General features: G+C 70.3%; 102 protein-coding genes (1 of these 102 running past the window's edge). 68 read left to right on the forward strand and 34 right to left on the reverse strand.

Annotation, left to right across the window (positions count from 1 at the left end; all coding sequences use genetic code 11):
- Both NRB56_RS20940 and NRB56_RS20945 read right to left on the reverse strand, forming a co-directional pair.
- Window positions 1-222: the 5' portion of an ABC transporter ATP-binding protein gene (locus NRB56_RS20940; protein ID WP_319943290.1), read on the reverse strand. It extends 930 nt beyond the left edge of the window; only the first 222 of its 1,152 coding nucleotides appear in the window; its start codon is at window positions 220-222; its stop codon lies beyond the left edge, outside the window.
- An 8-nt stretch (window positions 223-230) separates the two neighbouring features.
- Window positions 231-1,127 carry an ABC transporter substrate-binding protein gene (locus tag NRB56_RS20945; RefSeq protein WP_227838145.1) on the reverse strand — a complete coding sequence of 299 codons (897 nt, stop codon included), beginning with the start codon at window positions 1,125-1,127 and terminating at the stop codon, window positions 231-233.
- 241 nt (window positions 1,128-1,368) lie between these two features.
- Between NRB56_RS20945 and NRB56_RS20950 the strand changes: the two genes are divergently transcribed.
- Together NRB56_RS20950 and NRB56_RS20955 are read left to right on the forward strand one after the other, a co-directional pair.
- Window positions 1,369-2,343, forward strand: coding sequence for a glycine betaine ABC transporter substrate-binding protein (locus tag NRB56_RS20950; protein ID WP_153344748.1), 975 nt, complete (start codon window positions 1,369-1,371; stop codon window positions 2,341-2,343).
- Window positions 2,344-2,499: 156 nt separating this feature from the next.
- Window positions 2,500-2,997: a hypothetical protein gene (locus NRB56_RS20955; protein ID WP_153344750.1), complete on the forward strand. Its 498-nt coding sequence runs from the start codon at window positions 2,500-2,502 to the stop codon at window positions 2,995-2,997.
- On the opposite strand, the gene NRB56_RS20960 is transcribed toward NRB56_RS20955, so the two are convergent.
- Window positions 2,998-3,627, reverse strand: a complete 630-nt coding sequence (locus tag NRB56_RS20960; RefSeq protein ID WP_319943291.1) for a TetR/AcrR family transcriptional regulator — start codon at window positions 3,625-3,627, stop codon at window positions 2,998-3,000.
- 68 nt (window positions 3,628-3,695) lie between these two features.
- Between NRB56_RS20960 and NRB56_RS20965 the strand changes: the two genes are divergently transcribed.
- The 7 genes from NRB56_RS20965 (at window position 3,696) to ptsP (ending at window position 13,929) form a co-directional block, all read left to right on the forward strand.
- Complete coding sequence (locus NRB56_RS20965) at window positions 3,696-5,261, forward strand: flavin-containing monooxygenase (RefSeq protein ID WP_153344752.1); 1,566 nt, start codon at window positions 3,696-3,698, stop codon at window positions 5,259-5,261.
- Window positions 5,258-6,094, forward strand: coding sequence for an SDR family NAD(P)-dependent oxidoreductase (locus NRB56_RS20970; RefSeq protein ID WP_153344754.1), 837 nt, complete (start codon window positions 5,258-5,260; stop codon window positions 6,092-6,094). The genes NRB56_RS20965 and NRB56_RS20970 overlap by 4 nt, the downstream gene beginning before the upstream one ends.
- A gap of 7 nt (window positions 6,095-6,101) precedes the next feature.
- A complete protein-coding gene (locus NRB56_RS20975) occupies window positions 6,102-7,019 on the forward strand; it encodes an alpha/beta hydrolase fold domain-containing protein (RefSeq protein ID WP_153344756.1) in 918 nt (305 codons plus the stop codon).
- Window positions 7,020-7,178: 159 nt separating this feature from the next.
- Window positions 7,179-8,969, forward strand: a complete 1,791-nt coding sequence (locus NRB56_RS20980; protein ID WP_153344758.1) for an AMP-dependent synthetase/ligase — start codon at window positions 7,179-7,181, stop codon at window positions 8,967-8,969.
- Window positions 8,970-9,230: 261 nt separating this feature from the next.
- Window positions 9,231-10,232, forward strand: coding sequence for a dihydroxyacetone kinase subunit DhaK (gene dhaK, locus NRB56_RS20985; RefSeq protein WP_153344760.1), 1,002 nt, complete (start codon window positions 9,231-9,233; stop codon window positions 10,230-10,232).
- A 6-nt stretch (window positions 10,233-10,238) separates the two neighbouring features.
- Window positions 10,239-10,871, forward strand: coding sequence for a dihydroxyacetone kinase subunit DhaL (gene dhaL / locus NRB56_RS20990; protein WP_153344762.1), 633 nt, complete (start codon window positions 10,239-10,241; stop codon window positions 10,869-10,871).
- 85 nt (window positions 10,872-10,956) lie between these two features.
- Window positions 10,957-13,929, forward strand: a complete 2,973-nt coding sequence (gene ptsP, locus NRB56_RS20995; RefSeq protein ID WP_153344764.1) for a phosphoenolpyruvate--protein phosphotransferase — start codon at window positions 10,957-10,959, stop codon at window positions 13,927-13,929.
- Between the two features lie 163 nt (window positions 13,930-14,092).
- Here ptsP and NRB56_RS21000 read toward each other — a convergent pair whose 3' ends face one another.
- Entirely contained in the window at window positions 14,093-15,268 is a 1,176-nt protein-coding gene (locus NRB56_RS21000; RefSeq protein WP_227838093.1) for a S1C family serine protease, read from the reverse strand.
- Between the two features lie 285 nt (window positions 15,269-15,553).
- Here NRB56_RS21000 and NRB56_RS21005 point away from each other — a divergent pair, with 285 nt between their 5' ends.
- The 3 genes from NRB56_RS21005 (at window position 15,554) to NRB56_RS21015 (ending at window position 19,738) form a co-directional block, all read left to right on the forward strand.
- Window positions 15,554-17,275: a molybdopterin-dependent oxidoreductase gene (locus tag NRB56_RS21005; protein ID WP_153344766.1), complete on the forward strand. Its 1,722-nt coding sequence runs from the start codon at window positions 15,554-15,556 to the stop codon at window positions 17,273-17,275.
- A gap of 160 nt (window positions 17,276-17,435) precedes the next feature.
- On the forward strand, window positions 17,436-18,170 hold the full coding sequence (locus tag NRB56_RS21010) for a PadR family transcriptional regulator (RefSeq protein WP_319943292.1): 735 nt from the start codon (window positions 17,436-17,438) through the stop codon (window positions 18,168-18,170).
- A 92-nt stretch (window positions 18,171-18,262) separates the two neighbouring features.
- Entirely contained in the window at window positions 18,263-19,738 is a 1,476-nt protein-coding gene (locus NRB56_RS21015; RefSeq protein ID WP_153344768.1) for a DHA2 family efflux MFS transporter permease subunit, read from the forward strand.
- 240 nt (window positions 19,739-19,978) lie between these two features.
- Here NRB56_RS21015 and NRB56_RS21020 read toward each other — a convergent pair whose 3' ends face one another.
- From NRB56_RS21020 to NRB56_RS21045, 6 genes are all read right to left on the reverse strand, one after another.
- Window positions 19,979-20,155: a hypothetical protein gene (locus NRB56_RS21020; RefSeq protein WP_153344770.1), complete on the reverse strand. Its 177-nt coding sequence runs from the start codon at window positions 20,153-20,155 to the stop codon at window positions 19,979-19,981.
- A 93-nt stretch (window positions 20,156-20,248) separates the two neighbouring features.
- On the reverse strand, window positions 20,249-24,127 hold the full coding sequence (locus NRB56_RS21025) for a multifunctional oxoglutarate decarboxylase/oxoglutarate dehydrogenase thiamine pyrophosphate-binding subunit/dihydrolipoyllysine-residue succinyltransferase subunit (protein WP_153344772.1): 3,879 nt from the start codon (window positions 24,125-24,127) through the stop codon (window positions 20,249-20,251).
- 167 nt (window positions 24,128-24,294) lie between these two features.
- On the reverse strand, window positions 24,295-28,284 hold the full coding sequence (locus NRB56_RS21030) for an ABC transporter ATP-binding protein (RefSeq protein WP_153344774.1): 3,990 nt from the start codon (window positions 28,282-28,284) through the stop codon (window positions 24,295-24,297).
- A 491-nt stretch (window positions 28,285-28,775) separates the two neighbouring features.
- A complete protein-coding gene (locus NRB56_RS21035) occupies window positions 28,776-29,558 on the reverse strand; it encodes an ABC transporter permease (RefSeq protein WP_153344776.1) in 783 nt (260 codons plus the stop codon).
- Window positions 29,555-30,475: an ATP-binding cassette domain-containing protein gene (locus tag NRB56_RS21040; protein ID WP_153344778.1), complete on the reverse strand. Its 921-nt coding sequence runs from the start codon at window positions 30,473-30,475 to the stop codon at window positions 29,555-29,557. The genes NRB56_RS21035 and NRB56_RS21040 overlap by 4 nt, the downstream gene beginning before the upstream one ends.
- Window positions 30,472-31,173 (reverse strand): hypothetical protein, encoded by a 702-nt coding sequence (locus NRB56_RS21045; RefSeq protein WP_153344779.1) that lies wholly within the window; start codon window positions 31,171-31,173, stop codon window positions 30,472-30,474. The genes NRB56_RS21040 and NRB56_RS21045 overlap by 4 nt, the downstream gene beginning before the upstream one ends.
- Before the next feature lie 61 nt (window positions 31,174-31,234).
- Here NRB56_RS21045 and NRB56_RS21050 point away from each other — a divergent pair, with 61 nt between their 5' ends.
- The 4 genes from NRB56_RS21050 (at window position 31,235) to NRB56_RS21065 (ending at window position 33,921) form a co-directional block, all read left to right on the forward strand.
- Window positions 31,235-32,089: a helix-turn-helix domain-containing protein gene (locus NRB56_RS21050; RefSeq protein WP_153344781.1), complete on the forward strand. Its 855-nt coding sequence runs from the start codon at window positions 31,235-31,237 to the stop codon at window positions 32,087-32,089.
- Window positions 32,090-32,101: 12 nt separating this feature from the next.
- Window positions 32,102-32,521: a VOC family protein gene (locus tag NRB56_RS21055; protein WP_153344783.1), complete on the forward strand. Its 420-nt coding sequence runs from the start codon at window positions 32,102-32,104 to the stop codon at window positions 32,519-32,521.
- A gap of 67 nt (window positions 32,522-32,588) precedes the next feature.
- On the forward strand, window positions 32,589-32,882 hold the full coding sequence (locus NRB56_RS21060; RefSeq protein ID WP_153344785.1) for a hypothetical protein: 294 nt from the start codon (window positions 32,589-32,591) through the stop codon (window positions 32,880-32,882).
- A gap of 7 nt (window positions 32,883-32,889) precedes the next feature.
- Window positions 32,890-33,921 carry an RNA polymerase subunit sigma-70 gene (locus NRB56_RS21065; protein ID WP_319943294.1) on the forward strand — a complete coding sequence of 344 codons (1,032 nt, stop codon included), beginning with the start codon at window positions 32,890-32,892 and terminating at the stop codon, window positions 33,919-33,921.
- Window positions 33,922-34,055: 134 nt separating this feature from the next.
- Here NRB56_RS21065 and NRB56_RS21070 read toward each other — a convergent pair whose 3' ends face one another.
- Window positions 34,056-35,066, reverse strand: coding sequence for a glutathione S-transferase family protein (locus tag NRB56_RS21070; RefSeq protein ID WP_319943295.1), 1,011 nt, complete (start codon window positions 35,064-35,066; stop codon window positions 34,056-34,058).
- A gap of 83 nt (window positions 35,067-35,149) precedes the next feature.
- On the opposite strand from NRB56_RS21070, the gene NRB56_RS21075 reads away from it, so the two are divergent.
- The gene (locus tag NRB56_RS21075) at window positions 35,150-35,944 is read left to right on the forward strand and encodes an enoyl-CoA hydratase/isomerase family protein (protein WP_153344787.1); all 795 of its coding nucleotides are present in this window, start codon (window positions 35,150-35,152) and stop codon (window positions 35,942-35,944) included.
- Between the two features lie 88 nt (window positions 35,945-36,032).
- Window positions 36,033-37,268 (forward strand): class I adenylate-forming enzyme family protein, encoded by a 1,236-nt coding sequence (locus tag NRB56_RS21080; protein ID WP_153344789.1) that lies wholly within the window; start codon window positions 36,033-36,035, stop codon window positions 37,266-37,268.
- A 3-nt stretch (window positions 37,269-37,271) separates the two neighbouring features.
- Here the strand turns inward: NRB56_RS21080 and NRB56_RS21085 are convergent, their stop codons facing one another.
- Entirely contained in the window at window positions 37,272-38,021 is a 750-nt protein-coding gene (locus NRB56_RS21085; RefSeq protein WP_319943296.1) for a tyrosine-protein phosphatase, read from the reverse strand.
- Window positions 38,022-38,454: 433 nt separating this feature from the next.
- Between NRB56_RS21085 and NRB56_RS21090 the strand changes: the two genes are divergently transcribed.
- Window positions 38,455-38,931: a TetR family transcriptional regulator gene (locus NRB56_RS21090; protein WP_153344791.1), complete on the forward strand. Its 477-nt coding sequence runs from the start codon at window positions 38,455-38,457 to the stop codon at window positions 38,929-38,931.
- Window positions 38,932-38,995: 64 nt separating this feature from the next.
- Window positions 38,996-40,168, forward strand: coding sequence for an alanine racemase (locus tag NRB56_RS21095; RefSeq protein WP_406603516.1), 1,173 nt, complete (start codon window positions 38,996-38,998; stop codon window positions 40,166-40,168).
- A 32-nt stretch (window positions 40,169-40,200) separates the two neighbouring features.
- Here NRB56_RS21095 and NRB56_RS21100 read toward each other — a convergent pair whose 3' ends face one another.
- A complete protein-coding gene (locus NRB56_RS21100) occupies window positions 40,201-44,262 on the reverse strand; it encodes a bifunctional RecB family nuclease/DEAD/DEAH box helicase (RefSeq protein WP_153344793.1) in 4,062 nt (1,353 codons plus the stop codon).
- 194 nt (window positions 44,263-44,456) lie between these two features.
- Between NRB56_RS21100 and NRB56_RS21105 the strand changes: the two genes are divergently transcribed.
- The 6 genes from NRB56_RS21105 to NRB56_RS21135 all read left to right on the forward strand — a co-directional run bounded on the left by NRB56_RS21105 (window position 44,457) and on the right by NRB56_RS21135 (window position 49,448).
- Complete coding sequence (locus NRB56_RS21105) at window positions 44,457-45,281, forward strand: class I SAM-dependent methyltransferase (protein WP_319943298.1); 825 nt, start codon at window positions 44,457-44,459, stop codon at window positions 45,279-45,281.
- Between the two features lie 124 nt (window positions 45,282-45,405).
- Window positions 45,406-46,029: an alpha/beta hydrolase gene (locus tag NRB56_RS21110; protein WP_153344795.1), complete on the forward strand. Its 624-nt coding sequence runs from the start codon at window positions 45,406-45,408 to the stop codon at window positions 46,027-46,029.
- A 27-nt stretch (window positions 46,030-46,056) separates the two neighbouring features.
- Complete coding sequence (locus NRB56_RS21115) at window positions 46,057-46,485, forward strand: type VII secretion target (RefSeq protein ID WP_319943299.1); 429 nt, start codon at window positions 46,057-46,059, stop codon at window positions 46,483-46,485.
- A complete protein-coding gene (locus NRB56_RS21120) occupies window positions 46,478-47,737 on the forward strand; it encodes a PPE domain-containing protein (RefSeq protein WP_153344797.1) in 1,260 nt (419 codons plus the stop codon). Before NRB56_RS21115 ends, NRB56_RS21120 begins: the two co-directional genes overlap by 8 nt.
- A gap of 30 nt (window positions 47,738-47,767) precedes the next feature.
- Complete coding sequence (locus NRB56_RS39150) at window positions 47,768-48,697, forward strand: ESX secretion-associated protein EspG (RefSeq protein ID WP_319943300.1); 930 nt, start codon at window positions 47,768-47,770, stop codon at window positions 48,695-48,697.
- 220 nt (window positions 48,698-48,917) lie between these two features.
- On the forward strand, window positions 48,918-49,448 hold the full coding sequence (locus tag NRB56_RS21135; RefSeq protein WP_319943301.1) for a gamma carbonic anhydrase family protein: 531 nt from the start codon (window positions 48,918-48,920) through the stop codon (window positions 49,446-49,448).
- Window positions 49,449-49,450: 2 nt separating this feature from the next.
- Here the strand turns inward: NRB56_RS21135 and NRB56_RS21140 are convergent, their stop codons facing one another.
- Together NRB56_RS21140 and NRB56_RS21145 are read right to left on the reverse strand one after the other, a co-directional pair.
- Window positions 49,451-50,089 (reverse strand): phosphoribosyltransferase, encoded by a 639-nt coding sequence (locus NRB56_RS21140; RefSeq protein WP_319943353.1) that lies wholly within the window; start codon window positions 50,087-50,089, stop codon window positions 49,451-49,453.
- Window positions 50,090-50,330: 241 nt separating this feature from the next.
- Window positions 50,331-51,293 carry a carbon-nitrogen hydrolase family protein gene (locus NRB56_RS21145; protein WP_227838094.1) on the reverse strand — a complete coding sequence of 321 codons (963 nt, stop codon included), beginning with the start codon at window positions 51,291-51,293 and terminating at the stop codon, window positions 50,331-50,333.
- 64 nt (window positions 51,294-51,357) lie between these two features.
- On the opposite strand from NRB56_RS21145, the gene NRB56_RS21150 reads away from it, so the two are divergent.
- Entirely contained in the window at window positions 51,358-53,190 is a 1,833-nt protein-coding gene (locus NRB56_RS21150) for a DEAD/DEAH box helicase (protein ID WP_153344799.1), read from the forward strand.
- A 296-nt stretch (window positions 53,191-53,486) separates the two neighbouring features.
- Here the strand turns inward: NRB56_RS21150 and NRB56_RS21155 are convergent, their stop codons facing one another.
- Window positions 53,487-54,440: a hypothetical protein gene (locus NRB56_RS21155; protein ID WP_153344801.1), complete on the reverse strand. Its 954-nt coding sequence runs from the start codon at window positions 54,438-54,440 to the stop codon at window positions 53,487-53,489.
- A gap of 67 nt (window positions 54,441-54,507) precedes the next feature.
- On the opposite strand from NRB56_RS21155, the gene NRB56_RS21160 reads away from it, so the two are divergent.
- Both NRB56_RS21160 and NRB56_RS21165 read left to right on the forward strand, forming a co-directional pair.
- Window positions 54,508-55,677, forward strand: a complete 1,170-nt coding sequence (locus tag NRB56_RS21160) for an acyl-CoA dehydrogenase family protein (protein ID WP_153344803.1) — start codon at window positions 54,508-54,510, stop codon at window positions 55,675-55,677.
- A 9-nt stretch (window positions 55,678-55,686) separates the two neighbouring features.
- Window positions 55,687-56,820: an acyl-CoA dehydrogenase family protein gene (locus tag NRB56_RS21165; protein WP_153344805.1), complete on the forward strand. Its 1,134-nt coding sequence runs from the start codon at window positions 55,687-55,689 to the stop codon at window positions 56,818-56,820.
- 123 nt (window positions 56,821-56,943) lie between these two features.
- On the opposite strand, the gene NRB56_RS21170 is transcribed toward NRB56_RS21165, so the two are convergent.
- A complete protein-coding gene (locus NRB56_RS21170; protein WP_153344807.1) occupies window positions 56,944-57,477 on the reverse strand; it encodes a hypothetical protein in 534 nt (177 codons plus the stop codon).
- Between the two features lie 328 nt (window positions 57,478-57,805).
- On the opposite strand from NRB56_RS21170, the gene NRB56_RS21175 reads away from it, so the two are divergent.
- The 5 genes from NRB56_RS21175 to NRB56_RS21195 all read left to right on the forward strand — a co-directional run bounded on the left by NRB56_RS21175 (window position 57,806) and on the right by NRB56_RS21195 (window position 61,509).
- Window positions 57,806-58,060: a hypothetical protein gene (locus tag NRB56_RS21175; protein WP_227838096.1), complete on the forward strand. Its 255-nt coding sequence runs from the start codon at window positions 57,806-57,808 to the stop codon at window positions 58,058-58,060.
- Between the two features lie 99 nt (window positions 58,061-58,159).
- On the forward strand, window positions 58,160-58,984 hold the full coding sequence (locus tag NRB56_RS21180; RefSeq protein ID WP_153344809.1) for a GNAT family N-acetyltransferase: 825 nt from the start codon (window positions 58,160-58,162) through the stop codon (window positions 58,982-58,984).
- A 75-nt stretch (window positions 58,985-59,059) separates the two neighbouring features.
- A complete protein-coding gene (locus NRB56_RS21185) occupies window positions 59,060-59,473 on the forward strand; it encodes a pyridoxamine 5'-phosphate oxidase family protein (RefSeq protein WP_194290925.1) in 414 nt (137 codons plus the stop codon).
- Between the two features lie 73 nt (window positions 59,474-59,546).
- A complete protein-coding gene (locus tag NRB56_RS21190) occupies window positions 59,547-60,017 on the forward strand; it encodes a nuclear transport factor 2 family protein (RefSeq protein WP_153344813.1) in 471 nt (156 codons plus the stop codon).
- A gap of 34 nt (window positions 60,018-60,051) precedes the next feature.
- Window positions 60,052-61,509 carry a flavin-containing monooxygenase gene (locus NRB56_RS21195; RefSeq protein ID WP_153344816.1) on the forward strand — a complete coding sequence of 486 codons (1,458 nt, stop codon included), beginning with the start codon at window positions 60,052-60,054 and terminating at the stop codon, window positions 61,507-61,509.
- Here NRB56_RS21195 and NRB56_RS21200 read toward each other — a convergent pair.
- Window positions 61,488-62,027 (reverse strand): dihydrofolate reductase family protein, encoded by a 540-nt coding sequence (locus NRB56_RS21200; protein ID WP_153344818.1) that lies wholly within the window; start codon window positions 62,025-62,027, stop codon window positions 61,488-61,490. The genes NRB56_RS21195 and NRB56_RS21200 overlap by 22 nt on opposite strands.
- A gap of 213 nt (window positions 62,028-62,240) precedes the next feature.
- On the opposite strand from NRB56_RS21200, the gene NRB56_RS21205 reads away from it, so the two are divergent.
- A complete protein-coding gene (locus NRB56_RS21205; RefSeq protein ID WP_153344820.1) occupies window positions 62,241-62,771 on the forward strand; it encodes a methylated-DNA--[protein]-cysteine S-methyltransferase in 531 nt (176 codons plus the stop codon).
- Here the strand turns inward: NRB56_RS21205 and NRB56_RS21210 are convergent.
- Both NRB56_RS21210 and NRB56_RS21215 read right to left on the reverse strand, forming a co-directional pair.
- The gene (locus NRB56_RS21210) at window positions 62,725-63,102 is read right to left on the reverse strand and encodes a hypothetical protein (protein ID WP_153344822.1); all 378 of its coding nucleotides are present in this window, start codon (window positions 63,100-63,102) and stop codon (window positions 62,725-62,727) included. The genes NRB56_RS21205 and NRB56_RS21210 overlap by 47 nt on opposite strands.
- A gap of 112 nt (window positions 63,103-63,214) precedes the next feature.
- Window positions 63,215-63,415: a hypothetical protein gene (locus NRB56_RS21215; protein WP_153344824.1), complete on the reverse strand. Its 201-nt coding sequence runs from the start codon at window positions 63,413-63,415 to the stop codon at window positions 63,215-63,217.
- A 26-nt stretch (window positions 63,416-63,441) separates the two neighbouring features.
- Between NRB56_RS21215 and NRB56_RS21220 the strand changes: the two genes are divergently transcribed.
- Window positions 63,442-63,945, forward strand: coding sequence for a CGNR zinc finger domain-containing protein (locus NRB56_RS21220; protein WP_319943302.1), 504 nt, complete (start codon window positions 63,442-63,444; stop codon window positions 63,943-63,945).
- A gap of 7 nt (window positions 63,946-63,952) precedes the next feature.
- Here NRB56_RS21220 and NRB56_RS21225 read toward each other — a convergent pair whose 3' ends face one another.
- The gene (locus NRB56_RS21225; RefSeq protein WP_153344826.1) at window positions 63,953-64,369 is read right to left on the reverse strand and encodes a DUF6941 family protein; all 417 of its coding nucleotides are present in this window, start codon (window positions 64,367-64,369) and stop codon (window positions 63,953-63,955) included.
- 221 nt (window positions 64,370-64,590) lie between these two features.
- Here NRB56_RS21225 and NRB56_RS21230 point away from each other — a divergent pair, with 221 nt between their 5' ends.
- Window positions 64,591-65,322 carry a VIT1/CCC1 transporter family protein gene (locus tag NRB56_RS21230; RefSeq protein WP_319943354.1) on the forward strand — a complete coding sequence of 244 codons (732 nt, stop codon included), beginning with the start codon at window positions 64,591-64,593 and terminating at the stop codon, window positions 65,320-65,322.
- Between the two features lie 27 nt (window positions 65,323-65,349).
- Here NRB56_RS21230 and NRB56_RS21235 read toward each other — a convergent pair whose 3' ends face one another.
- Window positions 65,350-66,354: an acyl-ACP desaturase gene (locus NRB56_RS21235; RefSeq protein ID WP_319943303.1), complete on the reverse strand. Its 1,005-nt coding sequence runs from the start codon at window positions 66,352-66,354 to the stop codon at window positions 65,350-65,352.
- Window positions 66,355-66,654: 300 nt separating this feature from the next.
- On the opposite strand from NRB56_RS21235, the gene NRB56_RS21240 reads away from it, so the two are divergent.
- The 8 genes from NRB56_RS21240 to NRB56_RS21275 all read left to right on the forward strand — a co-directional run bounded on the left by NRB56_RS21240 (window position 66,655) and on the right by NRB56_RS21275 (window position 77,191).
- Window positions 66,655-67,899, forward strand: a complete 1,245-nt coding sequence (locus NRB56_RS21240; RefSeq protein WP_153344829.1) for a KasA/KasB family beta-ketoacyl-ACP synthase — start codon at window positions 66,655-66,657, stop codon at window positions 67,897-67,899.
- A gap of 127 nt (window positions 67,900-68,026) precedes the next feature.
- Window positions 68,027-69,898 carry a long-chain-fatty-acid--AMP ligase FadD32 gene (gene fadD32, locus NRB56_RS21245; protein ID WP_319943355.1) on the forward strand — a complete coding sequence of 624 codons (1,872 nt, stop codon included), beginning with the start codon at window positions 68,027-68,029 and terminating at the stop codon, window positions 69,896-69,898.
- Between the two features lie 161 nt (window positions 69,899-70,059).
- Window positions 70,060-70,266 (forward strand): hypothetical protein, encoded by a 207-nt coding sequence (locus tag NRB56_RS21250; protein ID WP_153344833.1) that lies wholly within the window; start codon window positions 70,060-70,062, stop codon window positions 70,264-70,266.
- Window positions 70,267-70,451: 185 nt separating this feature from the next.
- The gene (locus tag NRB56_RS21255) at window positions 70,452-72,008 is read left to right on the forward strand and encodes a hypothetical protein (protein WP_153344835.1); all 1,557 of its coding nucleotides are present in this window, start codon (window positions 70,452-70,454) and stop codon (window positions 72,006-72,008) included.
- Between the two features lie 42 nt (window positions 72,009-72,050).
- The gene (locus NRB56_RS21260; protein ID WP_319943304.1) at window positions 72,051-72,890 is read left to right on the forward strand and encodes a DUF72 domain-containing protein; all 840 of its coding nucleotides are present in this window, start codon (window positions 72,051-72,053) and stop codon (window positions 72,888-72,890) included.
- A 226-nt stretch (window positions 72,891-73,116) separates the two neighbouring features.
- Window positions 73,117-75,627 (forward strand): MFS transporter, encoded by a 2,511-nt coding sequence (locus NRB56_RS21265; protein ID WP_153344837.1) that lies wholly within the window; start codon window positions 73,117-73,119, stop codon window positions 75,625-75,627.
- 115 nt (window positions 75,628-75,742) lie between these two features.
- The gene (locus tag NRB56_RS21270; RefSeq protein WP_153344839.1) at window positions 75,743-76,591 is read left to right on the forward strand and encodes an SAM-dependent methyltransferase; all 849 of its coding nucleotides are present in this window, start codon (window positions 75,743-75,745) and stop codon (window positions 76,589-76,591) included.
- 87 nt (window positions 76,592-76,678) lie between these two features.
- Window positions 76,679-77,191: a mycothiol transferase gene (locus tag NRB56_RS21275; protein ID WP_153344841.1), complete on the forward strand. Its 513-nt coding sequence runs from the start codon at window positions 76,679-76,681 to the stop codon at window positions 77,189-77,191.
- Window positions 77,192-77,290: 99 nt separating this feature from the next.
- On the opposite strand, the gene NRB56_RS21280 is transcribed toward NRB56_RS21275, so the two are convergent.
- A complete protein-coding gene (locus tag NRB56_RS21280; protein WP_153344843.1) occupies window positions 77,291-78,442 on the reverse strand; it encodes a DUF475 domain-containing protein in 1,152 nt (383 codons plus the stop codon).
- A gap of 227 nt (window positions 78,443-78,669) precedes the next feature.
- On the opposite strand from NRB56_RS21280, the gene NRB56_RS39790 reads away from it, so the two are divergent.
- On the forward strand, window positions 78,670-78,798 hold the full coding sequence (locus NRB56_RS39790) for a hypothetical protein (RefSeq protein WP_264767054.1): 129 nt from the start codon (window positions 78,670-78,672) through the stop codon (window positions 78,796-78,798).
- Between the two features lie 38 nt (window positions 78,799-78,836).
- On the opposite strand, the gene NRB56_RS39155 is transcribed toward NRB56_RS39790, so the two are convergent.
- From NRB56_RS39155 to NRB56_RS21305, 5 genes are all read right to left on the reverse strand, one after another.
- Window positions 78,837-79,412 carry an aggregation-promoting factor C-terminal-like domain-containing protein gene (locus NRB56_RS39155; RefSeq protein WP_227838098.1) on the reverse strand — a complete coding sequence of 192 codons (576 nt, stop codon included), beginning with the start codon at window positions 79,410-79,412 and terminating at the stop codon, window positions 78,837-78,839.
- Window positions 79,413-79,440: 28 nt separating this feature from the next.
- Entirely contained in the window at window positions 79,441-79,782 is a 342-nt protein-coding gene (locus NRB56_RS21290) for a hypothetical protein (protein WP_153344845.1), read from the reverse strand.
- Window positions 79,761-80,081 (reverse strand): hypothetical protein, encoded by a 321-nt coding sequence (locus NRB56_RS21295; RefSeq protein ID WP_153344847.1) that lies wholly within the window; start codon window positions 80,079-80,081, stop codon window positions 79,761-79,763. The genes NRB56_RS21290 and NRB56_RS21295 overlap by 22 nt, the downstream gene beginning before the upstream one ends.
- A gap of 163 nt (window positions 80,082-80,244) precedes the next feature.
- Entirely contained in the window at window positions 80,245-80,787 is a 543-nt protein-coding gene (locus tag NRB56_RS21300) for a MarR family winged helix-turn-helix transcriptional regulator (protein ID WP_319943305.1), read from the reverse strand.
- Window positions 80,788-80,898: 111 nt separating this feature from the next.
- Window positions 80,899-81,279 carry a RidA family protein gene (locus NRB56_RS21305; RefSeq protein ID WP_153344849.1) on the reverse strand — a complete coding sequence of 127 codons (381 nt, stop codon included), beginning with the start codon at window positions 81,277-81,279 and terminating at the stop codon, window positions 80,899-80,901.
- A 305-nt stretch (window positions 81,280-81,584) separates the two neighbouring features.
- Between NRB56_RS21305 and NRB56_RS21310 the strand changes: the two genes are divergently transcribed.
- The 15 genes from NRB56_RS21310 to NRB56_RS21380 all read left to right on the forward strand — a co-directional run bounded on the left by NRB56_RS21310 (window position 81,585) and on the right by NRB56_RS21380 (window position 98,697).
- Window positions 81,585-82,886, forward strand: coding sequence for an MFS transporter (locus NRB56_RS21310; RefSeq protein WP_227838100.1), 1,302 nt, complete (start codon window positions 81,585-81,587; stop codon window positions 82,884-82,886).
- On the forward strand, window positions 82,883-84,367 hold the full coding sequence (locus NRB56_RS21315) for an aldehyde dehydrogenase (RefSeq protein ID WP_153344853.1): 1,485 nt from the start codon (window positions 82,883-82,885) through the stop codon (window positions 84,365-84,367). Before NRB56_RS21310 ends, NRB56_RS21315 begins: the two co-directional genes overlap by 4 nt.
- A gap of 94 nt (window positions 84,368-84,461) precedes the next feature.
- The gene (locus NRB56_RS21320) at window positions 84,462-85,454 is read left to right on the forward strand and encodes a VOC family protein (RefSeq protein WP_153344855.1); all 993 of its coding nucleotides are present in this window, start codon (window positions 84,462-84,464) and stop codon (window positions 85,452-85,454) included.
- A 3-nt stretch (window positions 85,455-85,457) separates the two neighbouring features.
- Entirely contained in the window at window positions 85,458-86,252 is a 795-nt protein-coding gene (locus NRB56_RS21325) for an alpha/beta fold hydrolase (RefSeq protein ID WP_319943306.1), read from the forward strand.
- Window positions 86,253-86,278: 26 nt separating this feature from the next.
- Window positions 86,279-86,779, forward strand: a complete 501-nt coding sequence (locus NRB56_RS21330; protein ID WP_153344857.1) for a cupin domain-containing protein — start codon at window positions 86,279-86,281, stop codon at window positions 86,777-86,779.
- Window positions 86,776-87,516, forward strand: a complete 741-nt coding sequence (locus NRB56_RS21335) for a 3-oxoacyl-ACP reductase family protein (RefSeq protein ID WP_153344859.1) — start codon at window positions 86,776-86,778, stop codon at window positions 87,514-87,516. The genes NRB56_RS21330 and NRB56_RS21335 overlap by 4 nt, the downstream gene beginning before the upstream one ends.
- 61 nt (window positions 87,517-87,577) lie before the next feature.
- Window positions 87,578-88,360 (forward strand): SDR family oxidoreductase, encoded by a 783-nt coding sequence (locus tag NRB56_RS21340; protein ID WP_319943307.1) that lies wholly within the window; start codon window positions 87,578-87,580, stop codon window positions 88,358-88,360.
- A 14-nt stretch (window positions 88,361-88,374) separates the two neighbouring features.
- Complete coding sequence (locus tag NRB56_RS21345; protein WP_153344863.1) at window positions 88,375-90,006, forward strand: thiamine pyrophosphate-binding protein; 1,632 nt, start codon at window positions 88,375-88,377, stop codon at window positions 90,004-90,006.
- A 104-nt stretch (window positions 90,007-90,110) separates the two neighbouring features.
- A complete protein-coding gene (locus NRB56_RS21350; protein WP_153344865.1) occupies window positions 90,111-91,070 on the forward strand; it encodes a PDR/VanB family oxidoreductase in 960 nt (319 codons plus the stop codon).
- Window positions 91,071-91,079: 9 nt separating this feature from the next.
- Window positions 91,080-91,298 carry a recombinase-like helix-turn-helix domain-containing protein gene (locus NRB56_RS21355; protein ID WP_153344867.1) on the forward strand — a complete coding sequence of 73 codons (219 nt, stop codon included), beginning with the start codon at window positions 91,080-91,082 and terminating at the stop codon, window positions 91,296-91,298.
- Window positions 91,298-92,347 carry an aromatic ring-hydroxylating oxygenase subunit alpha gene (locus tag NRB56_RS21360; protein ID WP_153344869.1) on the forward strand — a complete coding sequence of 350 codons (1,050 nt, stop codon included), beginning with the start codon at window positions 91,298-91,300 and terminating at the stop codon, window positions 92,345-92,347. The genes NRB56_RS21355 and NRB56_RS21360 overlap by 1 nt, the downstream gene beginning before the upstream one ends.
- A gap of 27 nt (window positions 92,348-92,374) precedes the next feature.
- Window positions 92,375-93,241 carry an FAD binding domain-containing protein gene (locus tag NRB56_RS21365; RefSeq protein WP_153344871.1) on the forward strand — a complete coding sequence of 289 codons (867 nt, stop codon included), beginning with the start codon at window positions 92,375-92,377 and terminating at the stop codon, window positions 93,239-93,241.
- Window positions 93,242-93,551: 310 nt separating this feature from the next.
- On the forward strand, window positions 93,552-96,545 hold the full coding sequence (locus NRB56_RS21370; protein WP_153344874.1) for a molybdopterin-dependent oxidoreductase: 2,994 nt from the start codon (window positions 93,552-93,554) through the stop codon (window positions 96,543-96,545).
- Between the two features lie 10 nt (window positions 96,546-96,555).
- Window positions 96,556-97,254, forward strand: coding sequence for a CoxG family protein (locus NRB56_RS21375; RefSeq protein WP_153344876.1), 699 nt, complete (start codon window positions 96,556-96,558; stop codon window positions 97,252-97,254).
- 3 nt (window positions 97,255-97,257) lie between these two features.
- Entirely contained in the window at window positions 97,258-98,697 is a 1,440-nt protein-coding gene (locus tag NRB56_RS21380) for an XdhC family protein (RefSeq protein WP_153344878.1), read from the forward strand.
- 164 nt (window positions 98,698-98,861) lie between these two features.
- Here the strand turns inward: NRB56_RS21380 and NRB56_RS21385 are convergent, their stop codons facing one another.
- Complete coding sequence (locus tag NRB56_RS21385; RefSeq protein WP_153344879.1) at window positions 98,862-99,629, reverse strand: alpha/beta hydrolase family protein; 768 nt, start codon at window positions 99,627-99,629, stop codon at window positions 98,862-98,864.
- A gap of 125 nt (window positions 99,630-99,754) precedes the next feature.
- Between NRB56_RS21385 and NRB56_RS21390 the strand changes: the two genes are divergently transcribed.
- Window positions 99,755-100,495 (forward strand): GntR family transcriptional regulator, encoded by a 741-nt coding sequence (locus tag NRB56_RS21390; RefSeq protein WP_319943308.1) that lies wholly within the window; start codon window positions 99,755-99,757, stop codon window positions 100,493-100,495.
- Window positions 100,496-100,517: 22 nt separating this feature from the next.
- Here NRB56_RS21390 and NRB56_RS21395 read toward each other — a convergent pair whose 3' ends face one another.
- A complete protein-coding gene (locus tag NRB56_RS21395; protein ID WP_153344882.1) occupies window positions 100,518-101,846 on the reverse strand; it encodes an aspartate aminotransferase family protein in 1,329 nt (442 codons plus the stop codon).
- Entirely contained in the window at window positions 101,839-103,356 is a 1,518-nt protein-coding gene (locus NRB56_RS21400; protein WP_153344884.1) for a CoA-acylating methylmalonate-semialdehyde dehydrogenase, read from the reverse strand. The genes NRB56_RS21395 and NRB56_RS21400 overlap by 8 nt, the downstream gene beginning before the upstream one ends.
- A gap of 169 nt (window positions 103,357-103,525) precedes the next feature.
- Here NRB56_RS21400 and NRB56_RS21405 point away from each other — a divergent pair, with 169 nt between their 5' ends.
- Both NRB56_RS21405 and NRB56_RS21410 read left to right on the forward strand, forming a co-directional pair.
- Window positions 103,526-105,085 (forward strand): PucR family transcriptional regulator, encoded by a 1,560-nt coding sequence (locus NRB56_RS21405; RefSeq protein WP_153344886.1) that lies wholly within the window; start codon window positions 103,526-103,528, stop codon window positions 105,083-105,085.
- A gap of 154 nt (window positions 105,086-105,239) precedes the next feature.
- Complete coding sequence (locus NRB56_RS21410) at window positions 105,240-106,586, forward strand: hypothetical protein (protein WP_153344888.1); 1,347 nt, start codon at window positions 105,240-105,242, stop codon at window positions 106,584-106,586.
- On the opposite strand, the gene NRB56_RS21415 is transcribed toward NRB56_RS21410, so the two are convergent.
- Complete coding sequence (locus NRB56_RS21415) at window positions 106,583-107,101, reverse strand: SRPBCC family protein (RefSeq protein ID WP_153344890.1); 519 nt, start codon at window positions 107,099-107,101, stop codon at window positions 106,583-106,585. The genes NRB56_RS21410 and NRB56_RS21415 overlap by 4 nt on opposite strands.
- 3 nt (window positions 107,102-107,104) lie before the next feature.
- Window positions 107,105-107,785: an MtrAB system response regulator MtrA gene (gene mtrA / locus NRB56_RS21420; RefSeq protein WP_319943356.1), complete on the reverse strand. Its 681-nt coding sequence runs from the start codon at window positions 107,783-107,785 to the stop codon at window positions 107,105-107,107.
- 483 nt (window positions 107,786-108,268) lie between these two features.
- On the opposite strand from mtrA, the gene NRB56_RS21425 reads away from it, so the two are divergent.
- The 3 genes from NRB56_RS21425 (at window position 108,269) to NRB56_RS21435 (ending at window position 112,454) form a co-directional block, all read left to right on the forward strand.
- Entirely contained in the window at window positions 108,269-109,693 is a 1,425-nt protein-coding gene (locus NRB56_RS21425) for a hypothetical protein (protein ID WP_153344892.1), read from the forward strand.
- Between the two features lie 345 nt (window positions 109,694-110,038).
- Entirely contained in the window at window positions 110,039-111,511 is a 1,473-nt protein-coding gene (locus tag NRB56_RS21430; protein WP_153344894.1) for a hypothetical protein, read from the forward strand.
- Between the two features lie 100 nt (window positions 111,512-111,611).
- Entirely contained in the window at window positions 111,612-112,454 is an 843-nt protein-coding gene (locus tag NRB56_RS21435; protein ID WP_153344896.1) for a VOC family protein, read from the forward strand.
- Between the two features lie 54 nt (window positions 112,455-112,508).
- Here the strand turns inward: NRB56_RS21435 and NRB56_RS21440 are convergent, their stop codons facing one another.
- Entirely contained in the window at window positions 112,509-113,345 is an 837-nt protein-coding gene (locus NRB56_RS21440) for an SAM-dependent methyltransferase (RefSeq protein ID WP_153344898.1), read from the reverse strand.
- A 248-nt stretch (window positions 113,346-113,593) separates the two neighbouring features.
- Here NRB56_RS21440 and NRB56_RS21445 point away from each other — a divergent pair, with 248 nt between their 5' ends.
- Window positions 113,594-114,940: an FAD-binding oxidoreductase gene (locus tag NRB56_RS21445; protein WP_153344900.1), complete on the forward strand. Its 1,347-nt coding sequence runs from the start codon at window positions 113,594-113,596 to the stop codon at window positions 114,938-114,940.
- The last annotated feature ends 403 nt before the right edge of the window (window positions 114,941-115,343 follow it).

The following is a 115,343-nucleotide window of genomic DNA, read 5'->3' on the forward strand; positions in this document are numbered from 1 at the left end:
GACCGGATCGATCGCCGAGATGTCCGCGCCACCGACGGTGATGGTGCCCGAACTCGGCGTGATCATCCGGTTGATCATCCGCATCGACGTGGTCTTGCCGCAGCCGGAGGGGCCGACGAACACCGTGAACGAACCGGATTCGATGCGCAGGCTCAGATCGGTGACGGCGGTGGTGCCGTCCGGATAGGTCTTGGTGATGTCGGTGAATTCGATGTCGGTCACGAATTCGCCTATCCGACCGGCTTGTTCAGCCCCTGCGCGGCCACCCACGCCTTCGCCGCGGCCGCCGGTTCGGTCTTGGTGGCGCCGGAGACCGCGTCGTTGAGCGAGATCAGTTCGGCGGTGGTGAGTTTCGCCGAGACCGCGTTCAGCACTGCCACGGCCTTGTCGGACTTCTTCTTGGCGTTGAACACCGGCACCACGTTCTGCGCGGGGAAGTTGTGCTTCGGATCGGCCAGCACCACCAGATCGTTCTGCTTGATCGACGGCGAGGTGGTGAAGATGTCGGCGGCGGTGACCTGCCCGCCCGTGAGCGCGCGCACCGTCGCCGGGCCGCCGCCGTCGGCGATCGGCACGAACTTGTCCGCGGCGATGTCCAGGCCGTAGGTCTTCTTCAGCCCCGGCAGGCCGCCGGGACGCTCCGAGAACTCCGCCGGCGCACCGAAACTCACCTCGGCGGAGTGCGGCGCCAGATCGGCGATGCTGTGCAGATTCCACTTGTCGGCGGTGGCGTGGGTGACCACCACGGCGTCGGAATCCTCACCGGGAGCGGGGGTACCCGCGGCCAGATCGCTGCCGAGCGCCTTGGTCAGCGCGGCGTTCACCTCGTCGGCGGCCGTCGCGGTGGCCGACTTGTCCAGGTACTGGAGCAGATTGCCGGTGTAGTCGGGAACCACCCCGATCGAGCACTGCCGCAGGGCCGGGACATACGCCTCCCGGCTGCCGATGTTCAGCTTGGTGTCGACGGTGAAACCGTTGGCGCGCAACGCCTCCGCGTAGACATCGGCGACGGTCTCGGATTCCGGGAAGTTGGCCGAGCCGACGGTGAGCTTGGTGGCGTCGCTGTCGCAGCCGCCCCCGCCGGAGGACAACGGATCGGAATTACCGCCACACGCGGACAGCGCCATGGCCGCGGCCAGCGCGACGGCGGCGGCCAGGATGCGCACGACGGCGAGGGCGGGACGATGTCCACGCCGCCGCGCGGCGGAGATGATCGAGGAGTTCACGGCAAGTCCTTCCGATGTCCCGGGCACTGCGAGAAGACCGGCGCGCGCCGACTACCATCTGTGCGCGGGCGCAGCCTCCCGGCTGTCCATACTGCCCGCAGTGTGTCGTTCTTTCCATGCAACGGGAGTGGGGTGTCGCCGGATGGGATCGACCGGGCCGGTCCGGATCGCAGCCCGTGCGCTCGTCGCCACCGTATCCGCCACGCTGCTGGTTTCCTGCTCACACGACGCCGGCGGACCGGTCCTGCGGGTGGGTGCGGGCAATTCGGATCAGGCTGATTTGATCGCCGAAATCTATGCCGGCGCCCTCGCCCGCACCGGTGCCCGAACCGCCGTGGTGGCGCATTTGGGACAACGCCGCGACTATCTGGCCGCTCTCGACGCCGGCACCGTCGTCCTGGTCGGTGAGGCCAGCGGCGACCTGCTGACCACCTTCGACCCGAACTCACCCGCCCACCTTCCCGATCGGACCCCGGCGGCGGGCACCACGGACACCGCCCCGGCCGCCGCGGCACCGGTCCCCGATGTCGCCGACGCACTGAGCCGCGCACTGCCGCAAGGTCTCTCGGTCTCCGACATCGCCGACGGCACCGACCTCCGCCCTGCCCTGGTGGCCCGCGCCACGGACGATCTGCCCGCCGCGCTACCGGATCTGGCCTCGCGATGTGCCGACCTCACCGTCGGTATCGCCACCGGCTCCGAACTGGATCCCTTGCGTCCCGCCGTCGACCCGCAGCGCGACGTGATCGACCCACTGCACGCCCGGTACGGCTGCGACGTCCCCCACGCCACCGTCTACCCGTCGGACACCGACCTGCGGAAAGCGTTGCAGGAAGGCCAGATCCAGCTGGGCGTCCTCACCGCCCCGGCTGCCCTGCTGCCCGGGGGCACAGCCGGTCTGACCACGATCGCCGACCCGCGCTATGCCTTCCGCGCCCGAAACGTGCTGCCGCTGTTCCGCACCGGCTCCCTCACCCCGGTGCAGATCAAGAAACTCAACTATGTCGCGGGCGAACTGACCACCGCCGAACTGATCGAGATGATCGTCCGCATCCGCGACGACCACGCCTCTGCCGCAACCCTGGCCCGCGCCTGGCTGGACGCACACTCGCTCTGAGCCGGATCGGGCCGCCTTCGGGCCGGCCGTGGACCAGGTGATCGGCGCGGCGTCGATCGGTCCGGTTCCGAGTACGAACTCGACTCTCGATAGCCGAATAATTGCCAGGTGTAGGCTCGACCTGCCGAATGTGTCTGTTCCACTCGGGAGGCGCCCATGCTGGTCCGGAGGTTTCCCCGCGTCGTCGCGGCCGTCGCCGCGGTGGCGACCGCCGCGACCCTCGCCGGTTGCGGCGGTAGTTCGACGATCGCGAACAACACCGGCACGTCACCGGAGGTGCGGCAGGCGGTGACCGACACCTACGACCGCTTCTTCAGCACCTCGATCCCGGTGGAGGAGAAACCCGCGTTGCTGGAGAACGGCCAGGCGTTCACCCAGGCGCTGAAGGATCGCGCCGATTCCACGATCGCCAAGAAGTCGCGGGTGACCGTCTCCGATGTCGCGAGCACCGGCCCGGACAGCGCCGACGTGATCTTCACCGTCTCGTTCGGCGGCCTGCCGATGCTGCGCAATCGCAAGGGCGGCGCGATCCGGACCGGCGGCACCTGGAAGGTCACCCAGGCGACCTTCTGTTCCCTGCTCCAGATGCAGGGCGGCGCGCCCCCGGTCTGCGAAACCGGCTCCTCGACGACGGCCGCCGTGCCGAGCAACTGATCAGCCGCCCAGTGCCGCGGTCAGCTCCGGATGTCCGGCCAGGGCCGGCAACGACTCCACCAGCAGGTCGATCAGCTGATCGCGGCTGACCGTGGCGGTACGCAGCCAGCTCAGCGTGGTCTCCTCGGCGAAGGCGATCCAGCCGCGCACGGCCAGCCGCAGTCGCGGCAGGTCGGCGTCGTCGAGGGTGATCGGCGCGGCGTCGAGCACCCGATCGGCGACGGCCCCGCGGGTCGCGTCGACCAGGGCCGCCAGGTCGGGATCGGCGCTGGCCGGTCCCCGCAACAACGCCAGATACGAGGTGCGGTTGTCGCTGACGTAGTCGACGTAGCGGCACACCGCGTCGCGCAGCATCTCCGGCAGCGGGAGGGTGTGGTCGGGGGTGGTGCGGGCGAGCATTTCGGCATTGGCGTGCCGGACGACGGCCAGCTGGAATTCCTGCAGGGTGGGGAAGTAGTGGAACAACAGCCCGCGCGAGATGCCGGCCCGTTCGGCGATGTCGCCGACGGAGATGTCGTGCAGCGCCTTCTCCCGCAGCATCCGCACGCCCAGGGTGATCAGCTGCTCCCGCCGGTCGGCCGGGCTCAGCCGCACCCTTTTCGCGCCCGTACCGGGACTGTTCACACTCACCACGCCATCCTACTGAACCGGGTTCAATACTATTGACTGCGAATCAACAAGACTTTAGGCTGCGTTACATGAGTCGCAAGGTTACAGACAACGGTGTCGCGCCGGAGGAGGCTGCCGACGACCGGGCCGCCCGGCACGTGCACGTCCTCATCATCGGCAGCGGATTCTCGGGGCTGGGTCTGGCGATCCGGCTGAGTCAGGACGGGCGGGACGACTACCTGGTCCTCGAGCGCGGCAGCGACGTCGGCGGCACCTGGCGCGACAACACCTATCCGGGTGCGGCCTGCGACGTGCCGTCCCATCTGTACTCGTATTCCTTTGCGCTGAACCCGAACTGGTCGCGCTCGTTCTCCCGGCAGCCCGAGATCCAGCGCTACATCCAGGATGTCGCCGATCGCTACCGGGTGCGCGACAAGCACGTCTTCGACTGCGAGATGACCGGCGCGCGCTGGAACGACACCACGAAGCGCTGGGAGGTGCAGACCAGCCGCGGCGCCTACACCGCCGACATCCTGGTCTCCGCGGTCGGCGCGCTCTGCGAGCCCGCGCTGCCGGATATCAGAGGCATCAACGACTTCCAGGGTGAACTCTTCCATTCCGCGCGCTGGGACCACGATTCCGATCTGGCCGGCAAGCGGGTCGCGGTGATCGGCACCGGCGCCTCGGCGATCCAGATCGTGCCCTCGATCGCGCCGCGGGTCGCCCGGCTGGACGTCTACCAGCGCACCGCGCCGTGGCTGCTGCCGCGGATGGACCGGCCGTACACACTGCCGGAACGGCTGGCGTTCAAACATCTGCCCGGCGTGCAGCGGTTGTCCCGCACGGCCATCTACGCCGCGCGCGAATCCCAGGTCGTGGGCCTGGCGAAATTCCCGCCCGCCATGCTGGCCCTGGAGTTGATCGCGCGGGCGAAGCTGCGGCGCGAGGTGCCCGACAAGGCGTTGCGGGCCAAGGTCACCCCGAACTTCCGGATCGGCTGCAAGCGCATGCTGATCTCCAACGAGTACTACCCGGCCCTCGGCCGCGCCAACGTCGACCTGGTCACCGACGGCATCCGGGAGATCCGGGCCGGTTCGATCGTTGCCGCCGACGGCACCGAGCGCGAGGTCGACGCGATCGTCGTCGCCACCGGCTTCCACGTCACCGACTCCCCGGCCTACGAGGTGGTGTACGGCCGCGAGGGCCGCAGTCTCGCATCGGTTTTCGACGAATCGGGGCAGCAGGGCTACAAGGGTTCGGCGATCGCCGGCTACCCCAACATGTTCTTCCTGCTCGGCCCGAACGTGGGCCTCGGCCACACCTCGATGGTGTACATGATCGAGTCCCAGATCAGCTACATCGCCGACGCGATCGCGACCGTGGACCGGCTCGGCCTGAGTACCGTGGAGGTACGAAAGTCGGTGCAGGACAACTACAATCGAGATCTGCAGCGCAAGTTGGTAGGTTCGGTGTGGAATACCGGCGGCTGCGCCAGCTGGTATCTCGACAAGCACGGCAACAACACCACGCTGTGGCCGGACTTCACGTTCCGGTTCCGTAGGATGCTCGAGAAATTCGACCCGGGGGCATACGACACGACCGTCGCCGACGGCGCAGCGGCGCGGCCCGATCCGAAGGTGGTAGCAGCACGATGAGCGAAACGAACAACGAGTACTTCCGCGGCAAGGTCTGCGTGATCACCGGGGCCGGTTCGGGTATCGGCCGCGCCCTCGCCGAGAACCTGGCCGGCCGCGGCGCGAAACTCGCCCTGTCCGACATCGATGCCGAGGGCCTCGCCGACACCGCCCGGCGCTGTACGGAACTGGGCTCCGAGGTCAAATCGGATCGGCTGAACGTGGTCGAGCGGGAGTCCGTGCTGCTCTACGCCGACGCGGTCAAACAGCATTTCGGCGTGGTCCATCAGGTCTACAACAACGCCGGCATCGCGTTCCACGGCGACGTCGTGCGCTCGGAGTTCAAGGACATCGAGCGCATCATGGACGTCGACTTCTGGGGAGTCGTCAACGGCACCAAGGCTTTTCTGCCCTACCTGATCGAATCCGGTGCGGGACACGTGGTCAACGTGTCGAGTCTGTTCGGCCTGATCGCCGTCCCGGGCCAGAGTGCCTACAACGCGGCGAAGTTCGCGGTGCGCGGCTTCACCGAGGCGCTGCGCCAGGAGATGCTGGTGAGCGGGCAGCCGGTCAAGGTCACCTGCGTGCATCCCGGCGGCATCAAGACCGCGGTCGCGCGCAACAGCGGCTACGCCGAGGGCATCGACTCGGCGCGGTTCGCGGCGTTCTTCGACAGCAAGCTGGCCCTGCACACCCCGGAGATGGCCGCGCACACCATCACCGAGGGCGTCCGCAAGGGGCACGGCCGGGTGCTGATCGGCTGGGAGGCCAAGGCGCTGGACGCGTTCGTCCGCGTCACCGGCTCCTACTATCAGCGCATCGCGTCCGTGGTCACCAAGCGATTCCTGCCCTGAACCGGTGATGACCGTGCCCGCACTCCGCGAATTCGCGCTTCCGGTGCCGATCGCCCGCGCGATCCTGCACCCGTTCTTCCGGTTCACCATGCACCCGCGGGTTCCGTGGCGGGTGCAGCGCGCGGTGCTGGATGCCGGATCGGTGCTCCAGCAGTCGCCGCCCGGCACCCGGGTGCAGCGGTTGCGCCTGGGCGGCCGGCCCGCCGAGCGGGTCACCAGCGACCGGCCGGCCGCCGCCGGTGCGGTGCTGTACCTGCACGGCGGCGGCTACACCATCGGCTCCCCGGCCACCCATCGCAGCCTGGCCGCGCATCTGGCCCGGGACCTGCGGCGGCCGGTGTACCTGCCGGACTACCGGCTGGCGCCGGAACATCCGTACCCGGCCGCGCTGGACGACGCCGAGGCGGCGTTCCTGGAACTGCTCGGCAGCGGGTTCGCGCCGGAAAACCTGGTGGTGGCCGGTGATTCGGCCGGTGGCGGGCTGGCGCTGGCACTGGCCGAACGCCTGCGGGACGAGCACGGGATCCGGCCCGCCGCACTGGGTCTGATCGCGCCCTGGGCCGATCCGAACGAGAAGCCGCCGCGCGCCAGGGATCTGGTGATCAACTCCGCGTGGTCGCGGGCCGCGGCCGCGGCCTACCGGGCCGGCGGCAGCGGCCTCGAGGTGGGCTACGCGCCGCTGCTCGGCCGCCTCGACGGGCTGCCACCGGTGTACGTCCAGGCCGATACCGGTGAGTTGCTGTACGGACAGTGCACCAGGCTGGTGGCGGGGCTGCGGGCGGCCGGCGTGCCGGTGCGCTTCTCGGTGACCAGCGGGCTCTGGCACGTCGCCCAGTTGCAGGCGGCGCTGGTGGCTCCGGCGGCATCCGAACTGCGCGAAATGAGCGGTTTCCTCGGGCAGGCGCTGAAGCCCGCGGCGGCCTGATCCCTAGGATGGGTGCGCTGCCGCTCCCTGCGTCCGCGCCGATCCGGGCGGTGCGCCCGACCGCGGGCGTACCCGATCCCGGTGTTCGCGCCGAGGGCGACGTGGCGTAGGTTACGAATGAGTAAAGCTACCGGCGGGTAGCACATCGGAAGGGTTGCGATGCGAGAATTCGAGGTTCCGGCGACATACGCCATCCCCGAGGATGCCAACATGGCCGACGGGGCCTTCCGGCATGCCGAGCGCACGCCCGGCCTGGTCGTGTTCAACACGCCCGACGGCCGGGGCGGCTGGAACGACGTCACCGCCGCCGAATTCGCCGCCTCGGTGACCGCCGTGGCCAAGGGCCTCATCGCCACCGGCATCGAACTCGGCGATCGCGTCGCCATCCTGGCCGCCACCCGCTACGAGTGGGTGGTCCTCGACTTCGCCATCTGGGCCGCGGGCGGCTGTACCGTCGCCATCTTCGACAGCTCCTCGGCCGAGCAGGCCCGCTGGATCCTGTCGGACTCCGCCACCCGGCTGCTGGTGGTCGAGAAGCCGAAGCATCGCGCCACCATCGCCGAGATCGAGTCCGGACTGCCGGAGCTGAAGGAGACGCTGCAGTTCGACGGCGGCGCCCTCGACGAGCTGATCGCCCGCGGCCGCGACCTCGACGACCGGGTCGTCCACGAGCGCCGCGCCGAGGTGAAGGCCGCCTCACCGGCCACGCTGATCTACACCTCCGGCACCACCGGCCGCCCCAAGGGCGTCATGCTCACGCACGCCAACCTCTACGCCGAATCCGCCGCCGACCGGGCCGCCATGCCGGAGTTCCTGAAGCCCGGCAACAAGTCGCTGCTGTTCCTGCCGCTGGCCCACGTGTTCGCGCGTGCGGTGGCGCTGGCCGCCTTCGACGCCGGGGTCACCGTCGCGCACACCGCCGATTGGTCCACGCTGGTCGAGCAGTTCGGGCAGTACCGGCCGGACTTCATCCTGTCCGTGCCGCGCGTCTTCGAGAAGGTGTTCAACGGCGCCCGGCAGAAGGCGTACGACGGCGGCAAGGGCAAGATCTTCGATGTGGCCGCCGACACCGCCATCGCGTACAGCACGGCCCAGCAGGCCGGCGGCGCCGGTCTGCTGCTGAAGGTGAAGCACGCGCTGTTCGACCGGCTGGTCTACGGCCAGCTGCGGGCCGCGATGGGCGGCCGCTGCCAGTCCGCGGTCTCCGGCGGCGGGCCGCTGGGCGCGCGTCTGGGCCATTTCTTCCGCGGCGTGGGCGTCACCATCTACGAGGGCTACGGCCTGACCGAATCCACCGCGGCCGTCTCCGTGAACACGCCGGAGTACATCCGCGTCGGCTCGGTCGGCCGCCCGCTGCCCGGCCATGCCGCCAAGATCGCCGAGGACGGCGAGCTGCTGATCCGCGGCCCGGTGATCTTCGCCGGATACTGGCGCAATCCGGAGGCCTCGGCCGACGCGTTCGTCGACGGCTGGTTCAAGACCGGCGACCTGGGCGCCCTCGACGATCGTGGCTTCATCACGATCACCGGCCGCAAGAAGGAGATCATCGTCACCGCCGGCGGCAAGAACGTCTCCCCGGCGATGCTCGAGGACTCGTTGCGCGCCAACCCGCTGATCGGCCAGGTGATGGTCGTCGGCGACGGCAAGCCGTTCGTCGGCGCTCTCGTCACGATCGACCCCGAGGCGCTGCCCGGCTGGAAGCAGCGGCACAACCTGCCCGCCGACCTGCCGGTCGACAAGCTCATCGAGCTGCCCGACCTGATCGCCGAGGTCGACGCCGCGGTGGCCGACACCAACAAGCTGGTCTCGCACGCCGAGGCGATCAAGAAGGTCCGCATCCTGCCGGTCGACTGGACCGAGGAGAGCGGCGAGCTCACCCCGAAGATGTCGCTGAAGCGCAACGTGGTGATGCAGAAGTTCGCCGCCGACGTGGACGCCATCTACAGCTGAGCCACGCTCCGCGACGGCCCGCATCCGAGTGGATGCGGGCCGTTCGCGTGTCGGCGTGGAATCGCGTCCCCGGACTGCTGCCGACCCTCTGCGGCAGGCAGGTGCCGTGGTCGCGGGTGCCGGTGTCTCTCGGCGCCGAATTCCTCGCCGGAGCCGCGGCCGTGGTGGCAGCGTGGATGGTGACGCGCGCGAGCGCCGTCCGTAGCGCCGCCCACGAACCGGTCGAGACCGTCGCCGGAACCCGTCACGAGGAGTACCGCGATGAAGAAATTGATCAACGACCCCGCCGACGTGGTCGCGCAGGCGCTGGCCGGGATGGCCGCGGCACATCCGGAACTGCGGGTCGACGAGCAGAACCGGCTGATCCTGCGCGGTGACGCGCCCGTGCCCGGCAAGGTCGGGCTGGTGTCCGGCGGCGGCTCCGGGCACGAGCCGTTGCACGGTGGCTTCGTGGGTTTCGGCATGCTCGACGCCGCTTGTGCCGGTGAGGTTTTCACCTCCCCGGTACCGGATCAGATCCTCGCCGCCACCGCCGCCGTGGACGCCGGCGCGGGCGTGCTGCACATCGTCAAGAACTACACCGGCGACGTCATGAACTTCGACATGGCCGCCGAACTGGCCGCGGCCGAGACCGGCGCCGAGGTCGTCGCGGTCGTCGTCGACGACGACGTCGCGGTGCGGGACAGCCTGTACACCGCCGGTCGCCGGGGCGTCGGCGGCACGGTCGTGCTGGAGAAGATCGCCGGTGCCGCGGCCGAACAGGGCCGCCCGCTGGCCGCGGTCGCCGAGCTCGCCCGCACCGTGAACGCCCGGTCGCGCAGCATGGGCATGGCGCTCACCTCGTGCACCGTCCCCGCCGCGGGCAGACCCACCTTCGAACTCGGCGAGACCGAGATGGAGATCGGTATCGGCATCCACGGCGAACCCGGCCGCCGCCGCGTGCCGCTGGCTCCGGCGCGCGAGGTCGCCGCGATGCTCGTCGAGCCGATCCTGTCCGATCTGCCCTACGACCGGGGCGACCGGGTGATCTGCTTCGTCAACGGCATGGGTGGTACTCCCTTGCTGGAGCTGTACGTGATGTACAACGAGGTGGCGCGGATCCTGCGCGGGCACGGCGTGCGGATCGCCCGCTCCCTCGTCGGCCCGTACATCACCTCGCTGGAGATGGCCGGCTGCTCCGTCACCCTGACGAGAGTGGACGACGAACTGCTGGACCTGTGGGATGCGCCGGTGCGAACGCCGGCCCTGCGCTGGGGAGTGTGAACCGTTATGACGGAAGCGAATCCGCTGCTCGATCCGATCGCGTGGCTGCGCGAGTTCGCCGCGCTGATCGACGAGAACGCGGATCGGCTGACCGAACTCGACGCCGCCATCGGCGACGCCGACCACGGCAGCAACATGCGCCGCGGAACCACCGCCGTCACCGCGGCGTTCGCCGAGGCCCCACCGGCGACCGCGCCCGACGCGCTGAAACAGGCCGGGATGGTGCTGATCCGCTCGGTCGGCGGCGCCAGCGGCCCGCTGTACGGCACCTTCTTCCTCCGCGCCGCCGCCGTGACCGACGAAATCGGCCTCGACGCAACGAGTTTCGCGAAGGCGTTCCGCGCCGGTCTGGACGGTGTCGTCGCCCGCGGCAAGGCCGAACCCGGCGACAAGACCATGTTCGACGCCCTGGCGCCCGCCGCCGACGCCCTCGACGAATCCCTGGAGGGCGGCGCCACGCTGTCCACGGCTCTGGAGATCGCACTGGCGGCCGCCGAATCCGGCCGCGACGCCACGGTCCCGCTGCAGGCCCGCAAGGGCCGCGCCTCGTATCTCGGCGAACGCAGTGTGGGCCACCAGGATCCGGGCGCTACCAGCGCGACCCTCCTGATCCGCGCCGCCCGGCGGGCCCTCGGATGAGTGAGGGCGGCACGGCCGGGCTCGGTCCGAGGGTGATGATCGTCCGAACCGCCGGTCCCGCAGTGCGACAGTGGGAGACGACCCGATGATCGGGATCGTGGTCGTGTCGCACAGCCGGGCGTTGGCGCGTGCGGCCGTCGCGCTGGCATCGGAGATGGTGCGCGACAGGGTGATTCGCGTCGAGGTGGCGGCGGGACTGGACGAGCAGACCTTCGGCACCGATGCCGTCGCGGTGGCGGCCGCGATCGGCGCGGCCGACACCGGCGACGGCGTTCTGGTGTTGATGGATCTCGGCAGCGCGGTGCTGTCGGCCGAACTGGCCCTCGATCTGCTGGAGACACCACACGAGGTGCGGTTGTGCGCCGCACCGATCGTCGAGGGCCTGGTCGCCGCTGTCGTCTCGGCCGCCGGCGGCGCGGACCTGGCGGAGGCCGCCGCGGAGGCGGAACGGTCACTGCTGGCCAAATCGGCTCAGCTGGGACCGGCGCCCACCGGTCAGAGCCCCGGAAAGACCGGCGAGGCAACCGTTTCGGATGTGTCGCGAGACGTCGACCACGCTACCGGCGCAGCGGAGGCGAACACACGCCGACCGGGATCCGTTCGACGGGACGAGTCCCACACCGTCCCTCCGGATGTGACATCCGCTGCGGCTTCGAAATCGGAGTCGTCTGCACCCGCAGCGCCGGAGCACACCGCTCGCGCTGTCTTCGTGGTCACCAATCCGCACGGGCTGCACGCGCGGCCGGCGGCGCGTCTCGTCGCGGAGGTGCGTACGTCGACCGCGACTGTCCGGTTACGCAATCTCACCACCGGCGCGGGTCCGGTTCCGGCCCGCAGCCTCAGCCGGGTGGCCGCCCTCGGCGCTCGATCCGGCCACGAGGTCGAGGTGACCGCTACCGGGCCGGACGCCGAGTCGGTCGTGCATCGTGTGCTGATGTTGGCGGAACGCCACTTCGGCGAGGCGCCCGACGCCACAGTTACCCGGCCCGCGAATGCCTCTTTCGCGCGCCCGTCCCAGGTAGTCGCGGCAGTCCGCGCCGGCAACGGTGAAACAGTCGGCCGCGCCGGAGACGGCAGTGTCGCGGCCGGCCGGGCTTCGGTCGGCGAGCAAAGCGCGGAAAGCCTTCCGGCCGAACCCGATGCTGATCGTGTCGCGGGTGCGAGCGGAGGTCCCGCTGCGGCCGGTTCGGGTGGCACGCAGGTGAATCCGGCGGACGGGGAGCCCACGGCCGGGGAGTATCCCACCGTCGGTGGTCCGGCCTCCGGCACCCGTGCCACTGCGCGAAACCCCACGTCCACACAGGTCTACTCGGACGTGAGCCGCTCGGACCGCATGGGCCCGGTGGACCGCGTGGGCCCGGTGGACCGCGTGGGCCCGGTGGACCGCGTGGGCCCGGTGAACAGGGCCGGTGCAGGTCCATTGCCCGCGTCGGGTGGGATCGCGATCGGGCCGGTGTGGCATGCGGGTGTGGGGGAATTCGTCCTGCCGGAGCAGCCCGAGGGGACACCGGCGGCCGAATCGGAGCGGCTGGCGACGGCGATCGCCCTGGTACGCAGTCGAATCGACGTCATCGTGGCACAGACCGGGGCGGTCGAGGCGGAGATCTTCCGGGCGCATCGGCTTCTGCTCGAGGACGACGAACTGATCGATCCGGCGCGGCGCGCGATCGCCGCCGGTGCGCCCGCGGCGGCGGCGTGGTCGGCCGAATTGAGCCGCGCGGCAGCGGATCTGGCACGATTACCGGACGAATATCAGCGCGCCCGGGCGGCGGATCTGGAGGCCGTGCGCGATCAGGTGCTGGGTGAGCTGCTGGGTGGCAGCACCGAGATCGTCAGTCGTCCGGGCATTCTCGTGGCCGTGGAGCTCACACCCGCCCAGGTCGCCGCGCTGGATCGGTCGATGGTCACCGGAATCGTCCTGACACAGGGAAGTCCGACCGCGCACAGCGCGATCCTGGCTCGCTCCAGAGGAATTCCGGCGGTAGTGGCGGCCGGACCGGATCTGCGAGCGGTGCCGGAGGGGACCACCGTGGCCTTCGACGGTGGCAGCGGGCGGCTGGTCGTGGACCCTGACCCCGTGACCCTGGCCGAATTCGCCTCCCGCGCGGCCGAACAACGCGAGCGGCACCGGGCCGCCGAGGCCGCCGCGCACCGGCCCGCGATCACCTCCGACGGTGTGACCGTGGCGGTCGCGGGCAACGTCGGCAGCATCGCCGACGCGGCCGACGCGGTCGCGCAGGGCGCCGATCTGGCCGGGCTGGTCCGGACCGCATTCCTGTTCCTGAACCGGGATCACGCGCCGACGGTCGCCGAACAGGAGGAGGTGTACCGGGAGATCGCGAAGGCGTTCGACGGCCGCCGAATCGTTCTGCGCACCTTGGACGTCGGCGGTGACAAGCCGTTGCCGTACCTGACGCGGCCGCCGGAGGCCGATCCCTTCCTGGGAGTGCGCGGTATCCGGCTGGCATCGAAGCATCCGGAGCTGCTGCGGGACCAGTTGCGCGCGGTGGCCGCCGTCGCCGCCGATCATCCGGTGAGCGTGCTGTTACCGATGATCAGCACGGTGGACGAGGTCCGTGCTGCCCGCGCGGTCCTGAACGACGTTGCGCCGGAAGGCCTCTGGATCGAAGTCGGAATCATGGTGGAGGTGCCCGCGACGGCGGCCAAGGCGGCCGTGTTCGCCCCGCATGTCGACTTCTTCAGTATCGGCACCAACGATCTCACCCAGTACGCGCTGGCCGCCGAGCGCGGTAACGCCGCGCTCGCGACCTTGGCCGATCCGCTGGACCCCGGTGTACTGCGGCTGATCGACCTCGTGTGCCGGGACGCGGGCGAGGTTCCGGTCGCCGTGTGCGGTGAGATCGCCTCGGATCCGGTGGCGGTTCCGGTGCTGCTCGGGCTGGGTGTCACCGAACTGAGCGTGGCGGTGCCGACGATTCCGCTGGTCAAGGCCGTGGTTCGCGGATCGGACCGGCGTGCGTGCCGGGCGCTGGCCGCAGCGGCACTGGCCGCGGAGTCGGCGGCGGAAGTCCGCGCGCTGGTCGGCGGTTGCGGCTGAGAGCCCTTGCGGCAACCGATGTTTCGGATCGGCGTCCGGCGAACAACGCTTCCGTCCGGCGAGCCGGGCGTGGGGGCGAGCCGGGCGCGGGGGCGAGCACCCACACACACCGGCGGCCGAGCGAATCACGCTCGGCCGCCGGGCTTTCGGGATTGCTCTCGGGCTATCCGACCGGTCCGGTCGCCAGCTTCACCCGCGCCGACTGGGTACGGCCGGACTGGTCGACCCAGTTCAGCGAGACCGTGTCGCCCGGGTGGTGCAGGTCCATAGTGTTGGTCAGCCCGGTCGCGGAGCCGACGGCGCGACCGTCCACCCCGGTGATCACGTCACCGGCCGCGAGGCCCGCGTTCTCCGCCGGACCGCCGCCGACCAGGTTGCGGACCAGCGCCCCGCCGCCGTTGTCGGCATCGCTGACCGAGACGCCCAGGAACGCGGACGCGCCGATGTGCACCAGATCCGACGACTGGCCGGCCTGGATCTGCCTGGCGATGGTGAGAGCCTTGTTGATCGGGATGGCGAAGCCCACGCCGCCGCCGCTGCCCATCCGGAAGCCTTGGGAGGCAGCGGTATCCATGCCGATCACCTGTCCTGCCGAATTCACCAGCGGCCCACCGGAATCGCCGGGCTGGATATTGGCCGCGATCTGGATCAGGCCGGTGAGCTGCTCGGAACTGCCGGACGCGTCGTCGCTGGCGGTGATCGAGCGGTTCAGCGCGGTGACCCGGCCGGCGGCCGCCGTCGGGCTGCCGGTGCCGCCGGCGTTGCCGACGCCGACCACGTTGTCGCCCACCGCGACCAGGTTGGAATCACCGATCGGTGCGGTGGTCAGTCCCGAGGCGCCGGACAGGTGCACGACCGCGACATCCTCCTGGCGGTCGTAGCCGAGCACGGTGCCGGTGTAGGTGCGGCCGTTGCCGAGGTCGGTGACGGAGACCTTGGTGGCGCCCTCCACCACGTGATTGTTGGTGAGCACGTCGCCGTCGGAGGTGAGGACGATCCCGGTTCCGGCGCCCTGGCCGTTCTGCAGTCCGAGCTGGGTGTTGATGATCGCGATGCTGGGTGTGACCGTGCTCGCCGCGTCGTCGAGGTCGGCGGGCGACAGGTGCGAACTGGCCGGCTGCCCGTAGCTGCCGGGGGACTGTGCGACCGGGCCGCCCGGGGACCCGCCGTGCGGCGCCTGCAACCGGGTGCCCACCAGACCGATCACGACGGCCAGCACGGCGACGATCGCGGCGACCGCGGTGAAGGACAGGCCGTGCCGCGGCGGCCGGGCAGGCGGGGGTCCGTACGGTCGTGCCGGTTGCCCCGGCCAACTGGTCGAATTCGGGTACACGATCATCACGTCCTCATCAGGCTCCGAGACTGCTCTTATCAGCATTACCCGCCTTTCTGAGAGCGTGCTGGGTGATTTCCGTGTTGTGACCGAGTCCTCGTCCGATCGGGATGTGATGCGGCCGTTCGGAGCCCGATGCGCGCGGTAATTCCGTCTCGGACACCGATTCCCGGGGCTGGGAATCCGGTGACGCGCGGCCGCCCGATCGGGTCGTCCGGCACAGCGGTGACGAATCCGTGACGGCGTCGTACGCGGGTTCCCGGGCGGATCCACCCGCAGTACGCTCGCGATATGGCCGAGTCTGGACTGCGGGCGGCGTGCGGTGTGGTGTCCGCGGGGCTGGCGCTGGGTGTTGCCGAACTGGTGGCGTTGCCGATCGGGACCGAGTGCACGCCGTTGGCGGCGCTGGGGTCCGCGGTCGTGGACCTGACGCCCGACGGCGTGCGGGAACGGGTGATCCGGCTCGTCGGCACCGGCGACAAGCTGCTGCTGTTCGTGCTGATGGGCGTGGTCGCGTTCGTCCTGGCGATGGTCGTCGGCCGGGTGGAGCGGATGCGCCGGCCGATCGGCAGTGCCTTGCTGGCCGTCTTCGGCGTGCTCGCGGCGCTGGCGGCGGTGACCCGCGCGAACGCGGCATGGACCTGGGCACTGCCCTCGATACTCGGGGTCGCGGCCGCGATCCTCGTCCTGCGCATGCTGATCCGGCGCCTGGAGATCGGATCCCCGGTTCCGGCAACGGACGAGGACGCGCCGGCGCCGGGAACCGGTGCGCTGCCGGTCCTCTTCGGCACCGCCGCCGCGACGACGGCGCTGCGCAGGCGGATCCGGCCCGAGGCCGGCGGCCGCGGGGCGCCCCCGGCCGAGCCGGACATCCCGGCGCCGATCCGGCCGGAGGTAGCCGGAACCGTTGCGGCCGAGCCCGATTCGGCACGATCCGGAACCGGGGTGGACCGGCGGACCATGGTCCGCGGCGTCGTGGGCATCGGCGTGCTGGCGGCGGTGACGGGGATCGCGGGCCGGGTGCTCGGGCTCGAGGCGCACAACGTATCCGGCGAACGGGCCGCCGTGCGCCTGCCGGCGCCGAGTTCCGCGCAGCCGCCGGTGGATCCGGCCGCGGATCTCCGAATCCCCGGGCTCACTCCGTATCTGACGCCCAACAACGACTTCTACCGCATCGATACCGCGCTGGTGGTGCCGCAGGTGAGCACCACGACCTGGTCGCTGCGCATCCACGGCATGGTCGATCGCGAGATGCGCTACAGCTGGGACGATCTGGCGGCCCGCCCGGTGATCGAGCGGCTGGTGACGCTGACCTGCGTATCGAATCCGGTCGGCGGCGATCTGATCGGCAACGCGCGCTGGCTGGGCTACCGTCTCGCCGACCTGATCGCGGAGGCCGGGCCGCATCCGGAGGCCGACATGGTGCTCTCGCGCAGCATCGACGGCTTCACCGCGGGCAGTCCGCTGGCGACCCTGCTCGACGGCCGCGACGCGATACTGGCCGTGGGCATGAACGGCGAACCGCTGCCGGTGGAGCACGGCTATCCGGCCCGGTTGGTCGTGCCGGGCCTGTACGGCTACGTCTCGGCCACCAAATGGGTGACCGAACTGGAGATCACCCGCTTCGATCGCGCCCAGGCGTTCTGGACCCAGCGCGGCTGGGCGCCGCGCGGGCCGATCAAGACCGGCACCCGCATCGACACCCCGAGCGGCAGCGGCAAGGTGAAGCGCGGCCGGACCGTGGTCGCCGGGGTCGCCTGGGCGCAGCATCGCGGGATCAGCGGTGTCGAGGTGCAGATCGACAACGGTCCGTGGCAACCCGCGCGGCTGGCCGCCGAACCCTCGATCGACACGTGGCGGCAGTGGGCCTTCGAGTGGGACGCGGCGGCCGGGAAGCACCTGATCCGGGCCCGCGCCACCGACGGCTCGGGCGCGATCCAGTCGAGCTCGTACGAGGACGTCGTGCCGGACGGGGCCGAAGGGTATCCGTCGGTCGCCGTCGACGTGGCCTGATCCGCCGCGGCGCCGCTCCGGCGTCCGAGGGCCGGTCGCGGCCTCGATGTGATCGTCCACAGCACCCGGAACTCCCTTGCCCGCCCCTGTTCCACACCGTATATTCGGCGTGGAATATTTGATGCGGGATATGTCCGGGGCCGCAGCTACGCTCTCCCCCGTGACGAGCGGAACGAAGGAGGAGCCGGCGATGTCGAAGCAGCCGAGTGCGGTGCTGACGCCATTGGCGCTGGCGGTGCTCGCGCTGCTGGAAGAGCGTCCGATGCATCCGTACGAGATGTATCAACTGCTGCTCAGCCGTCGGGAGGAGTACTTCGTCAAGATCAGGCCCGGCTCGCTCTACCACACCGTGGACCGGCTGGCCGAGCAGGGACTGGTCCGGGCCGAGGGCACCGACCGGGCCGGCAACCGGCCCGAGCGGACGACGTACCGCATCACCAAGCCGGGCACCGCGGCCCTGCGTACCCGGCTGACGGAGATCCTCCGCAAACCGATCCGCGAATACCCGATCTTTCCGCAGGCCCTCTCGGAGGCGCACAACCTGCCCAAGGAGGAGGTCGTCGCCCTGCTCACCGAGCGCATCCGCTGGCTGGAGATGGACGTCACCGAACTCGACGCCCTGCAGGAGTGGGCCACCGCCCGCCGGGTGCCGCGCCGGTACTGGATGGTGCTCGAGTACCTGCGCGCGCAGACCCACACCGAGGCCACCTGGCTGCGGCGCATCGTCGGCGAACTGGCCGACGGCGGCCTGGTCTGGCAGGAGTTCGGCCCCGACGGCTGTTTGATACCCGACCACACCGCCGACGAGGGCATCGGGCACGACTGGGGGACCGAGGTCACCGACGATGTGCTCGCTTCACTGAAGAGGGGCGGTGCCACCCCTGCCGGCCAGTGAGCGCCGGCGGCCACCGGGCCGCGGCACGCCCTCCACCCGACCACCCGCCGGCCGCCGCAGCGGCCGGGACATTTCGAACGGAAACGAAAGTTATGACCACACAACGTAATCCGTGGCTGGCGCTGGGTGCGCTGGTCGTCGGGTTCTTCATGATCCTGCTGGACATGACCATCGTCGCGGTGGCCAATCCGGCGATCATGACGGACCTGCACACCGACATCAACAAGGTCATCTGGGTCACCAGCGCGTACCTGCTCGCCTACGCGGTGCCGCTGCTGATCACCGGCCGCCTCGGCGACCGGGTCGGCCCGAAGAACATCTACCTGATCGGCCTCGTGGTCTTCACCCTGTCCTCGCTGTGGTGCGGCCTGTCCGGCAGCATCGAGATGCTCATCGCCGCCCGCGCGGTGCAGGGCCTCGGCGCGGCGCTGATGACCCCGCAGACCATGGCGGTGATCACCCGCACCTTCCCGCCACACCAGCGCGGCGCGGCCATGGGCGCGTGGGGCGGCGTCGCCGGTCTGGCCACGCTCGTCGGCCCGATCCTCGGCGGCGTGCTGGTCGACGGCCTGGGCTGGAACTGGATCTTCTACATCAACGTGCCGATCGGCGTGATCGCGTTCGCCCTGGCCTGGGTGCTGGTCCCGAAGCTGGAGACCCATCGGCACAAGTTCGACCTGACCGGCGTCGCCCTGTCGGCCGTCGGCATGCTGCTGCTGGTGTTCGGTATCCAGGAGGGCAACGACCGGCACTGGGACGCCACGATCTGGGGTCTGATCATCGCCGGCGTGCTGGTCCTGGGCGTGTTCCTGTACACCCAGGCGCGCAACACCGGTGAGCCGCTGGTTCCGCTGAGCCTGTTCCGCGAACGCAACTTCGCGCTGGCCAACCTGGGTATCGCGGCGATGGGCGCCACCATGACCACCCTGATGGTGCCCGCCTACTTCTGGCTGGAGGCGGTGCGCGGCTACACCCCGTCGCAGTCGGGTCTGGTGTTCGCGCCGATGGCCGTCGCGACCGGCATCTTCGGCCCGATCGTCGGCAAGATCTCCGACCGCATGAACCCGAAGGTCCTGCCGACCCTCGGCTTCGCCGTGTTCTCGGCGGTGGTGTTCACCTACGCCGCGATGATGACCCCGCACAGCCCGATCGCGGTGTTCATGATCATCGGCGTGGCCTCCGGTTTCGCCAACGCCTGCATCTGGGCCCCGCTGGCCTCCACCGCCACCCGCAACCTGCCCATCCAGCAGGCCGGCGCCGCGGCGGGCGTCTACAACACCACCCGCCAGATCGGCTCGGTGCTCGGCAGCGCCGCGATCAGCGCCCTGGTGTCGTCCCGGGTCAGCGCCCAGGGCCTGGTCACCGGCAAGATGTCCGAGGGCGCCGGCTCCCACATCCCCGCCGCCCTCGCCGGCAAGTTCAGCACCGCCCTGAGCCAGTCGATGCTGCTGCCCGGTTTCATCCTGCTGATCGGCGTGGTGGCATCCATCGGCTTCGTCCGCTCGAAGTCCACCCCCGCGGCCGCCCCCGCCCAGCAGGACGCCGTCCCGGTCGACGCCGCCCACTGAGCCACGGCTCCCACGAAGACGGGCCCGGATGTGAAAACACCCGGGCCCGTTGCCTTCCGCCGTGCGGCCCGCCGCGGTCGGCCTCGGCGGGCTCAGGTCAACGATCTGCGGTGCTGCTGTGGGTCCGAGCTCCAGTGCTGTCCGACCACCGGCGCCGAATCCGGCAGTAGTGCCCCGCCCTCTTCGCGCAGTCGGCGTGGTCGCCGCCTCGAGCCCGACGGAACCCGCACCAGCCGTTGGCTATCCGCCGGATCGGCGCATCGCCGACAACTCGGTGCGGCGCCGAAGTCGTTGTGCAGCATGATGAATCGCTTCGCGGATGATCTCGTCCGCGTCGATGTCACGCCGCTCGGCGGCCGCCACGATGATGGCCAGGTCTTCGGCGTCGGGCTGAATCGTGATCCGATGCAACGGCATACGAGCGTTGTCGATGAATCGGAGCGCCCCGCAAACGACCCGGGCCGGGACGCTCGGTGAGCGTCCCGGCCCGGAATCGGACTGCGAAGGGGATCAGGCGGTCGGGGCGAAGGCCTCGCCGACGATCTCCGCCTGTTCGACGGCGTGCACCTTGCCGGAGCCCGAGGACGGGGCCGACATGGCGCGGCGCGAGATGCGGCGGAGCTTGCCGAAGCGTTCCGGCAGGATCTCCGGCAGGTTCAGGCCGAAGAACGGCCAGGCGCCCTGGTTGGCCGGTTCCTCCTGCACCCACACCAGATCGGTGGCGTTGGGGTAGGTGGCCAGCTTCTCGTTGAGGCGGTACGACGGGATCGGGTACAGCTGCTCGATCCGGACGATCGCCACGTCGTCGCGGTTCTTCTTGGCCTTCTCGGCGGCCAGCTCGTAGTAGAGCTTGCCCGAGGTCAGCAGGATCCGCTTCACCTTCGTACGGTCGCCGTCGCCGGTCTCGTAGGTCGGCTCCTCGAGCACCGAACGGAACTTGTTGTCGGTGAAGTCCTCGATGTTGGAGACGACGGCCTTGTTGCGCAGCATCGACTTCGGGGTGAAGACGATCAGCGGGCGGCGGATGCCGTCCAGCACGTGCCGGCGCAGCAGGTGGAAGTAGTTCGACGGAGTGGAGGGAACCGCCACCGTCATCGAACCCTCGGCGCACAGCATCAGGAACCGCTCGATGCGGCCGGAGGTGTGGTCCGGGCCCTGGCCCTCGTGGCCGTGCGGCAGCAGCAGCACGACCTCCGACAGCTGGCCCCACTTGGCCTCACCGGAGGAGATGAACTCGTCGATGATCGACTGGGCGCCGTTGACGAAGTCGCCGAACTGCGCTTCCCACAGCACCAGCGCTTCCGGATTGCCCAGGGAGTAGCCGTATTCGAAGCCGACCGCGGCGTATTCGGAGAGCGCGGAGTCGTGCACCGCGAACCAGCCCGGGTTGGCGCTGCCGATGTTGTGCAGCGGGGTGTACTCGGCGCCGGTCTTGCGGTCGATGACCACCGAATGCCGCTGCGAGAAGGTGCCGCGGCGAGAGTCCTGACCGGTCAGGCGGACCGCGCGACCCTCGTCGACCAGCGTGCCGAAGGCCAGCAGCTCGGCGAACGCCCAGTCCACCTTGCCCTCGTAGGCCATCTCGCGGCGCTTCTCCAGCACCGGCTTCACGCGCGGGTGCACGGCGAAGTTCTCGGGCACGTTCAGGAAGGCGTCACCGATGCGCTGCAGCACGGTCTTGTCGACGGCCGTGACCACCGTGGTCGGCACGGTCTGTTCCATCTCGACCGAATGGCTCGGGGCCGGCGGGTACTTCTCCAGTTCGCGGACCTCGTTGAACACCCGCTCCAGCTGGCCCTGGTAATCGCGCAGCGCGTCCTCGGCCTCCTTCATGGAGATGTCACCACGGCCGATCAGGGCCTCGGTGTAGGACTTGCGGACGCTGCGCTTGGTGTCGATGACGTCGTACATGTACGGCTGGGTCATCGACGGGTCGTCGCCCTCGTTGTGGCCGCGGCGGCGGTAGCAGATGAGGTCGATCACGACGTCCTTGTGGAACTGCTCGCGGAAGTCGACCGCCAGCTGCGCCACCCAGACGCACGCCTCCGGATCGTCGCCGTTGACGTGGAACACCGGCGCGCCGATGAATTTGGCGATGTCGGTGGAGTACTCGGTGGACCGGCTGTTCTCCGGCGCCGTGGTGAAGCCGATCTGATTGTTCACCACGATGTGCACGGTGCCGCCGACCCGGTAGCCGCGCAGGCCACCCAGGTTCAGCGTCTCGGCGACCACACCCTGGCCCGCGAACGCCGCGTCGCCGTGCAGCATCATCGGCACGACGGAGAAGGTGCGCGCCTCCTCACCCTTGGTGACGAGGTCTTCCTTGGTGAGCAGGTCCTGCTTGGCCCGGACCAGACCCTCCACGACCGGGTCGACCGCCTCCAGATGCGACGGGTTCGCGGTCAGCGACACCTTGATGTCGTTGTCGCCGAACATCTGGATGTAGGTGCCCTCGGCGCCGAGGTGGTATTTCACGTCGCCCGAGCCGTGGGTGGCGGCCGGGTTCATGTTGCCCTCGAACTCGGTGAAGATCTGCGAGTAGGGCTTGCCGACGATGTTGGCGAGCACGTTGAGCCGGCCGCGGTGCGGCATGCCGATGACGACCTCGTCGAGCGCGTGCTCGGCGCACTGGTCGATGACCGCGTCCATCATCGGGATGGTGGTCTCGGCGCCCTCCAGCGAGAAGCGCTTCTGGCCGACGTACTTGGTCTGCAGGAAGGTCTCGAAGGCCTCGGCCGCGTTGAGCCGGGACAGGATGTACTTCTGCTGCGCGACGGTCGGCTTCTCGTGCTTCTGCTCGACCCGGTCCTGAATCCACTTGCGCTGCTCGGGATCCAGGATGTGGGTGTACTCGACACCGACGTGCCGGCAGTACGCGTCGCGCAGGATCGACAGCACGTCGCGTAGCTTCATGCGCTCCTGGCCGTGGAAGCCCGCGACGTTGAACTCGCGGTCCAGGTCCCACAGGGTCAGGCCGTGCTGGGTGACATCGAGGTCCGGGTGGCTGCGGAACTTGTCCTTCACCAGCCGCAGCGGATCGGTGTCGGCCATCAGGTGACCGCGGTCGCGATAGGCGGCGATCATCTCCTGGACGCGCACGCTCTTGTCGACGCCGCGTTCCTTGATGTCCTTGCGCCACCGCACGGGCTCGTACGGCACACCCATCGTGTGGAAGACCTCGTCGTAGAACTCGTCCGCGATGAGGAGCTGATGGATGGTGCGCAGGAAGTCGCCGGACTCCGCGCCCTGGATGATGCGGTGGTCGTAGGTCGAGGTGAGCGTCATCAGCTTGCCGACGCCGATCTCGGCGAGCTGTTCGTCGCTCATGCCCTGGAACTCGGCCGGGTATTCCATGGCGCCGGCGCCGACGATGGCGCCCTGGCCCGGCATCAGCCGCGGCACCGAGTGGTTGGTGCCGATGGTGCCCGGGTTGGTCAGGGAGATGGTGACCCCGGTGAAGTCCTCGGTGGTCAGCTTGCCGTCCCGGGCCCGGCGGACGATGTCCTCGTAGGCCGAGTGGAACTGCCCGAAGGTCATGGTCTCGGTGTTCTTGATGGCCGCGACCACGAGCGTGCGGCTGCCGTTCTTCCCCGGGAGGTCGATGGCCAGGCCCAGATTGGTGTGCGCCGGGGTGACCGCGTTCGGCTTGCCGTCGATCTCGGCGAAGTGCCGGTTCATGTTCGGGAACGACTTGACCGCCTGGACGATCGCATAACCGAGCAGATGGGTGAACGAGATCTTGCCGCCGCGGGTGCGGGCCAGATGATTGTTGATGACCACCCGGTTGTCGATCATCAGCTTCGCCGGGATGGCCCGGACGCTGGTGGCCGTCGGGATGGTCAGCGAGGCCGCCATGTTCTTCACAATGGCGGCGGCCGGGCCGCGCAGCACCTGCGACTGGTCGGCGGCGGGTTCCGCGGGCTTCGGGGCGGTGGCCGGCGCGGCGACCGCGGCGGGCTGCGTGGTCCGCGCCTGCGGCGGCGCGGCGGCGGTCGAGGCCGCCGCGGCGATCTTCGGAGCGGGGGCCGCGGGCGCGACGGGCGCCGAGGTGGGCTTGGGGGCCGGAGCGGCCGTGGGCTTGGGGGCCGAAGCGGCGGCGGGCTTGGGAGCCGGTGCGGCGGCGGGCTTCGGAGCCGGGGTGGAGGCGGCGGGCGGGGCAGCGGGCGCCGGGGCCGGAGCGGGCGCGGCCGTCGCCGGGGCGGCGACAGCGGACTGCCCGTTGGCCGTGGTGTCGGCCGTGGCATCCGGGGTGTAGTCGGCCAGAAATTCGTGCCAGCTCTCATCGACGGACGAGGGGTCCTGTTTGTACCTTTGGTACATCTCGTCGACGAGCCACTGGTTCTGTCCGAACTGGGATGTTGAGCTGCTCACAGCAGGTGTTCGCCTCATTTCGTTCTTCGCGCTGCGACGTTTGTGACGTGCTCGGCACGGGTAATCGGCATGCTGCGCGCCGATGCGCCCTTCTGAGGATAGGCCCAGCCCCAATTCCGAGGTCACCGACCACCGGATGGATCCAGCCTCATAGATGACGACTCGTCCCCGGATGAGAATATTCCTCAACCCTGCTGTGCGGCGAGCCACATGCGGGAATAGGGGCCGCTCGCGGACAGAAGTTCCTGGTGGGTGCCGGTTTCGACAATTCGGCCACGATCCACGACGGCGATCCGATCGGCCCGGGCGGCGGTGGCCAGCCGGTGCGCGACGATCACCGACGTCCGGCCGCGCATCACCGAACGGCCCGCGGCCAGCACTTTCTCCTCGGTGTCCGGGTCGAGAACGGCGGTCGCCTCGTCCAGCAGCAGCAGATCCGGGTCGACCAGTTCGGCCCTGGCCAGCGCGATCAACTGCCGCTGACCGGCCGACAGGCCGCGACCGCCCTCGCCGACCGGGTGCCGCATCCCCGCCGGCAACCCGGCGATCAACTCCAGCGCACCCACCGCCGCGGCCGCCTGCTCGATCTCCGCCCTGGTCGCGACGGGTTTCCCGAAGGCGATATTGCTCGCCACATCGCCGGTGAACAGGTGTGCCTCCTGCGGCACCATGCCGAGCCGGGACCGGTAGTCGGCGAGGCGGTAGTCCCGGATGTCGGTACCGGCGACACGAATCACACCGGGGCCGGTCGGGGTATCAATCGGATCGCCGGCCTCGGTGGCGGGTTCCGGCCGCGGCAGGTCGTACAGCCGGGCGAGCAGCTTCACGATCGTGGACTTGCCCGCACCGGTCGCGCCGACCAGCGCGAGACTGGTTCCCGCCGGAATACGCAGTGAAACATCATCCAGCGCAATGATTTTCGCGTCCGTGTAGCGGAAGTGCACGGCATCGAACTCGACCTCGGCTGCCTTGCGACCACCGGTCTGCACCGGATGCGCCGGATCGGCCGAGATCGACGAGGGCGTGCGCAGCAGCGCCGCGATCCGCTGCAAACCCACCCGGGCTTGCTGATATCCGTCGAAGACCTGCGACAACTGCACGATCGGGTTGAACAACAGGCTCAGGTACAACACGAACGCGACCAGGGTGCCCGCGGTCGTCGTCCCGTGCGCGACCGCCCGCGCGCCCACGTACACCACCGCGGCCTGCGCCAGATCGGCCCAGCCGATCACGAACGCGAAGTACAGCGCGATCGCCTTCTGCGCCCGCAACCGGCTGCGCCGGTACCCGTCGGAGTAATCGGTGAACCGCCGGCCAGCGGCGGTCTCGTTCCGGTAGGCCTGGGTGGCCCGCAGGCCGGCGACGTTCTCCTGGAAGTCGGCGTTCACCGTCGCCACCCGCTCCCGCGATTGCGAGTACGCGGCGGCCGCCACCCTGCGGAACACCAGCGTCGCCGCGATCAGCGGCGGCAGGGTCGACAACACGACCACGGCCAGTCCGGCATCGATCACCAGCAGCGCCACCACGATGCCGGCGGCGGTGACCAGGCTGATCAGCGCGGTGCCGAGCCCGGTCTGCAGGAAGGTGGACAGCGCGTCGATATCCGTCGTCATCCGCGTCATGATGCGACCGGACAACTCGCGCTCGTAGTAGTCGAGCCCCAGCCGCTGCAGGTGGGCGTAGCTGCGCACCCGCAACCCGTACAACACCCGTTCGCCGGCGCGCGCCGACAGGATCGTCCCGGCCGCCTCGTCCGCCCAGCTCAGCGCGACCAGCACCGCGCCGAAACCGGCCGCCAGCGCCAGCGCCCCCGCGGCACCGACGGCCACCCCGTGGTCCAGCGCGTACCGGGACAACGCCGGAAACGCCACACCGATGGCCCCGTCGGCCGCCAGCAGCGCCACCACCCCGGCCAGCAGCCACCGCACCGGCCGCAGCAGCCGCACCAGCCGGAATTTCGGATCGGGCCGCTCCAACTCCCGATCATCGAGCCCGGGCGACTCCGAGATCGGCGGCAGCGCCGCCAGCGTCTCCCGGATCTCCAGCGGCACATTGGCGGCGGCGTGCCCGGCGATCTCGGCCTCGACACGATCACCGTCCGTCCCGTCGGCCGCGCCCGGCCGATTGCCGAGGGTGCCGGACCCGTTCGCCCTGTCCGTCCCGGGGCGGGCCCGGCGGAGACTGTTCGGTGCGGGGGTGAATTCGGTCCCGGAATCGGCCGTGGGCGCAGCGCCTCCGGTGTCGTCCGTCGTGCGGCCTGTGCGAGCCGAGTTCGAACGGTCCGCGACATGTTTGGTCGAGGCAGCGAAGATTCCGTCGAAGTTATCCGGGATTCGTTGCAGCGCAATGATTTCCGGGGCAGTGGCGATCGCCGACTCGCCTGGGGAGGCGACCGGCTCGGGCACGGTCGCCACGATCGGGTGAGCAGTCTCCGCGAAGGCCGGATCGGCCGAGGCCGCCACGCCCGGTTCCGCGGCGTCCCAGAGATCACCGGTTCCGGCGGGAAGGGGTGCGGGGAGGCGGATCACCCGGTCGGCGTGGGCGAGGGTGGACTCGCGGTGGGCCAGGATGACCGTGGTGCGCCCGGCGCGGGCGGGCAGGGCCTGGAAGATCGCGGCCTCGGTGACGGCGTCGACGGCGGAGGTCGCGTCGTCCAGGATCAGGATGCGCGGGTCGGCCAGCAGCGCGCGGGCCAGGGCCAGGCGCTGGCGTTGACCGCCGGAGAGGGTCAGGCCGCGCTCACCGACCACGGTGTCGTAGCCGTCGGGCAGTTCGGCGATGAACTCGTCGGCGGCGGCCTGCTCGGCCGCCCGGCGGATCTCGTCGGGTGTCGCGTCGGGATGGCCGAGCGCGATGTTGGCGGCGATGGTGTCGGAGAACAGGAAGGGGTCGTCGAACGCCACCCCGACCGCCGCCCGCAGATCACCGGCCCGCAGGTCGGCGATGTCGGCCTCACCGTCGCTGCCGCGAAGCACGATTCGCCCGCTGCCGGGGGCGTAGAACCGCGGCAACAGCAATGCCAGCGTCGACTTGCCGGACCCGGCGGGCCCGATGATCGCGACCGTCTCACCGGCCCGCACGCTCAGGTCGAAATCACGTAGTACCGGCCGATCCGGGTCGAATCCGAAGGTGACCGAACGCAGTTCGATACCCAGCGGCCCGTCGGGCAGGGCGACCGGCTCGGCCGGGTCGATGGTCTCGGGCGCCCCGTCGACCACCTGGTACACCCGCTCGGCGGCGGCCCGGGTCAGCTGCGCCATCACGACCACGCTCGACACGATGCGGGTGTTGGAGGACAGCATGGTCACGTAGGCGGCGAACGCGAGGAACGTGCCGATGCCGATTCCGCCGTGCAGTGCCAGCATGCCGCCGAGCCCGATCACCGCGACCAGTCCGGCCTGCGGGATCGCCGTCACCGTGGGCGCCATCCGGGCGTCGATCCGGGCGGCCCGCATCCGTTCCGCGTAGAGGGTGCGGCCGTGCTGTTCCAGCACCCGCACCATCCGGGCCTCCTGCCCGAACCCCTTCACCACCCGCACGCCGGTGACGGTCTCCTCGACATGCTGCGCCAGATCGGCGGCCCGCTGCTGCGCCGACCAGGTCGCCGCGTGCAGCCTGGGCCGGACCCGATACACCACGCCCGCGATGGCCGGAACCGTCAGCAGCGCCACCACCGCCAGGACCGGGGACAGCACCAGCATCACGATCGCGGCGAGCACCGACATGAACAGCGACATCCCGGCGAGTGGCGCCATCGCCAGCAACCCCTGCACCAGTTGCAGGTCACTGATCGATCGTGACACCACCTGGCCGGTCCGCAGCCCGTCCTGCCGTGGCCCGTCGTAGCGGTGCAGGGCGGTCAGCAGATCCACCCGCAGTGTGTGCTGCACGTTCAGCGCGAGCCGACCGGCCAGCCACCGCCGCCCGTACGAGGTGGCGAACCGGATCACCGCCAGCAGCACCATCACCCCGGCCAGCACACCGATCACCCGCACGTTCCCCGCACGGGCACCGTCCAGCGCCTGTTTGGCGGCCAGCGGCGCCGCGACCTCCGCGACCGCCCCCGCCGCCAGCGATCCCACAACTCCTGCGAGCAGCCCCGCCGGTTGTGCCCGGCACGCCGACCACAACCGCCTGATCCACCCCGGGCCCGCCTGTACCTGCATCTCGTTCATTCCGATTCGACAGTACCCACCCCCGCCGACACCCCCGCCGCCCCGAACCCGCCCGCACACTCACCGCGACCACCGCAAGCACCGCACGGACTGCCACCACTTCGACCGTGGAACCGCGCCGAACGCACGACAGTGCGCGGTGTTCCCACCACACCCCGAACTCGCCATTACCCCGCTCGAAACGAGCCGAAGACGCACGGCTGCAACGGAACACGCTGCTCGATCGATTGTCGGCCGAAGACCACCGCCGATTCGCTCTCAACCGCCGGGCCCGACCATGGCCCGCCACGGCGAACTCCTGCGAGCACCCAGCTCATACGGAAACTCGATGTCCAGGCGACGGGCCGGTGCGCCGACGAACAGCCGACTTCCTCATCACCGGCGCCAAGCGCTGGCCACGACCCCACGGCGACCGACACGGTGAGCTGTGGAAGCGGCGACTCGGGATCGAAAGCCGGAACCTCGACCTGTGCGAGGAGCGCCCCACCGCGCTACAGGTCGCGTTGCCGCACGTACCACCAGGCGGCGGCGGAGAGGGCGGCTGTCCACAGGACCAGGATGATCGCCGAGGCCGCGGTGGGAGCCAGGAAGTGACTCTTGGGGAAGGAGCCGACCATCACTGTGCCGACGGTCGCCGACAGCGGGAACAGCACCGCGAATCCGGGGACGCCGACGAAGCGCGCGACGTACCAGAGGGCGGGTTCCGCGATCAGCGGCCACAGGATCAGGGTTGTGATCGCCGGGCCGGGGGAGCGGAACAGCAGGCCGAGGGCGGTGCCGATCAGGCCCCAGCAGACGACGGCGAGCAGGCCGCCGCCGAAGACCGACAGCAGGCGCAACCCGAACTCGATGCGATGCCGGCCGGCGGCGAGCATGCCCAGCAACGCGCCGAGTTCCACCGAGACGGCCAGCACCAGCGCATACAGCGCGCTGACCGCGAATTTCGCGCCGAGCAGCAGGTCGCGATCGGTGGTGAACAGGGCCGTCAGCGGCAGGCTCTGGTGGCGGAATTCGTCACCGGCGGCCAGGGCGGCGAGGATCGCGGCGGCCGCGAGCGTCACGAACAGCGCGATGTAGAGGCCGACGCTCGCCGTACCGGTGGCCAGGGTGGCGTGCGGTTGCGGTCCGGTGCCGCGCAGCGCGGAGATTCCGCCGACCACCAGGCCGAGTACCGCCGCGACCGGCACCGCCTGCCGGCCGAGGCGCGAGGTGGTGATCTTGCGGATCTCGGCGGTCGCGGCGCGGCCGATCTCCGGCGGCACAGTGAGATTCATCGGGGTACCCCGTACGGGCTCGTCGGGACGGGGGAGACGGGCGCCGGCCCGCTGCGGGTGAGCGCGGCCAGCACCCGGTCCGGGTGCACCGGTTCCGGAATCAGCTCGGTCAGCTGGACCCGGGCGGCGACGGCGGCGTTCTCGATGTCCTTGCGACCGGCCTCGGCGACGGCGAGCCGGCCGTCGGAGCGCATCACGGTGTCGGTGAAACCGTAGGCGGCCAGCGCGGTGGCCAGGGCGATCGGGCTGGAGGCGCCGACGATCAGCCGGTCGGGGTGGCTGCGCCGCAGTGTGCGCGGGGTGCCTTGGTACACCACGACGCCCTCGCTCAACACGATCAGCTGATCGGCGATGGGTACCGCGGCGGCCAGACTCTGCGAGGTGAGCAGTGCTGTGCCGCCGCGGCGGGTGTGTCCGCGCAGCAGGTCCGCGAGCCAGCTCCGATCGGGGGCCTCGAGCCCGTCGAACGGATCGTCGAGGACGAGCACCGGCGGATCGCCCAGCAGGGCGATCGCGGCCGCCAGCCGGATCTGCTGCGCCGGACCGAGCGAGCGCACCCGCTGCCCGGCGAGATCCCGCAGGCCGGTCCGCACCAGCAGCGCGTCGACCTCTTCGTCGGGTGCGCCGGCGGCCCCGGCGTAGACGCGCAACTGGCCGCGAACGGTGGCGCCCGGCTGCAACCCGCGCGGGTCCAGCACCGCGCCCGCCCGCCCCTCGACGGTGCGGGTGCCCGCGGTCGGCGCCACCAGGCCGAGCATCAGCCCGGCGACGGTGGTCTTACCCGAACCGGGCGGGCCGACCAGCGCCGCGACGCTACCGGCGGTGACCGTGAAACTCACGTCGTGCACGGCGACCGTCGCGTCGAAGCGTTTGGTCAGGCCCGCGGCGGTGATCGCGGGTGTGCGGGCTCGGCTCATCGCGACTCGTCCAGTGGCGGCAGTGGTTCGGCGTCGATGACCAGGGGGTCGGGCCAGCGGGCCGGGGCCGGTCCGAATGCCTTGTGCGCGTTCTCGATCACGCGCTTGCCCAGTGCGCGATTGCCGAAACCGCCGATGGCCGCGCCGATTCCGGCCGGGATCACCTTGCCGACCATCAACGCGCTGCGTTTGGCCACGAACTGCACGATGAACCGCTTCAGCAGCGAATCGTTCATGGACCTGATCCCCGGGATCCGGTCGGCCAGCAGATCGCCCCAGTTCTTCGCGGAGCGGCCGACGTTCTTCTCGACGATCTGCATGCCGCTCTCGCCCAGCACCACCGCGAGCACCAGGGCCCGGCGACGTTCCGCGTCCTCCGGGGCGACGCCGTGCACCGCGGCGATCGCCAGGGTGAACAGGGCCGACGCCTCCAGGAAGAACGCCGTCTCCGCGCTCATCGCGGCCAGCGCGGCGAACGTGCCCACACCGGGGACGGCGGCGGTGGCGCCGACCGCGGTACCGCTGCCCGTGACGGTGGTGAGGTACATCTTCTCCAGCCGTACCGTGATCCGGTCCGGACCTTCCCCGGGATGCGAGCGGCGGAGCCGCTCGACGTATTTCGCGACCGCCGGCGCCTGCAACTGGGACGCATTGTCCAGCCCCGACACCACGGCCTTCTCCAGACCGTCCTTCAACATGGCAACCCCTCTCGTGCGGTGCGCTCCCAAACTCTATCGGGATCCGCCGACACTTTCCGTGATGCCCACGGCCGCCTACGGTGAACCTGTGAGCGGCACTTCCGAAGGAGCGAAGGGAACGCCTCACCCGCGGCTGCGGCCCTACATCCGCGGCTACGACGGGTATCTGCTGCACGGCTTCGCGCCGGGCGTGCACATCGGGATGCCGTCGACCACGCTGACGGTGATCGTCACCATCGACGAGCCGATCGAACTGCCGGTCTCCCCGCATCCGGGCCAGCCCGGCGGCCGCTGGGAGGCGCTGGCCAGCGGCCTCACCACCCGCCCGGCGCTGATCGCGCACCGCGGCCGTCAGCACGGGGTGCAACTGGCGCTGACCCCGTCGGGGTCGCGGGCCCTGTTCGGGGTGCCGGCGGCCGAACTCGGTTCCTGGCTGGTCGACCTCGCCGATCTGCTCGGGCCGCGCGCGGCGGAACTGCGCGAACGGCTGGCGGCGACCACCGACTGGGCGCGGCGGTTCACGATCCTCGACGAGATCCTGTTGCGCCGCGTCGAGGACTTCGAACTCGACGCGAACCTGCGCTGCGCCTGGCGGCTGCTCACGGATCCGGCACGGCGCCGCCCGGTCGCCGCAGTTGCCGACGAGATCGGCTGGAGCAGAAGGAATCTCGCCATCCGGTTCGGATCCGAATTCGGGATCACACCGAAGGACGCGGACCGGCTGACCCGCTTCGAACGCTCCCATCGCCTGCTGCGCCGCCCGGAGGTCACCGTGGCAGCGGTGGCCGCGGCCGCGGGGTACTACGACCAGGCCCACATGGCCCGGGAGTGGCGTGACATGGCGGGCCTGCCACCGTCGCAATGGCTGGCCCGGGAGGTTTTCCCATTCGTCCAAGACCGTGACACCGACCGGTGAGAGGCTGACGACATGACCGAGAACGCGAACACCACCACCGTGGCCACCGCGCTGTGGCCGTCCTTCGTCTACCGCGACGCACCCGCCGCGATCACCTTCCTGCACAACGCCTTCGGCTTCGTGGAACGCGCCCGCTACGGCGACGGCGACACCGTCGACCACGCCGAGCTGTCCTGGCCGGGCGGCGGCGGCATCATGCTCGGCTCGCAACGCGAGGGTATGGCGCTGGATCAGCTGCCGCCGGGCACCGGCTCGGTGTACATCGTCGTCGACGATCCGGACGGGCTGTACGCCCGCGCGCAGGCCGCCGGCGCCACCATCACCCGCGAACTACGCGACGAGGACTACGGCTCCCGCGGTTTCACCTGCCGCGATCCGGAGGGCGTGTACTGGAGTTTCGGCACCTACGCGGGTGCCGGCGACCGGGACTGAAGAACGACGGCCGCGCGCCGATGAGTTTCGGCCGCCGCTCGCCTCTGTATGTGTGGAGGTGATCGACATGGCGACAGCGGTTGTCGTGCAGTACCGGACCCGTCCCGGCGCGGCGGAGGAGAATCAGCGATCGATCGAGCGGGTGTTCGGTGAACTGGCCGAGCTGCACCCGGAAGGGCTGCGCTACACGGCTCTACGGATGCCGGACGGCGTCGGATTCGTCCACGTCGCGATCGTGGAGGGCGAGACCGCGCTCACCGATCTCCCGGCGTTCCGGGAGTTCCAGGCGGGCGCGGCCGACCGGATGGCGGAACCGCCGGTGGTGACCCGGGCGGCCGTCATCGGCGCGTACCACCCGTAGGCGCATCGTGACGGTGACCGAATCCGGCGTGGGCGACGACGCCTTCACGCGGGCGACCGCGCCCTACTACACCGAACTGCTCGCCTACTGCTACCGAATCCTCGGATCCGTCGAGGACGCCGAGGAGGTGGTGCAGACGGTGTATCTGGACGCCTGGCGGGCCTATCCGCGCTTCGAGGGCCGCTCCTCGCTGCGAACCTGGTTGTACCGCATCGCGACTCGCGCGGCGGTGCGCGAGGCCCAACAGGTGCGTCGCCGGCCGCTGCCCTCGGACCTGAGCGGCCCGGCCGGTCCGTACCACCCGATCGGCCGGGCGGCGACCGAGGTGCCGTGGCTGCATCCGCTCCCGGATGCCCTGTGGGCGAACGATTCCGCGGACCCCGGCACGGTCGTCGCGGACTTCGAGACGATCCGGCTGGCGTTCGTCGCCGCGTTGCAGGAACTACCCGCGCGACAACGGGTGGTGCTGTTGCTGCGCGAGGTGTTGCAGTGGCAGGCATCGGAAATCGCCGAACTGCTGGGCATCTCGGTGCCGGCGGTCAACAGCGCGCTCCAGCGGGCCCGTGCCGGAATGCCGTTGTCCGATGCCCGCCGGCTCGAACCCGAGCCACCGCGAGTACGGGAATTCGTCGACCGCTACGTCGCCGCCTTCGAGAACGCCGACATTCCGGGCCTGCTCTCGATTCTGACCGAGGACGCGCGCTGGGAGATGCCGCCGCAACAGGAATGGTTCGCCGGCCGCCCGGATGTGGTGGCCTTCCTGCGGCCCCGGCTGGCCGAATCCGGCCGTCTCGTCGCGGTGCCGGTCGGCGCGAATGCGCAACCGGCCGTGGCCCTGTACAGCCGGGACGCCGCGGATGTCTTGCGCGCCCACGCGATTCACGTGCTCACCGTGCGACCGGACGGCATCGCGGCCGTGGTGTCCTTCCAGATCCCGGCCCTGTTCCCGCGCTTCGGATTACCGATGGAATCGGACGTTCGGCCACACGTGCCGGTTCCCGCGAGCGCCCTCGGGGCCGGTTGGCCGGGACCTCGCTGATCGGCCTCGGGCGACGAGCGGATAACGGATGCCCGATCTCGAAACACCGGGCCGCGGTGCCGACCGGGAGGTGCCGACCGGGAGCTGTTCCGGCACGGCCGATGGGTCGGGCGGCGGCGCGGGAAGCGGCCGCCCTACCCGCCGGGGACCAACTCCGGCGCCGGGGGCGGTCCCGGCGGGGTTCCGTCACCGAAGGGCCTGCCGCCCAGCGCTTCCCGGCCGTGCGGAGTGTGCCAGCCGGACAGGTCGGGCCCCTTCGGCACGATGCCCGTCGGATTGATCCCGGAGTGCACGACGTAGTAGTGCGTCTTGATCTGCGCGAAGTCGACGGTGTCCCCGAAACCGGGTGTCTGGAACAGGTCTCGCGCGTAGGCCCACAGCACCGGCAGCTCGGCGAGCTTCTGCCGATTGCACTTGAAGTGCCCGTGATACACCGCGTCGAACCGGACCAGCGTGGTGAACAGCCGGACATCCGCCTCGGTGATCGCGTCGCCGACCAGATAGCGACGCCGGGACAGCCGCTCCGACAACTGATCCAGCGCGGTGAACAGCCGGTCGTACGCGGCCTCGTACGCCGCCTGCCCACCGGCGAAACCACATCGGTAGACACCGTTGTTGACCTCGCTGTAGACCAGCCGGTTCACCTCGTCGATCTCGTCACGCAGCGCGTCCGGATACAACTCGGGCGCGCCGGGCCGGTGATGCGCGGTCCATTCGGTGGTGAAGTCGAGGGTCATCTGCGCGTAGTCGTTGGTGACCACCTGCCCGGTCGGTACGTCGACGATCGCGGGCACCGTGATGCCGCGCGGATAGTCGGGGAACCGGGCCAGATAGGCGTCCCGCAGGAAGTGGATCCCGAGCACCGGATCGACCTCGCCCGGATCCAGGTCGAAGGTCCAGCTGCGCTCGTCGTGGGTCGGCCCGCAGAGGCCCAGCGAGAGCGCGTCCTCCAGCCCGAGCAGCCGCCGGACGATCAGGGTCCGGTTGGCCCACGGGCAGGCGCGGGCGGCGACCAGCCGGTACCGGCCCGGTTCGACCGGATAGCCGTCCCGCCCGTCGGCGGTGATCCGGGTGCCGATGTAGTTGGTGTCCCGCGTGAACGCGCCGCGCTCGGCGGAGGTCTCGGTAGTTCCCGAACTTTCCACCCGGCCAGTGTTCCAGATCGGCCGTCGTCCGGAGACCGCCGCGGCGGTGTCGGCCGGCCATCGAGTCCGGCTACATTCGCCGCATGAGCGAAACCAAACCCACTCGGCTGGAGCGCATCGAGACCGCGGGCGGCGCGGAGGTGGCGGTGATCAGCGTCGATCACCCGCCGCTGAACCTGTTCGACCAGGCGCTGCTCGACTCGCTGGCCGCCGATATCGCGGCGCTGACCGCCGAACCGCCGCGGGCGGTGCTGCTGCGCGCGGACGGCAAGGTGGTCTCGGGCGGGGTGGACGTGCACGTCTTCGAGGGGCTGAGCGTGGCCGAGGGCGCGCAGTTGTGGCGCACGCTGTTCGCCGGCGTGATCCATCCGATCGAGGCGCTGCCCTGCCCGGTGGTGTTCGCCGCGCACGGCCTCACGCTCACGGCGGCCTTCGAGATCGCCCTGGCCTGCGACATCATCCTGGCCGCGCCGAAGGCGCGGTTCGGTCTGGTGGAGACCGTGGTGGGCCTGACCCCCTCGATGGGCGGCCCGCAGCGGCTGGCCGAGCGCGCGGGTTCGGGCCGGGCGCGCGAACTGGTCATGACCGCCGATCTCTACGCCGCGGCGACGCTGGCCGACTGGGGTGTGGTCAACGCCGTGCACGACGATGTCGACACCGCCGCCCGCGCGCTGGTGGAACGTCTGGCCGACGGCCCCACCCGTGCGCACGCGGCCACCAAGAAGATCATCGAGGCGTGGCGTTCCGGCGGTGTGGCGCAAGCGGATTCGGTGACCCCGGAGGTCTCCGGCGAACTCTTCGCGACCGCCGATCTGCGCGGCGCGGTACAGAGCTTCCTCACGAACGGCCCGGGTAAGGCGTCGTACACCGGAAGGTGACATGGTCTTTACGTAACTATGCCGACATAGCTGTGATCTGCGTCATATAGTCACAAGTGCCGCCGCATCGAGGCACTCGGAGGGACGCATGTCGCACTTGTTGGTGGAGTACCCCGTGCCGCGAGATCCATGGTGCGACAACCCGCTTGCCCGCGGCGCCGACGGCGTGCTGCGCTACGGCAACCTCAGTCCCGCCGTCACCGAGTTGCTCGACGTGCAGGTGCACGCGTTCGGTAACCGGGAGGCCGTGGTCGAGATCGGTGGCCCGCGGCTGACGTATCGCCAGCTGTGGCATTCGGCCTCCCGGATCGCCGGTGGACTGCAGGAGCGCGGCATCGGTTACGGCGACCGGGTGGCGATCCGGATGCCGGTCGGTACCCGCTGGGTACGGGCCTTCCTCGGTGCGATGCTGTCCGGCGCGGTGCCGGTGCTCGTGCACGACAGCCTGTCCGAAGACCTTGCGGCGCAGGTGCTCTCGGACAGCTGCGCGGATTTCGTGCTGGCGGCCGACGGGCCGTTGCCCGATGCCGCCGCCTACATCGACGACGGCGCCTCGCTGTCGGAGCTGGCACTGCTGTGCTACACCGCCGACGGCGCCGCGGGCCCGCCGAAGGGCGTGGAACTGACCAACGAGAATCTGCTGTCGGCCATCCGCTCGATGGTCGGCGCACTGGATCTGCCCACCGACGGGCTGCGCAATCTGGTGTTGCTGCCGCTGGCCCACGCCGGTGGCTGCGTGGACCAATTGCTGCCCACGTTCGCCGTGGGCGGCACGGTCGTGCTCGTTCCCGATCCCGCCCGCGCCGCGGAAGCCGTTGTGACGGAACGGATAGACCAGGTGTCGGCGACGCGCGGGATGTTCGCCGGGCTGCTGCCCGAACTGGCCGGGCTGCAGGCCGAAGGGGTACGGCAGATCTGCACCGCCGGCCGGCGCGCGGAACCGCCCGGCGCGGGCGCCGACGCGTCCGACCGGATGGCGAACGCGCTGCGCGAGGTGTTCCCGCTGGCCCGGCAGTGGTCGGTCTGGGGGGCCACCGAGACCAGCGGGATCGGGCTGGCGACCATCGACGGCGCCGCGTTGCCCGGTGCCGGGATCCTCGGATTCCCCTTCGGCGGAACGGAATTGGCACTCTTCGGGCCCGGCGCCGACGCGGGCCGCGGCGAATTGCTGTGCCGCGGACCGAATGTCTCCCGTCGCTACTGGAAAGATCCGGAGGCCACCGAATCCCGGTACACCGGAAGCTGGTTCCACACCGGCAACCAGGTCAGCATCGACGGCACCGGCCTGGTCCGCTGTATGTCCCGCCCCGAATCGCGGCGGTGACGATCACCGCACCAGGCGTGCGCGCAGTGCCGTGCGCAACTGCCCGGTGAGGCCGATGGCCTCCAGATAGCCGTCCAGATCGCCGTAGTGGGTCTGCATGGAATCCGTTGCGGCGGTGAGGTAATCGGCACTGACGCCGAGCATGTCCAGCGGCAGGCTGCCGCCGCCGTTGCGCGCGACGTCCTCGCGCAACGCGTCGACCGCGGCATTGCTGCGCAGATAGTCCTCGACGGTGGCGGCCTCGATGACGCCGACGGCGCGCAGCAGGGTGGCGATCGCCCAGCCGGTGCGGTCCTTACCCGCAGCGCAGTGCACCAGGACCGCGCCGTCCGCGCGGACCAGGGATTCGGCGATACCGGTGATGGCCACGCCGGCCAGCGGCATCAGCGGGAAGGAGCGATACACCTCCCGCATCTCGTGGCGGCTGTCGCGCGGGGCGACCTGGACCTCCTGCGGCGGGATCTCGTGCGGGGGCGTCTGCCCCAGGGTCGGGTCGAACGGCGCCGCCACCAGGCGCACCCCGTCGGGCAGCGAGTCGGCGCCGAGATGCTCGATCTCCGCCGGACCGCGCAGATCGTGCACGGTGGCCACGTCCAGTTTGCGCAGGGTGGCCCGGCCGTCGGCGTCGAGCCGGGTCAGCTGCGCCGAGCGCAGCAGCACACCACTGCGCACCTTCGCGCCGTCGGTGGTGCGCAGTCCGCCGACATCGCGGAAGTTGAAGGTGCCGGACAGGAGGAACTGGTCGTGGCTCACCGATCAAGGCTAGGTCGCCGGCGGTGTCGACCGGGTGTAGTCGGCCGGAACAATAGGCGCGACCGGATCTCCGGTCACGGGGATGTGTGTTCTACGCCACAGAACGGGGGGTGGCTGCCTGGTAGCCTGCCGCCTTCCATACGATTGTCCAGGTGACGCCGGTGGGTCCGGCCGCGAATGTGGACATCGCGTCTCCGGTCGGTCGCGGCAGCGTACCGAATAGGTAACGAAACATTCTTACGGTCTGTTATCGACATCGATCCTGGTCACGAATCCAGAAAAATCGTTAACATTGTCGGATGGTGAACGGGTCGGCCGGGTCGGCGACCGGGGCGATCAAGGGAGATCGATGCCCGTCGCCCGGTATGCGCAGGCAAGCCAGTGCTTCGAAAGAGGTAAGCGCGCGAGAGTTGTCCGCCCGAGGGAGTAATCGTTGAGTGCAAGCAGAGAAGTGATCGCCCGGCCCCGGCCGTCGATCGAAATCGCGGTCGAGAAGGCGGCCGAAGCACTCGACTGCACCGGCACGAGGGCGTTACGAGTGCTGCTCCACGCCGGAGTGAGTGCGTTCTGGCCGTCGATCACCGACGCGCCGGAGAAGCAGATCCGCGGCTACGAGTCCACGATCGCCGCGTTACGGCGGCGCTGGGAGAATCGCGGCAGCTGTTTCTCGGACCCGGCCATCACGGCCCGATTCCGGGATATGGACGCCGAGGCCGTGGCCTTCCTGAACCTGTGCGCGGAGCGCTCGGCCACCCAGTGGCTGGAGCCGGTCGATTCGATCGCCGCGTACTCCCTGTCGGTCATGCAGGGCGCGGTCCTGCGCTGGCTGGCCACCAACGACGAGGAGACCCTGCTGGTCGTCTTCGACGATCTGGTGACCTGCCTGTCGGCCAAGGCCGTCGACCGCTGACCCGCCCGATCCCCACAACTGGACGCATGACCAGTTTCGTGCTTCAGTGGGACTCGTGACAGACGTGTCCACGATCGCCGGCCTGCACGCGGCGACCGCCGATCTGGATCCGCCGCTGGCCGCGCTGGACCTCGCCGCCCTGCGCGCCAACGCCGCGGACCTGGTACGCCGCGCTCGCGGGGTGCCGATCCGGGTGGCCAGCAAATCCGTGCGCTGCCGCGCCGTCCTCGCCGAGGTGCTCGGCGACGAGCTGACCGCCGCCGGCGGCTTCGCCGGCATCATGGGCTATTCGCTACCGGAGGCGATCTGGCTGGTCCGCCAGGGCGCCCGCGACGTCCTCCTCGGCTATCCCACCGTGCACCGCGCCGCGCTGGCCGAACTCGGCGCCGACGCCACTCTGCTCGGCGCCGTCACGCTGATGATCGACGACATCGCCCAGCTGGACCTGATCCGCGCCGCGGTCGGCACCGATCGGGTGCGACCGCGGGTCTGCCTGGACATCGACGCCTCCCTGCGCATCGGCCGCGTGCACATCGGCGTGCGCCGTTCCCCGATCCGCACCCCGGACCAGGCGGCCCGGCTCGCCCGCGCGGCCGTCGACCGCGGATTCGATGTCGTCGGGGTCATGACCTACGAGGCCCAGATCGCCGGGCTGCCCGATACGAATCCCGCGGTGCGGCTGGTCAAGCGCGCCTCGGCGGCCGAGATCGGCGGCCGGCGCCGCGCGGTGCTGGACTCGGTGCGGTCGGTGACCGGCCCGCTCGAGATCGTCAACAGCGGCGGCAGCGGTTCGGTCGAGGTCAGCGTGGCCGACCCCGAGGTGACCGAGGTGACCTCCGGGTCCGGGCTGTACGCGCCCACCCTGTTCGACGGCTACCGCAGCTTCCACCCACGTCCGGCGTTGTTCTTCGCGCAGCCGGTGCTGCGGCTGCCGGCCCCGGGTATCGCCACCGTCTACTCGGGCGGCTACATCGCCTCGGGTCCCGCGGGCGCGTCCCGGGTGCCGAAACCGGTGTGGCCCAAGGCGCTACGGCTCGTCGGCACCGAGGGTGCGGGCGAGGTGCAGACCCCGTTGCGCAACGCCGGCGCGCTGACCACGATCGGTGACCGGGTCTGGTTCCGGCACGCCAAGGCCGGGGAGCTCTGCGAGCGCTTCGACACCGTGCACATCGTCGACGCGGACGGCGGCCGCACCGCGGTGCCGACCTATCGCGGCGAGGGACGCAATTTCGGCTAGACCCGGCGGAATCTTATGGCGCGCTTGCCGGTTCAGCCCGCGGGCAGCTCCAGGAAGGCCGCGAGATCGTCGAGCTGCTCCGGTGTCTCCGGCAGATGCTCCGCGAGCAGCGGCGAATGCACGATCACCGCGGTCCACATCGCCCGGGAGACCGCCGCGGTGAGCCAGTGCCGCGACAGCAGCGCATCGATGCCGTGCGGCGCGTCGGCGGGGGAGGAGGTGGTCATCGAGATCAGCACCACCGCCGCCTCCCGGCCGCGGAACCGGTCCGCGGTACCGACGAGCACGTCCTCGACGCGGGCGCGGGACAACATGGTCCGGATGCGGGCCACCTGCGCGTGATACGGCGCGATCACCAGGATGTCGTGCGGATGCAGCCGCCGGGTCACCGCGCCCTGGCGCCACGGCCGGCCGAGCAGGTTGCGTACCCGCCGAACGATTTCCCGTGCCTCCTCGGCGGATTCGGTGCTGTTGCCGTAGTGCTGCACCGTCGCCGACCGCACCCCGGCCGGTACGCCCGCCAGATCGCGTGCCAGCGTGACGATCTCGTTCGAGCGCAGCCGATTGCCGTAGCGCAGCCGCGACACCGGGCCGCACAGCCGCGGATGCATCCGCCAGCTGCGATCCAGGAAGTAGCCGAATTCCACCGGCAGCGTGGGCGCGTCGCCGACCAGCCGGCCCAGCGCCGACTCCTGCACCGGCTCGGGGTGGATACCGTTGCCGGACAACGGCGCCGGATCGCCGACCAGCAGCAGATTGCGTGCTCCGGCGGCGACCGCGAGGGTGTCGGCCAGCGGGAAACCCCCGGCGTCGGCGATCACCAGCAGATCCAGCGCACCGGCGGCGACCCGCTCGTCGTCGGCGAAATCGCCCGGCAGGCCGCCGATCACGCAGCCGTTGACCGCGTTGTCCAGGAATCGGGCGTAGCGTGCCGGCGCGATCGCCAGCCACTCCGCCGCCACCGCCTGCGCCTCCGATTTCGCCACCAGTTCCGGCAGCACCCCGACCCGCACCAGCGCGTCCAGGAGATGTTCGACCGTCGAATGGGTCTGCGCCACCACGCCGACGCGCCACTTGTGCCGGGTGACCAGTCGTTCGATCACCCGGGCCGCGGTATCGGTCTTGCCGGTCCCGGACGGCCCCTGCACCGCCAGGTACGAATCGTCGAGGTCGAGGACCGCGGCGGTGATCGCGGCGGCGTGATCGCCGAACACCTCCGGCAGCGCGCCGCCGGAACGCCGCCGCGGCGGGCGCCGGCACAACAGGTCGAAGGCCGCGCCGGCGGGCACCTCCGGCAGGTTGACCAGCAGCTGATGGGCGGTGAAAGCCAGTGCGGCCGCGATGTTCTCGTCGCGTCCGGGCGGACCGGGCACGATCGCGACCGGCAGTTCGTCGTACGGTTCGCAGTCGGCGGGCAGCTGCTCCTCGACCCGGACGGCGTCGTCGAAATTGCCGTCCAGGGCACAGCCGAGAATGGTGGCGCGGGCCGCGGCACGACGCCCGGGTTCGGTGCGCATCCCGGGCGCGGGACGGTCGTAGAGGGTCAGCACCGGCGAACCCGGCGACGGGGTGCTACCGGTGCCGAGCCGGCCGGTGAGAGTCAGGTAGCGGCGCATCGGCGGCCGGCCGGTGCTGTGCCACTTGGTGTCGACACTGCCCCAGTCGGACACGAGAACCCCTGGGGCGTCGTCCCATTCGTCGACCGGACCGTGCAGCCGGTCGGCGTGCGACCAGTGCAGCGGTTGCCGCTCCCGCCGGTGGTAACCGAGCACCGCCGCCATCAGCGCGGCCGCCCGGCGGCCCGGCGCCCGATCCGTGCCGTCGTCCGGCCCGGTGGACAGCGCGAATTCGCGCAGTGCGGCTTCGACGGCGGGCACCGGTTCGGCCACCGGATCGGCCGGCGCGTTTCCCAGCGGAATACGATGCGCCGCAGCCAGTTCGCCGAGCCAGCCGCGCAACCACCGCAGCCGGGCGCAGTCGGATTCGGGATCGTCGCCGGCCGGCCCGGCTGCCCCGGCGAGGTGCGTGACCACAGCCGGCAGATCGTAGGACCGCTGACCGATGATCGTCGCGGTGCGCAGCACCGGATACAGATCGACCAGCACGCCCAGTAATTCGGCGGTGTCGTCCTCGTCGGCGCCGTAGCGGGCCGACAGCTCCGTCAGCAGCCGCCGGGCCTCGCTGCGGTAGTGGTAGATCCGCAGTCCGGGATGCCGTTGCCGGCGATCGATCAGGAAGTGCGGCAACGTCGCCGGATCGTCGTACACATCGAACGGATGGAACAGCAGCGCGGGTGAACCGCCCTCCGGGGTGTGCGCGGCGAGCACGCCGACGCCGACCGAGGATCCCGCGACGGTGAGGAAGACGTCCCCGGCCGAGGGTTCCGGTAGGGCGCCGAGGGCGTTCGCGTCGGTCACCGTGTAGGCCGCGTGGCCGGTCCGTTCCCGCTGCACCTGCAATTCGGCCTGCCGCCGCAGCGCCCCGAAGGTGTGCGCCGCGACGCGGGTGACGGTCCCGTCGGCGGCGGCCAGCCGCTCGACCGTGGTGATCCCGGCCGCCCGTAACTGTGCCCGGACCGCCGGCCGCATACCGGCCACCAGCAGCAGATCCCGTCCGGCCAGCAGTTCGGCGGTGCAGGTCGGGCACCGCCCGCACGCCAGGTAGCGGCGATCACCCCACTGCACCGGCAGCAGCTCGTTCTGCTTCTCGCCGATGATGCGTTCCAGCCGGCGCCGGCGCGCGGCGTACACCGTCGCCGCCCGATCCAGCGGCCGGCCGCGCCGGGTGCCGTCCGGCAGCACCAGCCGGGCCTCCGGATCGGCGACGAAACCGTTGCGCCGCAACATGTCCGCGCACGCGGCCAGCTCGATCAGCGCGGCCACCTCGCCGTCGCCGCGCACCGCCGCGTACAGCAGATAGCGATCCCCGTCGTGCGCGCCGTCGTCCGCCGCGGGCTCCTCGAACGGTCGGCCGAGGTAACCGAAATCTCCGGAAGCGTTGGCTCCCAGCGCATCTCCGTCGATGATCCGATCCACGGCGTCCCCGTCGCCGACCAGCATCGACATCGTCCACTGCCCGTCGATCCGGCCGGTTTCCGCCTCGGCCGGCATCCCGGGCACCTCGAACATCCCCTGCGCCGGATGCGTCGCCTCGCGATCCGGGCGCGCACCGGGAACGTCGGATCCGTAGTCCCGGTTCGGCGCGGGCGCCTCACCATCCGTCCGGTCGGTATGCGCAAAGCGCATCCGGGGGTCGGCCGCCGGGAACGAGCCGGCATCAGACAGCGACCGTCCGGCCGGTTCCGGCGGGTTGGTCGCGACGGACCGGGCGTGCGGCCGGGCCGGTGCGCTCGGGCCCGCGTGGGCGCGGGCCTCCTCGTCGGGGGCGGCTGTCCTGTCTGCGGCGATCGACCCCACGGCGGAGTCGATTGCCGGATGATCGCCCATCCCGCTGTCGGCTATTGGTGGCGCGGTGCCGACTTCGCCTGTCACGCCGGTCTCGGCCGCCGGTGGCGCGCTGCCGGTTCCGCCTGTCGCGCTGGTCTCGGTCATCGCTGGCGCGCTGCCGATTCCGCCTGTCGCGCCGGTCTCTGCTATCGGTGGCGCGCTGTCGGTTCCGTCACTGTCCAGGGTTCGGTCGGCCCGGTCGTACGGTACGTCGAGCGACGACCCGGGGCCCGGGGTCGGCCCGGGTGGGTGGATCTGATGCGGGCCGGTGGCCGGGACTCGGACCAGAGCGGTGGCGGTGGCGACGAAATCGCCGTCCAGGAAGGTCGCGCCGAGGACGACATCGGCGCCGGCGCGCAGGGCGGCGAGCGTGCGGCGGTGGGCATCGAGGCGCGCGGCGACGATGTCGCCGGGGGAACCGGATGCCGGCGGCGCGATGCGGATCACGCGGTCGGCGTCGCCGCTGTGGTCGGTGCCGAAAAGTTCGCTGTCCGATAGTTCTGGTGGTTCGATCGCTGCGGGGACGACCGCGGGGCCCGACGGCATCGGGCCCACTTCGGCGTCGAGCGCGCGCAACAGCGCGAACTCGCATCGGGCCGCGGCCGCCAGATCACCGGCGGTGCACACGACCCGATCACCGAACAGCATCACTCGCGGCCTCCTGTGTTCGGACACCCGCACGCGGCCTGCGCACCCTGGCGTGCGACGGTCGCGACCAGCGTAATCAGTCGAGGTCGCACGGCGTGGCGCGCGGGGGGTGTGTCGCCACCGCGCGTCGGTAGCGGCCGCGAACGCGGCGGGATGTCGGTAGGCTCTGGCCGAGCGTAGCAAAAGGAGTGCCCGTGCAGACCGGAGAACCGAGCCGAACCGCCTACAGCGCCGCACGGTATCGCGCGGACCATCAGGAACTCGAGCGCGGTGCGGTCTTCCGTGATCCGCTGGCCCGGGTCATCGCCGGCGACGGTGCGGCGGGTGAGTATCTCGACGAGGATGCCCGCCGCCGGATGCGCCTGTTCATCGCGGCGCGGTCCCGGTTCGCCGAGGACGCGCTGGCCGAGGCGGTCACGGCGGGTGTCGGTCAAGTGGTGGTGCTGGGCGCCGGCCTGGACACCTTCGCCTACCGCAACCCGTTCCCGGGGCTGCGGGTGTTCGAGGTCGATCATCCGGCCACCCAGGAATGGAAGCGGCAGCGACTCGCGGCCACGGGTATCGAGGTACCGGCGTCGGTCACGTACGTACCGGTCGATTTCGAGCGCGACGCACTCGAACTGGCCCTGCCCGCAGCCGGTCTCGACGAGGGCAGTCCGGTGTTCGTGATCTGGCTCGGGGTCACCGTGTACCTCACCGCCGACGCGATCTCCGACACACTTCGCGCGCTCGGCCGGCTCGCCGGCGGCAGCGAGGTGGTCTTCGACTACGGTCTGCCACGGCCGGATCCGACCCCGGAGCAGCAGGCCGCGGCCGCGGCGCGGGATCGCCGGCTGGCCGCGATCGGTGAACGCTGGATCAGCTTCTTCACTCCGGATGATGTCTCGGAACTGTTGCGGGACAACGGATTCCGTGTGATGGAAAACGTCCCCGCGGTGGCGCTCGCGCAGCGTTACCTGGGACGGCCGCCGACCGCGACCGCGGGCCCGCAACTGGTTCGCGCGCGACTCGGCGGCTGAGGCCGGCCGGACCGGTCGCGCCCCTCGAGCTCGTCGCGGTCCCGATACGGCTGGGGTTGGCGACGGGGGGTTGAACGCCGGATGATGTTCGGCGCAACAAACGGCTTCGAAAGGATAGTTGGTAATGCCGTTTTTCGAGGGTGCCCGTGGCCGGATGCATTATCGGCGGTGGGCGGTCGAGGATCCGGACGTGGTGGTCGCACTGCTGCCGGGAATCGGCCAGCACACGGGTCACTATCATCGCTTCGCCCGCGCGCTCGGCGCGGCGGGATTCGAGGTGTGGGGACTGGACACCGCGGGCCAGGGGCTCAGCGAGGGCGATCCCGAATCACCCGGTGTGGTGGACGATCTCGCGATCGACGCCCAGCAACTGCTCGACCTGATCCGATCCGCCCGGCCGGAACTACCGTTGGTCGTGGTGGGGCATTCGCTCGGCGCCGGCACCGCGCTGTACGGCCGGTTCGCCTGCGCGGGCGTGGTGGTCTCCGGGGTCCCGGAGCGGGCGACCGTCGTGGTTCCCGACATGCAGGAAGGCGTCCCGGCGCTGATCCTGCACGGCTCCGACGACCGGCGCGCGCCCATCGAGCCGGTGCGGGGCTGGACGGAGCAGCAGCCGCTGGCCAGGTTCCGCGAGTACGCCGACGCCGGCCACGATCTGCTCCACGAACCCGTGCATGCCCAGGTGACCGCCGATATCATCGAATGGATTCGGGACGTCGTGGTGGCGCAGCCGGTGCGGCGCCGATGAGGTGAGCCCGACGAACAAGGGGGACCGGTGCGATCACAGGAGCCCGGGAGTCTGCGCAACGATGTCGCGGCGCTGACCCGCGCGGTCGGCGACGGTGAGCTGTGGGTCGACGGAATGCTCGTCGCCGACGGCACCATGGAGCGCTGCGCCCATCGCTACGACGAACTCGCCGACCAGATCGAGGCGCAGATCCATACCGTGCGAACGGCGGTGTCGCTGCCGGGTTTCGGCGGCTTCGGCTCCGGCGCCGCCTTGCGGCACGGCTTCGAGGAGAAGGCGGTGCAGGCCGCGGATCGGTTGCAGGACTACGCCGATGCCGCGCGCCGGCTGGCGCAGACCCTGCGCGCCGGTGCCGCCGCCTACGCCGACCACGACACCGCGATGGCCACCGCCCTCGGGCGTCTGGGCGCCGCAACGGATTTCACCTCGGACGAGGCGGGGATAGCGCATGCATAAGATCAGCGGTCCCGGTACCACCGACCGGACCGACCCCGATTACGCGCCCACCGTCGAGGTTTTCGAGAATCTGGCCTACGAGGACATCCGGCACGGTGTGGCACAACTGGATCCGTCCGTGCTGACGGCCGGGCGGCAGGCCTGGCAGGGTGCGGCGGCGGCCGTGGCGGAGGCGGTCGAGCAGGCGCACGCGGAGATTCGCGGCGCCGCGGCCGAGGGCTGGCGTGGTCGTGCGGCGAACACGGCCGCCGAGGCGGTGCGCGCGTTCGAGGATCTCGGCCGGCATCTGTCCGATGTGCTGGCCGAGGTGGGGCACCGGCTCGGTGCGGCCAACGACGCGGCGGAGACCCTGCGTTCCGCGGTCTCGCAACCGCCGCCCGTCCGCCCGGATCTCGAAGGCGCCCTGCTGGATCCGCGCCGCGCGGTCACCAACGTGGCCGGGCAGAAGGCGGCCGAGGATGTCCGCCAGGAGGCCGTGCGGGTGATGAACACGGTCTATGTCGGAGTGTTCCTGCCGACCGGTAACGGGGTGCCCGCCTTCGACGACACCGGCCTGTACCCCGTACCGGCCGCGGCCGCGCCGTCCGAAACCGGCTCGGGTGCGGACGGTTCCGCGTCGTCCTCGATCGCGGCCACGCCGGCCGCCGTTCCGGCATCCGCGCCGGCCCCCGCTCCGGCGGAGCGGCACCGGACCGAAAACACCTCGCCGGAAGGCGATCTCCGCACGGCCGAGGGCCACGCCGCGCCGGGTCCCGGTCCGGCATCCGGCGCCGGGCCGTCGACCGCGCCGGCGGCAGTCGTCCCGGACCCCACGGTGGCGCCCGGCGCCCGGCACACCGAACCGATTGCGGCGCAATCGGTCCGGCTCGACACCGGCACGACGCCGCCGCCGGCGCCCGCCGCCGGCGCGGCCGCCCCGATCCGCACCCGGACCTCCGACACCCAGCGCGACCGCGAAAAGCGGGACCGCCGTGGCGAATCCGGCCCGGCGAACACCGTCGCCGGGGTCGACGGCGCGGCGGCGGGCATCATCGGCGGCCTGGCCGGCGGCGTCTACGGCTCCGGTGACCTCGTCCGGCCCGCCGGGGGCGCGGCGGCGATCCGGCCGCTCCCGTACGAGGAGGAGGACGAGGACGAGTTCTACGACGACGACCTCACCTTCCTCGAACCACCCGACCCCGGTACGGAATTGGTCGGCGAATTCGATCCGACCACGCCGGCGGTACTGGGCGAATGGTCCGGGGATGAGTGACCACGGGATCTGCCGACCGGGTCCGCGCTCGTGAAATGGACCCTGACCCCCGACCGGTTCGCGCTGGCCTGGGAGCACACCGGCGGTGACCGGATCCCCTATCCGCTGGCCGTGCGGTCGAGCGCCCGCGACAGCGACGAGCGGGCCGCGCAACTACCGGAGCTGATCGAGTGGCGCGACCACGCACTGGACCCGGATCTGCGAGCGACACTGCGGGTGCTGGCCCACCCGGCGATCCGGGTGGAGGTGTACGGCGAACAGGGGCACGGCGACCGCGCGTTGCCGGTCCGGATCCTGGGCACGGTGTCCGGTGAGGTGATGGTGGTCGCCGCGCAGCGGCCGCACATGCGCCCCGATCGCGGCGACGACATCCGGGTGTTCGCCGGCCACGCCACCGCCCTGGCGGCCCGGGTGGTCTCACTCCTACCGGAATACCCCGCCGGCACCGGCCCCCGGTACACGGCTCCGGTCGAACGAGTGCGGGAGGACAGCCGCGATCTGGTGACCGTGCCGGTCTCCGGCCCCACCACCTCGGCGATGATGCGCCGGTTGCTGCGGCAGCCCCGGGACGGAATCGGCCAGATCGTGGTGTCGGTGCGGATGGGCCACGGCGGCGGGCCGCCAGGGAAATTCGGCGGCGGGCCGTCTGGGAGGTTCGGCGGTGGGACACCAGGGAAATTCGGCGGCGAGTCGCCAGGGAAATTCGGCGGTGGATCGCATGGAAGATTCAGCGGTGAGTCGCCCGGGAGATTCGGCGACCCGCCCGCGGAACCCCAGCCGATCGGGGTGCTGTGCTGGATCGACGTTGCCGACGACGGCCGATACACGGTCCGCACCCGCGCCGAGGTCGACATCGTCCCGGTCACCGCCGAAACCTTCACCGAGGCCCTGCGCCCGATGATCGCCGCGGCCGAACGCACGGTCGCGGACCGGCTGGTGGCCGAGCACATCGAACGCTGAGGCCGGCGGCGCGAATCACGCACCACGCCGGTGGCGAATCGGGCACCGTGCCGGTGGCGCTCGGGCACGGTGCCGCCGGCGCGAATCGGGCACGGTGCCGGTGGCGCGAATCGGGCACGGTGCCGGTGGCGCGAATTACGCACCGTGCCGCCGGCACGAATTACGCACCGCGCCAAGGCAGGTCGTGGACGGGACCGGCACTGCGCCGTACGGTGATCTCGTGCCACTGTACGAATTCGAGGGTAAACGCCCGCAGGTCGACCCCACGGCGTTCATCGCGCCCACCGCGACCCTGGTCGGCGACGTCCGGGTAGAGGCCGGGGCATCGGTCTGGTACGGCGCGGTCCTACGCGCCGATTTCGCCCCGATCATCCTGCGGGAGCGGTCGAACGTGCAGGACAACGCCGTCATCCACACCGCCCCGGACGTGCCGGTCGAGATCGGCGCCGGCGCCACCATCGCGCACAGCGTGATGCTGCACGGCGCGAGCGTCGGCGAGTCGACGGTCGTCGGCAACGCGGCGACGGTCCTGGACGGCGCCCGCATCGGCGCCGGTTCGATGATCGCGGCCGATTCCCTGGTGCCCCCGGGCGCCGAGATCCCCGACGGCGTGCTCGCGGCAGGCAGCCCGGCCAAGGTCAAGAAGCCGATCGCCGGATCGAGCGCGGAGTTGTGGGTCCGGGTGAACCCGGTCGCCTACGCGGAACTGGCCCAGCGGCACCGGGAGACCATCGTCGAGGTTCAACGCTGACGTCACGGTGACGGGAGGTGCAGCAACTCCAGCACCTCGTCGTCGGCGAGCTGATGGAAGTCGCCGTACACCGCCCCCACCCCGCCCAACATCTCCGGAACCAGCGGGCACACGGCCTCGTCGGCGATGCTGCCCACCCGCTGCAGCGCCTCGTGCGAGGACACCGGCACCGCGACCACGAGCCGCCGCGGCCGGTGCATCCGCACGACCTCGCAGGCCGCCGCCATCGTCGCGCCGGTGGCCATGCCGTCGTCGACGATCACCACGATGCGCGCGGCGATCGGGATCGGCGCCCGCCCCGCCCGCAGCATCCGGGTCCGCCGGTCCAGCTCCGCGATTTCCGCCTGCTCGACCGCCGCGAGTTGCTGTCCGGTTGCCCCGACATGCCGCAACACATCCTCGTTGAGCACCCGCACCCCGTCCTCGCCGATCGCGCCCATGGCGAGCTCGGGCTGCCACGGCACCCCCAGCTTGCGGACTAGCAGAATGTCGAGATCGCCGCCGATCTCCGCCCGGACGGCCGCCGCCACCGGCACCCCGCCGCGCGGCAGCCCCAGCACCAGCGGATCGGCGGAGTGCAACGGCCGCAGCAGTTCGCCCAGTACTCGACCGGCCGCCGCCCGATCCGGATACGGGTCGATGGTCGCCGCGTCTCGCCGGCCGTGTGCGCCGGAACTTCGATGCTCGGTCACGGATCACCTCGATGCCACTCGGGTTCGAGTCTTCCGGCGGATTACCCGCCGGGTCGCGCATCATGCGTACGAATTGGTTTGTGCCACCGGGTCGCCCGCGCGGACGACCACCACGAACGCGGCGCTGCCGAATGAACGGGCCCCGCCCGTACGCCCCGAGTCTACGCCCGCGCGAATGCCTCGGAACCGGTCAATCGGCAGGTCGGGGCACGATCTCGAAGCGCCGCAGGCTCAGGCTGGGATTGGTGGTGCGGACCTGATCGACCTGGGCCAGGTCGATCCCCGCGGCGGCGACCCCGGGCGCGTCGCCGAGCTCGGCGAGCACCGTGCCGCCGGGATCCACGATCATCGAGGCGCCCGAACCGCGCGGTGCGGCGTGGTCGGCGGCGACGACGTAGACCGTGTTCTCGATCGCCCGGGCCCGCAGCAGCGTGGTCCACTGGTCGACCTTCCCCGGCCCCGGAATCCACTGCGCGGGCAGCAGCAACACGTGCGCACCGGCGGCGGCCACCCGGCGGCAACCCTCCGGGAAGCGCAGATCGAAACAGGTCTGCAGGCCGAACATGACACCGTCGACGGTGAAGACCGCCGGTTCCGCGATCTCACCGGGCAGGATCACGTCCGATTCCTTGAAACCGAAGGCGTCGTACAGATGAACCTTCCGGTACACGGCCACGAAATCCGCGTCCGGACCGGCGACGACCAGGGTGTTGTAGATGTGATCCGGCTCATGGCCGCCGGGCGACTCGACGACGCCGGCCACCAGGTGCACCCCGAACTCGGCGGCGAGCCCGCGCAGACCGGTCACGTACTCGCCGGTGAGCGGTTCGGCGGCGGCGAGTACGCGATCGTCCAGCCGCATCACCGCGAACATCGAGTATTCCGGTGCGACGACCACCCGGGCGCCGAGCGCGGCCGCCTCGCGCACATGCTCGCGCAGCGCGGCGAGATTGGCGGATTTGTCGGTGTAGGGCGCGAACTGGACGACCGCGACGACGGTCCGCCCGGAGGCGCCGGGCAGGAGCGCCGGATCGGTGGCGATCTCCGACTCGAGCTCCGCCGTGGCCGCCGCGACCGGGTCGTCGGCAGCCGGTGCCGGCACGGTGGTGACGGTGACCACCGTCGGCTCGGGGGTGGCGCGTTCGTACTGCATGGCTATCACGGTATTGGCCCGACGTCCGGGGCGGCTACCGGGAGGCAGTAAAATCCTAGCCAATATGAGCACCTCACCGGTCGACAGCGTTTCTTCCTTCGACGACGAGAGGGACGCCGCCGACCCGTCCTTCGCTGATCTCGGCATCGATGACCGCCTGCTGGCGGCCATCGCCGACGTCGGCTACGAATCGCCGTCGCCGATCCAGGCCGCGACGATTCCGCCGCTGCTGGCCGGTTCCGACGTGGTCGGACTGGCCCAGACGGGCACCGGCAAGACCGCCGCGTTCGCCATCCCGATCCTGATGGGGATCGGGGCGCGGGCCGACAAGGGCAAGGCGCCGCAGGCGCTGGTCCTGGCCCCTACTCGCGAACTCGCGATCCAGGTGGCCGAGGCGTTCGGGCGCTACTCGTCGCATCTGCCCGGCGTGCACGTGCTGCCGGTGTACGGCGGCCAGAACTACGCCGTGCAGCTGTCCGGGCTCCGCCGGGGCGCCCAGGTCGTGGTCGGCACTCCCGGTCGCGTCATCGACCATCTGGAGCGCGGCACGCTCGATCTGACGCAGCTGCGGTACCTCGTGCTCGACGAGGCCGACGAGATGCTCAAGATGGGCTTCCAGGAGGACGTCGAGCGGATCCTCCGCGACACCCCCGCCGAGAAGCAGGTGGCGCTGTTCTCCGCGACCATGCCGAGCGTGATCCGGAAGATCTCCAAGCAGTACCTCAAGGATCCGGTCGAGATCACGGTCAAGGCGAAGACGACCACCGCCACCAATATCGGCCAGCGCTACCTGTACGTCTCGCATCAGCGCAAGCTCGACGCCCTGACGCGCATCCTCGAGGTCGAGACCTTCGAGGCGATGATCATCTTCGTGCGCACCAAGCAGGTCACCGAGGAGCTGGCCGAGAAGCTGCGGGCCCGCGGGTATTCGGCGGCCGCCATCAACGGCGACATCGCGCAGGCGCAGCGCGAGCGCACCATCGGCCAGCTGAAGTCCGGGCAGCTGGACATCCTGGTCGCCACCGATGTGGCCGCCCGCGGCCTCGACGTGGAACGCATCTCGCACGTGGTCAACTACGACATCCCGCACGACACCGAGTCGTACGTGCACCGCATCGGCCGCACCGGCCGCGCCGGGCGCTCCGGTGAGGCGCTGCTGTTCGTCACCCCGCGCGAGCGGCGCCTGCTGGACGCGATCGAGCGGGCCACCCGGCAGCCGCTGACCGAGATCCCGCTGCCCAGCGTCGAGGACGTGAACGCGCAGCGGGTGGTGAAGTTCCACGACCAGATCACCGAGAACCTGAATTCGGACAATCTGGCGCTGTTCCGGAAACTGATCGAGGACTACGAGGCGGAACACAACATCCCGCTCGCCGACATCGCCGCCGCGCTGGCCGCCTCGGCCCACGAGGGCGACAACTTCTTCATGGAACCCGAGCCGGAACCGCAACGGCGGGACCGCGGTACGCGCAAGTTCGAGGAGGGGCGCGGCTTCGACGACCGTTCGGGCGACCGGCGTTTCGAGGATCGGGGCCCGCGCGATCCCGGCGTCAACCGCACCACCGGTGTCGAGATGGCGACCTACCGGATCTCCGTCGGCAAGCGGCACCGCGTGGTGCCGGGCGCCATCGTCGGCGCCATCGCCAACGAAGGTGGTTTGCGCCGAAGCGATTTCGGTCACATCAGCATCCGCCCCGACCACAGCCTGGTCGAGCTGCCCGCGGAATTGTCGCGGGAGACCCTGGATGCCCTGCGCGAGACCAGGATCAGCGGCGTACTCATCGACCTGCAGCCGGACCAGGGGGCGCCCGGATTCCGCCCCACCAACCGCGGCCCCCGCCGCGAGCACAAGCGCCCGGACTACAAACGCCCCGACCGCCGCAAACCCCGCAGCTGACCCGCCTCTCCGCGTTTCAGGCCATACGAGTCGGGAGCTCGGGAGGTGGTCACAGGTCTCACCCGGGTGCCGCTCGGGTGGGAGTTACCTGGGGAGTTACCCATGTGCTGGCCCGCCTCTCCGCGTTTCAGGCCATACGAGTCGGGAGCTCGGGAGGTGGTCACAGGTCTCACCTGGGTGCCGCTCGGGTGGGAGTTACCCGGGGAGTTACCCATGTGCTCTCGGGATCAGCTGTCCCGGTTCGTGATTCCTGGGGGCCGTGCGGGTGGTCGGGGCCTCGGGTAGGGGGGTGGCGGTCAGTTTGTTGTTGCGCCGGAACCGGTTTGGGGAGCGGTGTTGTCGGGTGCAGGCGGTTGATTCTGGTCCGGTGCCGGTGCCGGTGCCGGTGCCGGTGCCGGGGTGGAGGTTGGTGGTGGGGTGGCGGGGCCGGGGGAGATGGGGGCCGGGGCCGGGGCGTTGGGGTCCGTGGTTGTCGGTGGGGCGTAGGGGTTGGTTTCGGGGTTCGCGTCGACTGTGATGACGCCCAGGGCGGGGGTCAGGGCGCAGCGCTGGCCCGGGTAGTCGATGGTGCCCCAGACGGCGGCGGCCACGGTGCCGGGGCCGGTGTCGACGGTCTTGGACAGCGCGGGGGTGCCGAAATCGGTGAGGTCGTCGAGTTCGGCGATGCCGCTGCGGCCGTCGGCGAGGTTCACCCAGGCCAGGGCGAGGCCGGCGGAGATCGGGAAACCGGTCACCATCGGGCTGGCCTGGAAGCGGATGGTGCCTGCCGGGCCGGCGATGCCGCGGTCCGGGCCGGGGATGCCCGCGGCTCCGGTGACGACCGTGGTGGTCAGCGGGAGGTCCCGGCCACAGCCCATGGTGGTGGCCTGGGTCAGGAACGGGGTGAAGCCGCCCGCGATGTGATCCAGCCCGCTCGCGGCGACGAGTTCGGCCGCGTTCGCGACGGCGGTGACCGCCGTGCGGCTCGCCGGATCGGGGGCGGCGGCCGCGGTGAGGCGGTCGATCGCGGCGTCGAGCGGGGTGGGAATGGGTTGCGCGAGAGTGCTGCCGACGGCCGCCGCCGCGCCGATACCGAGCGCGGCGGTGGTCGCGGCCAGCCGCGCCATGGTCCTGCCGTTCACGCGAATGCTCCACATCTGTTCGTGCACTACGGGACCGGGCCCGTGGATCGCGGGCTCGGCCTGCTCCGCAACGTACCAGCCGTCCTCGCCGGGCGTAAGGCCGAGCAGGTCGGCCGCCCGGTCCGACATGCGACCCCGACTCGGGTTACCGAGAGGTAAGTTTGACTGCGGACATTCGAGCACGGTGGGAGACGCCATGAAACTTGCCCTGTCACCCGAAGAGGTGGCCTTCCGCGACGACTTGAACCGGTTCTACCGGACCGAGATCCCGCAGGAGATCCGGGACAAGGTCCAATACGGCCTGGACCTCACCCGGGAGGATGTCGTCACCACGCACAAGATCCTCAACGACGCCGGGCTCGCGGTGCCGCGCTGGCCGGTCGAATGGGGCGGCAAGAACTGGACCCCGATGCAGCTGCACCTCTGGGAGGACGAGTTGCAGCTGGCCAGCGTGCCCGATCCACTGACCTTCAACGCCAACATGATCGGCCCGGTGATCGCCCAGTTCGGATCGCAGGAGATGAAGGAGCGGTTCCTGCCGGCCACGGCCGCGCTGGACATCTGGTGGTGCCAGGGTTTCTCCGAACCCGACGCCGGCTCCGACCTGGCCTCGCTGCGCACCACCGCGGTGCGCGACGGTGATTCGTACATCGTGAACGGCCAGAAGATCTGGACCACGATGGCCCAGTGGGCGGACTGGATCTTCTGCCTGGTGCGTACCGACCCCAGCGCGCCGAAGCGGCAGGCGGGGATCTCCCTGCTGCTGTTCGATGTGAAGACGCCGGGGGTGACCATCCGCCCGATCAAGCTGATCGACGGCCGGCACGAGGTCAACGAGGTCTTCTTCGAGAACGTCCGGGTACCCGCCGATCAGCTGGTCGGCGAGGAGAACCAGGGCTGGACCTACGCGAAGTATCTGCTCGGCAACGAGCGCACCGGCATCACGGCGGTCGGCCGCACCAAGGTCCGGCTCGCGGTGGCGAAAGAGTATGCCGCGCAGGTGAAGTCGCGCTCGGGCACGCTGCTCGACGATCCGCGGTTCGCCGCCCGCCTGGCCGAGGTCGAGAACGAATTGCTGGCCCTGGAGCTGACATTGCTGCGGGTGGTCGCCAATTCCAGTGAGGGCAAGCCGAATCCGGCCTCCTCGGTGCTGAAGATGCGCGGTTCGGAACTGCAGCAGGCGGCCACCGAACTGCTGCTGGACATCGCCGGTCCGGACGCGCTGCCGGTGCGAGCCGGCGTCGCCGGGCCCGAGTGGGCGCAGCGCACCGGCCCGGCCTACCTGAATTTCCGCAAGACCACCATCTACGGAGGTTCGAGCGAGGTGCAGCGCACCATCATCGCCTCCACCATCCTCGGATTGTGAGGCACTGACATGGATTTCGAACTCACCGAGGAGCAGGTGCTGCTCGGCGCCACCGTGCGCGATCTGCTGGCTCGCGCCTACGACCAGGAATCGCGGCTGAAGACGCTCGAGACCGAACCGGGCTGGAGCCGTGAGGTCTGGTCACAGCTGGCCGAATTGGGCGTGCTGGGCCTGAGTTTCGACGAGGAGGACGGCGGCGCCGGTGCGGGGCCGGTGGAGACGATGGTCGTCCTGGAGGAGCTGGGCCGCCGGCAGGCGCCGGAGCCGCTGCTGGACGCGGTGCTGCTGCCGGGCGGGCTGGTGCGCGCCGTCGGTACCGCCGAACAGCGGCAGCGGATCCTGCCGGAGGTCGCGGGTGGCTCCCGGCTGCTGGCCTTCGCGCACGACGAGCCGGGCTCGCGCTGGCCGGACAACGAGGTGGCGGTCACCGCCGTCGCCGACGGGTCCGGATTCCGGCTGACCGGTGTGAAAAACCCGGTGGCCCACGGTGATTGCGCCGACGAGCTGGTGGTCAGCGCCGGGCTGCCCGGCGGCGGCATCGGCCTGTTCCTGGTCGCCGCGACGGCCGAGGGGGTGCGGCGCACGCCGTACCGCACCTACGACGAACGCCGGGGCGCGCAGGTCGAATTCGATTCCGCCCCGGCGGAACTGCTCGGCGGCCCGGAGGCCGGCGACGCGAGCGCCGCGATCGCGGCGGCGATCGTCGCCGCACAGGCGAGCCTGAACGCCGAGGCGGTCGGCGCGATGGCCGAGGCGCTACGACTGACCAGCGAATACCTGAAGACCCGCAAGCAGTTCGGCGTGACCCTGTCGAAGTTCCAGGCGCTGACCCACCGGGCCGCGGACATGTACGTGTCGCTGGAACTGGCCCGCAGCATGAGTTACTACGCCACGGCCGCACTGGCCGACGGCACCGCGGATCCGATGATCGCGTCGCGCGCCAAACTGCAGGTGGATCGCAGTGCCAGGCATATCGGGCAGGAGGCCGTCCAGATGCACGGCGGGATCGGCATCACCACCGAATATCCGGTGAGCCACTACGTGGCCCGCCTCACCGCCATCGGCCGCACCTTCGGATCGGACCTCGAGCATCTGCGGCTGCTCACGGACCGGGTGGCCGGATACGGACTGGCCGAACTCTGACCGCACTCCGGCGAGCCCTCGGCGCGGGCACTGACATGGACTTCGCGCCGAGGGCCGGCACGGCCGGCGGGGAGAGCCTCGTGCCCGCACCCCGGTGATGCGGCGCGATCTCGAGCCCCGGATTCAGCGCGAGTGATCGATGAGTGCCGAGCCGGTGGAAGGAGCGGCCGGGGAGGACGTCGGCGCCACACCGCGGGGCGTGACCGCGGGGCGCAGCGTCGGCGTCGGCTTCGGGGAGGTGGAGCGATTCGGCGCGAGGTTGTCGTACAGCGGCTGCTGCGCGGTCGGGACCGCCTCGACCGGCGCGGCCGGCACCGGCCCGACCACGGCGAGACCCGACGGATTGGCGGGCGTGCTGCTCTCGGTGTGCAACCGCGGCGGCTGCGCGGCGACCCGCCAGCTCGGCGAGGGCGGGATGACCACCTGGAAGGACGAGGTCGTCCCCGCGCGGACGACCTCCGCCGGCGCCTGCTGCAGATCCGCGTTCAGCGGCGGCGGCGCGACGTAGGTGTCCTGATGCCCGAGGCCGCAGGCGCCGATCAGGACCAGGCCCACCGAGATCGCACCGGCGGCGAGCGCGGGGCCCGCCACTGCGGCATTCAGGCGGTTCGGGACCTTGTCGGCTCGTTCACCCGAGCCCGCCTTGCTGCCATCCATCGGTACACTGCTCCTCAATTGTCTCGAGTCGGCCTCACGATAACGGAGGCTGGTGTACGGGGCCAGACGGGCGGAATGCGCGGCACGTTACCCGCCGATTGTCTCAAACACGCTTGATTCAAATAACAAATCGATAACATGCGCGTGTCGCGGGCACGTGTCGCATTGAGATTCGGCCACGAAGACGTAGCGTGTGAGCAACGTTACACATGAGACGCCCGAAGTTTGCTGAGGGACACTCCGTGTTTCGCGGGCGCCATTCGCCACTGTCGTTGATGGTTTCCGTGCTGCGCGGGTCTCGGTGGTCGGGTGTCATCGAGGAGTGGTGATGGGAGCTTTCTCGACATCTCCGCTGCGTGCCATGCCGCAGCAGGATTCGTCGGCCGTGTCGTACCCGCGCTCGGCGTGGGCGGTGGCACCCCGGGTGGTGGCCTGGGTGATATTTCTCGGCGGAATGGTCGGCGCGGGACTCGGCATCGCCGAGTTGCGAGTCATGGTCACGGTGGCCGGGCTGATCCTGGCCTGTACCACGGGCCTGGTCCTGCTCAAGTTGCGCGCCGACGCTCAGCAACGCGACGCCTGACCGGCGGCCGGGCGCGCGTACCGCGTGCCCGGCCGCTGCTCCCCGTACGCGCCGAAAATCGGTGGGCTCGCGCGGCATTCGCGACTAGCGTGCTGCCGCATGAGGATCGAGCCGACCGAGGATCCGGCCGAGTTCCGCCGTCGCGCCGGAGCATTCCTGTCCCGCGACCCGTTGCGGCACACGGTGATCGGTTCCGTGCTGGCGCGACTGCTGCACGGCACCGGTGAAACCGCGACCACGTTCGTCTCGGTGCACGAGGGCGACGCGGTGACCGGCGTCTGTATGCGCACCCGCGGCTACGGCGCCTACCTCGGCGCGCTGCCCGCCGCCGCGATCCCCGCCCTGGTGGAGCTGTTCGCCCGCCGCGCACCGGATCTCGACGGTGTCGAGGGCACGCCGGACCTCGCCGCGGATTTCGCCCGGCAGTGGACCACGCTGCACGGCACGGACTTCCGGCAGGAGTCCGTCGCGGTGCAATACCGGCTGGGCGAACTCCGCGTCCCGCGGACGCCCGGAACCGCCCGGCGCGCCACGACATCCGATATCGAGCTGTGCGAGCGATGGATGGTCGCGATGAATCGGGAGGTCGGCGCCGGCTACCGGCCCGGCGCGGCTCCCGGCCGGATCGCCGACGGTCTGGTGTGGATGTGGGAGCGCGACGGCGTCCCGGTGTCGGTGGCCGGTGAGCAGCCCCCGATGGACGGCTGGAGCCGGATCGGACCGGTCTACACGCCGCCCGGAGCGCGCGGTCACGGCTACGGCTCGGCGGTCACCGCGCACGCCTCGAAGCGGTTGCGCGACAGCGGGTGCGAGGTGTGCCTGTTCGCCGACGCCGCGAATCCCACCTCCAACAAGATCTATCGGGACATCGGCTACCGGCCCGTTCGCGAATTCGCGCACTACCGCTTCGGCGCCGTGACGTAGATCGGACGCGCAACGCGCCCCCGGCGGCCGCCGCGGGCCGGATAATGGGGTATGGCGGTCCACCGTGAGCGAGAAATGCGCGAACTGACGGACGGGGATTCGCTGCGACTGCTCGCCACGGTGCGCTTCGGCCGGATGGTCGTCAACCGGCATTCCGTGCCGATGATCCGGCCCGCCAACCATCTCGTGGAGGGCGACGACCTGATCATCTACGCCTCCCTCGGCGGCGCCCCGCTGTATCCCGACCGGCAGGTGGTCGCCTACGAGGCCGACACCATCGACCACGAGACTCAGCTGGGCTGGTGCGTGATCCTCACCGGTCCGGCCGAGGTGGTCGGCGACGACGAGGAGGTCGCCCGGTACGAGCGGCTGACGGATCCGTGGCTGCCCGGCGCCCGGCGGCGGATCCTGCGGATGTGCCCCGACGTCGTCACCGGCATCGAACTGGTCGGCGCGGCCGGTGTGCCGCGCTCCGCGAACGGGTCCTGACTCTCCGAATCCCGGCCGCAGAACAGAAACGTGTTCTACTCTGTGGCTGGGCCGATACGAGGAGGTGCCGACCATGGATCTCGTTGCCTTGGAGCAGATCCGTACGCTCAAGTACCGCTATCTGCGAGCGCTGGACCTGAAGAACTGGGACGAGTTCGGCGAGACACTCGCCGAAGACGCCGTCGGCCGCTACGGCTCGCCGTCGGGCGGGCAGCCGCTGCACTTCACCGGCCGGGACGAGATCGTCGGCTACATGCGCACCGCGCTGGACGCCAACATCATCACCGTGCACGTGTGCAGCCATCCGATCATCGAGATCGACGGCGACACCGCCACCGGCAGCTGGTGCCTGGAGGACACGGTCATCGTGCCCGAGCACGGCGTGGCCATCCGCGGCGCCGCCTACTACGAGGACCGCTACCGGCGTGCGGGCGACCGCTGGTGGATCACGCACACCGGGTACCAGCGGCTCTACGAGGGCATGCTCCCGCTGACCGGCTTCACCCTCACCGCCAACCGCTGGGATCCGGCCGCCACCCACTGACACCGGACCGCGCGGCATTGGCCAGACTGGGGGGATGGAACATCTCGACGTCGTGATCGTGGGTGCCGGCCTGTCCGGGATCGGGGCCGCCTACCGGCTGCAGACCGAGCTGCCCGGGAAGAGCTTCGCCGTGCTGGAGGGCCGCGACACCCTCGGCGGCACCTGGGACCTGTTCCGCTACCCCGGCGTGCGATCCGACTCCGACATGTTCACCCTCGGTTATCCGTTCAAACCGTGGCGGGCGGCGAAGGCGATCGCCGACGGCGCCTCGATCCTCGACTATCTCACCGAGACCGCCGAGCAGTTCGGCATCGATCGGCGAATCCGCTACGGCGTCAAGGTGATCGCCGCCGACTGGGACGGCGCGGCGGCCCGCTGGACGCTGACGCTCTCGCGCGGGGACGAGACCGAAACCCTCACCTGCGGCTTCCTCTACTGCTGCGCCGGGTACTACGACTACGAGCGCCCGCACGCCCCCGAATTCCCCGGCGTCGAGGATTTCGCCGGGACGATGGTGCATCCGCAGTTCTGGCCCGCGGATCTGGACTACACCGATGCCCGGGTGGTGGTGATCGGCAGCGGCGCCACCGCGGTCACGCTGGTCCCGGCGATGGCGGAGACGGCCGGCCGGGTCACCATGCTGCAGCGCACCCCCAGCTGGATCGCCCCGGTGCCCGGCCGGGACAAGTACGCCGACCGGATCCGCGCGCTGCTGCCCGCGGGCCCCGCCCACCGCCTGATCCGAATCAAGAACATCCTGTTCAATGCCGGTTTCTACCAGTACTGCCGGCGTCGCCCGGAATCCGCGCGGCGGCTGCTGACCGGCCTGGCCACCCGCATCCTGAAGGACGAACGACTGGTCGCCGAGCACTTCACCCCTCGCTACGGCGTCTGGGACCAGCGACTGTGCGCGATCCCCGACGCCGACTTCTTCAAGGCGCTGAAGCGGGACCGGGCCGAGGTGGTCACCGATCACATCGACCGGTTCGTGCCCGAGGGCATCCGGCTGGCCTCGGGCCGCACGCTGCCCGCCGATGTGGTGGTGTCCGCGACCGGACTGCGGCTGCTCGCCTTCGGCGGCATCACGCTGTCCGTGGACGGCGAGCCGGTGCGACTGCCGGAGCACTACGTCTGGCAGGGCGCGATGCTCACCGGCGTCCCCAATTTCGCGGTCTGCATCGGCTACACCAATTCGTCCTGGACGCTGCGCGCCGACCTCACCTCGCGGCTGGTGTGCCGGGTGCTGGCGTACGCCGACCGTCGCGGATACCGGGCCGTGGTGCCGCAGCCGGACGGGCCGCTGCGCGAACATCCGCTGCTGGAGCTGAGCTCCGGCTACATCCAGCGTTCGATCGGTGATTTCCCGCGGCAGGGCGATCGGCGGCCGTGGCGGGTGCGGCAGAACTATCTGCTGGACGCGGCGACCACGTTGCGCACCCGGATGGGCCGGACGCTGAAACCGGTCCGGGCTCAGGAGCGCGCCGGCGTATAGCGCAGCTGGGTGACGCCGGATTCGTAGATCTTGGCGTCGGCCAGCGTCAGCGGCAGATGGATTCCGTCGGGGAACAGTCGCTTGCCCTTGCCGAGGATCAGCGGCGCCAGCAGGAAGCGGTACTCATCGATCAGATCGGCCGCGGTGAGCCGCCGGACCAGTTCGGGACTGCCGATGACCAGCAGCTGCCCCTCGCCCCCGGCCTTCAACTCGCGCACCCCATCGGTCACCGGATCGGCGAGCACCCGCGAATTCCGCCACTGCGGCAGGCGCAGGGTGTTCGACACCACATATTTCGGGGTGGCGTTGTAGAGGTCGGCCATCGGCCCGGAACTGTGCTGCCAGCGGCCGGCCATCTCCTGGAAGGTGTTGCGGCCGAACAGGAATGCCTCGGACTCGTCGAGCAGGTCCAGCATCTCCTCGTCGATCGCGGGGGTCAGGTAGGGCCGCATCCAGTCGCCGGGGGATTCGGCGACACCGTCGAAGCTGAGGAACGCCGCGGCGCACAAGGTTCGCATGGTGTGCTGGCTCTCTGTCGGAGGGCGGGGCGGATGCCCACCGGTAGGACGGTGCGGCGCACGCGAATTGATCGGTGCGCGGGGAGAAATCGTGCCCGTAGCCGGAAATCCGCGGCCCGCGGCCGATCGTCGCAGGTCCACGCGCCACGGGTCGCCGGGCTCGACGTCCGATTACCGCCAGCCCGAATCGGTGTGGTGGGGCAGCATGGCTGCATGACCATCTACACGACGTGGCGGAGCCCCCTGTGTGAACTGTTGCTCGTCGGTGAACGGACCTCGGCCGGGGCGGCGGTGAGCGCGATCGCGATGGCCGGCGGCCGGCGCACGGCCGTCTCGCCGCACTGGACGCCGGACGCGGACGCGTTCGCTCCCGTCGTCGCGCAACTGTCGGAGTACCTCGCCGGGGAGCGGCGGGAATTCGATCTCGAATTCGCGGTGTCCGGCACCGCTTTCCAGCATCGGGTGTGGCAGGCCCTCGACGCCATCCCCTACGGCGTCACCGTCACCTACAGCGATATCGCCGAGCGGATCGGCTCACCGCGGTCGGTCCGGGCCGTCGGCGCGGCGAACGGCGCCAACCCGCTGATGATCGTCCGCCCGTGCCATCGCGTGATCGGCCGGGACGGATCGCTGCACGGCTACGCGGGCGGCCTGGAACACAAACGCCTCCTCCTCGACCTCGAACGAGGGGAGCGGCTCAGCGCCGCACTCGCCGCCGCAGGATCGGGGTCGGATGCGGGGTGAACCGCCGGTGGACGTACTGCAGGGCGGCCAGCAGCAGCAATGCCACACCGGCCGCGGCGTACTCGCCCGCGCGGACGCTCATCAACACCAGCGCGCCGAACAGCGGCACCTCCAGCACCGTGCACCAGCCGAGCAGCCGCAGTCGCGCGGAATGCGCGTCCAGCCATGCCAATCCGTCGTCGACGATGTCCTCGGCCGTCTCCTGCTGGATCAATCCGTCGCCGAACTGCACGAACATGTGCACCGCTTCGGCCCGGCTGATCCTGCCCAGCCACGCCGCATCGATGAGCCGCTTGCCCTCGACCGCGACCTGCGTGATGACGGTCTCCATACCGAGATCCCTTTCCTGCCGGTCCAGAGAGTCTAGGCAGCGAGCCACCCGGCCGCCCGGCCACACGGCGAATACCGGTCGGTAGTAGCGGATTCCGGCCCGTGGCGGGTGGTCAGCGGCGGCCGGCGACGGTATCGAACGCGCTGCCGCCGGCCACGGCGACGAGGACGCCCGCGTGCTCGATCAGCCACCGGCCGCAGACGCACCGCAGGTAGCGGGCGGATCCGTGCGCCGACACGACCGTGGGAGCGGGCCAGGCGCAGGACGGACACGTGAGCGGACCGGTTTCGGGGGCGGGACTGCTGGAAATCATGTCCTCCACCCTGATGTAATGGGTCAGTGCATCTCAACCCTTACGGCGGATCCGCCGCGGAACTGGCCGCCCTGCTCGTCAACGCCGGGCCGGACGCGGACCCGATCGCGCTGCTGGGCGATTTCGGATACCGGCCACTGGGAGCCCTGGACGAGCGGCAACGGACCGCGCTGCGGGACTGGATCGCCCGGCTCGACGCGATCTTCACCGCGCCGGGCATCGCCCCGCTCAACGCGCTGCTGGCCGAAACCACCAGCCGCCCTTACATTTCCACCCACGACGGCAGGCCCCCGCACCTGCACTACGCGCTCGAGGACGCCCCACTGGACGAACGGGTGAAGGCCTACACCGCCGCCGGCCTGGCGAGCCTGTTCTGCGAGGATCCCGGCCGGATCGGGCGCTGTGCCCGGCCGGGCTGCCGTCTCGTGTTCGTCGACACCTCGCGCAACGGCCGGCGGCGATTCTGCTCGACCCGATGCTCCACCCGCGTGCACGTGGCGGAGCACCGGTCGCGAGCCGCGATGCGCTGACGCCCGCTCAGTCCTGCGGGACCACCGTGAACATCGTGCTGCCCCGCAGGCCGGAGCCGGTCACCTCGGCGACCCAGTGGTAGCTGGCCGGCGGCAGCAGCAGGCCGGGCCCGAGATTGGCCACGGCGGCCAGCCGGCGCGCGCCGGGGACGCCGTTCGGCGGCGGAGCAGGGAGCGTGATGTTCAGGGAGAGTGAGTGTTTGCCCGTCTCGGTCTCGAATTCGTATGCGGCGCCGTCCCGGTCGCACAACGTCACCGTGAAGCTGTACTGCTCCTCGCGATCCTCGTCGTCGAGATCCGACAGCACGATCACCGACATCGGCGCCGTCGGGGTGCCGATGGTCGACCATCCGATGCCGAGCGCGTGCACCTTGCCGTCCGTACCGGCCTGCGCGGAGTCGGCGAGGAGTACCGAGATCTTCACTGGACAACACCTTCCTGTTCGGGGACTGGCCCGTGCGCAGACTAACCACAGTCCGGTCGCCGCGCTCGCCGGTGCGCGGGAAAGGCGGAAAATCGGGTTTGTAAACCCTTGCCTTACAATGTTTTCGCGAGCCTTACCTAATTTCGGCAAGCCTTTCTTTGCTGGTGGCGGGCGCCGGAAAACGTTACCGTGACGGCGTGCAGGTGAGTGTTCGTACCGAGATCGGAAATGCCGGAACGGCGTCGCGCGCGGATTCCCGGCCCGTTGCGGAACCGCACGGCGACGGATTGTCCGGCCGGCTGAATCGGCTGCGCGCGGGCGTACTCGGCGCCAACGACGGCATCGTCTCGGTCGCCGGCATCGTGGTGGGTGTGGCCGCGGCGACGACGAATCAGACCGCGATCCTGACCGCCGGCGCCGCCGGTCTGGTGGCTGGCGCGGTCTCGATGGCGCTGGGCGAATACGTGTCGGTGAGCACCCAGCGCGACAGCGAGCGGGCCCTGCTGGCCGTCGAGCGCCGCGAACTCGCCGAACAGCCCGAACTGGAACTGGCCGAACTCGCGGCCATCTACGAGGGCAAGGGGCTCAGCCCCGCCACCGCGTGGAAGGTGGCCGAGGAACTCACCGCGCTGGACGCCTTCACCGCGCACGCCGAGGCCGAACTGGGTATCGACCCCACGGATCTCACCGATCCCCGGCAGGCCGCCGGATCGTCGGCGCTGTCCTTCACGCTGGGCGCGCTGCTGCCGCTGCTGGCGATCCTGCTGCCGGTCGCCGTGCGGCTACCGGTCACGATCGCGGCGGTGCTGGCGGCACTGGCCGTGACCGGCGCGACCGGCGCGCGGCTGGGCCGGGCGCCGATCGCGCGGGCGACGATGCGGGTGCTCGTGGGTGGCGCGCTGGCGATGGCGACCACCTATCTCATCGGACGGGCGGTCGGCCTCGTGGTCTGACCGGAACCCGTTGTGCGCCGGGAACTCTCAGACCCGGGTGCTCACCAGGTCGGCGGCCTTCTCCCGCCGCGCGGCCTCCCGCGCCAGCGAGCGGTCGCGCTGTTCCTCGAAGCGTTCGCAGTCGCGCTTCAGGTTCTCCAGGAACTCGCCGAGTTCCTCCCGCGCCGCCTCGCCGGCGGGCCCGAAGTCGTTGCGCTCGAACACCTGCCACTTGCGCAGCACCGGCCAGAGCACCTCCTCGAGGTGCTGGCGCAGATCGTAGATGCCGTGCTTGGCCATCAGCACGCCGTTGCGCCGCCAGTTCGGCATACCGGCGCCGGGCATCTGGAACTGCATGATGATGTCCTTCACCACCGGCATCGCCTGCTCCGGCACGAGATCCAGTGCGGCGCCGCAGACGTTGCGATAGAAGATCATGTGCAGGTTCTCGTCGGCGGCGATCCGCTGCAACAGGCGGTCGGCGTTCGCCTCGTCGCAGACCCGGCCGGTGTTGCGGTGACTGACGCGGGTGGCCAGTTCCTGGAAGGTGACGTACGTGACCGATTGCAGCAGACCGGTGTTCATCAGCAGGTCCGGTCGCCCCTGCCGGCGAACCAGCGTGTAGGGACTGTAGCCGTTGGTCATGTGGACCATGCGGGCGTTCTCGAGTTCGACCGGATCGACGCTGCGGGTGACCACGAGGTAGTCGCGAATCGCGATGCCGTGCCGATTCTCCTCGGCGGTCCAGCGATTCACCCAGGTGCCCCAGGCACTGTCGCGGGAGAAGCCCTCGGCGATGGTGCGGTGGTAGGAGGGTAGATTGTCCTCGGTCAGCAGATTCGTGATCATCGCCGCGCGGGCCACCTCGTTGAGCTTGGATTGCCCCAGCTCCCAATCGGTTCCGTCCAGCGCGGCGAAGTTGCGGCCCTCGTCCCACGGCACATAGTCGTGTGGATGCCATTCCTTCGCCATCGACAGGTGGCGGTTCACGTTCTGCTCGGCCACGGCTTCCAGCTCGATCAGTAGTTCGAGCTGCGTCAGATTCCTGGCCACGATTCACCCCTTCCTCGCTCGGATCGGCGGTCGACGCTGATGCATTCGACGTAGCGACCCGGTTGCTGCGTGTCATGCGGTTGGGTCCGCAAGCTTCGCCACGATAATGTAGACCGGTCATGGCCGATCCCGGTAAGGGTCCGGGGCGCGTCGCAATAAAGAGGATGAAGCTCCTGTTGAAGGTGTCCCCGATGGTCCGGGCGGCGGCCTGGAGGTGTCCGCTTCCAACCGCTTTCGCCGGATTCGGCGCCACCCTCAGTGTGTATTCGCCGCAGTGTTGCCACCGAAAGTGAGCCGAGCATGACGATTTCCAGCACCATGCGCTATCCAGATGTCGTCGTCACCAGTGTCGCGGCAACAACGTCGATCGCCGGCGATGTCGACTCCACGTGGAAGGGCCTGCTCAACGGAGAGAGCGGCATCGACGTCCTCGAGGACGATTTCGTGGACAGGTTCGGCCTGCCGGTGCGAATCGGCGGGCACCTCAAGGTGAATCCCGACACCCTGCTGCCGATCGAGGAGTACCGCAGGCACTCCTACTTGCAGCGGATGGCGCTGGTCCTGGGGCGGGAGGTGTGGAGCAACGCCGGTCGCCCGGAGGTGGATCCGGAGCGGCTGGGCGTATCGATCGGGACCGGGCTCGGTGGCGCCGAGGTCTTCATCGAATCCCACCTCCGGATGGAGAAGAGCGGCTATCGGCGGGTGCGGCCGCTGGCCGTGCCGATGATCATGCCGAACGGCCCCGCGGCGACCGTCGGCATCGAACTCCGTGCCAAGGCGGGGTATTCCACGCCGGTCTCGGCCTGCTCCTCGGGTTCGGAGGCGATCGCCAACGCCTGGAAGATGGTGGTCATGGGCGACGCCGACATGGTCGTCACCGGCGGCGTGGAGGGTTCGATCCAGGCCCTGCCGATCGCCGCGTTCTCGATGATGCGGGCGATGAGTACCCGCAACGACGATCCCAAGCGGGCCTCCCGCCCGTTCGACGCGGCGCGTGACGGTTTCGTCTTCGGCGAGGCGGCGGCGCTCATGGTCATCGAGACCGAGGCGCATGCCAAGGCGCGCGGCGCCAACATCATCGCGCGGCTGCTCGGCGCGGGCGTCACGTCCGACGGATTCCATCTGGTGGCGCCGGATCCGGAGGGCCGCGGCGCGGCGCGGTCGATCACCCGCGCACTGCAAACCGCGGGCCTGTCGAAACGCGATGTGGCGCATGTGAACGCGCATGCCACCGGAACGCCGATCGGCGATACCGCCGAGGCGCGCGCGATCTCGTCCGCGATCGGCTCGCACGCCTCGGTGTACGCGCCGAAATCGGCTCTCGGACATTCCATCGGCGCGGTGGGCGCGCTGGAGTCGGTATTGACCGTTCTGACCATTCGGGACGGAATCGTCCCGCCCACACTGAATCTGGACAACAAGGATCCGGAAATAGATCTCGACATCGTATCCGGGCAGGCCAGGCCCGGTCGTATCGACTATGCCGTCAACAACTCCTTCGGCTTCGGCGGCCACAACGTCTCCCTGGCCTTCGGGCGATATTGAGTAGCATCGGGAAACGCCGCCCGCACGTCGCCGAACTCCTGCTACCCTTCGGACTCCGGTGTCGATCTGTGTTCGTTTTCGTGTCATCGTCCGGCCGAGAGCCGTGCGTGAAAAAGGATAGGAAATGATCGGCGAGACATTTGAAGACTTCTTGGACGAATCGGGCAATATCGTGGTCCAGAGCGAATGGACCATGATCGATTTCGTCGACTGCAACGCGGCCGAGCGCGGCGACCTGCTCGCCTACCGCTTCATCGACTATTCGCGCGAGCGCGACGGTGAGGTGCACGAGCTCACCTGGGCGCAGTTCGCCCGGCGCGCACGAGCGGTGGCGGCCCGGCTGCAACAGGTCACGAAACCGGGTGAGCGGGTGGCGATTCTGGCGCCGCAGGGCCTGGACTACGTCGTGTCGCTGTTCGCCGCCGTCTTCGCCGGCAACATCGCGGTGCCGCTGTTCGATCCGGGCGAGCCCGGGCACATCGATCGGCTGCACACGGTGCTCCGCGACTGCACGCCGATCGCCATCCTCACCACGGCGGGTTCCGCGGCCGGGGTCCGCGAGTTCTTCGCCGCCTATCCGGCGGCCCGGCGGCCCCGGGTGATTGCCGTCGACGCGATCCCCGACAGCGTCGCCGGGCAGTGGGCGCGGCCGGACATCGACAACGAGAGCGTCGCCTATCTGCAGTACACCTCGGGCTCCACCCGGACCCCGACGGGCGTCGAGATCACGCATCGGTCGGTGGGCACCAACCTGTTGCAGATGATCGACGCGCTCGACCTCCAGGAGGGGACCACCGGGGTCAGCTGGCTACCGTTGTTCCACGACATGGGCCTGTTGTTCGTGATCCTGCCGGTGGTGCGGGCCGGTTCGGTCACGCTGATGTCGCCCAGCGCGTTCGTGCGGCGGCCGTACCGCTGGCTGTGGGCGATGAGCGCCGAGGCCAACGACGGCGCCGCGATCTTCTCCGCCGCACCGAATTTCGCGTTCGAGCACGCGGCGCTGCGCGGCCTGCCGAAGGGCGGCGACACGCTCGACCTGTCGAATGTGATCGGCATCATCAACGGCAGTGAACCGGTCTCGCCGTCCTCGATGAAGAAGTTCAACGACGCGTTCGTGGCCTTCGGGCTGCCGAAGACGGCGATCATGCCGTGCTACGGCATGGCCGAGGCCACACTGTTCGTGTCGTCGCAGCGGATCCAGGACGAGCCCAAGGTGATCTACGTCGATCGCGCCGAACTGAACGCCGGGCGCATGGTCGAGGTGGACGCCGACGCCGACAGCGCGGTGGCGCAGGTGTCGTGCGGATACATGGCCCGCTCGGAATGGGGCGCGATCGTCGATCCGGCCACCGGTTCCGAGCTGCCCGACGGCGACATCGGCGAAATCTGGTTGCACGGAAACAATCTCGGCATCGGCTATTGGGGCAGACCCGAGGAGTCCGAGGCCACCTTCCGCAACGAGCTCCTCGGCCGGCAGCCGGTCAGCCACGCCGAAGGTGTTGCCGCGGACGGTGATTGGATGCGCACCGGCGATCTGGGCGCCTATCACAACGGCGAGCTGTTCATCACCGGCCGGGTCAAGGATCTGGTGATCATCGACGGCCGCAACCACTATCCGCTCGATCTGGAGAACACGGCGCAGGAGGCGTCGACCGGCCTGCGCCCCGGCTTCGTCGCGGCGTTCTCCGTCGCGGTCGACGAACTGCCCGAGGAGGCCCGTGACGGTTCGGCCGACGCCGTCGGGGAACAGCTGGTGATCGTGGCCGAACGCGGCAGCGGCGCCGCGAAGGCCGACCCCGAACCCATCGTCGAGGCGGTGCGGACGGCGATCGCGCGGCTGCACGGGCTCGCCGTGCGGGATCTGCTGCTGGTGCCGGCGGGCTCGATCCCGCGGACCTCCAGCGGCAAACTGGCCCGGGGCGCCTGCCGCACCGCGTATCTGGAGGGCAGCCTGCGCGGCAGCCATCGGCAGCAGTCCTTCCCGGACGCGACGGACTGATCCACCGTTCCCGGCGCGCTGGTGGCGCGAATGCGTAGCCACCAGCGCGCCTTGCCTTTCGGACACGCGAGTGTCCGCGCCTGTCCCCAGCGGATTCGCCGAATCGTGAGCTAACATAGAGCTAATTCAGGTTCCGAGTGACGGCACGAGGGGCTGGCCATATGGATTACCCGTTAGCCGAATTGCTTGCGGTGGCGGCACATTCGTCGCCGATCCGGCCGCTGACGCTCGAGCGCGCACACCGCGTCATGCAGGTCCACGCCGATTGCGGCACGGACAGCTGTCGCAACAAGCGCGCCGCCTACGAGGCGTTGGTGAGCGCGGGACATCTCGTCCCCGACAGCTCCCGGCGCCGCCGTTCCGGCTGATCCCCGCCGTCGTTCCGGCTGATCTCCGCCGCCGTTCCGGCTGATCCTCAGCGCCGGTCCGGCTGAACCGTTCAGCCCGCACCGTACCCGCTCGTTCGGTGTGCTGACCGGGCCGCATCTGTGGCAGACTCGGCAGGCACGATGCGGCCGGGCCGACGACCGTGTCCACATTGCGGGAGTTTGGTATGGCCGTGGAGCTGAGTGCGATCGAACAGCAGGTCGCCGACGATCGGCGGACCGCGGCCCAGGAACGGACCGTCGAGGCCGACCTGCGCCTGGCCACCTCCCTGTGCGAACTGGCCCGGGCCTTCATCGTTACCAAGAGCAACGGGTCCGATCGCGACCGCGCGCCCGCCGCGCTGGAGCCCGCGCAGGAGGCGGTGCTGATCCGGTTGCGGCACCTGGTCGGCGGTCAGGTGTCGGCCCAGTTCGCCGGACAGGTCCAGGAGGCGCTGCGGTTGTTCGAGGAGGCCGCGCGCACCATCGGCCACCGCGAGCTGGCGACCGCGACCATCCGCAAGGCCTGCGACGCGTATCGCGTTGTGGCACGGCAGTATCCGGCGGCGGCCGCGGTCTGCGCCGACGGGCTGTCCAAGTGCGGTGTGTGGCTGATCCGGCTCGATCCGGACACCGCCGTCGCGGCCAGCGAGGAGGCGGTGCGCATCCGCGCCGGCCTGTTCGCCGCGAATCCGGATCAGGCGGCCCGCTACCTGTCCAGCCTCAATCTGTTGTTGCGCACCTTGATGATCGGCCGTCAGCGCAAACAGGCGCTGGCCACCTATCGGGAGCGGTACGCGGCGTGGACCTCGCCCGCGATGACCACCCGGCTGCGGGAGACGCGCATCGAGGAGATCGACTTCACCAGCAAGACCCAGGCGGCACTGGCGAAACTGGACTGTCAGACCCTGGAGCGGGCCGGCTATCTCACCCAGCAGCAGATCCTGTACCAGACCGACGGCGATCTGACCACCATCGAGGAGGTCAACTGGAAGCTGGGCCTGATCGGGCTCAAGCCGCTGGCCGCGGGCGCGCTCGCCGACCCGCCGTCCAAGCCGGTGGAGATCTCCGACTCCTTCGGCGCGCTGACCGTGCTGTGCGCGGAACCGGACGCGGTGGGCCTGGTGCGGGCCGCCGTGCTGGAGGCGTACGCCGACGCCGGGGCCTATCCGGTCGGCAGCACCGCCTTCCTGGGCGTGCACAAATCCCATTGGGGCATGCCGGATCCCGAGCTGAACACCGCCGCGCAACTCGGTGACGACGTGGTGCTGGTGGAGCGTGCGGGCGGCAACTGGGTCGCGGTCAAGAGCCTGTTCTGGGAGCTCACCCCGCTGGGCAGACATCCACTGGCACTGCGGCTTTCGCAGCAGTGGCCGGTCCTGGCGGTGAACAGCACGGAGGGCCTGGCGTACGAATTGTGCTGGTATCGGGACGGTTCCGCGACCAACTACGCCGCGCTGGGGCGCCCGGCCGGATACTCGGACCTCGACCAGCCGTTGGCGCCCATCGACTTCGCGGCACTGGCCGAGTACGGCGCCGACTACGCGTCGGAGACCCAGGTGCGCGCCGCCTTCGGCAACACCGCCATGTTCGCCAAGCTCACCCATCTGCCGGGCAGCGGGATCCGGCAGGAGAGTCGGTCCCGTCCGCTGTCGGACTCGGGCGAGAACGTGTTGTTCTTCCGGCAGAACAGCCGGCCCACCCGGTCCCGCCGGGCCGTCGCCGAGGAGCCCGCGCAATCCTGACACCGCGCCGGGGCGCCGGGGCCGGGCAGTAGGGTCGATCCGGTGGAGCTTCACGTGGGATGTGCGCAGTGGACGCACCCGGCCTGGCAGGACCGGCAACCGAACCCACGGGAACGCCTGCGCGGCTACGCGAACTGGTGCAACGCGGTCGAGGGCAACACCACCTTCTACGCCACCCCCACCGCGAAGACCGTCGAGTCCTGGGCCCGGCAGACCGCGCCCGATTTCCGGTTCGTGCTGAAACTGCCGCGCGCGGTAACCCACGAGCGGCGCCTGCGCGACGCCGAGCCGGAACTGCGCGAGTTCCTGGCGGCCGTCGAACCACTGGGTCCGCGGCTGCACGCACTGTGGGTGCAGCTGCCCGCCTCGTTCGGGCCGACCGACCTCGGCGCGTTGTGGACGCTGCTGCGCGGACTGCCGGACGGGTACCGGACCGCGGTGGAGGTCCGGCATCCGGCCTTCTTCGAGGATCCGCGGTCCCGTGAGCGGCTGGAGCTGTTGCTCGGCCGGGCGGGCGCGGAATGGCTGCCGTTCGACACCACGGTCTTGTTCGCCGAGCGGGCCGGCAGCCCCGCCGAGCTGGACGCGTGGTCGAAGAAGCCGCGGCTGCCCCGGCGTACCCACGCGCTGACCGACCACCCCATCGTGCGCTACATCGGCCGCGACGACCGCGGCGCGACCGTCGCCGGCTGGCGGCCCTGGGTGACCACGGTCGCCGGCTGGCTGCGCGAGGGCCGGTCGCCGACGATATTCATCCATACGCCCGACAACGCCGAATCACTGTCGCTGGCCCGCCTGTTCCACGCCGAGGTGGTGGCCGAAGTCCCCGGCCTCGATCCGCTGCCCGAACCGGCGCCGACCGGGCCGATGACGCTGTTCTGAGCGCCTCGGTGCCCGTCCCGGCCGGATGGCTTGCGGCACACCGGCATCGGTTATAGTGAATTTTCCGGGGTGGGAAGTTTCCTCAGGCAAAGCAATCTGTTCGATCCGAGCGGCGTGATCGCGCTCGGTCCCAGCGGTGCAATCATGCTCGACCCGAACGATGTGTGCTCGACCGGCTCGACCGCAGTACGGCAATCATCCATCGCGAACCGAAGCAGGCCTGCATATGACGAATTCGACGACCCGGGAACCGGCTTCGCCGGCCGTTCCGGTGACGGATGCGAGCGCGTCACTGTCGCACCGGCAGATTCTCACCATTCTCTCCGGCCTGTTGCTGGGCATCTTCCTCGCGGCCCTGGACCAGAACATCGTCAGCGTGGCGATCGTGAAGATCGCCAACAGCCTGCACGGATTCGACGAACAGGCTTGGGCCACCACGGCTTATCTGATCACCGCCACCGTCTCCACCCCGCTGTACGGCAAGCTGGCCGACATCTACGGCCGCAAACCGTTCTATCTCGTGGCGATCGGGCTGTTCGTGATCGGTTCGGCCGCATGCACCTTCGCCGGTTCGATGTACCAGCTGGCCGGCTTCCGGGCCTTCCAGGGACTGGGAGCCGGCGGTCTGATGTCGTTGGCGTTCACCATCATCGGCGATATCGTGCCCGCCCGCGAACGGGTGCGGTACCAGGGCTACTTCATGATGGTGTTCGGTTCGGCGACCGTGCTCGGGCCGGTACTGGGCGGGCTGTTCTCGAATTACGATCGGCTGTGGGGATTGTCGGGCTGGCGCTGGGTGTTCCTGGTGAACGTGCCGGTCGGCGTGCTGGCGCTGGTCGTGGTGGCGCGGGTGCTGAACGTGCCGCTCCCACGCCAGCGGCACCGGGTCGACTGGTTCGGGGCGGTGCTGCTGGCCGTCTGCGTGGTGCCGTTACTGGTCGTGGCCGAACAGGGCCGGGGCTGGGGATGGACCTCGCATCGCGCGCTGCTGTGCTACGGGATCGCCGTGGCCGGACTGCTGTGCTTCCTCCTCGTCGAATTCCTGATGCGCGAGGCGGCGCTGATCCCGTTGCGGCTGTTCCGCAGTTCGACGTTCGCGGTGACGATCCTCGGCGGATTCATCGTCGGCGTGGCCATGTTCGGCGCGATCTCCATGGTGCCGCTGTATCTGCAAGTGGTGCGCGGCTTTTCGCCGACCAAGTCCGGTCTGCTGATGCTGCCGCTGGTACTGGGCATCATGGTCGGCTCCCAGTTGGCGGGGCAGCTCACCCGCACGACCGGGCGGTACAAGATCCAGCCGGTGCTCGGCACCTTCGTGATCGCGGTGGGCGCCCTGCTGTACGCGCAGGTGCACTACGACAGCCCGCTGTGGCAGCCGCTGGCCTACAGCCTGGTGATCGGCTTCGGGCTCGGCGGCTGTATGCAGACCCTGATCACCGCCGCCCAGAATGCCGGTCCCCGTTCGGATATGGGCGTCTCCACCGCGACCGCGACCTTCTGCCGGCAGATGGGCGGCACCCTGGGCGTCGCGGTCTTCCTCACCATCATGTTCAATCTGCTTCCGCGCCGGATCGTCACCGCGTTCGGCGGGCAGTTGCCGCCCGGCTTCGACGGCGCGGAACTCGGCCGGTTGCAGAGCAACACCAGTGGTATCGCCGCACTGCCGGATGCCGTCCGCCGTCCGGTGCTGATCGGCTTCACCGAATCCCTGCAGGGCGTGTTCTACGCCGGCGCCGGGGTCGCGCTGGCCGCGTGCCTGGTGCTGATCTTCATGAAAGAGATTCCCCTGCAAGATCTTCCGGTGCACGCGAGCGAAGACGTCCCGGTCCGTGAGGAATCGCGCGCCGACCCCGCGGCGGACCGCCCCGAGCCCGCCACGCTCGCCGTCGAGCCCGTCGCGGCCCGGCGGGCCGACCCCGCGCTGCGGTCCGCGACATCGCCGGTGGCCGTACCGGATTCCCCGGCCGGCCTCGACGACGGCCACCCCATCACCGGTCACATCCGCCGCGACGACGGCCACCCGGTCCCGGCCGCGGTGCTCACCCTGATCGACCCGCACGGCCGCCAGGTGGCCCGCGCGGTCGCCCGTTCCGACGGCGAATATCGCATCGCCGCACCGGATCACGGCACCCACGTACTGATCGTCTCCGCGCTCGGGCACCGCCCGGCCGCGATGAGTGTGACCGTCGGCGACCGCGCGCAGACCCTGGACGTCGCCCTGCCCGGTGCCGCCGAGGTGTCCGGCGTGGTGCGGTCGGCCGGCCGCGGCGAACCGCTGCCCGGCGCCACCGTCACCCTCACCGATGCGCACGGCGAGGTGATCGGCACGGTGGTCACCGGCGACGACGGCCGCTACGTCTGCCACGGCGTGGTCCCGGGCCACTACACCCTGGTCGCCGTCGCGCCGCACCTCCGCCCCGCGGCCGCCACCCTCACCGTCCCCGACACCGGCCTGCTACGTCACGACCTGGAACTGGCCTCGATGGCGGTCCTGGCCGGAGCGGCCTGGGCGCAGGGCCGGATGGTCCCCGACGCCGAGGTGACCGTCCTGGACGCCACCGGCGAACCGATCGCCGCCACCCGCACCGACGACCTCGGCCACTACCTCGTCCCCGACCTCCCCGAGGGCGACTACACCGTCGTGGCCCGCGGCTACCCGCCGGTGCGCAGCACCGTCACCGTCACCGGCGGCGAGGTCACCCACGACGTGTGGCTGGGGTACGAGACCTCGGTCTGAGCACGGGTCACGCCGGGCCGCGTCGACGCTCCGGTGCCTGCCGCCGCGGCGTGGGTAGTCTGGGCACCGCCGATCCGCATGCGGATCGAGGCGTGTCGAGCGTGAGGGGACGACGATGGCGGACAAGGTGGCCGGCACCGCGGTGGGGCCCATCGTGATCGCGGCGGCCGAACAGCGGTTGCCGCCCGAAAATCGTTTGTGCACAGATGAATTCGCGGAGCGAATGCTGCCCGCCGCGGTGCGCGGGCTGCTGCGCGCGGGACCGGTGCGCCGGATGCTGGTGGCGACGATGGAGCGGCAGGCGCCGGGCGTGTGGGCCGGGATCGCGTGCCGCAAAAGGTATCTCGACGAGAAGGTAACCGAGGCGCTGGACGCCGGCGCGGCGGCGCTGGTGCTGCTCGGCGCGGGATTCGACACGCGTGGCCTGCGCCTGGCCGTGCCGCGTGGAGTGCCCGATTTCGAACTGGACGTCGCCGCGAACATCGCCGCGAAGCGGAAGCGAATTACGCTGCCGGACAGTGTATTCCCGGTTCCGGTCGATTTCGCGACCGACGACGTCGCGGCCGCGCTGGCCTCGGCGGGCCGGCGTCCCGAGAGCCGGACGGTATTCGTATGGGAGGCGGTCACCCAGTACCTGACCGAGGCGGCGGTACGGTCCACGCTCGCGATGCTGGCCGGTGCGGCGCCGGGCAGCACCCTGGGATTCACCTACATCCAGCGGGATTTCCTGGCCGGCACGAATCTCTACGACGCCCCGAAGATGCGGCAGCGCTTCGTGATTCGTGATCCGATGTGGAAGTTCGGGCTGCTGCCGGCGGAGGTGGCGGGGCTGCTCGCCGAATACGGCTGGCAGGAGGCCGAGCAGGTCGGCGCGGCCGAGTACCGCCCCCGATATCTCGGCCCGGCGGGCCGCACCGAGCCGGTCAGCGATGTCGAACGCTGTGTCTGGGCCGTGAAGTCCTGAGCCGAAGTCCCGAGTTCGGTGCCGCCGGATTGTCGGTGTCGCGGAGTACGGTTGGCGGCGATGTTCATTCGACGCGAAGGGTGAGTCATGGCGACGACGGCCGATGTGCTGACGGATGCGTTCGGGCGGATCCGCGAGGTGGTGTACGGGGCGGTGGGTGAGCTCGACGAGGCCGACCTGGCGTATCGGGTCGACCCGGAGGCCAATTCCATCGCCTGGCTGGTCTGGCATCTCACGCGGGTTCAGGACGACCATGTGTCCGAGGTGGCCGGTGTCGATCAGGTGTGGACCGCGCACGGATGGTTCGAGCGGTTCGGCCTGCCGATCGACCCGCGCGCCACCGGATACGGCGACGGCGCCGGCGAGGTCGCGGTCATCCGCACCACGGGAAAGCTACTGACCGGCTATTACGATGCGGTCCACGAGCAGACCCTGCGCTATCTCGCCACACTCTCCGACGCCGATCTGGACCGGGTCGTCGACACCCGCTGGGATCCGCCGGTGACGCTCGGTGTCCGGTTGGTGAGCGTCATCGACGACGATCTGCAGCATGCCGGTCAAGCGGCCTTTCTGCGCGGCATCATTTTGCGCGCCAAATAACTCAGTCCCTGTTCCGGCCAGGATCCGGGCCGTCGGATTTCGGCCGGCTTCCGCTCGGCGGCGGCCGGCTCCGGAGGTACCAGCTCCGGCCGGGCCGGCTCAGACGACGGTACCTTCCGGGGCGATGATGTTCTCCGCGCTGTCCGCCACAGCCAATAGATGGTGCTCCGCGGGGGTGTCCTCCTCGGAGCGGACGCGGCTGCGCTTGTTGTGCACGAGGCTGCTGACGAAGGCCGCGGTGATGATCGCCACGCCGATCAGCCCGGTGGCGACCTCGTTCACGTGATGGCCGCTGGAGTACAGCAGCACCAGCGCCAGCGCGCCGATGGCCCAGTGCGCGCCGTGCTCCAGATGCACGTACTCCGCCAAGGTGCCCTTGCGGACCAGGTAGATCGTGATGGAGCGGACGAACATCGCGCCGATCAGGCCCAGGCCGAGGGCGATGACGATCGGGTCCGAGGTGATCGCGAAGGAGCCGATCACGCCGTCGAAGGAGAACGAGGCGTCGAGCACTTCCAGGTACAGGAATCCGAAGAAGGCCGCGCGGCCGGTGGCGACCGCCACCCGGGACGGACCGGTCCGGTCGGACTGCTCGTTCTCGAAGTGGGCGCCGAGGCCGTCGACGAGAAAATAGGTGACCATGCCGAGCGCACCGGCCACCATGACCACATCGGCCTTGTCGTTGGGGGCGATGAAGCCCGCGGTGAGCACCAGCAGCATCATCGTGACGGTGACGGGGAACATCGAGAACCGGCCCAGCCGTGCCAGCGGCCGCTCCAGCCAGGTCAGCCAGGTCACCGAGCGTTCGGCGCAGACGTAGTTCAGGAACAACAGCAGCAGGAACACGGCGCCGAAGGTGGCGATCTTCGGGTTGGCGTCGGCGAGGAGGGCCTCGTAGCTCGGCCGCCCGTCCGGGAAGGCGCTCGCGCCGTCGGCCGGTGGGTTCAGCGCCAGGTCCAGGGCGCGCAGCGGGTCGATATGGGCGCCGACGGCGACCACGGCCAGCGGGAACACCAGCCGCATACCGAACACCGCGACGATCACGCCGACGGTGAGGAACATTCGCTGCCAGAACTGGCTCATCCGTTCCAGCACAGCGGCATTCACCACGGCGTTGTCGAACGACAGCGATATCTCCAGCACACCGAGCACGGCCGTCAGGACCAGTGCCTGTGGGCCGCCATACCATGCGGCGACCACCAATGCCAGCCCTGCGACGAGAAACGATGGGGTGAACACTCGCACGAACATGACGCTGCGCCTTTCGTCAGCCCTGCTGCGGGGTGCCTCACGAGGGGTGTTCGAACAGACGGATCACGAAGCTGTGTGAACCCCGAGTCCCACGCCGATTGTGCCAGTTGTTCTGGGGGCGCGACAACGTCCGGTGGATTACATGGCGGCGTCGAGGCATCGTCGTGGCAGTGGGAAGGCAGCGCCGACGGGTGGACAGCGGCCGCCCGCCCCCGCACGATCGAGGCGTGGAATACACCGTGCTGCGACCCGCGGCCGCCGCCCGTACCGCCGATCCCGTCCGAATCGCCACCTTCGCGCAACATGCCGAGGTTGCCGGTTCCGAGTCGCGGGTGGCCATCGCACATCACGGCTGAGCCCGCCCCGCCCGGCGCATCGGGCGGGGCGGGGGCGATCAATACCAGTGGTGCACTTGCCAGAACGCCCAGGCGGCGTTCGGGCTGCCGTAGCGCTGGTTCATGTATTCGTAGGCCCAGCGGATCTGCGTGACCGGATTGAGCGGCCAGTCGACGCCGGCGCTGAACATCTTGTACGCGGGCAGTGCCTGCGGCAGGCCGTAGGCCCCGCTGGACGGGTTGATCGCGAACATGTTCCAACTGCTCTCGTGCGTGATGATCTGGTCGAACGAATCGAACTGGTTGGGCGGCACGATGACTCGCGCGATCGCCTGCGGCGCGACCCGGAAACCGGGAAGGAACTGCGACAGCATCTCGGTCAGCCCGGCATCCGACCGCAGCACCTGATCCTGCCGGACCGTGCCGTCGGCGGACAGGTCACGATCGGCCGCGTCCACCCCGAAATCGTTGTCGGACCGGGAATCCGGCTGACCCTCGATGATCGGGCACAGATCCGTGCAGGCCACGGCCGCCGCCGGAGCGGACTGCCACGCGAGCGCCCCGGTGGTGAGGGCGGCCCCGACCGCGAACCCGGCGGCACACACCCCGGCATTCCAGCGATGACGCCTGTTCATGGGAAGTCTCCTCGAAGGTCGCGGGTGGTCACTGCTCCGCCGAGTTCCGTGCGCTGCTGTCCGATCCCGGCGGTACGTCGTCGAGCGGCGGTTGCTGATCCATCCCGCCCGGTATCGGGTCCTCCCACGGCGGGAAATCCATCCCGCCCGGCACGTCGTTGTCGTTGCTCTCCGGACTGTCCGGATTGTCGGGGACGTCCTCCTGGTTGTTGTCCGGGTTGTCGTCCCGCCCGGTGTCCGGTGGTGCCTGGACGCCCGGATGCGGCGCCTCCGCCGCGGTCGCGGCCGTCGCCCACCAGGTGAGCGAGCCGATCACCGCCACCACCGCGATCCCGGCGACGGCGGCCGTCAGCCGCCGTACGGCCGGCACGGCGTCCCCCCGTCGACCGGGCGGCAGTGATGCGGGCGCATCCGCAGCGGACCGCCGTAGGTGAGGGTCGGATCACTGAAGGCCCGCAGGATATCGGCGGTGGACAGCCCACCCAGGGGTGAGTCGTCCGCGGATTCCGGTGAATCCCGGGTGGCGGAGGCCTCCGGAGCGGGGTCGGTACATCCGGAGTCGCATTCCGCGAGGGCCGGCGCGGCCCAAGCGGACAGTGCGCACAGCGCGACGGCGCTGGCGGCAGCGATGCGCCCGGCGACCCGGGGCAACGACGGCAATGTCGGCATCGGCGTGTCCTTTCGGCGATTCCACTGATCACGAAAGTCGGTAACGCGATCAGAGCAAACCACTAGCGAATAGGAATTGCGGCGATGCGATGCCGCGTGTCGGCAGGAATGCCGATGTGGACGGATATGACCGGGTCGGGGCGATCGACCGGGCCGGCCGGGTTCAGGCCGTGTCGGCGTGCTCGCCGGAGTTCTCGGCGGTGACGATGGACTGCTCGAGTTTGCGCAGCAGGCCGGCGAGTTGGTGCCGCTCGTCGGTGGTGAGTCCGGCCAGCATGCGGGATTCGTTGGCGAAGTGCTCGGCGGCGGTCTGTTCCAGCACCTGTTTCCCGGCGTCGGTCAGCCGGGCGTAGACGATGCGGCGGTCGTCCGGATCGCGTTCGCGCTCGACCAGCCCGGCCTTCTCCAGCCGGTCCACCCGCAGGGTGGTGCCACCGGTGGTGACCAGCGCCGTCTCGGCGAGCTGGCCGGAGGTCATGCGGTAGGGCGGGCCGGAGCGGCGCAGCGCGGCGAGCACGTCGAAGGCGGCCATGTTGATGCCGTGCTTCTCGAACACGGCCGCCAGCGAGGTCTGATATCGCAGATAGCTGCGGTGCATCCGGCCGAAGACCTCCAGCGGGGAGACGTCCAGGGCAGGCCACTGCTCGTTCCACTGGCCGACGATGTGATCGACCGCGTCGCGATCGGGCGCCGACTTGCGCGTCACGCTGACCTCCACGATTTTCCTTGTGTGCCAACGGCTCCGGCGGGCGCCGGATACGCGCCCGCCGGAGCCGCGCGCTGGCCGGGGCCCGCCGTCGGCCGTGATCCTCCGAGGCTACGCGACCGGGGCCGTGGAATCGCCGCGCACCTGCGCGATGGCGTCGATCTCGACCGTCGCGCCGTAGGGGAGCCGGCTCACCTCGACGAAGGTCCGGGCGGGCCGGGCCTCGGCGAACAGTCGCTCGAGTTGCCGGTTGGCCTCCTCGCGCAGCGACAGGTCGGTGACGTAGTAGGTGAGTTTCACGATGTCGGCCAGGGTGCCGCCCACGGTCGCGAGCCGCTCGGCCATGCGCTCGGCCGCGGCGTCGAGGGCCTCCTGCCGGCCCGCGACCGGGACGTAGTCCGCGTCGACGGACAGCGCGCCGGAGACGAACGCGAGGCCGCCGGCCAGTACGGCGGGGCGGTAGGGGTGCGCGGCGGTCACATCGGTCGACATGGGATCTCCTGAGGTGGTTCGGGCGATGAGGGAAAAAGTTTAGCGCTAAGATAGTTTGTGGGTGTGACGCTGGTCAACCTCCTCAGCGTGGCGGTTTCGCACCGATGACGCTCTGTAAAGTGCATGTTTCCGAAAAGTCAAGGGGTTGACCCCGATTGTGACGAAGGGATATATCTAAGCGCTAAGTGATTCAGTGCTCAGTAAATTTCCTCGTGCTGGGCGCTCGGCAGAGAGATCTCCCCATGTCTTCCTCCGCATTCGCGGTAACCAATGATTCGCTAGTCGCCCGCCTGGAGCGACTTCCGATGAGCCGATGGCACGTCAAGGCCCGGGTCGCGGTCGGCGCGGTCACCTTCTTCGACGGCTTCGACCAGCTGATGATCGCGTACGCGATGCCGAAACTGGCCGCAAAATGGCATCTGACCTCGACGGCCGGGTCCTGGGTGATCGCCGCGGGCGGCATCGGCATGCTGATCGGGTCGCTGCTCGGCGGCCGGTTCGCCGATCGGATCGGCCGGCTGCCGGTCGTGATCGGGGCGATGGTGCTGTATTCGGTAATGAGCCTCGGTATGGCCTTCAGCGACACGTTGCCGCTGTTCGTGCTGTTCCGGTTCGTCCAGGGCATCGGTCTCGGCGCCGAGGTCCCGGTGGCGACCTGCTACATCGGCGAGGTCTCCAAGGCACACCATCGCGGCCGGTTCGTGCTGCTCTACGAGACGATCTTCCCGGTCGGACTGCTGCTGTCGTCGGTCGTCTCGTCCTGGGTGGTGCCGCATCTGGGGTATCGCTGGCTGTTCGCGGTGGGCCTGATCCCGATCGTGCTGCTGCCGGTGCTGCTGCGGCTGCCGGAATCGCCGCGCTGGCTGGCCTCCCGCGGCCGTCTCACCGACGCGGACGCCGCGCTCACCCGCATCGAGGGCGAGATCGTCGCCGCGGGCGGGGTGCTGCCGGAGCCGCGGCCGATGACCGTCGCGGCGGCCGCGCCGCAGACCGCGCGACTGGCCGAACTGTTCCAGGGGGTATACCTGCGTCGCACCCTGGTCATCGGATTCACCTGGCTCACAACATTTTTCGCCAACTACGGTCTGACCTCGTGGCTGCCGACGCTGTACACCAAGACCTTCAAGGTCTCGCTGAACACCGCGCTGCACTACAGCATCGTCACCACCGCGGTCGGCGTGGTCGGCTGCGTGCTGGTCGCGCTGCTCATCGACGGCATCGGCCGCCGGGTGTGCATCTCGGTGGCGCTGCTGGTGGCCTCGGCGCTGCTGTTCCTCACCGCCGCGACCGGTACCGGCTCCGCGTTCCGAGTGATGTTGTGGTGCAGCGCTTCCTCGCTGTTCGTGTTCTCGGTGACGCTGGCGCTGTACCTCTACACCACCGAGGTCTACCCGACCCGGATGCGCGCGCTGGGCGTCTCGTTCGGCGGCGCCTGTGGCCGGCTGGGCATGGTGATCGGCCCGGTGACCGTCGGCTGGCTGCTCGATCACGGCACGCTGCGCACGCTGTTCCTGATCTTCGGCGCGGTCGCGCTGGCCGGTGGCCTGGCGTTCGGCGGATTCGCCACGGAAACCAAGGAGAAGACATTGGAGGAGATCGCCTCATGACCACGGCATTCGAACCGGTTGCCGACGAGATCCTCGTCGCCGGAAGCTGGAAACTCGGCGGCGGCGCGGCGACCGCGGTGATCGACCCCGCCACGGGCGAGACCCTGCAACACGTCACGCACGCCACCGTCGAGGACGTCGGAACCGCGGTGGCCGCCGGGGCCGCCGCGGCCGCGGATCCGGCCTGGCGCGACCTGCTGCCGCATCAGCGCGCGCGGTACCTGCACCGCATCGCGGACGCGGTGGACGCGGCGGCCGAGCGGCTGGCGCTGCTGCAGAGCTGGAACACCGGCAAGACGCTGACCGAGACCCGGGCGCTGGTGGCCAGCGCCGCCGGCACCTTCCGGTACTTCGCCGCGGTGCTCGAGACCGCCGACGCCGAGCTCACCACGCCGCGCGGGCCGTATCTGACCATGAGCCTGTACGAGCCGATCGGTGTGGTCGCCGCGATCACGCCGTGGAATTCGCCGATCGCCAGCGACGCGCAGAAGATCGCGCCGGCGCTGGCGGCCGGAAACGCCGTGGTGCTCAAGCCCGCCGAGTGGACCCCGCTGGTGTCGCTGGCGCTGGCCCGGCTGATCGACGAGTCCGGCCTGCCGCCGGGACTGCTGTCGGTGCTGCCCGGCAAGGGTTCGGTGGTCGGCGACGCGCTGGTCCGGCATCCGGGTGTCGGCAAGGTGAGTTTCACCGGCGGCACCACCACCGGGCGGGCCCTCGCGCACGTGGCGGCGGAGAAGCTCATGCCGATTTCGCTGGAACTCGGCGGCAAGTCGCCGACCGTCGTACTCGACGACGCCGACCTCGACCAGGCGGTCAACGGCGTGCTGTTCGGCATCTTCTCGTCCTCGGGGCAGAGTTGTGTCGCGGGATCCCGGCTGTACGTGGATGTTTCGAGGTACGACGAATTCCTGGACCGGCTGGTGGCCGCGGCGCGGGCGCTGCGGATCGGGCCGGGGCGCGAGCCCGGGGTGCAGGTGGGTCCGCTGGTGCACCACCGGCATCGGGACGCGGTCGCGGCGCACGTCGAGGCGGCCCGCGCGGAGGGTGGCCGGATCCGTTGCGGCGGAACGATTCCCGACGATCCGCGACTGGCCGCCGGGGCGTACTATCCGCCCACGATCATCGACGGGCTCGGCGACGACGCCCAGGTCTGCCGGTCGGAGATCTTCGGCCCGGTGCTGGTGGCGTTGCCGTTCGACGGCGAGGACGAGTTGATCGCCCGCGCGAACGACAGCGTGTACGGCCTGGCCGCGGGCATCTGGACCCGGGACTACCGGCGCGCGTGGCGGCTGGCGCGACGGTTGCAGGCCGGCACGGTGTGGATCAACACCTACAAGCAGTTCAGCATCTCCACGCCGTTCGGCGGCGTGAAGGAGAGCGGGCTCGGGGTCGAGAAGGGGCGGGCCGGTATCGCCGCATACTCGCGGCAGAAGAGCGTCTACCTCGGCATGGACCCGGAACCGCATCCCTGGGCGCGCTGATCGCCCGGCCCGGAGGCGTTTTCTCGTATGGCCTTGCCCGGGTAAATATCTTAGCGCTAAACTATTTGAAATCGACCTACTTGGAGGCAGTCGCATGAACGAGCCGATCGCCGCGCTGCGGGCCCTGCGCTCGGTGGAACTGCGCACCACGGCCTGCCCGGAATCGGCGGACTTCTACGCCGGGATCTGGGGCCTGCGGACCGTCGAGCAGGGCCCTGACGCCGTCTGGCTGCGCGGCAGCGGCGAACAGCACCACGTGCTGCAACTGACCGCCGCGCCACGAAACGGGCTGGGCCGCTTGAGCTTCGCGCTCGCCACCCCGGCCGAGGTGGACGCCGCCGCGCGTCGGCTGGCGCAGCGCGGGCTGCCGATTCTGGCCGGCCCGGGGCCGGTGGAGACCGTCGGCGGCGGTTACGGGCTGCAGTTCGCCGACCCGGAGGGCCGGGTGATCGAGTTGCTGGCCGACACCTTCGCGGTGGCGCGCCTCGGCCGCGAGGACGCGGTGCCGGTCGGGGTCACTCACGTCGTGCTCAACACCGTCGACATCGACGCCGCCGTCGCGTTCTACACCGACGTGCTGGGTATGCGGGTGTCGGACTGGTCCGAGCACCAGATGGCCTTCCTGCGTTGCAATTCCGACCACCACAGCATCGCGTTCAACCGCGCCGAGTGGACCTCGGTGAACCATGTGGCCTACGAGATGCCGAGCGTCGATCACTTCATGCGGGGCATCGGCCGGCTGCGGCACCACGGCGTGCTGCCGCTGTGGGGTCCGGGGCGGCACGGTCCCGGCGACAACACCTTCTCCTACTTCGCCGATCCGGCCGGGCTGGTGTGCGAATACACCAGCGGCATCGCGCAGGTCGACGAGGACCGCTGGCTGTGCCGGGTGTGGCGGCGGGTGCCCGAGCTGTCCGACACCTGGGGCACCGCCGGACCGCCCTCGGGCGAGACCCGCACCCACATGGCCGGTGTCGCCGATCCCGGTGCGTTCGAACGCTTTCCGGAGCTCCGGGAGCGGATTCCGGGAGCGGCCGCGCTGTCCGGCATCGGCGCCGTGCCGGTGACCGCGCCCGGGAAGTACTGAGCCGTGACCGATCCGCACGTTTCCGAGGCGGGCCCGGGCACGGGCCCGAATCTCGTGCTGCTGCACGGTATCGGCGGCAGCGCCGACACCTTCGCCTCGCAGTTCGCCGAATGGGGTGACCGGCTGCGGCTGCTCGCCTGGGACGCCCCCGGGTACGCCCGCAGCGCCGATCCGGAATGGCCACTGTCGCTGGACGATTACGCCGACCTCGTGGCCGCCCTGATCCGCGAGCGGTGCGGCGCCGCGCACGTGCTGGGCATGTCCTGGGGCGGCGTGATCGCCACCCGGCTCGCACTGCGGCATCCGGAGTTGCTGCGGAGCCTGATCCTCGGCGCCGCGAGCGTCGGCTCCGGCGCCACCGCGGCGGGGGCCGCCGCCATGCGAGCGCGCGCCACCGAACTGGACAGCGCCGGAGCCACCGCCTTCGCCGCCGCCCGAGCACCGAAACTACTGTCACCGCAAGCGGATCCGTCGACCGTCGCGGCGGTGGCGGCGGCCATGGCCGGGGCGATCCGGCCCGCCGGATACCGCAGCGCCGCCGAGTCGATGGCCGCCACCGACCACACCGCCGACCTGCCGCGCATCGAGGTGCCGACGCTGGTGCTGTGCGGCGACCGGGACACCGTCACCGGCCCGCCCGCCGCGCAGGTACTGGCCGGCGGCATCCCCGGCGCGGTGTTCGTGACCCTGCGCGGCGCCGGGCATCTGGCCAATCAGGAGCGACCGGAGGCGTTCGGCGCCTGGGTCGAATCGTTCGTGCACATCACCGAGCGGCTGCGTCCCCGCGTGACCGCGTAACACTCTGTACCGCAAGGAGATTCATCATGGAATTCGCCACCTCCGACCTGAGGGAATTCACCGACTCGCTGATCCTGACCCGGGCCAGCCGGCACGAGGACTGGGACGCACTGGGTTTCCAGGCCAAGGCCGGGGACCGGTTCCGGCGCGCGCAGATCCGCTATGTCGGCTCCGGCGCCACCGGCAACCACGACGACGACCGGCGGATCATCCCCTCGCAGGGTTTCACCTTCTCCAACATGATGCTGCCGCCGGGCGCGGAGGGTCCGGAGCACACCCATCACGACGCCGAGGAGGCGTTCTTCGTGCTGGAGGGTGAGATCGAGGTCGGCGTGCACCGCGACGGGCAGGTCGAGAAGCGCACCCTCGGCTATCGCGACATGATCGTGGTGCCCGCCGGGGTGCCGCGCAGCCTGAAGAACAACGGCGACACCACCGCCCTGTTCTGTGTCGTCATCGGCGCGCGCAAGCCGCAGGTCCCCACCTACCCGGAGACCTCGGCCATGCACGGGATCAGCCGCGACTGATGTTGTCGGGCAGGACGATCCTGATCACCGGCGCGGGCCGCGGCCTGGGCCGGGCCATCGCCACCCGGCTCGGCGAGGCGGGCGCGACGCTGTGGCTGGCCGACGTGCGCGCCGACTGGGGCGAGGCGGCCGTGGCCGAACTGCGTGGCGACGGAGTCGCCGCCCGGTTCGTGCCGGTGGATCTGCGCGACGAGGCGTCGGTGGACGCCATGTTCGCCACCGTCGGTCCGCTGTACGGCGTGGTCAACAACGCCGCGCTCGCGGACGGTGTGGGCGGCAAGGCGATTCACGAACTCGAGGTCGCGGACTGGGACCGGGTACTGGCCGTCAACCTGCGCGGCACCTTCCTGGTGACCCGCGGCGCCGCGCGGGCCCTGATCGCCGCCGGTGGTGGGCGGATCGTCTCGATCGGTTCCGACGCCGCGGCCTACGGATCCCCGCGACTGGCGCACTACATCGCCTCCAAGGGCGGGGTGGCGGCGCTGACCCGCACGGCGGCAAGGGATCTGGGCCCGCACGGCATCACCGTCAACACGGTGTCGCCGGGACTGACCGAGAGCGAATCGGCCGCCTTCGTGCCGGAGCACCGGCACGAGCTGTACCGGCTGAACCGGGCGCTGACCCGGCCGCAGCAACCGGCCGATCTGGTGGGCGCGGTCGCGTTCCTGCTCGGCCCCGAGGCCGGGTACATCACCGGCCAGGAACTGATCGTCGACGGTGGATTCGTCCTGAAGTGACCGGCCGGACAGGTTGCCGCACAACCATTTCCGAAACAGCGTGACATCGAAGGGAAGACGAGTGGATCTGCAGCTGGGAGGCCGCACCTATCTGGTGACCGGCGGCAGTTCGGGGGTGGGGCTGGCCACGGTCGCCCTGCTGCTGGAGGAGGGCGCGCAAGTGATCACCTGCGCTCGCGACCTCTCCCGGTTGCGCGCGGCGCTGGATGCGCTGCCGGGCGCGGATCGGGTGCACGCCGCCGCCTGCGATGTGCGCGATCCGGCGGCGGTGCACGACTTGATCCGTTCCGGCGCAGAGCATTTCGGTGGCCTGGACGGCCTGGTGAACAACGCCGGCAAGTCCCGGATGGTGCCGCGCGCGCAGGCCACCCTCGACGACTGGCGCGACGAACTCGACCTGAAGTTCGCGAGCGTGCTCAACACCGTCGACGCCGCGCTGCCCTGGCTGCGCCGCTCCGATGCCGCGGCCGTCGTGAACATCAACGCGGTGCTGGCCCGGCAGCCGGAGATCCGGCTGGTCACCACCAGCGCCGCCCGTGCCGGCCTGCTGAACCTCACCAAATCGCTGTCACTGGAATTGGCGCCGGAGGGCATCCGGGTGAACACCGTCTCGCTGGGACTGGTCGACACCGGGCAGTGGCGGCGGCGTTACGAGGAGTCCGGCGCCACGGCCTCCTTCGCCGAATGGGAGGCGGAACTCGCCGCCGACCGCGGCATCGGACTCGGCCGATTCGGCCGGGCCGACGAGGTGGCGGCCATGGTCGTCACACTGTTGTCCCCGCGCTCGTCCTATGTGACCGGCGCCGATCTCGACGTCTGCGGTGGCGTCGCCCGTTACGTCTGAGAGGAGTGCGACCGATGCGCCGAAATGGTGGAGATCTGCTGGTGCAGGTGCTGCGAGAGGCCGGTGTGGACACCGTCTTCGGCATCGTCAGCGTGCACAACCAGCCGCTGGTGGAGGCCGTGGCCCGGGAATTGCGCTTCGTGCCGGTGCGGCACGAGGCCACCGCCGTCAACGCTGCCGACGGATATGCCAGGGCCACCGGCGGTCTGGGCTGTGCGCTGACCAGTACCGGCACCGGGGCGGGCAACGCCGCGGGCTCGCTGATCGAATCGCTGGCCGCCGGAACGCCGGTGCTGCATGTGACCGGTCAGGTCGAGAGCCGCTATCTCGGTTCCGGCCGTGGCTTCATCCACGAGACCAAGGATCAGCTGGGCATGCTCCAGGCGGTATCCGCCCACGCCGCAACAATTCTCGACGCGGATTCGGCGGGAAAGATTCTGCGCGACGGGGTTTCGCGAGCGCTGGCGAGGCCCGGCGGGCCGGTCAGCGTCGAGTGGCCGATCGACCTGCAGTACGCCGAACAGACCGTCACCGCCGAGGAATTCGTGATCCCCGGCCCGGCCGCGCTCGACCCGGGACAGCTCGCCGCGGCGATCGAGGCGCTGGCGGCGGCCCGGCGGCCGGTGATCTGGGCCGGCGGCGGGGTGACCCGGGCCGGCGCGGAACTGGCCCGGCTGCTGGAACTCTGGGGTGTACCGCTGCTGACCAGCAACTCCGGCCGCGGCGCGGTGCCGGAGGACCATCCCCTGTGCGTGGGCAACTACGCGACCTCACCGGGCGGGAAACAGTTGCTGGCCGAGGCGGATCTGCTGCTCTCGCTGGGAACCCACTTCCGGTCCAACGAGACCGGCGACTACAGCGTCCCGGTGCCCGCGACCCATGTGCAGGTCGATCTGGAACCCGCCGCCTGCGGCCGGGTCTTCCCCGCGACCGTGCCGGTCGTGGCCGAGATCGGCGAATTCCTGCGCGGTGTCCTGGATTCCGGGCGGCTCGCCGCCGTGGACGCGGCCTGGACCGTCCGGGCCCGCGAAACCCGCGACCTGGTGCGCGCCGGGCAGCGGGACGGACTCGGCGATCACGCCGTGCTGTCGGATGCGGTGCGCGCCGCCCTGCCGCGGGACGCGGTGATCGCCCGCGACGTCACCATCGCGTCCAGTTCCTGGGGCAACCGGCTGCTGCCGATGTACGACCCGCGGGCCAACGTGTTCCCGCGCGGCGGCGGCATCGGCCAGGGCCTCGGCATGGCGATCGGCGCGGCGCTGGCCGACGAGACCCGGCCGACCCTGGCCATGTGCGGTGACGGCGGCCTCGCGGTGCACCTCGGCGAGATCCTCACCATGGCCCAGGAACGACCGTGGCTGGTGCTGCTGGTGTGCAACGACGGCGGCTACGGGGTGTTACGGAACATGCAGCGCGCCACCGGAACCCACACCTATGCGGTGGATCTCACCACCCCGGACTTCGCGCTGCTGGCGCAGTCGATCGCGGTGCCGTACCGGGCGATCCGGGCCGCCGCCGAGGCGCACGAGGTGCTGGCCGAGGCGGTCGCGCTGCGATCCCCGGTGCTCGTGGAGGTCGATCTGGCGGCGTACGGCCCGATGAAGGCCGCGTTCACGCCGCCGGTGTCGGTGCCGACCGGCGCCTGACGACCGCCGGAGCAGATCCGCGAAGATGTGTTGCGGATTACTAGCTTAGCGCTAAGATATTAACCGCACAGACGTTTGGAATTTCAGTGGAAGAGGTTGCCGCGATGGGGCTCGAAACCGGAACCCTGGAGCTGGTCGTGCGCCAGTTGCGCTGGGAGGCAGACGATGTCGTCTCCGTTCGGCTGGAGGACGCCGACGGCGCCACACTGCCGGATTGGACGCCGGGCGCACATATCGATGTGCATCTCGGCGCCGGAGTAGTCCGGCAGTACTCGCTGTGCGGCGAGCCGGCCGACAAGACCGGCTATCGCGTCGCCGTGCTGCGCGAGGAACGGTCCCGCGGTGGCTCGCGGTATGTGCACGACACCCTCCGGCCGGGCCAGCGGATCACGATCAGCCTGCCGCGCAACAACTTCGAACTGCTCGCCGCGCCGAACTACCTCTTCCTGGCGGGCGGCATCGGCATCACGCCGATCCTCGCCATGATCGGCGAGGCGCAGCGGCGCGGCGCGGAATGGGAACTGCACTACGGCGGCCGCACCCGCGCCGGACTGACCTTCGCCGACGAATTGCGGGCCCACGGCGACCGGGTGCACATCGTCAGCGAGGACCGGGAGGGCCGGCTGGACCTGCCCGGTCTGCTGGGCACGCCGCGGCCGGACACCCTGGTCTACAGCTGCGGGCCCGAGGGAATGCTCACCGCCGTCGAGGATTTCGGCGCGAATTGGCCGGCCGGCGCCGTCCGGCTGGAGCGCTTCGCGGCGCGGGCGCGGCCCGCCGAGGACACTGCCGGGGAGCGGCCGATCCGGGTGGTCTGCGGCCGGTCCGGGGTGAGCGCGGTGGCCGCCCCCGGACGCAGCATCCTCGACACGCTCGAGGCGGCCGGGCTGAAACTGTCCCACTCGTGCCGCGACGGCATCTGCGGCAGCTGCGAAACCGCTGTGCTGCAAGGTGTTCCGGACCATCGCGACGACGTGCTGTCCAACGCCGAGCGGGCCGCCGGGAAAACCATGATGATCTGCGTCTCCCGGGCGCTGACCGACGAGCTCGTGCTCGACCTCTAGGAGTACCTGATGAACCAGTATCTCGTTGTCCACCAATCACGTTCGGCCGAACCGACACCGTACGAGCGGAAGCTGGCCGGGGCCGTCGAGGAGGTCTTCGCCCTCGGCGACCACACCCTCGACGGTCTGGTCGCGGGCCTCAACGCGCGGACGGTCCACGCCCCCGACGGCCGGCCCTGGACCGTCGACACCTTCACCACCGAAATCGCCCGGCTGGGAGCCCGCTGATGTCGAACCACCCGAATCCCGGCCCGCTGACCGCCGAGCGCTTGTTCGCCACCGGCATGCGGGACCAGTGGCACGCGATCTGCCCGTCCGGCTTCGTCGAGCGCGGCGGTATGCGGCGGATCACCCGTCTCGGCGAGGATTGGCTGCTGTACCGGCAGTCCGACGGCACCGTCCGGATGCTCGCCGATCGCTGCCCGCACCGCGGCGCACCGCTGTCGCAGGGCCAGCACCTCGGCGACCGGATCGCCTGCGCCTACCACGGCGTCCAGGTGGACGGCACCGGCACCGTGGTGGCGGTGCCCGGCCTGCCCGGCTGCTCGCTGGAGGGCCGGCAACTGGTCCGCAGCCTCCCGGTCCGGGAGGTCGCGGGAGCGATCCTGGCCTGGTTCGGGCTGGACCCGGAGGCCGGGCCCGGGCCGCTCGAACTGCCCGAACCGCTGGCCGACGAGGGCACCGCGGCCTTCCTCTGCTACGCGGAATGGGAGTCGCCGTGGCGCTGGGCCATGGAGAACCTGCTCGACCCGATGCACGGTGCCTTCCTGCACCGCGAATCGCACTCGATGTTCGGCGGCGACACCACCGCCCGGTTCCGGATCCGGGAGACCGACCGGGGCTTCTTCTTCGAGAAGACCGATCAGCGCGGCGTCAACTTCGACTGGGTGGAGTTCTGCCGGACCGGCATCGACTGGGTCGACCTGCAGATTCCCTATCCGGCCAGCGGCGGCCCCGGCGGCCCGTTCGGGATCGTCGGCATCGGCACCCCGATCGACGCCGAACGCACCGCGGTCTTCTTCTGGCGGTACCGCAAAGTGACCGGCTGGGAGCGGGACGTGTGGCAGTTCCTGTACCGCACCACGCTGGAGGAACGGCACTGGCACGTCCTCGAGCAGGACCGCGTGATGCTCGAGGCGATGGCCCCCGACGCCGACCAGGCCGAGAACCTGTACCAGCACGATCTGGGCGTGTTGCGGCTGCGCCGGCTGTACAAGGCGCAGGCCGAGGAACAGGCGGAACGAGCTGGGAAATTTGCAGCAAACTATCCTCGATGAGACTCTCGGTGAGATGAGGAGCGGAGCATGAAACCGCCGCCGTTCGACTACGTGGTGCCGCGCAGTGTCGCGGACGCCGTGGGATTGCTGAGCGCCTCGGATCGGGAGGTGAAGATCCTCGCCGGCGGGCAGTCGCTGATCCCGGTGCTCAACATGCGCATGGCCTACCCGGAGGTCCTGGTCGACATCTGCCGACTACCGGAGCTGCGCACGATCGAGACCACCGCGACCGGCGCGGTGCGCATCGCCGCAGCGGTCACCCAGGCCGAGGCCGCCGCGGACGAGCGGATCCGCGCCGGCTGGCCGCTGCTGGCGGCCGCCATCGGCCACATCGGCCACCCGCAGATCCGCAACCGCGGCACCGTCTGCGGCAGCCTCGCGCACGCCGACAGCGCCGCCGAATTGCCCTGCGCCGCAGTCATTCTGGATGCGATCCTGCACGTGACCGGTCCGGACGGCGACCGCCGGATCCCCGCCGCGGAATTCTTCCTGGGCACCTTCGCCACCGTCCTGGAACCCGGTGAACTACTGGTCGCGGTGGAATTTCCGGCCCTGCCCACGGGCACCGGCTGGTCCTTCGACGAATTCGCCCACCGCCGAGGAGATTTCGCCACCGTCGCGGTCGGTGCGACGCTGCGCCGAGACGGTGACGCCGTGGCCGGCCTCCGCCTGGTCGCGTGCGGCGTGGGCGGCACACCCGTCCGCGCCACGCACACCGAGGCGGCGCTGACCGGCCGGATCCCGGGCCCCGAACTCTCCGAGGTGATCGCGGCGGCGGTGCGTCAGGACCTGCGACCCCCCGCCGACGTGCACGCCACCGCCGAGTTCCGCCTCGAACTGGCCGCTCACCTCATCGGACGAGCCGTCACCGCCGCATGGGAGCGTGCCGCATGACCGGGCTGGGGGCGTCGGCGGCGTTCGGCGCGCGGAACGCGCCGAATCCGCGTGCGCGCGGCCGCGACGAGCGGGTCCTCGGGAATGCCCGGACTGCGGCCGCTACGCCGCATACCCCCCGCGAGCACGCGGGGCGCGATCGCTGTGCGCCCACGGCGGATGCTTCCGATGGGCGTGCGGCGAGTGGTTGCGGCGCGTACTCGGCGGACGGTCAGGGCGTGGGTGTCCCCGGAGATCTCGCTGTGTGCGAGGGAAGCGGTTTCCGCGAGCACGCGGCAGGCAATCAGCGCATGCGGCAAGGAGTTACAGCATGACCGGCAACACGGAACCCTCCGGCAATCCGACCGGCCCCACCCCGCCGCCACTGGCCGAGCCGTCGGCCTGGCACGACCTCGAGCTGACCGTCAACGGCGAGGTCGTACGGACGCCGGTGGAGTCGCGGCTGCTGCTCAGCGACCTGCTGCGGCATCGGCTCGGCCTGACCGGCACCCATGTCGGCTGCGAGCAGGGCTCGTGCGGCGCCTGCACCGTCCTGATCGACGGCGCGGCCGCCCGTTCCTGCACCACGTTCGCCGTCCAATGCCACGGCCGCGAGATCACCACGGTGGAGGCCCTCGCCGCCGGCGGCGAGCTGAACCCCGCCCAGCAGGCGTTCCACGACGAGCATGCCATGCAATGCGGCTTCTGCACGTCGGGTTTCGTCGTCTCGCTCACCGAACTCGCCGAGCGCGAAGCCGCGGTCACCGAGGACGAGATGCTCGACCAACTGGGCGGCCACTTCTGCCGCTGCACCGGCTACCTCGGCATCCGCCGCGCCGCCCGCAGCGTGCTGGGCCTGAAGCACCCCGAATCGGCAGAGGGCCACACCGCCGAGGGCCGTACCGGAAGCGGAGAATGCTCCGGTGGCACGGATGACGTTGTCGATCAGGGTGTTTCGCAACTTCGGAGTGAGGGCGGCCCGTGGATCGGCCGGCGGTTGCCGCGCCGGGAGGACGACCGGCTGCTGCGCGGGCACGGACGGTACGTCGACGACCTGGATGTGCCGGGCACACTGGAGGTCGCGTTCGTGCGCTCGGCGCAGGCGCACGCGCGGCTGCACCGGGTCGATGTCACGGCGGCGCGCTCGTATCCGGGTGTGGTCGCCGTCTACACCGCCTTCGACCTCGCCGATCGGCTCGAGCCGCTGATCAATACCGAGGAATTGCGGGTACCGCCCGGGTTGCGGCAGGCCCTCGACCCGGTCGTGAAGATCCAGCCGATGGCGCCCCTGGCGACCGACGAGGTCAACTACGTAGGGCAGCCGATCGTCATGATCGTCGCCGAAACCCGGTATCTCGCAGAGGATGCCGCCGCGGCCGTGGAGATCGGCTACGAGTCGCTGCCCGCGGTGATCGACCCGATCGCCGCCATGGCGCCGGACGCCCCACGGGTACTGCTGACCGCCGAGGACAACATCGGGCTGCGGGTGCGGGCGCACACCGGCGATGCGGCCGCGGCCATCGCGCAGGCTCCCGTGGTGATCACCGAAACCTTCGCCTCCCAGCGGTATCTGCCCGCACCCATCGAAACCCGCGGCATCCTCGCGCAGGTCGGCCCGTATCGCCGGGAACTGCAGGTGTGGTCGAACACCCAGACCCCGCATCGGGTGCGCGACCACATCGCGGAGGCGCTGGGCCTGTCCCCGGACGATGTCACCGTGACCCCGGTCGACGTCGGCGGCGGGTTCGGGCAGAAGGGCATCCTCATCGTCGAGGAGTTGCTGATCCCTTTCGCCGCAAGGGATCTGGAGCGCCCGGTGCGCTGGATCGCCGACCGCAACGAGAATCTGGTGGCCGACACCCATGCTCGCGAACAGCGGCACGAGATCACCGTGGCCGCCGACACCGAGGGCCGGCTGCTGGCCGTCACCGACACCATCGTGGTGAACCTCGGCTGCCGCAATCTGGTCGGCCTGGTCGTGCCCTACAACTCGGTGGCCCACCTGACCGGCGGTTACCGGGTGCCGAACCTCGACATCGAGGCGATCGGCGTGCTCACCAACACCACGTACACGACGCCGTACCGCGGCGCCGGCCGGCCGGAGGCGGTCTTCGCCATGGAGCGCGCGATGGACCGGCTCGCGTCCCGGCTCGGACTCGAACCCGCCGAGATCCGGCGGCGAAATCTGTTGCGGCCGGACGATTTCCCCTACCGCTCGGGCCTGCTGGACCGGCGCGGACTTCCGCAGGAGCTCGACACCGGCGACTATCCGGAGATGCTGCGCCGCGCGACCGCGTCGATCAACCTGCCGCTGCTGCGCGAACGACAGATCATGCTGCGCGAACAGGGCCGCTACCTCGGCATCGGATTCGCCTTCTACACCGAGATGTCCGGCCTCGGTCCGTTCGAATCGGCGCATGTCGGCGTGCAGAACTCCGGCCGGATCCGGGTCTCGACCGGCGCGCCGTCCCAGGGACAGGGCCACGCGACCAGCTTCGCGCAGATCGCCGCGGACGCCCTCGGCGTGGATGTCGAGGACATCGACGTGGTCGGCGGCGACACGGTGCGACTGCCGTACGGTATCGGCACCATCGCCAGCCGCGCGCTGGTCACCGCGGGTAACGCCGTCCACCGCGCGGCAACCGCGGTGCGCGCGAAGATCATCGGGAACGCCGCCGCGGTGCTCGGCGTGCCCGCGGACGAGGTGCAATTCACCGGCGGCGAACTGAAGGCCGGCGACCGGATCCTCACCCTGCGCGAACTGGTCCTGCTGCGCGCGCTGACTCCCGGTGGCGGCGAGGGGAATTCGCTGTCCGAGCTGTCGTACTTCCGGCCGCCGAACTACGCCACCTCCAGCGGCCTGCACGCCGCGGTGCTGGAGGTGGACCCGGTCACCGGCAAGGTCACGTTCGTGGACTACGTGGTGGTGCACGAGGCGGGCCGGGTGGTGAATCCGCTGATCGCCGACGGCCAGATCCTCGGCGGCACCGCGCAGGGCCTCGGCGGCGCCCTCTACGAGCACATGCGGTACGACGCGGCCGGGCAGCCGATCACCTCCACCTTCATGGACTATCTGCTGCCCACCATCGAATCGGTACCCGACATCCGGCTCGACGAGATCGTATGCCCCACCCCGACAAACGAACTCGGCGTGAAGGGCCTCGGCGAGGGCGGCGCGGTCGGCCCGCCGGCGGCGGTCGCGAACGCGGTCGAGGACGCGCTGACCCCGTTCGGTGTCGTGGTGCGCGGCTGCCCGCTGACCCCGGACGCGATCCGCACCCTGCTGCGCGACGCCGCCCGAACCCCGGCCCCGGCCACGAACTGAACGGAGCACCATGGAGATCGCCCACGACTTCACCATCGCCGCACCACTACCCGCGGTCTGGGAGGTCCTGTCCGACCCGCGCCGCGCGGTGTCGGCCCTGCCCGGCGCCTCGATCACCGAACTGAACGGCGAGGATTTCGCCGCCGAACTGGCGATAAAACTCGGCCCGATGAACCTCCGCTACGGCGGCCGCGGCACCATGCGCAGTGACGCCGCCGATCATCGAATCGTGATCAGCGGCAACGGAATCGAGCAGCGCGGTGGCGGCACCGTCGCCGCCACCATCACCGCCGCGCTGACCCCGGCGGGCACCGCCGGCACCGCCGTGGCGGTGGTCGTCGACCTCGATCTCACCGGCAAACCGGCGCAGTTCGGCCGCGGCATCCTCACCGAGGTGGTCACCCGCCTCACCGGGATCTTCGTGAAAAGGCTGGAGGATCAGATCCGTTCGGGCGCAGCGCCGGCCCCCAGTGGCACCCGGCCCAGTGGCGCGGTGGCCACACCGGCACCGGAGGCGCTGGACCTCCTCGGCGGGCCGGCCGCCCTGCTGCGCAAGTACGCACCGGCGATCGGCGCCTTCGCCGGCGGCGTCGCCCTGACCCTGCTCGCGACCCGTCGCCGTCGTCCCGCCGGCCCGGAATCCGCCGGGCGCGTGGTCGTCGTCCTCGCCTCCGATCGCCTGCTCGAGCTGCTGCGAGCGGTGGAGTGACCCGTGCGTGACGTGCTGCCCGTACTCGCCGCCCGGCTGGCGGCCGGGCAGCCCACCGCGCTGGCCACGGTGGTCGGTACCTTCCGGTCCGCGCCTCGGCCGGTCGGATCGGTGATGCTGGTCGGCCCCGACACCGGCCCCGACACCGGCCCCGACATTGGCCCCGGCCCCGACACCGTGGTCGGCTCGGTCTCGGGCGGATGCGTCGAAGGCGCCCTGTACGAGGAGGTTCGGGCCGTCCTCGGCGGCGCCGAACCGGGCTTCGTGCGCTACGGCGTCGCCGCCGACGACGCGTTCGCCGCGGGCCTGACCTGCGGCGGTGAGATCACGGTGTTCGTCTCGACCGTGGACCCCGAGAGTTTCCCGGACTGGCGGCTTTTCACCGCCGATATCGCTGCCGACCGTCCCACGGTGCTGGCCACCGTGCTGCGCCACCCGGACCCTGGTCTGGTCGGTCGGCGACTGCTGTTCTCGCACAGCGAGTCCGCCGTGCGGGATGACCTCACAGGCTCGGACAGCCCTGTGACATACGAAGCTGTCTCGGCACTACGGCGGAACGCGGAGGTACTCCCGGACGCCCCGGCGAAACCCGCCGTGGCCGAGCCGATCGCGACGAAACATCACCAAGCGCCGGCCCTGCTCGGCAACGGTCCCGTTCCCAGCCCCGCGAAAATGGTTACGCCCCTGTGCTCGGGGCAATCCCCATCACTGCGCGAGGTTGTCGCATTCGGCGCTTCGGACTTGCCTGCGGCGGTCCGACAGGATGCGTGGGCGCTGCTCGGTGCGGAGCACACACGGACGTTCGGGTACGGCCCCGGCGGCGAATGCGGCGGCACCGAGGTGCAGGTCCTGTTCCAGGCCTTCGCCCCGAAGCCGAGGCTGATCCTGCTGGGCGTCAACGATTTCGCGGTATCGCTCACGGAAATCGGTGCGAGCCTGGGCTATCGGGTGACCGTCTGCGACGCGCGCGCCATTTTCACCACCCCGCAACGCTTTCCGTCGGCCGACCGAACAGTAGTGGACTGGCCGCACCGCTACCTCGCCGCCGAAGCGGCCGTCGGCCGGCTCGGCTCGCGCGACGCGGTCGTAATCCTCACCCACGACCTGAAATTCGATGTGCCGGCCCTGTGTTGCGCACTGCGGCTGGACCTCGGCTACATCGGTGCGATGGGCTCCCGCCGCACCCACGACGACCGCACTCGCCGACTACTCGAGGCCGGCCTGACCACGACGGAATTGTCCCGGCTCCGTAGCCCGATCGGTCTCGACCTCGGTGCGCGCACCCCGCAACAAACCGCGATCAGCATCCTCGCCGAAATCATCGCCGACCGCCACGGCGGCACGGGCGCCCATCTCAGCGACCTCGACGGCGACATCCACCACACCACCGGGCGACCTGCCGCCGATCCGGCCCCGGACGAGCTGATGCCCCGCGTCGGGTGAGGCAACACCCCCAACGGGCCGGCGTCGCCCGGCCGACGACGTTCCGGTTCGGGCAGCGCTGCCCGACATCGGAACCGCAAGCGGGAAAATTGAATTCGAGCCCGCTCCCGACAACTCGGCGCATGGGGTCTTGGTCCGGCGCACGCCGTCCGATCCGTGCCGGCTCAACTCACACAGCGGCGCACCGCGTCGAGAACAACAGCCCAGGTCGCCGAACGGGGATCGGTGAGTTCGAAATGCCCGGCACCGGGCAGTTCGACCAGCTCGGCACCGGCCTTCGCGCAGTAGTCGCGGGCGCTGCCGATCGGCACGTGATCGTCGCGATCGCCGTGCACGACGATCGTGCGAACCCCCGGCCCACCGAGCAGGAAGGGGTCCACCGCCGCGTACCGGGGCGCGACCTGGGTCGGGCCACCGCCGAGCAGTTCGCCGACGGTACCCCCGGCCCGATAGGCGGCGGTGAGATCGGCGACCGGCGCCAGAGCCACCACACCGGCGATCCGCGGCGGCGTGAACGTCTTCCACGGAAAGCCGAGTGGCGCGCGGTCGCGCATCGCCGCCCACAGCGCCAATTGTCCACCCGACGAATGTCCAAGGTAGACACAGCGTTCCCGATCGATCCGGCCGGGCGCGACACTCTCGATCAGATTCGGCAGGATGTCGAGGGCGATCGCCGTATCCATGAACGTGACCGGGAACCCGCCGCCGTTGCCGAGCCGCCGAAAGTCGACGTTGGCGACCGCGTACCCCGCCGCGGCGAGCGCGCCGGAGAAACCGGCGGTGATGGACCGGTCGTATTCCGCCCGCCAGCCGCCGCCGTGCAACACCAGCACCAGCGGCGCGGGATCGGACCGTTCCGGCAGGTACAGGTCCGCGACCTGCGCCGGGTCGGCGCCGTAGGGGATGGTCGTGACAGGCATGACAACTGACATGGAAGCCGACACTACGTCCTCGGTCCCGGCGACGCGGCGGCGAGCCACTGCTGTTCACCTGGGCGAACGACCGGATTAGCCACACCGCTGTGGTCCGGACAAGACCGGCCGCCACGGTGAGCGGTGTGAAAGCCACCCGCTATCTGGAGATCGCCGACGAACTCGCCGGAGAGCTGGCCGCGACCCCGCCCGGCACCCGGGTCGCCAGCGAACACGACATCGCGGCCCGGTTCGGCGTCGGCCGCGCGGCCTCGCGGGCGGCTCTCCAGGAACTGGAACGCCGGCTGGTGGTACGCCGGGTGCAGGGCGCGGGCACCTTCGTCAACCGCCGCATCGACTACGTCATCTCGCGCGATCGCCGGCCGTCGTTCAGCGCCACGGTCCGCGACGCGGGTGCGGTCCCGCGTTCGCTGGTACGAGTGGCCGAGCGGATGCCGTCACCCCCCGAACTCGCACCGGTCCTGGAGGTGGCGACCGGCACGCCGGTGCACCACGTGATCCGGCTCGACTACATCGACGACGTGCCGTCCGGCTGGATCCAGCAGTGGATCCCGGTGGAGATCGCCGCCGACCTGGACCTGGCGCTGCGCGCGGTGGAATCGCTGGAACTCACCCTGCGTCAGCTGGGCCGCGTGCGGCCGGTGCGATCCTGGTGCCGGGTCAGCCTTGACGTCCCGCCACCGGCGATCCCGGTCGAACTCGGCATCGGCCACGGAATCCCGTTGTGGCACATCGAAAGTCTGAGCCGCGACGCGGACAGTCGCCGCCCGCTCGTCTACAGCGAGGCCTGGAACCGCACCGACAGACTGCGCGTGGTGGTCGAACTCGGCGACGAAGGCCCGCCGGACGCCGATCCCCGGCAATAGCCACGTACGAGGCCCGCTCGGTTCAGCTGCCCGAGACCGAGGTCAACGCCCGGTCCAGGATCTCCAGTGCGGTGGTCACCTCGCTGGTGGACGCGGTCAGCGGCGGAACCAGGTGCAGGCGATTGGCGTTCACCATCGGCAACAGCCCACCTTCCCGGCAGGCCGCGACGATCCGGCCGATGGTGGCCGCGTCCAGCGGTTCCCGGGTGGCCGGGTCGGCGACCAGTTCCACCGCCCAGAACGCGCCCACGCCCCGGGCCTCGCCGATCCACTCGTGTTGTTCCGCGAGCCGGGCCAGGCCAGGTCCGAAGACCTCCTTGCCCAGCGCCGCGGCGTGCTCGACCACCCGGTCGTCCTCCATCGCCCCGATGGCGGCGACCGCGGCCGCGCACCCCAGCGGATGACCCGAGTAGGTCAGGCCACCGGGATACACCGTGCCGGCGAAGGTCCGATAGATCGGATCGCTGATCGCGACGCCGCCGAGCGGCACATACCCCGAGTTCACCCCCTTGGCGAAGGTGAGCAGGTCCGGGACGATCGGCCCGTGTTCGGTGGCGAACCACTTCCCGGTGCGGCCGAAGCCCGCCATCACCTCGTCGGCGATGTACACGATTCCGTGCCGGTCGCACAGTTCCCGCACCCCGCGCAGGTAGCCGGGCGGAGGCACCATGATGCCGGCGGTGCCGGGCACCGATTCGAGGATGATCGCGGCAATGGTGGCCGGGCCCTCCAGCTCGATCACCCGTTCCAGATGTTCCAGCGCGCGCCGGCATTCCTCCTCCTCACCGGTCGAGGAGAAGGCGCTGCGGTAGCTGTACGGGCCGAAGAAGTGCACCACGCCCTGGGCCGCCTGGTCGTTGGCCCAGCGCCGCCAGTCGCCGGTCACGTTCACCGCGAGCTGGGTGCCGCCGTGGTAGGAGCGGTACCGCGACAACACCTTCGGCCGGCCGGTGTGCAGCCGGGCCATCCGGATGGCGTGCTCGTTGGCGTCGGCGCCGCCGTTGGTGAAGAAGATCCGGTCCAGGCCCTCGGGGGTGTGCGACGCGATCAGCCGCGCGGCCTCGGACCGGGTGCCGTTGACGTAGCCGGGCGCCACGGTGGCGAGAACGGCCGCCTGCTCCTGGATCGCCCGCACGATCCGCGGATGCTGGTGCCCCAGGTTGGTGAACACCAGCTGTGACGTGAAATCCAGCAGCTTGGCATCGTTCTCGTCCCAGATGTACGAGCCCTCAGCCCTGGTGACGACCATCGGGGTCCGGCCCTCCTGGGCCAGCCACGAATGGAAGACGTGCCGCTGGTCCAGCTCGTAGGCGCGAGCGGCGTCCTTGGTGAGGGTCTCGAAGTCAGACATTTCGTGGGAATCCCAGGTTCAGGCCGCCCTCGGGGCGGTTCGACGGATCGATCCAGCGGGTCGTGACCACCTTGGCACGGGTGTAGAAGTGCACACCCTCGGGACCGTAGGCGTGCGAGTCACCGAACAGCGAGGCCTTCCAGCCGCCGAACGAGTAGTAGCCCACCGGCACCGGGATCGGCACGTTGATGCCGATCATGCCGACCTGGATGTCCTGCTCGAAGCGCCGGGCCGCGCCGCCGTCGTTGGTGAAGATCGCGGTGCCGTTACCGTACTTGTTGGCGTTGATCAGCGCCACCGCCTCGTCGTAGGTGCCGACGCGGACCACCGACAGCACCGGTCCGAAGATCTCCTCGGTGTAGATGTCCATGTCCGGCGTGACGTTGTCGAACAGGGTGGGGCCCAGCCAGAAGCCGTCCGCGCCGCCGCGCGCCCGCACCTCGCGGCCGTCGACCACGACCTTCGCGCCGGCCTTCTCCCCGGATTCGATGAAGCTCGCCACCTTGTCCCGGTGCGCGCGGGTGACCAGCGGACCCATGTCCGCCTCCTTCTCCGCGTAACCCTTGGTGCCGTCGCCGACCACGACCCGGTTGGTGCGCTCGGCGATCTTGGCGATCAGTTCGTCGCCGATCGGATCGACGGCGACCAGCACCGAGACCGCCATGCAGCGCTCGCCGGCCGAGCCGAAGCCGGCGTTGACCGCGGCGTCGGCGGCCAGGTCCAGGTCGGCGTCGGGCAGCACGACCATGTGGTTCTTGGCGCCGCCGAGGGCCTGCACCCGCTTGCCGTTGCGGGCGGCGTTCTCGTACACGTACCGCGCGATCGGGGTCGAGCCGACGAAGCTGATCGCCTTGATGTCCGGGCTGGTCAGCAGCGCGTCGACCGCGGTCTTGTCGCCCTGCAGCACGTTGAACACGCCGTCGGGCAGGCCCGCGTCCTGCCACAGCCTCGCCAGCCACAGTGCCGCCGACGGATCCTTCTCCGACGGCTTCAGCACCACGGCGTTGCCCGCGGCCAGCGCGATCGGGAAGAACCACATCGGGACCATGGCCGGGAAGTTGAACGGGCTGATGATGCCGACCACGCCCAGCGGCTCGCGGCGCGAGTGCACGTCGTGCCCGGTGGAGACGTTCGGCGACTGCCCGCCCTTGAGCAGATGCGCGATGCCGGTGGCGAATTCGACGACCTCGAGGCCGCGGGCGATCTCGCCGAGCGCGTCGGAGTGCACCTTGCCGTGCTCGGCGGTGATCAGCTGCGCGAGTTCGTCCTTGCGCGCGTTGAGCAGCTCGCGGAACGCGAAGATCACCTGGGTGCGGCGGGCCAGCGAGGTGCCGGCCCAGCCCGCGGCCGCCCGCACGGCCGCGTCGATGACGGCCTGCGCGTCGGCCTCGTTCGCCAGGGCGACCCGGCCGCTCACCACGCCGGTGGCCGGATTGGTGACATCCGCCCAGTTGTCGGCGGTTCCCGTGAATTCGGCGCCATCCACCCAGTGGACGATCGGATTGCTCATGAGCGGGCTCTCTCCCTGTATCGCGAGACATCGCGCGGACGGTCCTACCGTGCTCGATTGTCGTCGGCCGCGGGCCGCGGCGCGAGAGACAGACTGTAGGATCGGATCCCGATATTCCGACAGTATGCAGGCCGGTGTTCGATTGCTGACAATTCGCGATGTACTCCGCATGCCGGTGCTGCGGGCCGGTGGGGCCGAACTGGTCGCCGGCCGGTCCGGTGCCGGGGGCCAGGTGCGCTGGGTGCACGCCACCGAACTCGCGGACGTGGCACCCCTGTTGCGGTCCGGTGACCTGGTCCTCACGACCGGTATCGCGCTGCCGGGCAGCCGGTCGGGCCTGGACGAGTTCGTCGCGAGCCTGGTGGCCCGGGGCGTCGCGGGCCTGGTCGTGGAGCTCGGCCGGCGCTGGACGGCGGTACCCCACCCGCTCGTGCTGGCCTGCGAGTCGCGCGGGCTGCCGCTGATCGTGCTGGCCCGGGAGACCAGTTTCGCGGCGGTGACCCAGTCGGTGGGGGAGCGCATCGTGGAGGAACAGCTCGAGGAACTGCGCGAGGCGCAGCGGGTGCACGACACCTTCACCGAATTGAGCATCGCCGAGGCGGGCCCGGCTCAGATCCTGGACGCGGTGCAGCAGTTGTCCGCCGCCGCGGTGGTCCTCGAGGACGAGCAGCACCGGGTGGTCGACTATCGCTCCGGCAGCGCCGATATCGCCGGTTTCCTCGCCAACTGGCAGGCCCGTTCGCGCGCGGTCGAGACCACCAGTCGCACGCTCTGGCACGAGGCCGACGGCTGGCTGGTGACCCGGCTGGGCCGCCGTGACCGTGGCTGGGGCCGGCTGGTGCTGCAGGTGCCCGGCCCGCCGCCGCAGCGGCTGATCGCGATGATCGAGCGGGCCGCGGCCGCCCTGGCCATGTACCGGCTGCACGACCAGAACCGCAGCGGGCTCGTCCGCCGCACCCACCACGAACTGCTGCTGGCCGTCCTGACCGATCCCGACGCTCCCGATCTGCCTCAGCGCTGCGAACTGCTGGGCCTGCCGGTGACCGGCCGGGTCTTCGTCGGGGTGGCCGTGCGCCCGGTGCTGCCGATGGACCGGCCCGGCGGCCCGCCGTCCTCGCTGGCCGACGACGTGATCGCCGCGCTGGTGCGCGCCGCGCACGAATCGGCCGTGCCCGCCCTGGTCGCGACGGTCGAGGGGGAGATCCGGGCCCTGCTGTCGATCGCCGCCGACGCCGACGCGCGCGCGATCGTCGACGAACTGGCCGAGCGGGTGGCCCGCCGGCAACCGGTGGTGTTCGGCGTCGGCCGGACGGTGACGCGGATCGATCTGGCCGACCGTACCTTGAAGGAGTCCCGGCACGTGGCCGAATCGGTCCCGCAGGAGGCCGCGGACCGGCTGGTCCACCGCATCGACGACGTGCACGTGCGCGGTCTGCTGACCGTGCTCGGGGACGACGAGCGGCTGAGCCTGTTCGTCGATCGCGAGCTGCGCCCGCTGCGCGAGTACGACCAGCGCTACGCGGGCGACCTGATGGCCGCGCTGCGTGCGCTGCTGCGCTACCCCGGCAACAAGTCCGAGGCCGCCGCCAGTCTCAGCATGTCCCGCCCGGCGTTCTACGACCGGCTGGCGAAGATCGCCGCGCTGCTGCGCGTGGATCTGGACGATCCCGACATCCGGGTGTCCCTGCATCTGGCAGTGATAGCCGACGAGATGCTACACCGCCCGTAGCCGGGCCGAATCGGGTCGATAACGACCGGTTGATCCATTGTCACAGAACGGTTTCCGTCGTTGTGGCCACCGGCGGCGTCGTGTTGTCTGAAGATCTGCCGAGCTTCCGGACGGTAGTACTTCCGGGCGGCAGTACCGGAAGGAGAGGTGCCGCGTGACGACTGCGCCGGCTACCGGGTTCCAGGCCCGGCGAATCGTGGAGAGTGCCGCCGCGTTCTGCGGCGCGGTGGTGGCCGGGATGTCGTTGATGGTCCCGCTGGACCCGCGGATGATGGGCAACACCTCGGCGCTGGAGGTCAGCCTGACGGTGCTGAACGCGCCGCGCTCGGCGGCGGCCGGCGCGATGCTGGCCGTCGTGGCGGCCGTCTACGTGGTGATCTTCGGCGCGCGGGTGGCCTGGAGCGCCTCGTTCGCGTGCGCCCTGGTGCTGTTGATCTGCGCGGCCGTCGTGGCGGGCTCGGTGAGCAGCGGCTCCCTGGCCATCGTCAACTTCATCGAATGCGTGATGGCGGGCATCCTGATCGGCGCCCTGGCCGCGGCGACGCTGCGGCGGCCCGGGGTCGGCACCGCCTACACCGTCGGCATCCTGTCCGGGATCGTCATCGGTGATCAGCTCCAGACGCCGCAGGCCGGCGAGACGGTGTCGCGCTGGCGCTGGGTACTGGCCGGCGCCCCGCCGCTGGGGGTGTCGATCCTGGCCGTGGCGCTGCTCGGCGCGGGCCTGTACTGGCATCGCAATCAGGCGCCGATCGTGCCGGAGAGCACCGTGATCAGCAATATCCCGCTGGTGCCGATCTTGGCCGGCGCGCTGATGCTCAGCGTGGTCACGACCACCTCGGAATGGACCGCCCGCTACGAGCTGGGCGCCGCCGGCATCATCGGCGGCGTCGTGGCGCTGGCCGGGGCGGCGGTGGTCGCGGCCCTGCTGCTGCCGGGCCGCGACGGCACCCTGATCCTGCTGGCCACCGCGCTGGCCGCGGCCGGCAGCGCGGTGGTCGCGGTACCCCATCCGAGCTGGACTTGGCCGCTGACGATCGTCATCGTGGCGCTCGGCTTCCTGGCCGGTCGCCGCCGGTCGATGCCGCTGGTCGCCGCGGGGCTGACCGTCGCCCTCGCGGTCTACGCCGCGTTCACCTGCGGCATCGCCCACACCTATCTCTTCCTGCCGGCGATCGGTTGTGTCGCAACGGCATTCGTGCTCGGCTACGGTTTCGGCGCGGCCGTGCCGCACACTGTCTCGGGCATGGTGCTGGGCATCGTGGTGCTGGTGGCGCCCTGCATGATCGTGGCGTTGCGCGGGCAGGAGAACGGTACGGTCGGCTACTCGCCGAGCTGGTACCGGGATCCGAACGCTACCGAGGGCCTACTGCCGCCGGTCACGGCCATCGCGCTCACGTTCGCGTGCACGCTCGGGATCCTGCTGATCCACCAGCTGCGGCCGGTCACCGTGGGCCATGTCCAGCGGCTGCCCGGCCGGGCGCCGGGCGGCAAGTTCGCCTAGACGACGGGCCGGTACAGCGCGGCCGCCGCGGCGGTGGGCGCCGACCGCAGGCTGTCGCGTTCCCGGGCCAGCAACCGGCCGACGTGCCGGTGGATACCCAGCACGCTCGCGGCGCTGGCCTCGGCGATCAGCGCGCGGGCGTGCGCGTCGTGCGCCGAGCCCGGGTGGTACAGCGTGTCCCGGGTGAAGGTGGTGTGCCCGGCGTCGTCCTCGACCAGCCGATATCGCAGGCCGACGCCGAGGGTCTCCTCCACCAGCAGGGAGTCCCGGCCGTATTCCTGTGCGACGCACCGCCACACCAGATGGTGTTCGGTGCCGTCGTCGAGTTGCCCGAATTCGTAGACGATGTCATCGACCCGATAGGGCCGCTGGGTCACCCCGGCGATGCCGTGACTCGACACGTGCCATTCCGGCCAGAACCTGGCCTGGGTCACGAGATCGAACACGGCGTGGGCCGGGGCGTCGAAGGTGACGGCATTGCTGTCGCCGACGATCCAGGTGTCGTAGTCGGACATCGGCTACCGTGGGCCGGCCTTGTAACCGACCCCGCGCACCGTGACGACGATCTCCGGATTGTCCGGATCCTTCTCCAGCTTGGCGCGCAGTCGCTGCACGTGCACGTTGACCAGCCGGGTGTCGGCCGAATGCCGGTACCCCCAGACCTGTTCCAGCAGCATCTCGCGGGTGAACACCTGATTCGGCTTGCGGGCCAGGGTGACCAGCAGATCGAATTCGATCGGCGTCAGCGAGATCATCCGCTCGCCGCGGGTGACCTTGTGCGCCGGCACGTCGATGTCCACGTCCCCGATGGTCAGCTGCTCGATCGGCTCGTCGGTGGCGCGCCGCAGCCGGGCCCGGACCCGGGCGATCAGCTCCTTCGGCTTGAACGGCTTGGCGACGTAGTCGTCCGCGCCGGATTCCAGGCCGACGACCACATCGATCGTGTCGGTCTTGGCCGTGAGCATCAGGATCGGCACATTGACCGATTCGCCGCGCAGGGTGCGGCAGACGTCTACGCCGTTCATTCCCGGCAACATCAGATCCAGCAGCACCAGATCGGGCCGCAGATCGCGGACCGCGTCCAGCGCCTGTGCGCCGTTGTTGATCGCGTAGGGCTCGTATCCCTGTTTGCCCAGCACGATGGTGAGCATTTCCGTCAGTGCCAGATCATCGTCGACGATCAGGATCCGCGGTTTCACCTGACGGTCGCGATTGCGATCCGGCCCGGCGTCGATCGCGGTGCGGATCTGCGGGCGATGCGTGATGCGGATGCTGCCGCGGGCGAGATCCTCGACCGGTCGCGGTTCGGTCGCGGTCCGCAGCATCACATCGGGACCTGCCGGTTCCGCGGTTTCCGCGTACTTCGTGTAATCCGGTAGATACCGGGGCGTGCCGGGACGGATTTGTTGACTCACACCGACTCCATTCTGTCTGCCGCGCTTCGTATCGGGTCATTCCCTCCGTACCCGGACCGGCGGTGGCGAATATGTCCAGGTCGTGACCGACGCTAGTTTCGTTACCCGAGTTCAGGCAACCTCCGGCGATACAAAACACGTCCGGAGCGGTTATTTGATCCCGAGTCGTTACTTTATTTCGACAGAAATGATATTCGGTGGATCAATTCCGTACCGATAGTACGGCAAATGATGGGCAAATCATGGTAGCCCGGTAGCGTCGGTTTCGTGCGCGCGGTACGCGACGTCCTCGACACGATCACCGTGTGGTCCGCGGCCGCGGTCGCCGGACTGACGTTGACGATCCCCCTGAAATCGGCCTGGATGGCTCACGACCGGCCGCTGCAGGTGAATCTGATGCTCTTCGACGTCCCCCGGGCGACCGCGGCCGGTTCGTTCGCGGCGGTGATCGCCGCGGCGGTGACCGTCACGCTCGGCAACACCGCCGGCCGGATCGGCGCGATCGTCGCGGCGCTGGTGCTGGTGGTGGACCGGCTGCTGTTGCGGACCGCCGGCAGCGAGGTGCTGTCGACGCTGAACTACCTGGACTCGTTCTTCGGCGGCCTGCTGCTGGGCGCCGTCGGCGCGGTCGCGTGGCGGCGCCGCCGGACCGCCGCCGCCTATCTGTTCGGCGGGCTGCTCGGCGCCGAACTCGGTGATCTGGCCGAGTCGCCGGCCGACAAGGGCGGCATGTCGCCGAGCGATCTGGTGGTGTTGCAGGCGCCGTCGGTGTTCGCGGTCGCCGCCGTGGCGGTGCTGCTGGTGGTGAGCATCGCGATCCACCGGCACGGCACCGAGTCGATCAGCAGCCCGCTCGGGCTGATCCCGATGGGACCGATCCTGGCGGCCGGGATTGCCATTCCCGGGGTGCTGTGGACCTCGGAGTGGCTGGTCCGCTCGGGTGACCGGGTGCCGGTAACGGTCACCGCCGTCGTCCTGGTGGTACTGGCCGCCGTCGTGGCCGCGGTGGTGCTCCCCGGCCGGGAGGGTATACCGCTGTTGCTCGCGGTGGCGTTCTCCGCGGCCGGCAGCACCCTGATCCTGGTGCCGCGGCCGGACCGGGCGCTGCCCGTGCCGATCGCGGCGCTGGCCCTGGGCCTGTACGCCGGGTACCGGCGGCCGTCGCCCGGGGTGGCGGTCGTGCTGGTGATCGCGCTCGCGCTGGCGGGCAGCGCGGCCCCGATCGCCGAGCCGCGCGGGTTCCTGCTGCCCGTGCTCGGTTGCGGCGCCGCGACTTTCGTCGTCGGATATTGTTTCGCGTCCGCCACGCCGCTGTATCCGACCAGCATCGTGCTCGCGCTGTCGGTGCTGGTGGTGCCGTCGGCGGGAATGGCCATGCGCGGGCGGGACTTCGGGCGGCTGGCGTACTCGCCGTACTGGTACCGCTCCACCGACGTGTCGCACCAGTCGGCGCCGGGGCTGGTCGCGGCGGGCGTCGCGGCCGGTTGCGGGCTCGGTGTCGCACTGATCGATCGGTGGCGCGCACCGGGGTCGCTGGCCACGGTCCGGCACCGGCACTCGCGTCAGCACATCCGTCGCGGAAACGATGAGCAATCTTTTGGCAAATATCGCCGAACCGGTGTGCTGCCATCGAATTTCGGCCTCGGCGACCCGCCCTCGGACCCGCTCGGAGATACCTCGCGGGAGGGGTAACGGCGGGGTTTCATGAGGGCTACCACAATGCATCGAGCCATGTACCGCGACGATGCCCGGTGTTAGGTTCGACAACGAAGCTCGTCGAATCCCCTGAAAGGCAGCACCTCCGGCAGTACATCCGAACCGGGTCGATCGGCCGCGCAATTGTGCGGGCCACGGAACCCCTCTCGATGTCACCGTGCACGGGCCGACGACGGTCCGAACGTCCACATCCGCATTCTTTGCACGATCGGAGTTCCGGATGAACGATAACGATTTTTCCGTCGTCATCGCGGCAGCGCTGCCCGTGAGTTTCCCGGGCCGGATCACGCGGTCGTTCGAGCGTCCGGATGCGCCGCTGTCATGAGCACGTCGAAGACTGTCGCGACGGTCGCGGCACTGCTGGACGCGGTGGAGCGCCGGTTCGATGTGATCGAGGTGCTGGGCACGATCTGCGGGGTTCCCCGGATCACGCTGGCCCCGGGGGTGACGCTGACCGGCGGGACCCTCTGCTTCGGCGGCAAGGGAGTGCGCCTGACCTGCGACAACATCCTCGACGACGTCGCCGTCGTGACGCCGGTCGACGAGGTCGCGGTGTACAACGACCTCGAGATCGAGGATTTCGGCACGTTGTGGCTGCGGCAGGTGCGCACCGTCGGGCAGGTCGCCTTCACCGTCGGCGGTCGCGTGCGCGGCGGGCACCTCCGGGTCGAGGGCCTGCGCGTCGACGAGGCCGATGTGCGCGGACGGGCCGACCGGCCGTCGGGCTACGGGGTGGAGACCATCCAGGGCGCGTTCACGCTGTGGAATCGCAGCGCCGACCCGGAGGTGGTCGTCACCGCGGATCTGCTCGACATCGGCGCCGGCACCGCCGAACATCCGATCCACGGGTGCGGGGTCCTGGTCTGCGGCGTTCCCGGTGGCGGCACGCTGGGCGTGAAACGGTTGCGCACCAACGAGATCCACGCCGACGGTCATATCCCGCCGACGACCACCGATCTGATCGGGGGTGGCCTGCTGGTGCTGTCCGGCGCCCAGATCGGGCAGGTGGTGGCCGCCGGGCCGGTGACCACCTACGGCCACAACGATCTCGCCTTCGACAACTGGGGCGAGGTGGCGCAGTGGACCGTGCAGGGCCCGGTGATGTCGAAGGGCACCGGCGGCAGCGGATTTCGCAACCGAGGGGCGGTCACCCGGCTGGAATTCCTGGGACCGCTGGAGACGTTCGGCCACCGGGCGACCGGATTCGATCTGGAATGCGGGTCGATGGGGGAGGCGACCTTCACCACCATCGTCACCCACGGCGACGGGTCGATCGGCGCCCGAATCGGTTGCCGGCTACGGCGTCTGGAGATCATCGAGACGTTGTGCACGCACGGCGGCGAGGCGTTCGCGGGCCATTACCCGGACCAGTCCCCGCCGACGGCCTCGGCCCTGCGGATCGATCCGGGCAGTGCGATCGAGGCCCTGTTCGTCGGCGGCGAAATCCACACCAGCGGCGACGGTTTGGCCACCCTGCACGTCGACGGGATCATCGGCGCGCTCGCGGTGGGTGGCGAGATCCGGGCCACCGGAAGGGGTTCGGACGCGGTGCGTTCCGAGGAACACATCCCGGGCCTGGAGGATGTCACGCTGATCTCCCACCACGGATCGCGGTTCGTCCTGCAACGCGAAACCTGGGCGGATGCCGACAATCCGGCCGGACTCGCGACCGCGACTCCGCCGGGCGCGCACGGTGGCGACGGACTCGGCGGCGGCCGCCGGAACCTCGCGCCGCGCCCGCCCACGGTCACCGACACCGAGGCCGGCGAACCGACCCAGCGGCAACCGGTGTGAGCGGCCGGGCGTGACGCCGCACCGGTGGACCGTCCGGTGACCCGCGTGACTTGTCGGTGCCCGGGTCTATGGTCGTGAGCCGAGACCGAAGGAGGCTCGAATGGCCGAGGTGCGGACCTACCCCGCTGGTGTGACGTCGTGGATCGATGTGGAATGCGGTGATGTCGAGGCCGCGAAAACGTTCTACGGCAACCTGTTCGGCTGGACCTTCACGGACGCGACGCCGCCGTCCGCACCCTCGCGTTACGTCATCGCACAACTGGACGGCGCGGACGTCGCCGGAATCGGCGGTCCCGCCGACCCGGCGGCGGGCTCCGGCCCGGCGCGGTGGAACACCTACGTCGCCGTCGACGACGCGCAGGCGGCCGCCGCGCTAGTGGTGGCGGCCGGTGGGTCCGTCGTCACGCCGCCCGCCCCCGCCGGTGAGGGCGGGATCTCCGCGGTCTGCGCGGATCCGGCCGGTGCCCGGTTCCGACTGTGGCAGGCCAAGCGGAGGCCGGGGGCGCAGCTCGTCAATGTGCCCGGGGCCTGGAATTTCAGCAATCTCCACACGGCCGACCCGGCCGCGGCGCGGGCCTTCTACACCGAGGTTTTCGGTTGGTCGATCGATGACCTCGGCTTCGCGACGATGATCCGCCGCCCCGGGTACGGTGACCATCTCGCCGCGACCGTCGACCCGGATATCCGCGAACGCCAATCCGGTGACATGGTGCCGCCGGGCTTCGCCGACGCGATCGGCTGGGTGGCGCCCCTGCCGCAGGGGGAGGCGCCGCATTGGCATGTCGCGTTCACCGTGGCCGACCGCGACGAAACCGCTTCTGCCGCCGCGCGTCTGGGCGGCGTCGTAGTGTCGGCCGCCGACACCGGGTGGACCAGGGACGCTGTCGTCCGCGATCCGCAGGGCGCGACGTTCACCGCGAGCCAATTCACGCCGCCGTCCTGAACGAGCAAGCGCGGCCGCGGAATCCGAGGTTGCGGCCGCCGCTTTTCCCAGCGGCTACTTCTTGCGGCCGACCCCGGCGAGGACGCAGCGGCGGACGGGTGACAGCGGTTCCAGATGCGGCCCGGTAGGCCACCAATCGTCGGCGGCGACCAGACCGGGCGGCACCATTTCCAGATCGCCGAACATCGCCTCGATCTCCGGCAGGGTACGAAAACGTCCGCTACCCATCGGGCTGTGGATGAACTTGTCCTCCATTTGCTCGGCCAATTCGGTCAATTCGGGCACCTCGGGATCGTGGAAATGGCAGATCGCCACGTAGGAGCCGGGTGCGAGCGCATCGATGTAGGTCTGCATCAATGCCGCCGTATCGTCGCCGAGATAATGGTGCAGAGTTCCGATCTGGAACAGCGCGACCGGACTGTCGAAATCCAGTTCGTCCCGGATGATGTTGTGACCGAGGACTTCCAGCGGCCGGAAGATGTCGGCGGTGACGATCGAGGTGTCCGGGTTGTCCTCCAGCAGCGCCCGGGCGTGGGCCAGCACCATCGGGTCGTTGTCGACGTAGACGACCCGCGCGGCCGGCGCGATACGCTGCACCACCTGATGGGTGTTCTCCGCGGTCGGCAGGCCGGAGCCGAGATCCAGAAACTGCCGGATACCGGCCTTCTGCACGAGGAATCTCGCCGCCCGGATCAGGAAATCCCGGTTGGCGAGGGCCAATTCGGCCGCGCCCGGCGCCACTTTCTTGACGTTCTCGAAGACCTGGCGATCGATCTCGAAGTTGTCCTTGCCGCCGAGGAAGGCATCGTAAACTCGCGCGATGCTCGCTCGCGAGATGTCCACCCCCACGGGCGCGACGCTCGGATATGTGACCGGCGATTGCGATGACATCGGGAACTCCCCTGGCATCTTCTGTTGCGACATTGCTGTCAAGTCTCGCGCATCTCCGGCTTTCGCGCGGAACTACCGCCGACATTCCCGGAGGTTGTGCGCCCGCTGTGCGGAACATGAGGCCCTCCGATCACGGATCGCGACGGCGACCGGTCCGGAATCACGATCGGTACAACCCTGGTGCGCGAGCCGCGGCACGGTGAGGATGGGTCGCTGTTCCCGGTAGGACCGCGACATGGAGGACATCGATGAGCCGTGCGAGCCTGGCCGCGATCACCGGCGAGGTGCTGGTTGGCGCCCTGATTCCCGAGCGGTACCGCGTGGACCGTTCGGGGCACGTCCCGGGGGGCGCGCCTGCGGTGCTGGTACGCGCGGCCGACGTCGACGACGTCCGACACGCGGTGGGATACGCTGCCGAACAAGGACTTTCGGTGGTCGTACGTGGGGCGGGCACCGGACTCGCCGGTGGCGCCTGCGCGGGCGCGGGCACCCTCGTGCTCGATGTCACGGGCCTCGACCGCATCCTGGAGATCGCCCCCGCGGACGAGCTGGCCGTCGTGCAGGCCGGCGTCTCGGCGGCCGTACTCGACACCGCCGCAGCCGAATTCGGCCTCCGCTACGCCCCGGATCCGGCGAGCGCGGCGATCTCCACGATCGGTGGCAACATCGCCACCGCCGCGGGTGGACTGCGCTGTGTGAAGTACGGGGTCACCGCCGACGCGGTGCTCGGGCTGAGCGTGGTGCTCGCCGACGGCCGGCTGCTGCACACCGGCCGGCGCACCGTCAAAGGTGTTGCGGGGCTGGATATCACCCGTCTCTTCACCGGATCGGAGGGCACCCTCGGCGTGATCGTGGCCGCGACGGTCCGGCTACAGCCCGTCCCGGTCGACACCGTCACCGTCGCAGCGAGTTTCGCCGATGTGACCGATGCGGCCGCCGCGGCGTCGGCGGTGATCGCGGCCCGGGTACGGCCGGCGCTGCTGGAACTGCTGGACGAGGCGTCGCTGCGGGAGGCACGGGATCTGCTCGGCATCGAGGAGCGTGCGGCGGGGGCCTTCGTGGTCGCGCAGACCGACGGTTTCGGCGCCCGCGCCGAGGCTCGGCTGGTCGCGGATACGTTCCGGCAGTTCACTTCCCGGGTCGAGGTGGGCACCGACCCCGCGACCGCCGATCAGCTGCTGGCAGTCCGGCGGGCCGCCCTGCCCGCACTGGAACGCCACGGCCGAGTGCTGATCGAGGACATCGCTGTACCACGCTCGGCCATCGCGGCAGCGGTACAGCGGATCACCGAGATCGCGCGGCGGCACGACAGCCGCATCCACACCTTCGGTCACGCCGGCGACGGCAACCTGCACCCGATCATCGTGGTACCCGCCGACGACCCGGCCGCCGAGGGCCGCGCCACCGCGGCCGCCGACGAGATCTTCGCCACCGCACTGGAACTCGGGGGCACCATTACCGGCGAACACGGCGTCGGTGTCCTCAAGCGCCGGTGGCTGGAACGCGAACAGGGCACGGCGGCACTGGAAGTCCAGCGGTCGATCCGCCGTGCGCTGGATCCCGCCGGATTGTTCAACCCGGGCAAGGTTTTCTGAGCCGGGCGGGGCAGAGTCTAGGCCACGGTGGGCCGTTGGTGCTGAGGATGCAGGGCGAGCGCGGCGGTGCCGGTCCGGCGGGCCGCGGTGGCCGGTGGCGGGGTGTGAGGTGGGGTGTGCGGCTTTGTTTGGGGGCGGGGTTTGGTGTTGGGGCTGCTTGGGGGTGACGGGCTGTGTTTTTGGCCTCCGCTTCGCTCCGGCGGGTTCGCGGCCCTGCGGGCCCGATCCTTCCCTCCTCCGGCTCCTCCGCTTCGCTCCCCCGCCTCCGTCAGTCCAGGATCGGACCGGGCCGCGAACAGGAGCGCTACCCCTGCGTATCGGTGACCGACACCCAAGGTGCGGGTTACGGCTGCGGAAATGGTGACCGGGTCCTGGGGAGTGGAGTACACACGGCTGCGGAAAT

The organism is Nocardia aurantia (assembly GCF_009604425.1).
Classification (GTDB): Bacteria; Actinomycetota; Actinomycetes; order Mycobacteriales; family Mycobacteriaceae; genus Nocardia; species Nocardia aurantia.

Coding starts and splice junctions, on each gene's coding strand:
- NRB56_RS20970 (WP_153344754.1), top strand. CDS start 5,258: ATGAGCGAAACGAACAACGAGTACTTCCGCGGCAAGGTCTGCGTGATC.
- NRB56_RS21355 (WP_153344867.1), top strand. CDS start 91,080: ATGAACCAGTATCTCGTTGTCCACCAATCACGTTCGGCCGAACCGACA.
- NRB56_RS21255 (WP_153344835.1), top strand. CDS start 70,452: ATGGCCGTGGAGCTGAGTGCGATCGAACAGCAGGTCGCCGACGATCGG.
- NRB56_RS21160 (WP_153344803.1), top strand. CDS start 54,508: ATGAAACTTGCCCTGTCACCCGAAGAGGTGGCCTTCCGCGACGACTTG.
- NRB56_RS21145 (WP_227838094.1), bottom strand. CDS start 51,293: ATGCAGTACGAACGCGCCACCCCCGAGCCGACGGTGGTCACCGTCACC.
- NRB56_RS21040 (WP_153344778.1), bottom strand. CDS start 30,475: ATGAGCCGAGCCCGCACACCCGCGATCACCGCCGCGGGCCTGACCAAA.
- NRB56_RS21175 (WP_227838096.1), top strand. CDS start 57,806: ATGGGAGCTTTCTCGACATCTCCGCTGCGTGCCATGCCGCAGCAGGAT.
- NRB56_RS21345 (WP_153344863.1), top strand. CDS start 88,375: ATGCGCCGAAATGGTGGAGATCTGCTGGTGCAGGTGCTGCGAGAGGCC.
- NRB56_RS21210 (WP_153344822.1), bottom strand. CDS start 63,102: ATGGAGACCGTCATCACGCAGGTCGCGGTCGAGGGCAAGCGGCTCATC.
- NRB56_RS21035 (WP_153344776.1), bottom strand. CDS start 29,558: ATGAATCTCACTGTGCCGCCGGAGATCGGCCGCGCCGCGACCGCCGAG.
- NRB56_RS21165 (WP_153344805.1), top strand. CDS start 55,687: ATGGATTTCGAACTCACCGAGGAGCAGGTGCTGCTCGGCGCCACCGTG.
- NRB56_RS21435 (WP_153344896.1), top strand. CDS start 111,612: ATGGCCGAGGTGCGGACCTACCCCGCTGGTGTGACGTCGTGGATCGAT.
- NRB56_RS20965 (WP_153344752.1), top strand. CDS start 3,696: ATGAGTCGCAAGGTTACAGACAACGGTGTCGCGCCGGAGGAGGCTGCC.
- NRB56_RS21075 (WP_153344787.1), top strand. CDS start 35,150: ATGAGCGAAACCAAACCCACTCGGCTGGAGCGCATCGAGACCGCGGGC.
- NRB56_RS21350 (WP_153344865.1), top strand. CDS start 90,111: ATGGGGCTCGAAACCGGAACCCTGGAGCTGGTCGTGCGCCAGTTGCGC.
- NRB56_RS20980 (WP_153344758.1), top strand. CDS start 7,179: ATGCGAGAATTCGAGGTTCCGGCGACATACGCCATCCCCGAGGATGCC.
- NRB56_RS21195 (WP_153344816.1), top strand. CDS start 60,052: ATGGAACATCTCGACGTCGTGATCGTGGGTGCCGGCCTGTCCGGGATC.
- NRB56_RS21270 (WP_153344839.1), top strand. CDS start 75,743: ATGGCGGACAAGGTGGCCGGCACCGCGGTGGGGCCCATCGTGATCGCG.
- NRB56_RS20975 (WP_153344756.1), top strand. CDS start 6,102: ATGACCGTGCCCGCACTCCGCGAATTCGCGCTTCCGGTGCCGATCGCC.
- NRB56_RS21020 (WP_153344770.1), bottom strand. CDS start 20,155: ATGCCGTTGCATCGGATCACGATTCAGCCCGACGCCGAAGACCTGGCC.
- NRB56_RS21315 (WP_153344853.1), top strand. CDS start 82,883: ATGACCACGGCATTCGAACCGGTTGCCGACGAGATCCTCGTCGCCGGA.
- NRB56_RS21305 (WP_153344849.1), bottom strand. CDS start 81,279: ATGTCGACCGATGTGACCGCCGCGCACCCCTACCGCCCCGCCGTACTG.
- NRB56_RS21415 (WP_153344890.1), bottom strand. CDS start 107,101: ATGTCCGACTACGACACCTGGATCGTCGGCGACAGCAATGCCGTCACC.
- NRB56_RS21205 (WP_153344820.1), top strand. CDS start 62,241: ATGACCATCTACACGACGTGGCGGAGCCCCCTGTGTGAACTGTTGCTC.
- NRB56_RS21190 (WP_153344813.1), top strand. CDS start 59,547: ATGGATCTCGTTGCCTTGGAGCAGATCCGTACGCTCAAGTACCGCTAT.
- NRB56_RS21015 (WP_153344768.1), top strand. CDS start 18,263: ATGACCACACAACGTAATCCGTGGCTGGCGCTGGGTGCGCTGGTCGTC.
- NRB56_RS21180 (WP_153344809.1), top strand. CDS start 58,160: ATGAGGATCGAGCCGACCGAGGATCCGGCCGAGTTCCGCCGTCGCGCC.
- NRB56_RS20945 (WP_227838145.1), bottom strand. CDS start 1,127: ATGGCGCTGTCCGCGTGTGGCGGTAATTCCGATCCGTTGTCCTCCGGC.
- NRB56_RS21265 (WP_153344837.1), top strand. CDS start 73,117: ATGACGAATTCGACGACCCGGGAACCGGCTTCGCCGGCCGTTCCGGTG.
- dhaL (WP_153344762.1), top strand. CDS start 10,239: ATGACGGAAGCGAATCCGCTGCTCGATCCGATCGCGTGGCTGCGCGAG.
- NRB56_RS21430 (WP_153344894.1), top strand. CDS start 110,039: ATGAGCACGTCGAAGACTGTCGCGACGGTCGCGGCACTGCTGGACGCG.
- NRB56_RS21150 (WP_153344799.1), top strand. CDS start 51,358: ATGAGCACCTCACCGGTCGACAGCGTTTCTTCCTTCGACGACGAGAGG.
- NRB56_RS21310 (WP_227838100.1), top strand. CDS start 81,585: ATGAGCCGATGGCACGTCAAGGCCCGGGTCGCGGTCGGCGCGGTCACC.
- NRB56_RS21060 (WP_153344785.1), top strand. CDS start 32,589: ATGGCGACAGCGGTTGTCGTGCAGTACCGGACCCGTCCCGGCGCGGCG.
- NRB56_RS21385 (WP_153344879.1), bottom strand. CDS start 99,629: ATGTCAGTTGTCATGCCTGTCACGACCATCCCCTACGGCGCCGACCCG.
- NRB56_RS21395 (WP_153344882.1), bottom strand. CDS start 101,846: ATGTCTGACTTCGAGACCCTCACCAAGGACGCCGCTCGCGCCTACGAG.
- NRB56_RS21280 (WP_153344843.1), bottom strand. CDS start 78,442: ATGTTCGTGCGAGTGTTCACCCCATCGTTTCTCGTCGCAGGGCTGGCA.
- NRB56_RS21240 (WP_153344829.1), top strand. CDS start 66,655: ATGACGATTTCCAGCACCATGCGCTATCCAGATGTCGTCGTCACCAGT.
- dhaK (WP_153344760.1), top strand. CDS start 9,231: ATGAAGAAATTGATCAACGACCCCGCCGACGTGGTCGCGCAGGCGCTG.
- NRB56_RS21005 (WP_153344766.1), top strand. CDS start 15,554: ATGGCCGAGTCTGGACTGCGGGCGGCGTGCGGTGTGGTGTCCGCGGGG.
- NRB56_RS21250 (WP_153344833.1), top strand. CDS start 70,060: ATGGATTACCCGTTAGCCGAATTGCTTGCGGTGGCGGCACATTCGTCG.
- NRB56_RS21055 (WP_153344783.1), top strand. CDS start 32,102: ATGACCGAGAACGCGAACACCACCACCGTGGCCACCGCGCTGTGGCCG.
- ptsP (WP_153344764.1), top strand. CDS start 10,957: ATGATCGGGATCGTGGTCGTGTCGCACAGCCGGGCGTTGGCGCGTGCG.
- NRB56_RS21050 (WP_153344781.1), top strand. CDS start 31,235: ATGCCCACGGCCGCCTACGGTGAACCTGTGAGCGGCACTTCCGAAGGA.
- NRB56_RS20955 (WP_153344750.1), top strand. CDS start 2,500: ATGCTGGTCCGGAGGTTTCCCCGCGTCGTCGCGGCCGTCGCCGCGGTG.
- NRB56_RS21200 (WP_153344818.1), bottom strand. CDS start 62,027: ATGCGAACCTTGTGCGCCGCGGCGTTCCTCAGCTTCGACGGTGTCGCC.
- NRB56_RS21445 (WP_153344900.1), top strand. CDS start 113,594: ATGAGCCGTGCGAGCCTGGCCGCGATCACCGGCGAGGTGCTGGTTGGC.
- NRB56_RS21120 (WP_153344797.1), top strand. CDS start 46,478: ATGCATAAGATCAGCGGTCCCGGTACCACCGACCGGACCGACCCCGAT.
- NRB56_RS21080 (WP_153344789.1), top strand. CDS start 36,033: ATGTCGCACTTGTTGGTGGAGTACCCCGTGCCGCGAGATCCATGGTGC.
- NRB56_RS21155 (WP_153344801.1), bottom strand. CDS start 54,440: ATGTCGGACCGGGCGGCCGACCTGCTCGGCCTTACGCCCGGCGAGGAC.
- NRB56_RS21375 (WP_153344876.1), top strand. CDS start 96,556: ATGGAGATCGCCCACGACTTCACCATCGCCGCACCACTACCCGCGGTC.
- NRB56_RS21170 (WP_153344807.1), bottom strand. CDS start 57,477: ATGGATGGCAGCAAGGCGGGCTCGGGTGAACGAGCCGACAAGGTCCCG.
- NRB56_RS21000 (WP_227838093.1), bottom strand. CDS start 15,268: ATGATCGTGTACCCGAATTCGACCAGTTGGCCGGGGCAACCGGCACGA.
- NRB56_RS39155 (WP_227838098.1), bottom strand. CDS start 79,412: ATGAACAGGCGTCATCGCTGGAATGCCGGGGTGTGTGCCGCCGGGTTC.
- NRB56_RS21400 (WP_153344884.1), bottom strand. CDS start 103,356: ATGAGCAATCCGATCGTCCACTGGGTGGATGGCGCCGAATTCACGGGA.
- NRB56_RS21295 (WP_153344847.1), bottom strand. CDS start 80,081: ATGCCGACATTGCCGTCGTTGCCCCGGGTCGCCGGGCGCATCGCTGCC.
- NRB56_RS21030 (WP_153344774.1), bottom strand. CDS start 28,284: ATGAACGAGATGCAGGTACAGGCGGGCCCGGGGTGGATCAGGCGGTTG.
- NRB56_RS21365 (WP_153344871.1), top strand. CDS start 92,375: ATGAAACCGCCGCCGTTCGACTACGTGGTGCCGCGCAGTGTCGCGGAC.
- NRB56_RS21185 (WP_194290925.1), top strand. CDS start 59,060: ATGCGCGAACTGACGGACGGGGATTCGCTGCGACTGCTCGCCACGGTG.
- NRB56_RS21360 (WP_153344869.1), top strand. CDS start 91,298: ATGTCGAACCACCCGAATCCCGGCCCGCTGACCGCCGAGCGCTTGTTC.
- NRB56_RS21320 (WP_153344855.1), top strand. CDS start 84,462: ATGAACGAGCCGATCGCCGCGCTGCGGGCCCTGCGCTCGGTGGAACTG.
- NRB56_RS21025 (WP_153344772.1), bottom strand. CDS start 24,127: ATGAGGCGAACACCTGCTGTGAGCAGCTCAACATCCCAGTTCGGACAG.
- NRB56_RS20950 (WP_153344748.1), top strand. CDS start 1,369: ATGGGATCGACCGGGCCGGTCCGGATCGCAGCCCGTGCGCTCGTCGCC.
- NRB56_RS21370 (WP_153344874.1), top strand. CDS start 93,552: ATGACCGGCAACACGGAACCCTCCGGCAATCCGACCGGCCCCACCCCG.
- NRB56_RS21440 (WP_153344898.1), bottom strand. CDS start 113,345: ATGTCATCGCAATCGCCGGTCACATATCCGAGCGTCGCGCCCGTGGGG.
- NRB56_RS21405 (WP_153344886.1), top strand. CDS start 103,526: ATGCCGGTGCTGCGGGCCGGTGGGGCCGAACTGGTCGCCGGCCGGTCC.
- NRB56_RS21330 (WP_153344857.1), top strand. CDS start 86,279: ATGGAATTCGCCACCTCCGACCTGAGGGAATTCACCGACTCGCTGATC.
- NRB56_RS21110 (WP_153344795.1), top strand. CDS start 45,406: ATGCCGTTTTTCGAGGGTGCCCGTGGCCGGATGCATTATCGGCGGTGG.
- NRB56_RS21275 (WP_153344841.1), top strand. CDS start 76,679: ATGGCGACGACGGCCGATGTGCTGACGGATGCGTTCGGGCGGATCCGC.
- NRB56_RS21045 (WP_153344779.1), bottom strand. CDS start 31,173: ATGTTGAAGGACGGTCTGGAGAAGGCCGTGGTGTCGGGGCTGGACAAT.
- NRB56_RS21100 (WP_153344793.1), bottom strand. CDS start 44,262: ATGCTGTTCGGTGATCGGGTCGTGTGCACCGCCGGTGATCTGGCGGCC.
- NRB56_RS21215 (WP_153344824.1), bottom strand. CDS start 63,415: ATGATTTCCAGCAGTCCCGCCCCCGAAACCGGTCCGCTCACGTGTCCG.